This window comes from Pseudomonas sp. S4_EA_1b (genome assembly GCF_016307435.1).
Taxonomy (GTDB): Bacteria; Pseudomonadota; Gammaproteobacteria; order Pseudomonadales; family Pseudomonadaceae; genus Aquipseudomonas; species Aquipseudomonas rhodesiae.
Genome location: NZ_JAEILC010000001.1, coordinates 71,911 through 184,573 on the forward strand (window position 1 = coordinate 71,911; position 112,663 = coordinate 184,573).

114 protein-coding genes, 1 tRNA gene and 4 pseudogenes (2 of these 119 running past the window's edge) are annotated in these 112,663 nt (G+C 60.1%); 48 read left to right on the forward strand and 71 right to left on the reverse strand.

Annotation, left to right across the window (positions count from 1 at the left end):
* The 16 genes from hisS to trmJ all read right to left on the reverse strand — a co-directional run.
* Positions 1-1,241: the 5' portion of a histidine--tRNA ligase gene (gene hisS, locus YA0848_RS00295; RefSeq protein WP_034115032.1), read on the reverse strand. It extends 49 nt beyond the left edge of the window; only the first 1,241 of its 1,290 coding nucleotides appear in the window; the start codon lies at positions 1,239-1,241; the stop codon falls past the left edge of the window.
* A gap of 21 nt (positions 1,242-1,262) precedes the next feature.
* Positions 1,263-2,372: a flavodoxin-dependent (E)-4-hydroxy-3-methylbut-2-enyl-diphosphate synthase gene (gene ispG, locus YA0848_RS00300; protein WP_034100419.1), complete on the reverse strand. Its 1,110-nt coding sequence runs from the start codon at positions 2,370-2,372 to the stop codon at positions 1,263-1,265.
* A gap of 2 nt (positions 2,373-2,374) precedes the next feature.
* Positions 2,375-3,361 carry a RodZ domain-containing protein gene (locus YA0848_RS00305; protein WP_034100421.1) on the reverse strand — a complete coding sequence of 329 codons (987 nt, stop codon included), beginning with the start codon at positions 3,359-3,361 and terminating at the stop codon, positions 2,375-2,377.
* Positions 3,361-4,116: a type IV pilus biogenesis/stability protein PilW gene (pilW, locus tag YA0848_RS00310; protein ID WP_034100422.1), complete on the reverse strand. Its 756-nt coding sequence runs from the start codon at positions 4,114-4,116 to the stop codon at positions 3,361-3,363. Before pilW ends, YA0848_RS00305 begins: the two co-directional genes overlap by 1 nt.
* 12 nt (positions 4,117-4,128) lie before the next feature.
* On the reverse strand, positions 4,129-5,277 hold the full coding sequence (gene rlmN / locus YA0848_RS00315) for a 23S rRNA (adenine(2503)-C(2))-methyltransferase RlmN (protein ID WP_034100424.1): 1,149 nt from the start codon (positions 5,275-5,277) through the stop codon (positions 4,129-4,131).
* Between the two features lie 28 nt (positions 5,278-5,305).
* Positions 5,306-5,731: a nucleoside-diphosphate kinase gene (gene ndk, locus YA0848_RS00320; protein WP_034100426.1), complete on the reverse strand. Its 426-nt coding sequence runs from the start codon at positions 5,729-5,731 to the stop codon at positions 5,306-5,308.
* A gap of 92 nt (positions 5,732-5,823) precedes the next feature.
* On the reverse strand, positions 5,824-6,024 hold the full coding sequence (gene iscX, locus YA0848_RS00325; RefSeq protein WP_034100428.1) for a Fe-S cluster assembly protein IscX: 201 nt from the start codon (positions 6,022-6,024) through the stop codon (positions 5,824-5,826).
* A 14-nt stretch (positions 6,025-6,038) separates the two neighbouring features.
* The gene (gene fdx / locus YA0848_RS00330; RefSeq protein ID WP_034100430.1) at positions 6,039-6,380 is read right to left on the reverse strand and encodes an ISC system 2Fe-2S type ferredoxin; all 342 of its coding nucleotides are present in this window, start codon (positions 6,378-6,380) and stop codon (positions 6,039-6,041) included.
* A 3-nt stretch (positions 6,381-6,383) separates the two neighbouring features.
* The gene (gene hscA, locus YA0848_RS00335; protein WP_034115035.1) at positions 6,384-8,246 is read right to left on the reverse strand and encodes a Fe-S protein assembly chaperone HscA; all 1,863 of its coding nucleotides are present in this window, start codon (positions 8,244-8,246) and stop codon (positions 6,384-6,386) included.
* Between the two features lie 50 nt (positions 8,247-8,296).
* Positions 8,297-8,818: a co-chaperone HscB gene (gene hscB / locus YA0848_RS00340; protein ID WP_034100433.1), complete on the reverse strand. Its 522-nt coding sequence runs from the start codon at positions 8,816-8,818 to the stop codon at positions 8,297-8,299.
* An 8-nt stretch (positions 8,819-8,826) separates the two neighbouring features.
* Entirely contained in the window at positions 8,827-9,150 is a 324-nt protein-coding gene (iscA, locus tag YA0848_RS00345) for an iron-sulfur cluster assembly protein IscA (RefSeq protein ID WP_010565230.1), read from the reverse strand.
* A 28-nt stretch (positions 9,151-9,178) separates the two neighbouring features.
* Positions 9,179-9,565, reverse strand: a complete 387-nt coding sequence (gene iscU / locus YA0848_RS00350; protein ID WP_034100437.1) for a Fe-S cluster assembly scaffold IscU — start codon at positions 9,563-9,565, stop codon at positions 9,179-9,181.
* Positions 9,566-9,664: 99 nt separating this feature from the next.
* The gene (locus tag YA0848_RS00355) at positions 9,665-10,879 is read right to left on the reverse strand and encodes an IscS subfamily cysteine desulfurase (RefSeq protein WP_034100439.1); all 1,215 of its coding nucleotides are present in this window, start codon (positions 10,877-10,879) and stop codon (positions 9,665-9,667) included.
* A 50-nt stretch (positions 10,880-10,929) separates the two neighbouring features.
* Complete coding sequence (gene iscR / locus YA0848_RS00360) at positions 10,930-11,421, reverse strand: Fe-S cluster assembly transcriptional regulator IscR (RefSeq protein WP_003194020.1); 492 nt, start codon at positions 11,419-11,421, stop codon at positions 10,930-10,932.
* A 225-nt stretch (positions 11,422-11,646) separates the two neighbouring features.
* Positions 11,647-12,429 carry a serine O-acetyltransferase gene (gene cysE, locus YA0848_RS00365; RefSeq protein ID WP_034100442.1) on the reverse strand — a complete coding sequence of 261 codons (783 nt, stop codon included), beginning with the start codon at positions 12,427-12,429 and terminating at the stop codon, positions 11,647-11,649.
* Between the two features lie 2 nt (positions 12,430-12,431).
* Positions 12,432-13,202, reverse strand: coding sequence for a tRNA (cytosine(32)/uridine(32)-2'-O)-methyltransferase TrmJ (gene trmJ / locus YA0848_RS00370; RefSeq protein ID WP_169903808.1), 771 nt, complete (start codon positions 13,200-13,202; stop codon positions 12,432-12,434).
* Between the two features lie 145 nt (positions 13,203-13,347).
* Here trmJ and suhB point away from each other — a divergent pair, with 145 nt between their 5' ends.
* A complete protein-coding gene (gene suhB / locus YA0848_RS00375) occupies positions 13,348-14,163 on the forward strand; it encodes a type III secretion system regulator SuhB (protein ID WP_003175971.1) in 816 nt (271 codons plus the stop codon).
* A 116-nt stretch (positions 14,164-14,279) separates the two neighbouring features.
* Positions 14,280-15,611, forward strand: coding sequence for an IS4 family transposase (locus tag YA0848_RS00380; RefSeq protein WP_169903993.1), 1,332 nt, complete (start codon positions 14,280-14,282; stop codon positions 15,609-15,611).
* 149 nt (positions 15,612-15,760) lie between these two features.
* Here the strand turns inward: YA0848_RS00380 and YA0848_RS00385 are convergent, their stop codons facing one another.
* The 6 genes from YA0848_RS00385 to queA all read right to left on the reverse strand — a co-directional run bounded on the left by YA0848_RS00385 (position 15,761) and on the right by queA (position 21,834).
* Positions 15,761-16,303, reverse strand: a complete 543-nt coding sequence (locus YA0848_RS00385; RefSeq protein ID WP_034100446.1) for a glycine zipper 2TM domain-containing protein — start codon at positions 16,301-16,303, stop codon at positions 15,761-15,763.
* A gap of 123 nt (positions 16,304-16,426) precedes the next feature.
* A complete protein-coding gene (secF, locus tag YA0848_RS00390) occupies positions 16,427-17,341 on the reverse strand; it encodes a protein translocase subunit SecF (protein ID WP_034115036.1) in 915 nt (304 codons plus the stop codon).
* Between the two features lie 9 nt (positions 17,342-17,350).
* Positions 17,351-19,219 carry a protein translocase subunit SecD gene (secD, locus tag YA0848_RS00395; RefSeq protein WP_034100449.1) on the reverse strand — a complete coding sequence of 623 codons (1,869 nt, stop codon included), beginning with the start codon at positions 19,217-19,219 and terminating at the stop codon, positions 17,351-17,353.
* 62 nt (positions 19,220-19,281) lie between these two features.
* Entirely contained in the window at positions 19,282-19,620 is a 339-nt protein-coding gene (yajC, locus tag YA0848_RS00400) for a preprotein translocase subunit YajC (protein ID WP_010565221.1), read from the reverse strand.
* A 43-nt stretch (positions 19,621-19,663) separates the two neighbouring features.
* On the reverse strand, positions 19,664-20,779 hold the full coding sequence (gene tgt, locus YA0848_RS00405; RefSeq protein WP_010565220.1) for a tRNA guanosine(34) transglycosylase Tgt: 1,116 nt from the start codon (positions 20,777-20,779) through the stop codon (positions 19,664-19,666).
* A gap of 5 nt (positions 20,780-20,784) precedes the next feature.
* On the reverse strand, positions 20,785-21,834 hold the full coding sequence (gene queA, locus YA0848_RS00410; protein WP_034100452.1) for a tRNA preQ1(34) S-adenosylmethionine ribosyltransferase-isomerase QueA: 1,050 nt from the start codon (positions 21,832-21,834) through the stop codon (positions 20,785-20,787).
* A gap of 108 nt (positions 21,835-21,942) precedes the next feature.
* Here queA and YA0848_RS00415 point away from each other — a divergent pair.
* The 4 genes and pseudogenes from YA0848_RS00415 to YA0848_RS00430 all read left to right on the forward strand — a co-directional run.
* Positions 21,943-22,027: transfer RNA gene (locus YA0848_RS00415), tRNA-Leu, on the forward strand.
* A 319-nt stretch (positions 22,028-22,346) separates the two neighbouring features.
* Positions 22,347-23,474, forward strand: coding sequence for an AAA family ATPase (locus YA0848_RS00420; RefSeq protein ID WP_034115038.1), 1,128 nt, complete (start codon positions 22,347-22,349; stop codon positions 23,472-23,474).
* Positions 23,471-24,151, forward strand: a complete 681-nt coding sequence (locus YA0848_RS00425) for a DUF4276 family protein (RefSeq protein ID WP_034115039.1) — start codon at positions 23,471-23,473, stop codon at positions 24,149-24,151. Before YA0848_RS00420 ends, YA0848_RS00425 begins: the two co-directional genes overlap by 4 nt.
* 76 nt (positions 24,152-24,227) lie before the next feature.
* Positions 24,228-24,389 (forward strand): annotated as a pseudogene (locus YA0848_RS00430) (J domain-containing protein); the annotation flags it as partial.
* A gap of 29 nt (positions 24,390-24,418) precedes the next feature.
* Here the strand turns inward: YA0848_RS00430 and YA0848_RS00435 are convergent.
* The gene (locus YA0848_RS00435; protein WP_034115041.1) at positions 24,419-24,703 is read right to left on the reverse strand and encodes a hypothetical protein; all 285 of its coding nucleotides are present in this window, start codon (positions 24,701-24,703) and stop codon (positions 24,419-24,421) included.
* 42 nt (positions 24,704-24,745) lie between these two features.
* Positions 24,746-25,642 carry a hypothetical protein gene (locus YA0848_RS00440; protein WP_169903787.1) on the reverse strand — a complete coding sequence of 299 codons (897 nt, stop codon included), beginning with the start codon at positions 25,640-25,642 and terminating at the stop codon, positions 24,746-24,748.
* 211 nt (positions 25,643-25,853) lie between these two features.
* Between YA0848_RS00440 and YA0848_RS00445 the strand changes: the two genes are divergently transcribed.
* Together YA0848_RS00445 and YA0848_RS00450 are read left to right on the forward strand one after the other, a co-directional pair.
* Complete coding sequence (locus tag YA0848_RS00445) at positions 25,854-26,183, forward strand: hypothetical protein (RefSeq protein ID WP_034100472.1); 330 nt, start codon at positions 25,854-25,856, stop codon at positions 26,181-26,183.
* 81 nt (positions 26,184-26,264) lie between these two features.
* Entirely contained in the window at positions 26,265-26,636 is a 372-nt protein-coding gene (locus YA0848_RS00450; RefSeq protein WP_015885780.1) for a PH domain-containing protein, read from the forward strand.
* 36 nt (positions 26,637-26,672) lie between these two features.
* On the opposite strand, the gene YA0848_RS00455 is transcribed toward YA0848_RS00450, so the two are convergent.
* Entirely contained in the window at positions 26,673-27,047 is a 375-nt protein-coding gene (locus tag YA0848_RS00455; protein ID WP_034100476.1) for a c-type cytochrome, read from the reverse strand.
* Positions 27,048-27,243: 196 nt separating this feature from the next.
* Between YA0848_RS00455 and YA0848_RS00460 the strand changes: the two genes are divergently transcribed.
* The 7 genes from YA0848_RS00460 (at position 27,244) to YA0848_RS00490 (ending at position 35,533) form a co-directional block, all read left to right on the forward strand.
* On the forward strand, positions 27,244-27,624 hold the full coding sequence (locus YA0848_RS00460) for a response regulator (protein WP_034100478.1): 381 nt from the start codon (positions 27,244-27,246) through the stop codon (positions 27,622-27,624).
* A 195-nt stretch (positions 27,625-27,819) separates the two neighbouring features.
* Positions 27,820-28,434 (forward strand): biliverdin-producing heme oxygenase, encoded by a 615-nt coding sequence (locus tag YA0848_RS00465; RefSeq protein WP_034100480.1) that lies wholly within the window; start codon positions 27,820-27,822, stop codon positions 28,432-28,434.
* Entirely contained in the window at positions 28,431-30,674 is a 2,244-nt protein-coding gene (locus YA0848_RS00470; RefSeq protein ID WP_169903789.1) for an ATP-binding protein, read from the forward strand. Before YA0848_RS00465 ends, YA0848_RS00470 begins: the two co-directional genes overlap by 4 nt.
* A gap of 150 nt (positions 30,675-30,824) precedes the next feature.
* Positions 30,825-31,028 (forward strand): hypothetical protein, encoded by a 204-nt coding sequence (locus tag YA0848_RS00475; protein WP_034100484.1) that lies wholly within the window; start codon positions 30,825-30,827, stop codon positions 31,026-31,028.
* 113 nt (positions 31,029-31,141) lie between these two features.
* Entirely contained in the window at positions 31,142-33,040 is a 1,899-nt protein-coding gene (locus YA0848_RS00480; protein WP_169903790.1) for an alkaline phosphatase family protein, read from the forward strand.
* Positions 33,041-33,082: 42 nt separating this feature from the next.
* Complete coding sequence (locus tag YA0848_RS00485) at positions 33,083-34,096, forward strand: sensor domain-containing diguanylate cyclase (RefSeq protein WP_169868782.1); 1,014 nt, start codon at positions 33,083-33,085, stop codon at positions 34,094-34,096.
* A gap of 183 nt (positions 34,097-34,279) precedes the next feature.
* Entirely contained in the window at positions 34,280-35,533 is a 1,254-nt protein-coding gene (locus YA0848_RS00490) for a 2-aminoadipate transaminase (RefSeq protein WP_047882444.1), read from the forward strand.
* Here YA0848_RS00490 and YA0848_RS00495 read toward each other — a convergent pair.
* A complete protein-coding gene (locus tag YA0848_RS00495) occupies positions 35,527-37,551 on the reverse strand; it encodes a c-type cytochrome (RefSeq protein ID WP_169903791.1) in 2,025 nt (674 codons plus the stop codon). The genes YA0848_RS00490 and YA0848_RS00495 overlap by 7 nt on opposite strands.
* A gap of 252 nt (positions 37,552-37,803) precedes the next feature.
* Between YA0848_RS00495 and YA0848_RS00500 the strand changes: the two genes are divergently transcribed.
* On the forward strand, positions 37,804-38,508 hold the full coding sequence (locus YA0848_RS00500) for a hypothetical protein (RefSeq protein WP_034100494.1): 705 nt from the start codon (positions 37,804-37,806) through the stop codon (positions 38,506-38,508).
* Positions 38,509-38,562: 54 nt separating this feature from the next.
* On the opposite strand, the gene ptaA is transcribed toward YA0848_RS00500, so the two are convergent.
* The 7 genes from ptaA to cyoA all read right to left on the reverse strand — a co-directional run bounded on the left by ptaA (position 38,563) and on the right by cyoA (position 45,456).
* Complete coding sequence (gene ptaA, locus YA0848_RS00505; protein WP_040269406.1) at positions 38,563-39,645, reverse strand: pyoverdine biosynthesis transaminase PtaA; 1,083 nt, start codon at positions 39,643-39,645, stop codon at positions 38,563-38,565.
* Positions 39,646-39,826: 181 nt separating this feature from the next.
* On the reverse strand, positions 39,827-40,525 hold the full coding sequence (queC, locus tag YA0848_RS00510; protein ID WP_034100498.1) for a 7-cyano-7-deazaguanine synthase QueC: 699 nt from the start codon (positions 40,523-40,525) through the stop codon (positions 39,827-39,829).
* Between the two features lie 103 nt (positions 40,526-40,628).
* The gene (gene cyoE / locus YA0848_RS00515; RefSeq protein WP_034100500.1) at positions 40,629-41,516 is read right to left on the reverse strand and encodes a heme o synthase; all 888 of its coding nucleotides are present in this window, start codon (positions 41,514-41,516) and stop codon (positions 40,629-40,631) included.
* A gap of 11 nt (positions 41,517-41,527) precedes the next feature.
* Positions 41,528-41,863, reverse strand: coding sequence for a cytochrome o ubiquinol oxidase subunit IV (cyoD, locus tag YA0848_RS00520; protein ID WP_003176003.1), 336 nt, complete (start codon positions 41,861-41,863; stop codon positions 41,528-41,530).
* The gene (locus YA0848_RS00525) at positions 41,863-42,489 is read right to left on the reverse strand and encodes a cytochrome o ubiquinol oxidase subunit III (protein ID WP_024077337.1); all 627 of its coding nucleotides are present in this window, start codon (positions 42,487-42,489) and stop codon (positions 41,863-41,865) included. The genes cyoD and YA0848_RS00525 overlap by 1 nt, the downstream gene beginning before the upstream one ends.
* A gap of 3 nt (positions 42,490-42,492) precedes the next feature.
* Entirely contained in the window at positions 42,493-44,511 is a 2,019-nt protein-coding gene (gene cyoB, locus YA0848_RS00530) for a cytochrome o ubiquinol oxidase subunit I (RefSeq protein ID WP_040269407.1), read from the reverse strand.
* Positions 44,512-44,514: 3 nt separating this feature from the next.
* The gene (gene cyoA, locus YA0848_RS00535) at positions 44,515-45,456 is read right to left on the reverse strand and encodes a ubiquinol oxidase subunit II (protein WP_034100506.1); all 942 of its coding nucleotides are present in this window, start codon (positions 45,454-45,456) and stop codon (positions 44,515-44,517) included.
* Between the two features lie 27 nt (positions 45,457-45,483).
* On the opposite strand from cyoA, the pseudogene YA0848_RS36500 reads away from it, so the two are divergent.
* A pseudogene (locus YA0848_RS36500) lies at positions 45,484-45,773 on the forward strand (hypothetical protein).
* A 473-nt stretch (positions 45,774-46,246) separates the two neighbouring features.
* Here the strand turns inward: YA0848_RS36500 and YA0848_RS00540 are convergent.
* Positions 46,247-46,753, reverse strand: coding sequence for a disulfide bond formation protein B (locus YA0848_RS00540; RefSeq protein WP_034100508.1), 507 nt, complete (start codon positions 46,751-46,753; stop codon positions 46,247-46,249).
* A 377-nt stretch (positions 46,754-47,130) separates the two neighbouring features.
* Positions 47,131-48,312 carry an NO-inducible flavohemoprotein gene (hmpA, locus tag YA0848_RS00545; RefSeq protein WP_169868785.1) on the reverse strand — a complete coding sequence of 394 codons (1,182 nt, stop codon included), beginning with the start codon at positions 48,310-48,312 and terminating at the stop codon, positions 47,131-47,133.
* Between the two features lie 147 nt (positions 48,313-48,459).
* Between hmpA and norR the strand changes: the two genes are divergently transcribed.
* Complete coding sequence (norR, locus tag YA0848_RS00550) at positions 48,460-50,001, forward strand: nitric oxide reductase transcriptional regulator NorR (protein WP_169903792.1); 1,542 nt, start codon at positions 48,460-48,462, stop codon at positions 49,999-50,001.
* A gap of 236 nt (positions 50,002-50,237) precedes the next feature.
* Here norR and YA0848_RS00555 read toward each other — a convergent pair whose 3' ends face one another.
* Positions 50,238-51,140 (reverse strand): DMT family transporter, encoded by a 903-nt coding sequence (locus tag YA0848_RS00555; RefSeq protein WP_169903793.1) that lies wholly within the window; start codon positions 51,138-51,140, stop codon positions 50,238-50,240.
* 138 nt (positions 51,141-51,278) lie between these two features.
* On the opposite strand from YA0848_RS00555, the gene YA0848_RS00560 reads away from it, so the two are divergent.
* The gene (locus tag YA0848_RS00560) at positions 51,279-52,154 is read left to right on the forward strand and encodes an AraC family transcriptional regulator (RefSeq protein ID WP_169903794.1); all 876 of its coding nucleotides are present in this window, start codon (positions 51,279-51,281) and stop codon (positions 52,152-52,154) included.
* Here YA0848_RS00560 and YA0848_RS00565 read toward each other — a convergent pair.
* The 8 genes from YA0848_RS00565 to YA0848_RS00600 all read right to left on the reverse strand — a co-directional run bounded on the left by YA0848_RS00565 (position 52,151) and on the right by YA0848_RS00600 (position 62,391).
* Entirely contained in the window at positions 52,151-54,652 is a 2,502-nt protein-coding gene (locus YA0848_RS00565) for a LuxR C-terminal-related transcriptional regulator (RefSeq protein ID WP_169903795.1), read from the reverse strand. The two genes, YA0848_RS00560 and YA0848_RS00565, sit on opposite strands and share 4 nt — an antisense overlap.
* Positions 54,653-54,806: 154 nt before the next feature.
* Positions 54,807-56,165, reverse strand: coding sequence for a DUF1329 domain-containing protein (locus YA0848_RS00570; RefSeq protein ID WP_034100521.1), 1,359 nt, complete (start codon positions 56,163-56,165; stop codon positions 54,807-54,809).
* A 26-nt stretch (positions 56,166-56,191) separates the two neighbouring features.
* Positions 56,192-57,982: a DUF1302 domain-containing protein gene (locus tag YA0848_RS00575; RefSeq protein ID WP_416146528.1), complete on the reverse strand. Its 1,791-nt coding sequence runs from the start codon at positions 57,980-57,982 to the stop codon at positions 56,192-56,194.
* A 481-nt stretch (positions 57,983-58,463) separates the two neighbouring features.
* Positions 58,464-59,375, reverse strand: a complete 912-nt coding sequence (locus tag YA0848_RS00580; RefSeq protein WP_034100526.1) for an SDR family oxidoreductase — start codon at positions 59,373-59,375, stop codon at positions 58,464-58,466.
* 117 nt (positions 59,376-59,492) lie between these two features.
* Positions 59,493-60,395 carry an alpha/beta fold hydrolase gene (locus YA0848_RS00585; protein WP_169903796.1) on the reverse strand — a complete coding sequence of 301 codons (903 nt, stop codon included), beginning with the start codon at positions 60,393-60,395 and terminating at the stop codon, positions 59,493-59,495.
* Complete coding sequence (locus YA0848_RS00590) at positions 60,395-61,177, reverse strand: class II aldolase/adducin family protein (protein ID WP_034100531.1); 783 nt, start codon at positions 61,175-61,177, stop codon at positions 60,395-60,397. Before YA0848_RS00590 ends, YA0848_RS00585 begins: the two co-directional genes overlap by 1 nt.
* 151 nt (positions 61,178-61,328) lie before the next feature.
* The gene (locus tag YA0848_RS00595; RefSeq protein WP_040269416.1) at positions 61,329-62,015 is read right to left on the reverse strand and encodes an LrgB family protein; all 687 of its coding nucleotides are present in this window, start codon (positions 62,013-62,015) and stop codon (positions 61,329-61,331) included.
* Complete coding sequence (locus YA0848_RS00600) at positions 62,005-62,391, reverse strand: CidA/LrgA family protein (protein WP_034100536.1); 387 nt, start codon at positions 62,389-62,391, stop codon at positions 62,005-62,007. The genes YA0848_RS00595 and YA0848_RS00600 overlap by 11 nt, the downstream gene beginning before the upstream one ends.
* A 97-nt stretch (positions 62,392-62,488) precedes the next feature.
* Between YA0848_RS00600 and YA0848_RS00605 the strand changes: the two genes are divergently transcribed.
* Positions 62,489-63,385: a LysR family transcriptional regulator gene (locus tag YA0848_RS00605; protein WP_034115059.1), complete on the forward strand. Its 897-nt coding sequence runs from the start codon at positions 62,489-62,491 to the stop codon at positions 63,383-63,385.
* Here the strand turns inward: YA0848_RS00605 and YA0848_RS00610 are convergent.
* Entirely contained in the window at positions 63,366-63,821 is a 456-nt protein-coding gene (locus YA0848_RS00610) for a flavodoxin (RefSeq protein ID WP_034100540.1), read from the reverse strand. The genes YA0848_RS00605 and YA0848_RS00610 overlap by 20 nt on opposite strands.
* 129 nt (positions 63,822-63,950) lie before the next feature.
* Here YA0848_RS00610 and YA0848_RS00615 point away from each other — a divergent pair, with 129 nt between their 5' ends.
* Positions 63,951-64,418, forward strand: coding sequence for a PAS domain S-box protein (locus tag YA0848_RS00615; protein WP_034100542.1), 468 nt, complete (start codon positions 63,951-63,953; stop codon positions 64,416-64,418).
* A 58-nt stretch (positions 64,419-64,476) separates the two neighbouring features.
* Positions 64,477-65,082 (forward strand): hypothetical protein, encoded by a 606-nt coding sequence (locus YA0848_RS00620; protein WP_034100543.1) that lies wholly within the window; start codon positions 64,477-64,479, stop codon positions 65,080-65,082.
* A 2-nt stretch (positions 65,083-65,084) separates the two neighbouring features.
* Here YA0848_RS00620 and YA0848_RS00625 read toward each other — a convergent pair whose 3' ends face one another.
* The gene (locus YA0848_RS00625) at positions 65,085-66,044 is read right to left on the reverse strand and encodes a MerR family transcriptional regulator (protein ID WP_047882916.1); all 960 of its coding nucleotides are present in this window, start codon (positions 66,042-66,044) and stop codon (positions 65,085-65,087) included.
* Between the two features lie 213 nt (positions 66,045-66,257).
* On the opposite strand from YA0848_RS00625, the gene YA0848_RS00630 reads away from it, so the two are divergent.
* The 6 genes from YA0848_RS00630 to YA0848_RS00655 all read left to right on the forward strand — a co-directional run bounded on the left by YA0848_RS00630 (position 66,258) and on the right by YA0848_RS00655 (position 69,256).
* Complete coding sequence (locus YA0848_RS00630) at positions 66,258-66,818, forward strand: antibiotic biosynthesis monooxygenase (RefSeq protein ID WP_034139260.1); 561 nt, start codon at positions 66,258-66,260, stop codon at positions 66,816-66,818.
* A gap of 57 nt (positions 66,819-66,875) precedes the next feature.
* Positions 66,876-67,586 (forward strand): dihydromonapterin reductase, encoded by a 711-nt coding sequence (folM, locus tag YA0848_RS00635; RefSeq protein ID WP_169903797.1) that lies wholly within the window; start codon positions 66,876-66,878, stop codon positions 67,584-67,586.
* A gap of 19 nt (positions 67,587-67,605) precedes the next feature.
* Complete coding sequence (gene folE, locus YA0848_RS00640) at positions 67,606-68,166, forward strand: GTP cyclohydrolase I FolE (protein WP_034100547.1); 561 nt, start codon at positions 67,606-67,608, stop codon at positions 68,164-68,166.
* A 2-nt stretch (positions 68,167-68,168) separates the two neighbouring features.
* On the forward strand, positions 68,169-68,540 hold the full coding sequence (gene folX / locus YA0848_RS00645) for a dihydroneopterin triphosphate 2'-epimerase (protein ID WP_034100548.1): 372 nt from the start codon (positions 68,169-68,171) through the stop codon (positions 68,538-68,540).
* An 85-nt stretch (positions 68,541-68,625) separates the two neighbouring features.
* Positions 68,626-68,922, forward strand: coding sequence for a DUF1244 domain-containing protein (locus YA0848_RS00650; protein WP_034100549.1), 297 nt, complete (start codon positions 68,626-68,628; stop codon positions 68,920-68,922).
* A complete protein-coding gene (locus YA0848_RS00655) occupies positions 68,915-69,256 on the forward strand; it encodes a HopJ type III effector protein (protein WP_034100550.1) in 342 nt (113 codons plus the stop codon). The genes YA0848_RS00650 and YA0848_RS00655 overlap by 8 nt, the downstream gene beginning before the upstream one ends.
* Positions 69,257-69,486: 230 nt before the next feature.
* On the opposite strand, the gene trxB is transcribed toward YA0848_RS00655, so the two are convergent.
* On the reverse strand, positions 69,487-70,449 hold the full coding sequence (gene trxB, locus YA0848_RS00660; RefSeq protein WP_034100551.1) for a thioredoxin-disulfide reductase: 963 nt from the start codon (positions 70,447-70,449) through the stop codon (positions 69,487-69,489).
* A gap of 293 nt (positions 70,450-70,742) precedes the next feature.
* Between trxB and cysZ the strand changes: the two genes are divergently transcribed.
* Positions 70,743-71,528, forward strand: coding sequence for a sulfate transporter CysZ (gene cysZ, locus YA0848_RS00665; RefSeq protein ID WP_034115065.1), 786 nt, complete (start codon positions 70,743-70,745; stop codon positions 71,526-71,528).
* A 37-nt stretch (positions 71,529-71,565) separates the two neighbouring features.
* Positions 71,566-72,768, forward strand: coding sequence for a glycosyltransferase family 4 protein (locus YA0848_RS00670; RefSeq protein WP_169903798.1), 1,203 nt, complete (start codon positions 71,566-71,568; stop codon positions 72,766-72,768).
* On the opposite strand, the gene YA0848_RS00675 is transcribed toward YA0848_RS00670, so the two are convergent.
* From YA0848_RS00675 to rplU, 7 genes are all read right to left on the reverse strand, one after another.
* A complete protein-coding gene (locus YA0848_RS00675) occupies positions 72,737-73,840 on the reverse strand; it encodes an NADH:flavin oxidoreductase (protein WP_040269426.1) in 1,104 nt (367 codons plus the stop codon). The genes YA0848_RS00670 and YA0848_RS00675 overlap by 32 nt on opposite strands.
* 148 nt (positions 73,841-73,988) lie before the next feature.
* Positions 73,989-74,471 carry a glutathione peroxidase gene (locus YA0848_RS00680; protein WP_034115067.1) on the reverse strand — a complete coding sequence of 161 codons (483 nt, stop codon included), beginning with the start codon at positions 74,469-74,471 and terminating at the stop codon, positions 73,989-73,991.
* A gap of 101 nt (positions 74,472-74,572) precedes the next feature.
* Positions 74,573-75,037: a CreA family protein gene (locus tag YA0848_RS00685; protein WP_034115068.1), complete on the reverse strand. Its 465-nt coding sequence runs from the start codon at positions 75,035-75,037 to the stop codon at positions 74,573-74,575.
* A gap of 15 nt (positions 75,038-75,052) precedes the next feature.
* Positions 75,053-76,171 (reverse strand): glutamate 5-kinase, encoded by a 1,119-nt coding sequence (gene proB / locus YA0848_RS00690; protein WP_034100557.1) that lies wholly within the window; start codon positions 76,169-76,171, stop codon positions 75,053-75,055.
* Between the two features lie 127 nt (positions 76,172-76,298).
* The gene (gene cgtA / locus YA0848_RS00695) at positions 76,299-77,522 is read right to left on the reverse strand and encodes an Obg family GTPase CgtA (RefSeq protein ID WP_024077369.1); all 1,224 of its coding nucleotides are present in this window, start codon (positions 77,520-77,522) and stop codon (positions 76,299-76,301) included.
* 194 nt (positions 77,523-77,716) lie between these two features.
* A complete protein-coding gene (gene rpmA / locus YA0848_RS00700) occupies positions 77,717-77,974 on the reverse strand; it encodes a 50S ribosomal protein L27 (RefSeq protein ID WP_003176049.1) in 258 nt (85 codons plus the stop codon).
* Between the two features lie 34 nt (positions 77,975-78,008).
* Complete coding sequence (rplU, locus tag YA0848_RS00705; protein WP_003176051.1) at positions 78,009-78,323, reverse strand: 50S ribosomal protein L21; 315 nt, start codon at positions 78,321-78,323, stop codon at positions 78,009-78,011.
* A 239-nt stretch (positions 78,324-78,562) separates the two neighbouring features.
* Here rplU and YA0848_RS00710 point away from each other — a divergent pair, with 239 nt between their 5' ends.
* The 3 genes from YA0848_RS00710 (at position 78,563) to YA0848_RS00720 (ending at position 80,409) form a co-directional block, all read left to right on the forward strand.
* Positions 78,563-79,531, forward strand: a complete 969-nt coding sequence (locus tag YA0848_RS00710) for a polyprenyl synthetase family protein (RefSeq protein ID WP_034100558.1) — start codon at positions 78,563-78,565, stop codon at positions 79,529-79,531.
* 118 nt (positions 79,532-79,649) lie between these two features.
* Positions 79,650-79,991, forward strand: a complete 342-nt coding sequence (locus YA0848_RS00715) for a zinc ribbon domain-containing protein YjdM (protein ID WP_034100559.1) — start codon at positions 79,650-79,652, stop codon at positions 79,989-79,991.
* A 160-nt stretch (positions 79,992-80,151) separates the two neighbouring features.
* Positions 80,152-80,409 (forward strand): PA4570 family protein, encoded by a 258-nt coding sequence (locus YA0848_RS00720; protein ID WP_024077374.1) that lies wholly within the window; start codon positions 80,152-80,154, stop codon positions 80,407-80,409.
* 63 nt (positions 80,410-80,472) lie between these two features.
* On the opposite strand, the gene YA0848_RS00725 is transcribed toward YA0848_RS00720, so the two are convergent.
* Together YA0848_RS00725 and YA0848_RS00730 are read right to left on the reverse strand one after the other, a co-directional pair.
* On the reverse strand, positions 80,473-81,090 hold the full coding sequence (locus YA0848_RS00725) for an FKBP-type peptidyl-prolyl cis-trans isomerase (RefSeq protein WP_034100560.1): 618 nt from the start codon (positions 81,088-81,090) through the stop codon (positions 80,473-80,475).
* 113 nt (positions 81,091-81,203) lie between these two features.
* Positions 81,204-82,427 (reverse strand): OprD family porin, encoded by a 1,224-nt coding sequence (locus YA0848_RS00730; RefSeq protein ID WP_169903799.1) that lies wholly within the window; start codon positions 82,425-82,427, stop codon positions 81,204-81,206.
* A gap of 184 nt (positions 82,428-82,611) precedes the next feature.
* On the opposite strand from YA0848_RS00730, the gene YA0848_RS00735 reads away from it, so the two are divergent.
* The 5 genes and pseudogenes from YA0848_RS00735 to YA0848_RS36575 form a co-directional block, all read left to right on the forward strand.
* Complete coding sequence (locus tag YA0848_RS00735) at positions 82,612-83,508, forward strand: LysR substrate-binding domain-containing protein (RefSeq protein WP_034100624.1); 897 nt, start codon at positions 82,612-82,614, stop codon at positions 83,506-83,508.
* Positions 83,509-83,617: 109 nt separating this feature from the next.
* Positions 83,618-85,045, forward strand: a complete 1,428-nt coding sequence (locus YA0848_RS00740; RefSeq protein ID WP_034100562.1) for a YfcC family protein — start codon at positions 83,618-83,620, stop codon at positions 85,043-85,045.
* A gap of 34 nt (positions 85,046-85,079) precedes the next feature.
* On the forward strand, positions 85,080-86,909 hold the full coding sequence (locus tag YA0848_RS00745) for a CocE/NonD family hydrolase (RefSeq protein ID WP_034100563.1): 1,830 nt from the start codon (positions 85,080-85,082) through the stop codon (positions 86,907-86,909).
* Between the two features lie 163 nt (positions 86,910-87,072).
* A pseudogene (locus tag YA0848_RS36570) lies at positions 87,073-88,137 on the forward strand (methyl-accepting chemotaxis protein); the annotation flags it as partial.
* A gap of 258 nt (positions 88,138-88,395) precedes the next feature.
* Positions 88,396-88,992, forward strand: a pseudogene (locus YA0848_RS36575) (methyl-accepting chemotaxis protein); the annotation flags it as partial.
* Positions 88,993-89,609: 617 nt separating this feature from the next.
* On the opposite strand, the gene YA0848_RS00755 reads toward YA0848_RS36575, so the two are convergent.
* The 4 genes from YA0848_RS00755 to YA0848_RS00770 are packed head-to-tail and all read right to left on the reverse strand — an operon-like array spanning position 89,610 to position 93,695.
* Positions 89,610-89,978: a glyoxalase superfamily protein gene (locus YA0848_RS00755; protein ID WP_034100565.1), complete on the reverse strand. Its 369-nt coding sequence runs from the start codon at positions 89,976-89,978 to the stop codon at positions 89,610-89,612.
* 29 nt (positions 89,979-90,007) lie between these two features.
* A complete protein-coding gene (locus tag YA0848_RS00760) occupies positions 90,008-91,471 on the reverse strand; it encodes an N-acyl-D-amino-acid deacylase family protein (protein WP_184316470.1) in 1,464 nt (487 codons plus the stop codon).
* A gap of 1 nt (position 91,472) precedes the next feature.
* Positions 91,473-92,333: a MurR/RpiR family transcriptional regulator gene (locus tag YA0848_RS00765; protein WP_198731211.1), complete on the reverse strand. Its 861-nt coding sequence runs from the start codon at positions 92,331-92,333 to the stop codon at positions 91,473-91,475.
* Between the two features lie 12 nt (positions 92,334-92,345).
* Entirely contained in the window at positions 92,346-93,695 is a 1,350-nt protein-coding gene (locus tag YA0848_RS00770; RefSeq protein WP_232925008.1) for a GntT/GntP/DsdX family permease, read from the reverse strand.
* A gap of 248 nt (positions 93,696-93,943) precedes the next feature.
* Here YA0848_RS00770 and YA0848_RS00775 point away from each other — a divergent pair, with 248 nt between their 5' ends.
* Positions 93,944-94,324, forward strand: coding sequence for a lysozyme inhibitor LprI family protein (locus YA0848_RS00775; RefSeq protein ID WP_169868795.1), 381 nt, complete (start codon positions 93,944-93,946; stop codon positions 94,322-94,324).
* Positions 94,325-94,345: 21 nt separating this feature from the next.
* Here the strand turns inward: YA0848_RS00775 and YA0848_RS00780 are convergent, their stop codons facing one another.
* The 4 genes from YA0848_RS00780 to YA0848_RS00795 form a co-directional block, all read right to left on the reverse strand.
* Complete coding sequence (locus tag YA0848_RS00780) at positions 94,346-95,791, reverse strand: SulP family inorganic anion transporter (protein WP_034115076.1); 1,446 nt, start codon at positions 95,789-95,791, stop codon at positions 94,346-94,348.
* 128 nt (positions 95,792-95,919) lie between these two features.
* A complete protein-coding gene (locus YA0848_RS00785) occupies positions 95,920-96,816 on the reverse strand; it encodes a LysR family transcriptional regulator (protein ID WP_034100570.1) in 897 nt (298 codons plus the stop codon).
* A 30-nt stretch (positions 96,817-96,846) separates the two neighbouring features.
* Positions 96,847-97,437: an NAD(P)H-dependent oxidoreductase gene (locus YA0848_RS00790; RefSeq protein WP_034100571.1), complete on the reverse strand. Its 591-nt coding sequence runs from the start codon at positions 97,435-97,437 to the stop codon at positions 96,847-96,849.
* 115 nt (positions 97,438-97,552) lie between these two features.
* Complete coding sequence (locus tag YA0848_RS00795; RefSeq protein ID WP_034100572.1) at positions 97,553-98,317, reverse strand: sulfite exporter TauE/SafE family protein; 765 nt, start codon at positions 98,315-98,317, stop codon at positions 97,553-97,555.
* Between the two features lie 152 nt (positions 98,318-98,469).
* Between YA0848_RS00795 and YA0848_RS00800 the strand changes: the two genes are divergently transcribed.
* A complete protein-coding gene (locus YA0848_RS00800; RefSeq protein ID WP_169903803.1) occupies positions 98,470-99,390 on the forward strand; it encodes a LysR family transcriptional regulator in 921 nt (306 codons plus the stop codon).
* Between the two features lie 38 nt (positions 99,391-99,428).
* Here the strand turns inward: YA0848_RS00800 and kynU are convergent, their stop codons facing one another.
* A complete protein-coding gene (gene kynU, locus YA0848_RS00805) occupies positions 99,429-100,679 on the reverse strand; it encodes a kynureninase (RefSeq protein ID WP_169903804.1) in 1,251 nt (416 codons plus the stop codon).
* A 144-nt stretch (positions 100,680-100,823) separates the two neighbouring features.
* On the opposite strand from kynU, the gene YA0848_RS00810 reads away from it, so the two are divergent.
* Complete coding sequence (locus YA0848_RS00810) at positions 100,824-101,297, forward strand: Lrp/AsnC family transcriptional regulator (protein ID WP_034100577.1); 474 nt, start codon at positions 100,824-100,826, stop codon at positions 101,295-101,297.
* A gap of 222 nt (positions 101,298-101,519) precedes the next feature.
* Positions 101,520-102,923 (forward strand): amino acid permease, encoded by a 1,404-nt coding sequence (locus YA0848_RS00815; protein WP_034100579.1) that lies wholly within the window; start codon positions 101,520-101,522, stop codon positions 102,921-102,923.
* Positions 102,924-102,962: 39 nt separating this feature from the next.
* Here the strand turns inward: YA0848_RS00815 and kynA are convergent, their stop codons facing one another.
* Positions 102,963-103,820 (reverse strand): tryptophan 2,3-dioxygenase, encoded by an 858-nt coding sequence (kynA, locus tag YA0848_RS00820; RefSeq protein WP_034100581.1) that lies wholly within the window; start codon positions 103,818-103,820, stop codon positions 102,963-102,965.
* On the reverse strand, positions 103,817-104,467 hold the full coding sequence (gene kynB / locus YA0848_RS00825) for an arylformamidase (RefSeq protein ID WP_040269444.1): 651 nt from the start codon (positions 104,465-104,467) through the stop codon (positions 103,817-103,819). The genes kynA and kynB overlap by 4 nt, the downstream gene beginning before the upstream one ends.
* A 357-nt stretch (positions 104,468-104,824) precedes the next feature.
* On the opposite strand from kynB, the gene YA0848_RS00830 reads away from it, so the two are divergent.
* Positions 104,825-105,169: a cupin domain-containing protein gene (locus tag YA0848_RS00830; RefSeq protein WP_003230905.1), complete on the forward strand. Its 345-nt coding sequence runs from the start codon at positions 104,825-104,827 to the stop codon at positions 105,167-105,169.
* 85 nt (positions 105,170-105,254) lie between these two features.
* Here the strand turns inward: YA0848_RS00830 and mmsB are convergent, their stop codons facing one another.
* Positions 105,255-106,142 (reverse strand): 3-hydroxyisobutyrate dehydrogenase, encoded by an 888-nt coding sequence (mmsB, locus tag YA0848_RS00835; RefSeq protein ID WP_169903805.1) that lies wholly within the window; start codon positions 106,140-106,142, stop codon positions 105,255-105,257.
* Between the two features lie 15 nt (positions 106,143-106,157).
* Positions 106,158-107,675: a CoA-acylating methylmalonate-semialdehyde dehydrogenase gene (locus YA0848_RS00840; protein ID WP_034100588.1), complete on the reverse strand. Its 1,518-nt coding sequence runs from the start codon at positions 107,673-107,675 to the stop codon at positions 106,158-106,160.
* 132 nt (positions 107,676-107,807) lie between these two features.
* Between YA0848_RS00840 and YA0848_RS00845 the strand changes: the two genes are divergently transcribed.
* The 5 genes from YA0848_RS00845 (at position 107,808) to YA0848_RS00865 (ending at position 111,638) form a co-directional block, all read left to right on the forward strand.
* The gene (locus YA0848_RS00845) at positions 107,808-108,755 is read left to right on the forward strand and encodes a LysR family transcriptional regulator (protein ID WP_169903806.1); all 948 of its coding nucleotides are present in this window, start codon (positions 107,808-107,810) and stop codon (positions 108,753-108,755) included.
* Between the two features lie 223 nt (positions 108,756-108,978).
* Complete coding sequence (locus tag YA0848_RS00850; RefSeq protein ID WP_169903937.1) at positions 108,979-109,335, forward strand: hypothetical protein; 357 nt, start codon at positions 108,979-108,981, stop codon at positions 109,333-109,335.
* Between the two features lie 466 nt (positions 109,336-109,801).
* A complete protein-coding gene (locus YA0848_RS00855) occupies positions 109,802-110,056 on the forward strand; it encodes a hypothetical protein (protein WP_169903938.1) in 255 nt (84 codons plus the stop codon).
* A gap of 2 nt (positions 110,057-110,058) precedes the next feature.
* The gene (locus tag YA0848_RS00860) at positions 110,059-110,376 is read left to right on the forward strand and encodes a hypothetical protein (protein WP_169903939.1); all 318 of its coding nucleotides are present in this window, start codon (positions 110,059-110,061) and stop codon (positions 110,374-110,376) included.
* An 839-nt stretch (positions 110,377-111,215) separates the two neighbouring features.
* Entirely contained in the window at positions 111,216-111,638 is a 423-nt protein-coding gene (locus YA0848_RS00865) for a hypothetical protein (RefSeq protein ID WP_169903940.1), read from the forward strand.
* Positions 111,639-111,894: 256 nt separating this feature from the next.
* On the opposite strand, the gene YA0848_RS00870 is transcribed toward YA0848_RS00865, so the two are convergent.
* Positions 111,895-112,518, reverse strand: a complete 624-nt coding sequence (locus YA0848_RS00870) for a recombinase family protein (RefSeq protein ID WP_169903941.1) — start codon at positions 112,516-112,518, stop codon at positions 111,895-111,897.
* Between the two features lie 133 nt (positions 112,519-112,651).
* A protein-coding gene (locus tag YA0848_RS00875; protein ID WP_232925013.1) for a hypothetical protein crosses the window boundary here: on the reverse strand, positions 112,652-112,663 show its final stretch. It continues 165 nt past the right edge of the window; the window shows 12 of its 177 coding nt (coding positions 166-177); its start codon lies off the right edge, out of view; the stop codon is at positions 112,652-112,654.

Here is a 112,663-nt window from a genome sequence, read left to right on the forward strand (position 1 = left end):
GCAATATTCTGTTGCTCGCCCTGGCCACGCAGGGGTTTGAAACCTATCACTTGCTGGGCCAACTCGTCATCGCCCAGGATCAATGCGTACAACGCACCGCTCTTGTCGGCTTTCTTGAACTGACTCTTGAAGCTGCCCGCGCCGGCGTTGATCTGCAGGCGCAAGTTTGGCAGTTGGTCGCGCACCTTTTCGCTCAAGGCAAGTGCAGCCAACTCGGCGGCCTCGCCAAAGGCGCACAGGTACACATCCACCTGACGGGAAATTTCTTCCGGCACCTGCTCCAGGGTTTCCAGCAGCAGGATCAAGCGCTCGATGCCCATGGCAAACCCTACGCCGGTGGTCGGCTTGCCGCCCATCTGCTCGACCAGGCCATCATAACGGCCACCGGCACACACGGTGCCCTGGGCGCCGAGCTTGTCGGTAACCCATTCGAATACGGTTTTGCTGTAGTAATCCAGGCCACGTACCAATTTCGGATTGATCACGTAGGGAATACCGGCCGCATCCAGGCGAGCCTTGAGGCCCTCGAAGTGCGTGCGGGATTCGTCGTCCAGGTAATCGGCCATTTTCGGCGCATCGACCAGGACCGCCTGGGTATCGGCGTTCTTGGTGTCCAGCACGCGCAGCGGGTTGGTCTTCAGACGGCGCTGGCTGTCTTCATCCAACTGATCCAGGCGCGCGGACAGGAATTCAACCAGGGCTTCGCGATAGCGCCCACGGGACTCGCTGGTGCCCAGGCTGTTGAGTTCAAGCTTGACCGCATCGCGGATGCCCAGCATGCCCCACAGGCGCCATGTCAGCACGATCAATTCGGCGTCAATGTCCGGGCCATCGAGGTTGAACACTTCCAGGCCGATCTGATGAAACTGGCGATAACGGCCCTTCTGCGGACGCTCGTGACGAAACATGGGGCCGATGTACCACAGTTTCTGCGGCTGGCCGCCACCGGTCAGGCCGTGTTCGAGTACTGCGCGCACGCAGGCGGCAGTACCTTCCGGACGCAGGGTCAGGGAGTCGCCGTTGCGGTCTTCGAAGGTGTACATCTCTTTTTCGACGATGTCGGTCACTTCACCGATGGAGCGCTTGAACAACTCGGTGAACTCGACGATTGGCATGCGGATCTGCTTGTAACCGTAGTTATCCAGCAGGCGCGCGACAGTCCCCTCGAAATAGCGCCACAGTGGCGTCTGGTCGGGCAGGATGTCGTTCATGCCACGAATGGCTTGCAGAGACTTGCTCACATCAAATCCTTAAATTCGTTCTTAGCCGCGTGCGATCAGCGCTGCGTCAGCCGCGACCTTCTCGGCCGCTTTCTCGCGGATCAGCCGTTCAAGCTCATCCACCAGATTGTCATTCGTCAACTTCTGCGACGGTTTGCCGTCGATGTAAATCAGGTTCGGTGTACCGCCGGTCAAGCCAATATGGGCTTCCTTGGCTTCACCCGGCCCGTTGACCACACAACCGATCACCGCGACATCCAGCGGTACCAGCAGATCTTCGAGGCGCCCTTCCAGATCGTTCATGGTTTTCACCACGTCGAAATTCTGCCGCGAGCAGCTCGGGCAGGCGATGAAGTTGATGCCTCGGGAACGCAAATGCAGGGATTTGAGAATGTCGTAGCCGACTTTCACTTCCTCTACCGGGTCTGCCGCCAGGGAGATGCGGATGGTATCGCCAATCCCTTCGGCGAGCAGCATACCGAGACCCACCGCAGATTTCACTGTGCCTGAGCGCAAACCGCCCGCTTCGGTGATACCCAGGTGCAGCGGCTGCACGATTTCCTTGGCCAATAAACGGTAGGCTTCTACCGCCATGAACACATCGGAGGCCTTTACGCTGACCTTGAAGTCCTGGAAATTCAGGCGCTCCAGATGTTCAACGTGGCGCAACGCCGACTCAACCAGCGCCGCCGGGGTTGGCTCGCCGTATTTTTTTTGCAGGTCTTTTTCCAGGGAACCGGCGTTGACGCCGATACGGATAGGGATCCCACGATCACGCGCGGCATCCACCACCGCACGCACGCGGTCTTCGCGACCGATGTTGCCCGGGTTGATGCGCAGGCAGTCCACACCCAGCTCGGCAACGCGCAACGCAATGCGGTAGTCGAAGTGAATGTCGGCCACCAACGGCACTTTGACCAATTGCTTGATACGACCGAATGCCTCAGCGGCATCCATGTCCGGCACGGACACCCGCACGATGTCCACGCCGGCAGCTTCCAGGCGATTGATCTGGGCAACGGTTGCGGCCACATCATTGGTGTCGCTGTTGGTCATGCTCTGCACCGCGATGGGAGCATCGCCGCCCACCGGCACCGAGCCGACCCAGATCTTGCGCGATACGCGACGTTTGATTGGAGATTCGCCGTGCATGACTATTGTCCCAACTTGAGGCGAGCGGTCTCGCCACTGGTGAACGGCGCCACGTCCACAGGCTGGCCGTTATAGGCCACTTGTGCGCCTCGGGCGTAGCCCAGACGCAGCGTCAAAGGAGGCTTGCCGCCCTGGTCCAGCGTATCGCCCTTGCGCTTGAGACCGCTAAACAGCACTTTGCCATTGCCATCGGTGAGCTGCGTCCAGCAATCAGCGATGAAAGTGATCTGTACGCGCCCGTCACCGGCAATCAACGCAGGCGTGGTGGGCGGCGAAATCGCCGGGGTGGCCGGAGCAGCCGGGGCGGCGGTTGCTGGAGCCTGTGCGGGCACGGCAGGCACATGGGCTTGAGCGGCAGGCGCAGCCGGTGTTGCGGGGGCCGCAGGCGCGGTCGCAGCCGGAGCGGTTTCCGATGCGAGCGGTTGCTCAGTGGCCAACGGCGCCTCAGGCGTGGTCTGCCCCTCGACAACGGCCTGGTCTTCCGGCTCATCCAGCGGATGAATCTGGGTGGTGCCATCGGCGCTTTCGACTTCGACATGCTCCATGGCGTTACTGGTCATGTCCTTGGTGCGCTGGGAGGTCTGGTCTTGCCACCAGACAAAACCGCCGCCAATTACGGCGATCAGCAGCAAAAGGCTAACAATTCGCAAAATAGTGTGAGAAACGCGTACCGGCTCTTCGATACGTCCCAGGCCATGCACGCTGCTGCCTTGGGAGTCGGTGCCGGTGTACTGGTCGAACTCCTGAACCAATACGGTCTGGTCGATACCGAGCAATTTGGCATAAGCGCGGATATAGCCACGGGCGAAGGTATGCCCAGGCAACTTGTCGAACGCGCCTGCTTCAAGGTTAGACAGGGACGTAGTGGTCAAATTGAGCTTGAGGGCCACTTCCGCCAGCGACCAACCATTGCTTTCGCGGGCCTGACGCAAGGTCTCGCCTGGGTTTACGCGATTAGCTGCTACAACTTCCGGGTGCGCCGCTTTCATCATTGCTCCGACAGGTATTGCTGATATTCCGGGGTACCGGGATAGAGTCGTTCGAGTTGCTGGCCAAACCGTGCGGCCGTGTCGCGTTCTTCATGAACCGTCGCCAGGCGCACGCCGAGCAATAGACTACGTGCATTTTGCCCGCTGAGCAGGCTAAAACGTTCGTAATAGTCGCGGGCCGGCACATAATGCCTGTCTTCATAAGACAACTCAGCCATTTCGAGCAAGGCACGCGGCTGGCGAGCGTTCAAATGCAGAGCCTTTTCCAGATGCCGGCGGGCGTCTTCACGCTGGCCGAGGCGCACCGCAGTAACCCCGAGATTTTCGAATACCCGCGAGCGCTCAGGGTAGAGAGTATCAACGCTTGCTCGTTGGAAATAATCGGCGGCCTGCTCATATCGTTTCTGCGCGAACAGGAAGCTACCGTAGTTGTTCAGCAACCGTGGGTCGTCAGGACGGGCAGCCAGGGCCTTCTTGAAATAACCGTCAGCCAGCTCCGGCTCGGCCTGGGCTTGAAAGACCAGCGCCAACGCTGCATTAGCATCGGCATCATCGCCGTCCAGCTCAAGGGCCTTTTTCAACGGCACCTTGGCCTGTTCGCTCATGCCCTGCTGCAAATAGCCCAACCCCAACTGCACATAAGCGACTCGCGCTTCGTCACGGCCCTTGCCGGTTTGCAAAGGGTGGTCATGGCCCGATGAAACACACCCGGCGATACCGGTAATCAGCAGAAGCAGCGCAAGGCGCAAGGGCATAGAGATCCTCTCTCAGGTTCGATTCACAGCGCTTTGCGGCATATCGTCGGCGGCGCTCAGTTCGCGCACCGCAATATAACGTTCGCTGCGACGGGTGCGATCCAGCACCTGTCCTACCAATTGGCCACAGGCGGCGTCGATGTCTTCACCACGGGTGGTGCGTACGGTGACATTGAAGCCGGCCTGGTGCAGTTGATCCTGGAAACGACGGATGGCGTTGTTGCTCGGCCGCTCGTAGCCAGAATGGGGAAACGGGTTAAACGGAATCAGGTTGATCTTGCATGGGATGTTCTTGAGCAACTCGATCATCTCGACGGCGTGTTCGACCTTGTCGTTGATGTCTTTGAGTAAGGTGTACTCGATGGTCAGCACGCGCTTTTCGCCCAGGGACGACATGTAGCGCTGGCAAGATTCGAGCAGCATCTTAAGCGGATACTTTTTGTTGATCGGCACCAATTGGTTACGCAATGCGTCATTAGGTGCGTGCAGCGACAACGCCAGGGAGACGTCGATGTGCTTGGACAGCTCATCGATCATCGGCACCACGCCGGAGGTCGAGAGGGTCACACGGCGCTTGGAGATGCCGTAGCCCAGGTCGTCCATCATCAGGTGCATCGCCGAAACGACGTTGTCGAAGTTCAGCAGCGGCTCACCCATGCCCATCATCACCACGTTGGTGATGGCACGGTCGACGGTTGCCGGGACGCTGCCAAAGGATTTGTTGGCAATCCACACCTGGCCGATGACTTCGGCGGCCGTGAGGTTGCTATTGAAGCCTTGCTTGCCGGTGGAGCAGAAACTGCAATCCAGGGCACAGCCTGCCTGGGACGAAACGCACAATGTGCCGCGCTTGCCCTGGGGAATGTAAACGGTCTCTACGCAGCTGCCGGACGCCACACGCACCACCCACTTACGGGTGCCGTCGCTGGAAATGTCCTCGCTGACCACTTCGGGACCACGGACCTCAGCAATGGCCTTGAGCTTGTCGCGCAAGGCCTTGCTGACGTTCGTCATGGCGTCGAAATCGTCGACGCCAAAGTGGTGAATCCACTTCATTACCTGACCGGCACGGAAACGCTTCTCCCCGATTGAGTCGAAGAATTTTTCCATTTCCTGTTGAGTCAGACCCAGCAGGTTGGTTTTTACAGTCGATGTAGTCATGGATTCACCTTCACTCTTAAGCCGATGCTTAGCGAGTGGTTACTTCAGTAGCTGCGAAGAAGTACGAGATTTCGCGAGCGGCAGCGGCTTCGGAGTCCGAACCGTGTACAGCGTTGGCGTCGATGGATTCAGCGAAATCGGCACGGATGGTGCCGGCAGCTGCTTCTTTAGGGTTGGTAGCGCCCATCAGCTCACGGTTCAGAGCGATAGCGTTTTCGCCTTCCAGCACCTGAACGACAACAGGACCGGAGATCATGAAAGCAACCAGGTCACCGAAGAAACCACGCTCTTTGTGCTCAGCGTAGAAGCCTTCAGCTTCAGCTTTGGACAGTTGCTTGAGTTTCGAAGCTACCACCTTCAGGCCGGCTTTTTCGAAACGAGTGGTGATCTCGCCGATGACGTTTTTTGCAACAGCGTCAGGCTTGATGATGGAGAAAGTGCGTTGAACAGCCATGGTGTAACTCCAGAAACGGTAATTTACGAAAAATTAAACCCGCGAATTATACGCGGGTTATTGGGTATTGCCTAACTGCGTAAAAAGGCGGTTCAGTCTGCTTCTTCGATCCACAGGCCTTGAATCGCCTCCAGAACCTTTTCGCCGCCCCGGTCCGGGACGTCGTCAAAGTCAGGCAGCTCCAATACCAAATTACGCAACTTGACGAAGTTGACCGTTAGAGGATTGACCTCAGGGTGAGCTTCAGCAAGTTGTATAGCGATTTCTTGTACATCAACCCATTTCAGGCTCATGACATTTCCTTGAATCAATGCGGCGCTTCGGCTGCATGGTTGAGCGAATATTTCGGGATTTCCACAGTGAGATCTTCAGTTCCCACTCTCGCCTGGCAACTCAGGCGCGATGTCGGCTCAAGGCCCCACGCCCTGTCAAGGTAGTCTTCTTCCAGATCGTCGGCCTCGTTGAGGCTATCAAAACCTTTACGAATGATGCAGTGGCAGGTGGTACAGGCGTTCACGCCACCACAGGCACTTTCGATCTCGATGTGGTGGTCATGGGCAACTTCAAGAAGGGACTTGCCGGTCTCAGCCTGCACGACCATGCCATCCGGGCAATGCTCGGCGTGCGGTAGAAAAGTGACCTGCGGCATCAGTTATTCCTCAATTTCATTCAGGTTGCGGCCCGCCAGCGCGGCTTTAACCGTCTGATCCATACGGCGGGCGGCAAAGGCATCGGTGACTTGCGACAGGCGCTTGGTCTGCTGTTCGATGGCATAACCATCGTTACCTTTCATCAGTTCGGCCAATTCCTGCATCTGCAAGTCAATGACCATGCGTTCTTCAGCGTCCAGCAGGCGTTCGCCATCGACATCCAGGGCGCCCTGCACCGCCTCGAGCAGACGCTGGGCGTCCACTTGCTGTTCGCGCAACACCCGGGCGACCTTGTCGTCACTGGCGTGCTGGAACGAATCCTTGAGCATTTTGGCGATTTCGCCGTCGGTCAGGCCGTAGGACGGCTTGACCTGGATGCTGGCTTCAACACCCGAGCCCAGTTCGCGCGCGGCCACATTGAGCAATCCATCGGCGTCGACCTGGAACGTCACGCGAATCTTCGCCGCACCGGCAACCATCGCCGGAATGCCGCGCAGTTCGAAGCGCGCCAGGGAGCGGCAGTCACTAATCAGCTCGCGCTCGCCTTGCAGCACATGAATCATCATGGCCGTTTGGCCGTCTTTGTACGTGGTGAAATCTTGGGCACGGGCAACGGGGATGGTGGTGTTACGTGGAATCACCTTCTCCATCAGGCCGCCCATGGTTTCCAGACCCAGCGACAACGGAATCACGTCGAGTAACAGCAATTCGCCACCATCGCGCTTGTTACCGGCCAAAGTATCGGCCTGGATGGCTGCACCGATGGCAACTACCTGATCCGGGTCGATTTCAGTCAACGGCTGACGACCAAACGCCTCAGCCACGGCCTCTCGCACGCGCGGCACACGGGTGGAGCCACCGACCATCACCACAGCCCCTACTTCTTCCAGCTCGATACCGGAGTCGCGCACGGCACGGCGGCATGCCTTGAGGCTGCGGGCAACCATCGGCTCGATCAGCGCATCGAAGGTCTCGCGAGTCAGTTGAGCCGACCAGTCGCCGTAGGAAACTTCAACGGACGCGGCGTCAGTCAACGCCTCTTTCGCCGCACAGGCGGTTTGTAGCAGGTTGCGCTGCGCGCCCGGATCGAGATCGGCGGACAAGCCCGCGCCGCTGATGATCCAACCCGCGATGGCGTGATCGAAGTCATCACCGCCCAGGGCACTATCGCCGCCGGTGGCCAGCACTTCGAACACACCACCGGTCAGGCGCAGGATGGAGATATCAAAGGTGCCGCCACCCAGGTCATAAATAGCGACCAGGCCTTCGGCGTGCTGGTCCAGGCCATAGGCTACTGCGGCCGCAGTCGGCTCATTGAGCAAACGCAGCACATTCAGACCGGCGAGCTTCGCCGCGTCCTTGGTGGCTTGGCGCTGTGCGTCATCGAAGTACGCGGGCACGGTAATCACCGCGCCAACCAGCTCGCCACCCAGGGTGGTTTCCGCGCGCAAGCGCAGCACCTTGAGAATTTCCGCCGACACTTCCACCGGGCTTTTTGGGCCCTGGACGGTGTCGATAAACGGCATATGGGACTCGCCGCCAACAAAGCGATACGGCAGTTGATCGCCCAATTGCTTGACGTCGGATAGCCCACGGCCCATCAGGCGCTTAACAGACAGCACCGTGTTGAGCGGGTCGGCCGAGGCCGCGAGCCTGGCTGATTCGCCTACTTCGACGCTGTCAGCGTGGTAACGCACGGCGGACGGCAGGATCACCTGGCCATCGGCATCGGGCAATGGCTCAGACAGGCCGCTGCGCAAGGCAGCGACCAGGGAATTGGTGGTGCCCAGGTCAATCCCCACCGCCAGGCGTCGCTGGTGCGGTTGTGGGCTTTGGCCGGGTTCGGCGATCTGCAGTAGAGCCATGGTAATCAGGTCTTATCTGTCTATCAGGCGTGCAACGGGGCAGCACTGGGTTAATCGTCGAGGCGCTCTTCTAGCTGGCGCACTTCGTAGGAGAGCTTGTCGAGAAACTGCATGCGCCGCATCAGGCGTTCGGCCTGTTCGCGTTGCGCTGCATCATCCCAACAGGCTGCGAAGCTTTCGTTGAGCTCATCCTGGGCCGTTTTCAGGCGTCGCTTGAAGACCGCGACGCCCGCCAGATCGGCGTCGTCCTGCAAGTCTTCCAGCTCCTCGCGCCACTGCATCTGCTGCATCAGAAAGTCGGGGTCATGCACGGTGACTTCCAACGGCAACTCGCCCCCGTTCATCGCGAGCAGGTAGCGCGCGCGTTTCGGCGGACTCTTGAGGGTCTGATAGGCTTCGTTGAGGCTGGCCGATTGCTCCAGCGCCAGGCGCTGCTCACGCTCGGAAGCGTCGGCAAAGCGGTCCGGATGCACCCCACGCGCCAACTCTCGATAGCGCGTGGCAAGCTGCTCAAGGTCGAGCCGAAAGCTCGGCTGCAACTCGAATAAAGCGAAATGACAAGGAGTACCCACGAGTAGCCTCAGATGTTGAAGCTTTCGCCGCAGCCACATTCACCGCGAACGTTGGGGTTGTTGAACTTGAAGCCTTCGTTCAACCCTTCCTTGACGAAATCGAGTTCGGTGCCGTCCAGGTAGGTCAGGCTTTTAGGATCGATGATCACCTTCTCGCCGTGACTCTCGAACACCTGGTCTTCCGCCACTACCTCGTCGACAAACTCCAGCACGTAGGCAAGGCCGGAACAGCCTGTGGTGCGAACACCCAGACGAATCCCCTCACCTTTACCGCGCCCATCCAGGGAGCGTCGCACGTGCCGCGCAGCCGCTTCTGTCATGCTGATAGCCATCGTTGACTCCTTACTCGTCGCCAAATGCTTAGATCAAGCCTTTCTTCTGCTTGTAGTCGCGAACGGCGGCCTTGATGGCGTCTTCAGCGAGCACGGAGCAGTGGATTTTCACGGGCGGCAGCGCCAGCTCTTCAGCCAGCTGGGTGTTGCTGATGGTGACAGCTTCATCCAGGGTCTTGCCTTTCATCCATTCGGTCGCCAGGGAGCTGGAGGCGATGGCCGAACCGCAACCGTAGGTCTTGAACTTAGCGTCTTCAATCACGCCAGCGTCGTTGACCTTGATCTGCAGGCGCATCACATCGCCGCACGCGGGAGCGCCGACCATGCCGGTGCCGACATCCGGGTCTTGCGCGTCCATCTTGCCGACGTTGCGCGGGTTTTCGTAGTGGTCGATGACCTTTTCACTGTAAGCCATGGTACTGAATCCTCACTCATCAGGGCCGCTCTGGAACCCTGTAGAAACGCCTGCGTTTTCCGCCACGTTCCTACAGAGCTGCGGTGGCGGCTTCTATAGTTAGTGTGCCGCCCACTCGATTTTGGAAATGTCGACACCGTCTTTGTACATGTCCCACAGCGGCGACAGCGTACGCAGTTTGTTGACCGCTTCGCAGACTTTCTGCGCGGCGTAATCGACTTCTTCTTCGGTGGTGAAACGGCCAAACGTAAAGCGGATCGAGCTGTGCGCCAGTTCGTCGTTGCGGCCCAGGGCACGCAGCACGTAGGACGGCTCAAGGGAAGCCGAGGTGCAGGCCGAACCGGAGGAAACCGCCAGGTCCTTGAGCGCCATGATCAGCGACTCGCCTTCGACGTAGTTGAAGCTCAAATTCAGATTGTGCGGTACGCGGGCGGTCATGCTGCCGTTGATGTACAGCTCTTCAAGGTTCTCGACCTGTTTGAAGAAGCGATCGCTCAACGCCTTGATGCGCACGTTTTCAGCAGCCATGTCTTCCTTGGCTACACGGAACGCCTCACCCATGCCGACGATCTGGTGGGTCGCCAGGGTGCCCGAACGCATACCGCGCTCGTGACCGCCGCCGTGCATGGTGGCTTCGATGCGCACACGCGGCTTGCGGCTCACGTACAGCGCGCCAATGCCTTTGGGGCCGTAAGTCTTGTGCGCAGAGAACGACATCAGGTCGACTTTCAACTTCGACAGATCGATATCGACCTTGCCAGTGGACTGCGCCGCATCGACGTGCAGCAACACGCCCTTGGAGCGGGTCAGCTCGCCGATCGCGGCGATGTCATTGATGGTGCCGATTTCGTTGTTAACGTGGATCACGGAAACCAGGATGGTGTCTTCACGCAGCGCGGCTTCGATCATGGCCGGAGTGACGATGCCGTCGGTGGTCGGCTCCAGGTAAGTCACCTCGAAACCTTCACGCTCCAGTTGGCGCATGGTGTCGAGGACAGCCTTGTGCTCAATCTTGGTGGTGATCAGGTGCTTGCCCTTGGTCGCGTAGAAATGCGCGGCACCCTTGATAGCCAGGTTATCGGACTCGGTGGCACCGGAGGTCCAGACGATTTCACGCGGATCGGCGCCGACCAGATCAGCAACCTGGCGACGAGCGTTCTCGACCGCTTCCTCGGCTTTCCAGCCGAAAACGTGGGAACGGGAGGCCGGGTTGCCGAAGTTTCCGTCAACCAGCAGGCATTCGCTCATCTTTTGCGCGACACGCGGATCAACCGGGGTGGTCGCTGAGTAATCAAGGTAAATCGGCAATTTCATGGACTTTCTCCTAAATCAGGCTGGCTGGCGTGCCGTTAGCTCTGCGGCTGTCACTCGACGGCGGACGCTTCAATCTTGTCCAGACGCGGCGCCTTGGTGTTGCAACGGCGCTGGTCCTGACGCTGGGCTACTTCTTGCACCTCACGGCGAGTCACAAGATCAGCCAAGCTGATACCACTCAAAAACTCATGGATCTGCAGGCTCAAATCACACCACAAGTGATGTGTAAGGCAGGTATCGCCGGCATGGCAGTCACCCAACCCCTGGCATTTTGTGGCATCGACCGATTCGTTGACCGCGTCGATTACCTGGGCTACCTGAATGCCCTGCATGTCGCGGGACAATTGATAGCCACCGCCCGGCCCACGCACACTGGAGACCAGATTACTGCGGCGCAATTTGGCGAACAGTTGCTCAAGGTAGGACAGGGAAATGCCTTGACGCTCGGAGATATCGGCCAGGGACACCGGCCCAGTTTGCGCGTGCAAGGCCAAGTCGAGCATGGCAGTCACCGCGTATCGGCCTTTTGTAGTCAGTCTCATGGACAAGTACCAAGGTGTTTCAGAATGGGAGCAAGTATGCGATTCCCGAGTATTTAAGTCAACTATAAGACCTAGTACTTTAGTCAGGATTACCCGTAAAAAGGGCGCGCGAATCATAGCAGGATGGGGTTGGATCGAACAGCGAGAACAGGATCGACCAGGAATTCCGAGACCAATGGAGCCAAAAACTGGGAGGGCTCGCCCCTCCCATGGGGTTTGGTGGCTTCAGCCGGCCTTCGTGACAGCTTCGTCCTTGATTTCGGCGAAGTCCTCTTCACGCAGCTCTGGCAGATCTTTCGCACAGTAAGTGCTACCCAGCTCCTTCAGTGCACCGCACATACCATCCAACTTTCCATCCACCGCTTGCAGATGGTCGAGCAACTGGCCGATGGCGCGTGCGACCGGGTCGGGCATGTCTTCGCTGACGCCATACGCATCGAAACCGATTTTCTCGGCCATGGCCTTGCGCTTGGCCTCTTGCTCATCACCGACTTCCGGCTTGACGATGATGCGCCCCGGAATACCCACCACCGTGGCGCCAGGCGGAACCGCCTTGGTCACCACAGCATTGGAGCCCACCTTGGCACCAGCGCCGACCGTGAACGGACCAAGCACCTTGGCGCCCGCCCCGACCACCACACCATCGCCCAACGTAGGGTGGCGCTTACCTTTATTCCAACTGGTGCCGCCCAGGGTCACGCCTTGATAAAGCGTCACGTCGTCGCCGATCTCAGCGGTTTCACCAATAACGATGCCCATGCCGTGATCAATGAAGAAGCGCCGCCCCACCTTGGCGCCCGGATGAATCTCGATCCCGGTCAGCCAGCGACCGAAATTCGACACCAGCCGCGCCAGCCATTTCCAGCCCATATTCCACAGCGCACCGGACAGACGATGGATCCAGATCGCGTGCATGCCCGGATAGCAGGTCAGCACTTCAAAGGCGTTGCGTGCAGCCGGGTCACGGTGAAAAACACTCTGGATATCTTCTCGCAAACGCTCGAACATTTTTAATCCTTCCGCTTGAGGAGTTCGCCACGGGCCGCTTTCTGGGTTTCCGTGAGGATGCCACGCAATATATTCATTTCCGCCCGGCTGACCGAGCTGCGCCCGTACAGGCGGCGCAGGCGCGCCATCAAGTGCCGCGGTTTTTCAGGATCGAGGAATTCGATGGCCACCAGAGTATGTTCCAGATGCTCATAGAATCGCTCCAGCTCGTCCATGGTGGCCAACTCACCACTTTTAGTGGACGCCACTTCATCCTTCTCGACCTTGCTCGGCTGCCCTTCGGCGGCCAGCCAGGCCATGCGCACTTCATAGCTCAATACCTGCACCGCCGCCCCCAGGTTCAGCGAACTGAACTCGGGGTCTGACGGAATGTGCACATGAAAGTGACATCGCTGCAGCTCCTCATTGGTCAGGCCGGAATCTTCACGGCCAAATACCAAGGCGATTTCAGCGCCGCCGGCCGCTCCCTCCACCACCTTGGTCCCGCACTCTCGCGGGTCCAGCAATGGCCACGGGATACGACGGTCGCGGGCACTGGTGCCCAGCACCAGGTTGCAACCGACCAAGGCATCTTCCAAGGTGGCAACGACCTGGGCCTTTTCAAGGATGTCATTGGCGCCCGACGCGCGCGCGTCAGCCTCGTGGTGCGGGAACACACGCGGCTCGACCAGCACCAGGCGCGTCAGCCCCATGTTTTTCATGGCTCGCGCCACCCCACCGATATTGCCGGGATGACTGGTATTGACCAAGACGACACGAATGTTTTGCAGCAAGGGAGGCGCTCTCGGACACAGGAAAGGGGAGCAAATCTTACAGAACAGCCTAAGGTTATGCCATGAAAGCGAACGTCGTCCTTCACCTGAAGAAAGTTTCTGCTAGAATGCCCGGCTTTCTTTAACAACCTTAGGTGACACATCCATGCAGCCCATGCTGAATATCGCGCTGCGCGCCGCCCGCAGCGCCAGTGAATTGATCTTCCGCTCCATCGAGCGCCTGGATACCATCAAGGTCGACGAAAAAGACGCCAAGGACTATGTATCCGAGGTGGATCGCGCCGCCGAACAGAAAATCATCGATGCACTGCGCAAGGCTTACCCTACCCACGGCATCCTCGGCGAAGAAACCGGTTTGCACAAAGGCAGCGGCGAAGGCGAAGACTACCTGTGGATCATCGACCCACTGGACGGCACCACCAACTTCCTGCGCGGCATCCCGCACTTTGCCGTGAGTATTGCCTGCAAATACCGTGGCCGCTTGGAACACGCGGTTGTACTCGACCCGGTTCGCCAGGAAGAATTCACCGCCAGCCGTGGCCGTGGCGCCCAGCTCAATGGCCGTCGCCTGCGCGTCAGCGGTCGCACCAGCCTGGACGGCGCTCTTCTGGGCACTGGCTTCCCATTCCGTGACGACCAGATGGATAACCTGGAAAACTACCTTGGCATGTTCCGCGCCCTGGTTGGCCAGACCGCCGGCATCCGCCGCGCCGGCGCTGCCAGCCTGGACCTGGCCTACGTTGCCGCCGGTCGTTTTGACGCGTTCTGGGAGTCGGGCCTGTCCGAGTGGGACATGGCCGCAGGCGCACTGCTGATTCAAGAAGCAGGCGGCCTGGTGAGCGACTTCACCGGCGGTCACGACTTCCTGGAAAAAGGCCACGTCGTTGCCGGTAACACCAAGTGCTTCAAGGCAGTTCTGACGGCGATCCAGCCGCACCTGCCGGCCTCGCTGAAGCGTTAAGCGAGCGAGCAAAAAAAAGCACCCTTCGGGGTAATGCCAGTCAGTTAAGCCTTCTCGCTTGACCTTTGGCCGCAAGAAATCAAAATCCGATGCCTATACTGGCATCGGATTTTTTTATGCGTCTTGCTCGGGCACTGGAACTGACCCACAACATCGCCTCTACCCCCAACGCCATCGAGGGATTGGATGCCTTGCTCGATCCTTCTTTGGTCGAACAGGCGCTTGAACAAGCCGGTGTGGCGACGCTGCGCAAACGTCGTTTGCCGCTGGAAATGATGCTCTGGTGCGTGATTTCCATGGCGTTCTTCCGGCGCATGTCTGCCTGGGATGTGGTCAGTCGCATGAACATCATGTTGCCGGGCCAGCGCCCGTTGGTGGCCCCCAGCGCCGTAGTCCAGGCCCGTCAGAGATTGGGCAGCGAAGCTGTACGACAAGTCTTCGATTTGACCCAGAAAAGTTGGCATGAGGCGGCCGGTCATCCGACTTGGGCCGGTCTGCGTTTGTTGGGCGTCGATGGCGTTGTCTGGCGCACACCCGACACGCCGGAAAATCGGGCGCGCTATGACTCCGCCAGCAACCAGCATGGCGACACCGGTTTTCCTCAGGTGCGCATGGTCTGCCAAATGGAGTTGACCAGCCATTTGCTGATTGGAAGTGCGTTTGACGGCTACCGCAGCAACGAAATGAAACTGGCCGAGCAACTGATCGAAACCACCCCCGATCACTCGCTAACGCTGTTTGATCGTGGTTTTTACTCCTTGGGTTTATTGCATCAATGGCAGCAAGCAGGCGTCGAACGCCACTGGCTGATGCCGCTGAAAAAAGGCTCGCAGTACGAGGTGATCCAGCGTTTTGGGCGCCAGGATGCGATTGTTTCGCTGAGTACTTCGCCGCAGACCTGCAAGCAATGGCCTGGGTTGCCGGAGCGGCTGACCGCGCGACTGCTGAGCAAAACCATCAAGGGCAAGGTGTGTCAGATCCTGACGTCGATGGTCGATCCGCTGCGCTTTCCATCCGACGAAATCGTCGATCTGTACAGCCAGCGATGGGAGATCGAACTCGGATTTCGGGAGATGAAACAGACGCTGCTCAACAGCAGTTATACGCTGCGCAGCAAGACGCCCGAGATGATCGAGCAAGAGCTGTGGGGCGTGTTGTTGGGCTACAACTTGTTGCGCTATCAGATGGTGGAAATGAGCCGCCACTGTCCTGGCATTTACCCGTGCGAAATGAGCTTTACCGCCTGCACTTGGGCGATTCTCGGGTTTATCAACAGCGTCTCCGCCGACCGTTCCGGGAACATCCCCAAGTATTTGGCCGAGCTTCATGCTTCAGCGCCGCACTACGTGTTGCCGCATCGACGTGAGGAGCGCGTTTATCCTCGGACGATTCGGCTGAAATCACCGAAGTATCCGATCAGAAATAAAAATGCCAGTCAGCTTAACTGACTGGCATTAACCCTTCGGGGTGCTTTTTTTGTGCCTGGGATTTGGTGCGAGCCTAAATGCCAAGAGCACCACAAATAAAATGCGGGAGGGGGCTAGCCCCTCCCGCATTCTGAACTGCACACGCCATTGAATCTGCGTCTGGACGAGTATTACTGCTGGTTTTGACCGAGGACGAGACGACCTTCCTTGTCGACCGGAATCTGGCCGCCTGGATCACGATCCATGCGCACCGAACCTTCCTTGCCATCCAAGGTGTACCGCACGTCATAGCCGACAACCTTGTCGCTGATATCGTTGACGGTGTTACAACGGGTTTGCGTGGTGGTGTAGGTATCGCGGTTCTGCATACCTTCCTGCACCTTGTTGCCGGCGTAACCACCACCTACTGCACCGGCCACGGTGGCCAGTTTCTTACCATTGCCGCCGCCGATCTGGTTACCCAGCAGGCCACCTGCGAGGGCGCCGACGACGGTACCGGCGATTTGATGCTGATCCTGCACCGGACGCTGCCGGGTCACGGTGACGTCCTTGCAGACCTCACGCGGGGTTTTGATCTGGGTCTTGACCGGCTGCACCGCCAGTACTTGCGCATACTCAGGGCCGCTTTTTACCAGGCTGTAGGTGGCGACAGCACCCCCGGCAGTTACACCGACAGCACCCAATACCGCACCAACCAGTAACGACTTGTTCACGTTGAACCTCCTGACCATCACAAACGAACCGAAAGGTCCGCGCTATACCCAGCCTTGGAGCAAAAAAAAAGGCACGAGTTCAATACTCGTGCCTTCTTTGTAACAACGATCAACAAGCGCCCATCAAGGACGATCGTCGACTTCCTTGTCGGTGATGGCCGGAGGAATCAGGTCTTCGCTGTTGAGGTTCAGCCAGATCAACACCACGTTGGCGATGTAGATCGACGAGTAGGTACCCGCCAGAACGCCGATGAACAGCGCCAGGGAGAAGCCCCACAGGTTGTCGCCACCGAAGATCATCAACGCCGCGATCGCCAGCAAGGTGGAAATCGACGTGGCCATGGTCCGCAGCAGGGTCTGGGTGGTGGAGATGTTGATGTTCTCGATCAACGTCGCCTTGCGCAGTACACGGAAGTTCTCGCGAACCCGGTCGAATACCACGATGGTGTCGTTGAGCGAATAACCAATGATCGCCAGCACCGCCGCCAGCACCGTCAGGTCGAAAGTGACCTGGAAGTAAGCCAGGATGCCTACGGTTACGATCACGTCATGGATCAGCGACACAATGGCGCCGACGCCGAATTTCCACTGAAAGCGGAACGCCAGGTAGATCATGATGCCGACCAGCGCCATCAGCATGCCGAGGCCGCCCTGGTCGCGCAGCTCTTCACCCACTTGCGGGCCCACGAACTCGACGCGCTTGACCGACGCCGGGTTATCACCGCCGACCTTCTGCAAAGCCTCGGCCACCTGGTGACCCAGTTGCGGGTCTTCGCCAGGCATACGCACCAGCAGATCGGTGGTAGCGCCGAAGTTCTGCACCACGGCTTCGTGATAACCGGCCTTGACCAGTTCGTTGCGCACCAGGGTGACGTCGGCCGGCTTCTCGTAGGTCAGCTCGATGAGCGTACCGCCGGTGAAGTCCAGCCCGTAGTTCAGGCCCTTATGGAACCAGCTGAACAATGCCAGAACGGTAAGGAGCACTGTGGCGCCGAACGCAATGTTGCGAACGCCCATGAAGTTGATTGTACGTAACATGGCAGCCCCTTAAATCCACAACTTCTTGAAGTCACGTCCGCCAAAGATCAGGTTGACCATTGCGCGGGTCACCATGATGGCCGTGAACATCGAGGTAAAGATACCGAGGGACATGGTCACCGCAAAACCTTTGACCGGGCCGGTGCCCATGGCAAAGAGAATCCCACCGACCAGCAATGTGGTCAGGTTGGAGTCGAGAATCGCGGTAAATGCCCGGCCGAAGCCTTCGCTGATAGCGCGCTGCACCGTCATGCCAGCGGCGATCTCTTCACGAATTCGCGAGAAGATCAGCACGTTGGCATCCACCGCCATACCCATGGTGAGTACGATACCGGCGATACCCGGAAGGGTCAGCGTTGCCCCCAGCAGCGACATCAAAGCCAGCAGCATCACCATGTTGCCCGCCAGGGCCACAGTGGCGATGACACCGAAGAAGCGGTAGATGGCGATGATGAACAGCGATACGAAAAGCATGCCCCACAAGGCTGCGTCGATACCCTTGGTGATGTTGTCCGCACCCAGGCTCGGGCCAATGGTACGTTCTTCGGCGAAGTACATCGGCGCGGCCAGGCCACCGGCGCGAAGCAGCAGCGCCAGTTCGGAAGATTCACCCTGGCCGTTCAGGCCGGTGATGCGGAATTGAGCACCCAGCGGTGACTGAATGGTCGCCAGGCTGATGATCTTCTTCTCTTCCTTGAACGACTGCACCGGTACGTCTTTCTCGACGCCGTTGACCATTTGCTTGGTGTAGGTAGTGATCGGGCGTTGCTCGATGAAGATCACCGCCATGCTGCGACCGACGTTGCTGCGCGTGGCGCGACTCATCAGTTCGCCGCCATGGCCATCCAGGCGGATGTTCACTTCAGGAGTGCCGTGCTCGCCGAAACCGGCCTTGGCGTCGGTCACCTGATCACCGGTGATGATCAAGCCACGCTCGATCAGCGCCGGAGGACGGTTGCCTTCGCGGAACTCGAACTCTTCGGCAGTAGCACGGGTAGCGCCCGGCTCAGCCGCCAAACGGAATTCCAGGTTGGCGGTCTTGCCCAGGATACGCTTGGCTTCAGCGGTATCCTGCACACCCGGCAGCTCAACCACGATACGGTTGGCGCCCTGGCGCTGTACGATCGGCTCGGCCACACCCAGTTCGTTGACGCGGTTACGCACCGTGGTCAAGTTCTGCTTGATGGAGTATTCGCGGATTTCCGCGATCTTGGCCGGGCTCATCGCCAGACGCAGTACAGGTTGACCATTCAGGTCGGCCGGTACGATGTCGAAATCGTTGAAGTTCTTACGGATCAGCGCACGGGCCTGTTCGCGGGACGCTTCGTCAGAGAAGCCCAGCTGGATGGCACCGTTGAGCTGCGGCAGGCTGCGATAACGCAGCTTTTCTTTACGCAGCAGGCTCTTCACGTCGCCTTCGTAGACCTTGAGGCGGGCGTCGAGGGCTTTGTCCATGTCGACTTCCAGCAGGAAGTGCACGCCACCGGACAAGTCCAGACCCAGCTTCATCGGGTGCGCGCCAATGCTGCGCAGCCATTGCGGTGTGGTTTGCGCCAGGTTGAGCGCGACCACATAGTCGTCACCCATGGCCTTGCGCACGACATCCTTGGCCGGCAATTGGTCTTCCTGCTTGGTCAGGCGCAACAAGCCGCCTTTCGCACCAGCCGCCAATGTTGCCGCCTTGACCTGGATACCCGCATCGGTGAGCGCCTTGCTCGCGCGGTCCAGATCAGCCTGATTGACCTGCAGCGAAGTGCTGGCGCCAGTGATCTGGATCGCCGGGTCATCAGGATAGAGATTGGGAGCGGAATAAATAAAACCGATCGCCAGCACCGCCAGGATCAGTACGTATTTCCACAGAGGGTATTTGTTCAGCATCACGCCGCCCGCTTATAACGCGGGGCGCCTTGCGCGCCCCGTCGATTGGTAAAGGTTGTTACTTAGATCGCTTTGAGCGTGCCTTTAGGCAGCGTGGCGGCGATGGCGCCCTTCTGGAACTTCATTTCAACGGTGTCGGAGACTTCCAGTACCACGAAAGCATCGGAAACCTTGGTGATCTTGCCGGCGATACCGCCAGTGGTGACCACTTCGTCGCCTTTCTGCAGGCTGCTGAGCAGGTTCTTCTGCTCTTTGGCGCGCTTGGCCTGTGGACGCCAGATCATCAGGTAGAAGATAACCAGGAAGCCGACCAGGAAAATCCACTCGAAACCACCGCCCATAGGGCCCGCAGCGGCAGGCGCAGCGGCGTCGGCCATGGCGTTAGAGATAAAAAAGCTCATTTAGCACTCCAGTTGCAAATAGTGAATCTTAGGGTCGGGAAACTCAGTCCAAGGGCGGCACAGGGAGCCCGCGCTTGGCATAGAAGGCATCGACGAAGGCGGCCAATGTACCCTGTTGAATAGCCTCGCGCAAACCAGCCATCAGGACTTGGTAATGACGCAAATTGTGGATGGTATTCAACATGCTACCCAGCATTTCTCCGCACTTGTCCAGATGGTGCAGATAAGCACGGGAGAAGTTCTGGCAGGTGTAGCAATCACAGGTGGGATCCAGCGGCGAATCATCATGGCGATGGAACGCGTTACGGATCTTCAGCACGCCTGTATCGATGAACAGATGCCCATTGCGGGCATTACGGGTTGGCATCACGCAATCGAACATGTCCACACCGCGGCGCACACCCTCTACGAGATCTTCCGGTTTGCCAACGCCCATAAGGTAACGAGGTTTGTCAGCCGGCATCAGGCCCGGCAGATAATCCAGCACCTTTATCATCTCGTGCTTGGGCTCGCCCACGGACAGACCGCCGATGGCCAGGCCGTCGAAGCCGATTTTGTCGAGGCCTTCCAGCGAGCGCTTGCGCAGGCTTTCATGCATGCCGCCCTGGACGATACCGAACAACGCCGCGGTGTTATCGCCATGGGCGTTTTTCGAACGTTGGGCCCAACGCAACGACAACTCCATGGACACCCGCGCGACGTCTTCGTCGGCCGGGTACGGCGTGCACTCGTCGAAAATCATCACGATGTCCGAACCCAGGTCACGCTGCACCTGCATCGACTCTTCCGGGCCCATGAACACTTTAGAACCGTCCACCGGCGAGGCGAAGGTTACGCCCTCCTCCTTGATCTTGCGCATGGCGCCCAGGCTGAACACCTGGAAACCGCCGGAGTCGGTGAGGATCGGGCCCTGCCACTTCATGAAGTCATGCAAGTCGCCATGCTTCTTGATCACTTCCGTGCCCGGGCGCAGCCACAGGTGGAAAGTGTTGCCGAGGATAATCTCGGCGCCGGTGGCGACGATATCGCGCGGCAGCATGCCCTTGACGGTGCCGTAGGTGCCGACAGGCATAAACGCCGGGGTCTCCACGGTGCCACGCGGGAACGTCAGGCGACCGCGACGGGCCTTACCGTCGGTGGCCAGCAATTCAAACGACATACGACTCATAGTTGTTCCTCTGGGCCGCGCGGCGCCGGGTTACGGGTGATGAACATCGCATCACCGTAGCTGAAAAAACGGTATCCATTTTCGATGGCGGCTTGATAAGCGGCCATGGTCTCGGGATAACCGGCAAATGCCGACACCAGCATCAACAGCGTGGATTCCGGCAAATGGAAGTTGGTGACCAGGCAATCGACCACATGGAACGGTCGGCCTGGGTAAATGAAGATATCGGTGTCGCCGCTAAACGGCTTGAGCACGCCGTCGCGCGCCGCGCTTTCCAGGGAGCGCACGCTAGTGGTGCCCACCGCAATCACCCGCCCGCCGCGCGACTTGCACGCGTTGACCGCGTCCACCACATCCTGAGTGACCTCCAGCCATTCGCTGTGCATATGGTGGTCTTCGATGTTCTCCACACGCACCGGCTGAAACGTGCCGGCCCCCACGTGCAGGGTCACATAGGCGGTCTCGACGCCTTTGGCGGCAATCGCCTCCAGCAGCGGCTGGTCGAAATGCAGCCCGGCCGTAGGCGCGGCCACCGCACCCAGGCGCTGGGAATACACGGTCTGATAGCGTTCGCGGTCAGCGTCTTCATCCGGGCGGTCGATATAAGGAGGCAACGGCATATGGCCGACGCGCTCCAGCAATGGCAGGACTTCTTCGGCGAACTTCAGCTCGAACAGCGCATCATGACGCGCCACCATCTCGGCTTCGCCACCGCCATCGATAAGAAGGCTCGATCCCGGTTTCGGCGACTTGCTGGAGCGCACATGGGCCAGCACGCGATGGCTGTCCAGCACCCGCTCCACCAGAATTTCCAGCTTGCCGCCGGAGGCTTTCTGGCCAAACAGCCGCGCCGGAATCACCCGGGTATTGTTGAACACCATCAGATCACCTGGGCGTAAATGCTCAAGCAAATCAGTGAATTGACGGTGTGCGAGGGCACCGCTTGGCCCGTCCAGGGTCAGCAGTCGACTGGCGTGCCGCTCGGCCAAAGGGTGGCGAGCGATCAGCGAATCAGGGAGCTCAAAAGTAAAGTCAGCAACGCGCATGATGGGGTTCGTCTAGCAGGGCCGGGAAGTCTAGCGGAAATAGTCAAAATTGACCATGAAACGTGATTGACCAACGGTAATCACCTCTCTATACTTCGCCGCCATTGAGCCCTGATGGCGGAATTGGTAGACGCGGCGGATTCAAAATCCGTTTTCGAAAGGAGTGGGAGTTCGAGTCTCCCTCGGGGCACCATCTTAAAAAAAGACCTTGAAATTCAAGGTCTTTTTTTTCGCCTGTAAAAAAGTGCGGGCCGCCCGATTTAATGTTCACCGCCCACTTTCAACCTGAAACACGATGCGCTGTGGGAGCGGACTTGCCCCCGATAGCGATGCGTCACAATTGGGCTGACTGACCCGATCAGCGCCCTGATATTAGACAGTAAAGATTAACGTTAGGATGATCCCATCAAGTGAGAAGCCAGCGTGCGAAATCAATGGCAGAATCCGCCACAGCTATCAACGACAGCGGCTTTGGACTCAACAAGCGGCGCCGCTAAAGGAATCAAGCAGCAATGAGCACAAAGAACCCGATCAGCCGGCTCACCATCAAAGGCTTCAAGTCCATCAAGAACCTTGAGGACTTGCACCTGGGCAGCCTGAACGTGCTGCTGGGTGCCAACGGTGCGGGTAAGAGCAGCTTCGTTTCTTACTTTCGCATGCTCAGCGAAATGATGGAGTTGCGCCTTAAAAAGTGGACGACCCAACAAGGATCGGCAGACCGAGTTGTCAGCTTCGGCGTCAAGGAAACTCAGCAGATCAGTTCTTATGTCCATTTTGGCTTGAACGGCTATGAGTTCGAGCTGGAACCGACCGTGGAGGGGGACTTTGTTTTTTCCAACGAACGGCTCTTTTTTGACGGCCCCATGTATGGATCAGAGTGGATTACGCTGGGCTCCGGGCACCAGGAGACCAAGCTCAAAAAAGCCTACGACACCAAACAGTTCCAAGCCCCCTACAAAAACAACGTTGTGGCGTACTGCTACGAATCGATTTCCAGTTGGAAGGTTTTCCACTTCCACGACACCAGCGAAACCGCGAGCGTCAAACGCTACGGACCGGCCCATATCGATGACTACCTGCGTCCAGACGCGTCGAACCTGGCGGCCTATCTGAATCGGTTATGCACCGAATCGCCTGAGGTGTATGAACAGATCCGCAAAACGATCCAACTGGCGATTCCGTTCTTCGATGATTTTGTGCTGAAGCCTGTGCGACTGGACAGCCAGGAAGAGCTGATCAACCTGCAATGGCGTCAGAAGAACAGCGACTACACCTTCTGGCCGAGCCAGCTCTCGGACGGGTCGATCCGCTTCATCTGCTTGGTCACCGCCCTGCTCCAACCCGATCCGCCATCGACCATCATAATTGATGAGCCGGAACTCGGCCTGCATCCCTACGCCATCACCTTACTAGGCTCGCTGCTGCGCTCAGCCTCCACGCGAATGCAGGTGATTGTCTCAACGCAGTCGGTACCCCTGGTGAACGAGTTCTCAATCGACGACCTGATCATCGTCGAGCGGGAGAAAGGCGCAACTGTCTTCAAGCGCCTCGACGAAAAAGCCTTCGAAACATGGCTGGACGATTATTCGGTAGGCGAGCTGTGGGAGAAAAACATTCTGGGCGGGAGGCCGCGTAGATGATTCGAGTCCACGTGATCTGCGAGGGCCAAACAGAAGAGATGTTCATCAACGAGGTGCTGGCGCACGCCTTCCAGCATTTGGATATTTACCTGATGCCTGCTCTGATCGGAAAACCCGGCCACAAGGGCGGCAACTTTCGTTTCGAGCGTCTGCTCAGTGATGTTGAAAAGCGCCTGTTAGGTGACCGGCAGGCATATTGCACTACGTTTTTTGATTTCTATGGCCTGCCCGAAGAATTCCCTGGCAAAGCGAATGCCGGTAGCAAGAACACCATGGATGAAAAAGCTGATTGCCTGCTGAAAGCTATGACGGAAAGGTTGGCAAACAAACTGGGCGATGAAGCCATGCGCCGATTCATTCCCTATGTGCAAATGTACGAATTCGAGGGCCTGCTGTTCAGTTGCCCCAAAGGGTTAGCTGTCGGGATCAACCAGACCGCCCTTGAAGACCGTTTTTTGCACATACGAAATCAGTTTGAAACGCCGGAAGCTATTAACAATAGTCCGATGACCGCGCCGAGCAAAAGACTGCAAAAGCTTTACGCTGGCTACGACAAACCGCTGCACGGTTCACTCGCCGCGATTGAGATCGGCCTGCCGATCATTCGGCAACAATGCGCTCGATTCGATGCCTGGATCAGGCAGATGGAAACGCTGCAGAAAATCACCCAACCATGACCAATCCGACCAACATCCCCCGCCTGACGTGCCATCCATTTACGAACGCATGGACGAAGCCCGGCGGGCACTGAGCATGAATGCCTCCGCCGACTGCTGGAAAACCCTCGACCTTTCAGCCACGGCTGACGAGCGCACCCTCAAACGCCAATACGCCAAGTTACCCAAGCTAACGCGCCCGGATGACGACCCCGTCGCCTTCCAGCGCCTACGCGAGGCTTACGAGCAAGCACTCAACAGCGTACCCGTTAAGCCCGGCGGGTAGTTTTACTTGAACAGCGCAATCACCACGCACACCAGTGTGATCGCCAGTGCCGGCCATTGCATGGGCAAGAAAAAGAAATGGTGGCGCACGCCATCTTCATGCACTTCCCTATTCAGCACAAAACCCAGCACCGTGTTGATGGCCGAGCCGATCCCCACGCCCATCAGCAGTTGCGTCAACGAGGTGTTGCCCGGCTTGACGCTGGGGTCGGGCCACAACACCATCAGCAACAAAATCATGGCAACCGGTGTGAACAGCGTCAGCCAGCCTGCGCCGCGATAGATCATCGTTTAATCCCTTTATGCACAATCAACGATTACGCGAGCGGTTCACGCCAGCTCGCGCGTTTGGGTTTGAGCCGTGAGCACTGCGTCGAGCGCATGCAGGAACAGGTCGTGGCTCAGGATGCCGGTGGCGATGGTCGACAGGACCGGTTGGCCGCTGTCGTCTTTGATCACCACTTTTTCGCTCCAGGCGTTGAGGTCGACGCTGCGCAATGACGACATCGGCACCTTACGGCCCTGGTATTCCAGGCACTGAGCGCTCACCAGGATGGGCGCCGTGGTGATCTTGAGGAAATTACCGCTCATGCGCTTGCCCCACACTTGGCCGGAGCTGATGCAATTGAACGTCACCGCCCCGCCCGACTCCAGCACACTGAGCACTCCCGGCATGCGCGCGCGGACGTGCAGTTCGCGCACCAATTGCTGGAATTTTTGAAAACCCTTGAGGCTTTCAATCACGCGATGAAACGGCTCGGCGGCCGTGCGACGGTAGGCCAGGTTGGTGATCAAGCCTGTCATCACCGTTTGCCCGGAGCTGAACAGATACAAGTCCTGGATCTCGATAAACGGGGTGTAGTCGCGCTGGCCTTGGTTGATGCGTGCGATGCCATGCTCGTACACATCGTAAGCGGTACTGCGCAATTTCTTATGCCAGGCGTAAAGGCCGAATACACACAGCCCAAGAATGGCCAGAAAGCCACTGGTGAGATTGATCAGCGACTGCCCGCTGCTGAAGTTGATCGTCATGCCCCGGGACGTTGTGACACCGATAGGCCCTTCATTACCCGGCGGCAGGATCGTACCCAGATACAGCACAAATCCCGCGAGCGCCAACAGCGCAACGCCGAGTATCAGGCTGAAAATGAGAAAACCTTTGCCATGGCGAAAGCTCGCGATCAGCTCGCCGGTGGCGGATGAATCAGGTGTGGAGGATGGCTGCATAAGTACTTGCGTCCCTGTAAGTGAGTCAAACGTGCCGATTCAACATCGCACCGGTCCACTGGCTGGCTGCGCGAGCTGGGCACGGCGGGTTGGAACATGGCTAATTAATATCGTTCCGCGGAGCGCTTGAGGTGCAAGCGTTTGAGGTCTTTTTTTTCAGCCGCAGAACAGTGATCATCGCGCTCCGCCCGCACACCGAGGAAGCCCCACCATGGAATTGACGCTGGAAGCTGTTGCGCTCTTCGCACTCAAACTGGTGCATGAAACCGACGGCGGCAGCCCGGTATTGCGCGACGACCCGGCGATGGCCGCGTATGAGCGTGAAGTGTTTGGATTGCTGGTGCGCCAAGGGGACTTGCGCCTGATTCAACGTAAGCTCGATGAATGCGTGATGCAGGCGCTGCAGGCGTTGGGCGGAACGGAGACGGTGTTGGGGCGTGAGTTGGAGAGACTGGCCGCCGACACTCGAAAAGCCTCTACGCTGGAGGAACTCGATGCCCCGCTCGACGCACTCAAGCATTACCTCAAAGCTATCCAGTGACACCTTCCATTGAAGGAACGCGCCTGACCGCGATGAGTGTCAACTTATGCGGCGTCACAGACCGACCACAAGGACCGTTACATGATCGACTTCAACAACAAAGGCTTCTTCAAACTCAAACAAAACAATGAATACGCCGAACGCGTCTCGGCCCTGCTGCTCGATGGCGAAGAAGTGGTGGATGCCTACAAGGCCATGCGCGACGGCGTGGTATTCACCACCAAACGCATCATCGCGGTGAACGTGCAAGGCATCACCGGCAGTAAGAAGGACTTCACATCACTGCCGTACAAAAACATCGTGGCGTATTCGGTGGAAACGTCCGGGACCTTCGACCTGGATTCGGAGTTGGAGATTTACTTTTCATCCCTGGGCAAAGTGAAATTCGAGTTCACTGGGAAGACCTCGATTGTGGAAATCTCGCGGCTGATTTCCAAGCATTTGCTGACTTGATCAATCGGCCAAAAGTATCGCCTGGCGAAGGAGTGCTTACTTGGACGGGAACGTCTCAAGATACGCCAGGATATTTTCAATCTTCTCCTGATCGCTGATACCCCAGAAGATCATTCGCGTGCCGCTCACTACCTTCTTGGGGTCTTCGATGTACGCGGCGAGTTTTTCGCGGGTCCAGACCACGCCGGAGTTTTTCATCGCGTCGGAATACTGGTAGTCCTCGGTGGTGCCGGCGGGGCGGTCGATGATGCCGTTGAGTTGCGGGCCGAAACCGCCGCGCGCGCCTTCGCCGATGCTGTGGCAGCCGCCGCAGGTCTTGGTGAAGAGCTTACCGCCGGCTTCGGCATCGCCGGCGGCGAAGGCTGGGGCGGTGTTGAGAATCAGAGCGAGGGTCAGTAAGGCGTACTTCATGGGCGACTCCACATCGGCGGTTGCGGGAATTATGCCTGGCATCTCCATCCGGATCACCGCCGCCTGCAATACCATCGGTGCAAACACGCAACCTAGACACCCTGAACGACCACCCATCGCCTGGGACACATCCAATCGAACCTATACCGCTGCGTTCCACTCCACCTAACTGAACCCTGATGGTGGAGTAAGGATCATGGCTCAGCCATCGATTTTGGTATTGGAAGACGACGAAATTATTCGGGCGTTGATGGTGGATGTACTGGAGGATTTCGGCGCGATTGTGACGTCGTTTCCCTCAGCGGATGAAGGGATGATTTACCTGGAACGCGAGGACGACCCCGTGGACCTGATTGTCAGCGACATACAAATGCCTGGCCTGCTCAATGGTTATGACTTGAGCCGCGTGGTTGCCCATCGCTGGCCATCAGTGCGGGTGCTGCTGACCTCGGGCAATACAAAAATGGCTGAAGAACTCGGCGGTTCCGTGCGTTTCCTGCCCAAGCCATGGAGCACTGAGCATCTGATCGAATGCGTGCAAACAGCGTTGACCCAGCAAGGTTCGTCTCTGCACTGATAGCGCCGCAATATCACCTCAACCGAACTTCACGGTACTTTGTAAGGTCAGTCATAAGGCAAGGAGCGACTTTTCTGATCCGCTGGTCAGGCTTTTCGCCTTGTGCGTACAGTCAATGGCCATGAGTTGTGTAGAATCGTCGCCCATTTCCACGCGTCATTCATGGCCGGCAGGCCCACAGCTCGAGCTATTTGCATGCTTTCAAAGGCCCATGACGTTGGTGCGCCCTCATTGCTTGACGCGTTACGCACAGGCACCAGCCTGTTGCACGTTGCGCTGGAAAAGCGTCTGCCATTTTTTTCCGAGCGCCTGGATGCCGACGGCTACCGGCGCCTGCTGCAGGCCTACCACGGGTTTTACGCCCCCATTGAAGCGGCGCTGTATGCCAGTGGGCTGATCCCGGCGGGATTCGATACTGCCCTGCGTGTGAAAACGCCAACATTGGTCAGCGACCTGCACGGTCTTGGCCTGGATGACGCCGCTATCAACGCCCTGCCCCACTGCACCGCCCTGCCGCGCCTCGACACCCCTGCGGCGTGCCTCGGTGTGTTGTATGTGCTCGAAGGCGCAACGTTGGGCGGCCAGGTGCTGCGCCGGGAAATGGCCCAGCGCTTTGGCATCGATGCCACCAACGGTGGCGCGTTTCTTGATGTGTATGGCCCTGAGACGGGCCGGCGCTGGAAAGACTTTCTCGATTATCTGGGCATTCAGGCGCTGGACGCCGAAGCCCAACAGCTCGCGGTACATGCCGCCCGTTCGACATTCAGCGGCTTTGAGCGATGGCTCGACAGCCAGGAGGTACTGCTATGAAACCCCAAGATTTTGAACAGCTGCTTGCCAACTGCGCCGACGAACCCATTCGCTTTCCTGGGGCGATTCAGCCTCACGGTGTGCTGCTGACGCTGTCCGAGCCAGACCTGAAGATCATCCAAGTGAGCGCCAACGTCGCTACGCTGTTCAACCGCGCGCCCGAGGCGCTGTTGGGCCAGCCGCTGCACAGCCTGATCGGCTCCGAACACGCTCAGGCCGTGCAGGCCATGGCCGAACTCAACACCTTTACCGATGCGCCGCCGCTGCACGTGACGCTCAACGGCGCGGAGTTCGAAGGTTTGTTGCACCGCCACCAAAATGTGCTGGTGCTGGAATTCGAACCCCACCTCAAGGATTTTCAACCACGGGCCCTGAACGGTCGCACCAGTGATCTGGGCAAGATGCTGCGCCGCTTGCAGTCGGCAAAAACCCTGGCGGCGCTGTACGACATCAGCGTCACGGAAATCCAGGCCATGACCGGTTACGACCGGGTGCTCATCTACCGCTTCGAAGAAGAAGGCCATGGTCAGGTGATTGCCGAAGCATCCGCTCCGTCCATGGAATTGTTCAACGGGCTGTTCTTCCCTGCGTCTGACATCCCCGAACAGGCTCGCGAGCTGTACCGCACCAACTGGCTGCGGATTATCCCGAACGCCGATTACACGCCGGTGCCGCTGGTGCCCAAATTGCGCCCAGATACCGGCGAACCGCTGGACCTGAGTTTTGCGACGCTGCGCAGTGTGTCGCCGATTCATTGCCAGTACATGCAGAACATGGGCGTGTTGTCGTCCATGAGCATTTCGCTGATGAAAGGCGACAAACTCTGGGGCCTGATCAGTTGCGGCAACCGCACCCCGCTGCTGGTACCGAACGAACTGCGTACCGCCTGCCAGACCATCGGCCAGGTACTCTCGCTGCAGATCAGCGCCATGGAGGCTCTGGACCTGAGTCACCAGCGCGAAGAAAAAGTCGAAGCCTTGGCCCAACTGGACAAAGCCATGAAAGCCTCGGACCACAACGTGTTCGACGGCCTGGCCAAGCAACCGCGCTTGCTCATGGACCTGACCCTGGCCGGCGGCGTGGCGATCATCGAAGACAAACAACTGCACCGCTACGGCAACTGCCCGGAACCGGCGCAGATCCGGGCGTTGCACAAGTGGCTGCAAGCCAGTGGCGAACCGGTGTTCGCCAGCCATAACCTGGCCTCGGTTTACCCTCCGGCGGCGGAGTTTCAGCAAGTGGCCAGCGGCGTATTGGCCATGGGCCTGCCCAAGCCGGTGGACAACGGTGTGCTGTGGTTCCGCCCCGAGGTCAAAGAGAATATCAATTGGAGCGGCGACCCGAAAAAACCGCTGGACCTGGAAAATTCCGACGCTGGTATGCGCCTGCGCCCACGCACGTCGTTTGAAATCTGGAAAGTGGAAATGGCCGGCATCTCCACCAAGTGGAGCCACGGCGACCTGTTCGCCGCCAACGACCTGCGCCGCTCCGCCCTGGAAAACGACCTGGCCCGCCAGGTCGAGCGCGAGCAACAGGCCGTGCGCGCCCGTGATGACCTGGTGGCGGTGGTGTCCCACGACCTGCGCAACCCGATGACTGTCATCTCGATGCTCTGCGGCATGATGCAAAAAGCCTTCAGCTCCGAAGGCCCACACACCTCACGACGTATTTCCTCGGCCATCGACACCATGCAACAAGCCGCCGGGCGCATGAATGTGTTGCTGGAAGACCTGCTCGACACCTCGAAAATCGAGGCCGGCCGCTATGTGGTCAAGCCCGTGGCGCTGGATGTGAACCAGATGTTCGAGGAGGCGTACTCCTTGCTGGCACCGTTGGCGATGGAAAAAGGCATCGACCTGTCATTCAACGCCGAACCTGGCCTGCAGATTAAAGGCGACCCTGAGCGCTTGTTCCAAGTGCTGTCGAACCTGATCGGCAACGCCATCAAGTTCACCCCGCGCCAGGGCAATATCGGCATCAGTGCCATGAGCAACGGCGAGGAAATTGTGTTTTCGGTGCGCGACTCCGGCGAAGGTATTGCCCCAGAGCTGTTGCCGTATGTGTTCGACCGCTACTGGACACAGACCGAAAACAATCCCACCGGCAGCGGGCTGGGGCTGTATATCACCCAAGGCATCGTGCAGGCCCACGGCGGCAAGATCGTGGCTGAAAGTGAAGTGGGCCGTGGCAGTGAGTTCCGATTCACAGTGCCGAAGGTGATGCAGGATGCCCATACCTGATCGGTCCGGCTGTAGGGCTCGATGGGCCTAAACCGCCATTGCCGTTACACGTTGCCATGAGGTGTTTATAGCTCCAGCACCTCGCGCCTCTATAAGTTTGGCCCGGCTTCGCAGACGCGGAGCCCATCTAACTTACAGAAGGATATTTTTATGCTTGGAGCTATCAGTCCGTTCCTAGGCCATCTGCAACTCCCCACCCCACAACACGATGATGTAGCCCTGCAACGCAACAAGCGCAGCCTGGACAGCCACTCACTCCCGCTTGATACCCAGCAAACCGATAACGCCCCACGTCACAACCGGCGCCGAGGCAGCGGCAGCCTGGACAGCCTCGGCAAGGGCAACCTGCTCTAGAGCGGCCTACGGAGGGCAGCCCGCTGCCCTTCGTACACCCCATGCCTTAACAAAACACTGACATTCATTGCGCTAACCTTGCCGGTTCTAGCCTGGCCGGAGCCCATCCCTGCATGCTGCACCCCGACAACCTGCCCGCCGTACTTGCCGGCCCTTTGCTACGACGTCTCGAACCCAGGCGCCTGGTGCTGTGGCTGACTGGCAGTCGTCCCCTGGACCTGACCTTGAAGCTGCAATGGGCCGGACACACGCTGCACATCCCGCTGGATCAAGGCCAGTGCCAAGTCATTCCCATAGGCCGCCAGGCCTTTGTGCACCTGATCGATGTGCCGCTGGACGAAGCGCTGCCTCAGGACGAGGTCATCCACTACGACCTGCTGATCGACGGCCTCGGTATCGCCCATTGGGCGGCGCATCTGCTGTATGCCGACGCGCCATCACCACATTTTGTCCTGCACAGTCGCATCCACCAGCTCGTGCACGGTTCCTGCCGCAAACCTCACCACGCCGCCGAAGACGGCCTGCTCTGCGTCGATCGCCTGCTCGACGATGCGCACACGCTCGATGAGCGTCCAGCCTTGCTGATGATGAGCGGCGACCAGGTTTACGCCGACGATGTGGCCGGGCCGATGCTTAGGGCGATCCACGCACTGATCGCGCGCCTGGGCCTGTTCGACGAACATCTGGAGGGTGCCGTGGTGGACGACAGCGCCAGCCTCTACGGGCACCGCGCCAGCTATTACCATCGCGCGGACCTGCTGCCGGCGCTGGACAGCAATCAGACCCTGCGCGAGCGCTTCTTCGGCGGCGTGAAAAAGCCGATTTTCACCAGCAGTACCGCCGACAACCATCTGGTCACCTTTGCCGAAGTCATGGCGATGTACCTGCTGGTGTGGTCCCCCACGCCCTGGACCTTGATCGAAACCCAAGCGCCACCACTGAGCCCGGACGAATCGGCGCGCTATGCGCGCGAGCACGTGCAGATCGAGCGCTTTCGCGACGGCCTGCCCGGCGTAGCGCGAGTCTTCGCGCACCTGTCCACCCTGATGATCTTTGACGATCACGACATCACCGACGATTGGAACCTCAGCGCCCAATGGGAAGAAACCGCCTACGGCCACCCGTTTTCCAAACGCATCATCGGCAATGCCCTGCTCGCCTATCTGCTGTGCCAGGGTTGGGGTAACCACCCGGATGCCTTCGTCGAACTGTTGCCGCCCATCCAGGCGCTGACCGCTCACGTCCCCGACAACCATCTCGACGCCGCCGCCCAGGATGCCTTGCTGGCCACGTTGCTCAAATTTCAACAATGGCATTACGTGCTGCCCAGCACGCCCGCCCTGGTGGTGCTCGACACCCGCACCCGGCGCTGGCGCAGTGAGTTCACCCTCAAGCAACCCTCCGGCCTGCTGGACTGGGAAGCCTTGAGCGAGCTGCAACAGGAATTGCTGGACCACCCGTCGGCGATCATCGTCTCGCCCGCGCCGATCTTCGGCGTCAAGCTGATCGAGACAGTGCAGAAGGTCTTCAGCTGGTGCGGCCACCCGCTGCTGGTGGACGCGGAAAACTGGATGGCCCACCGGGGCGCCGCCCAGGTGATCCTCAATATTTTCCGCCACTCGCGTACGCCGGGTAACTACGTGATTCTCTCCGGTGACGTGCATTACTCGTTCGTCTATGCCGTGCTGATCCGCCACCGCAATGCCGGCCCCCGGATCTGGCAGATCACCAGCAGCGGCATCAAGAACGAATTTCCCCGGCGCCTGCTGGAATGGTTCGACCGTCTCAACCGCTGGCTATACTCACCCCGTTCGCCGCTCAACTGGTTCACACGCCGTCGCACCATGCAGGTCGTACCGCATATTCCGGAACATGCCGAGGCCGGCGAACGGTTATGGAACTCGGCGGGCATCGGTCAGGTGTTTTTCAACGAACAAGGTCAACCGGACGCAATCTACCAACACAATGCGAATGGGAAGGCTCGCACACGGATGGTTGCGCCCACGCCATAGCGCGCGGCGGCGCACACAGCGCGCATGCAAGGAGCAAAAGCAATGGGCGATACCTCAGGCAGCAACCCGGCGAAGCAGGATTTCTCGCACCTCAACGCCGACATGCTGCACACCATCCTGGAGCTGGTCAGCGACGGCATTTGGGACTGGAACGCCAACACCGGGTTCGTCTACCGCAATCCGGGCTGGTACGAAATGCTGGGCTACCCGCGGCATGCGCTGGAGAACACGCTGTTCACCTGGGAAAACATCATTCATCCGGAGGACTACCCCCAGGTGATGGCGCTTTTCGATGACTACATCAACCGCCGCGCGCCGCACTACCAAACCGAATACCGTTGCCGAAAAAAAGATGGCAGCTACCTGTGGATCGAGGACCGCGGCTACGTGATCGCGCGTAACCCCGACGGTTCGGTGGCGCGCATGGTCGGCGCCCATCGCGACATTCAAGCGCGCAAATATTCAGTCGCCCAACTCGAACAACGCAACCAGTCGCTGGAAGCGCTGGTGGCCGAGCGCACCCGTGAACTGGCTCGGGTCAACCAGCAACTCAAATTGCAGTTGGACGAAAACCGCGCCTTGGCCGAGCGGGACGCCTTGACCCTGGTTGCCAACCGCTATCGCCTGGAAAAAACCCTGCTGCAAGCGTGCGAACGTGCCCAGCGCTTCCGTCTGCCGCTGGCCCTGATCGCCATGGACATCGATGACTTCAAGCCCATCAACGACCGCTATGGCCACGGCGCTGGCGACCAGACCCTGGTGCGGGTGGTGGAGTGCCTGGAGAGCTGCATTCGCCCGTGTGATCTGCTGGCACGCTGGGGTGGCGATGAATTCATGGTGATCCTGCCCGAAAGCACCCTGGAAACGGCCAAGGCGTTGGCCGAGCAGATCTGCCGCAAGATACGCACCATCCAGGCACCCGGCGACTTCCCCGTCACCCTGAGCCTGGGCGTGGCCGAGCGCCACGCGGATGAATCCCCCGCCGCCCTAATGGAGCGCGCCGATCAAGCGTTGTATCGCGCCAAGGCCGCGGGCAAGGCCGGGGTGTCGGAATAACCGGAGGCGTCAGCGCAGCGGCGCGCAGCGGCGCGCACTTGAGCAGTGTCGACCGGTTTGTCCGCCCCCTTCGGCAGTAGCTCCTTCCGATTTGGAATGACCCAAAGACTTTATTTCGTTTGCGACAGGCCCCGGCGGGCGGCTTAGATAAAAAACGCCCCGCCACTGCCGAGTCCCGGATTCATGAGCCACGCCACCGTCAGCCAGTCGATTTCCATCGTCCACCCCATCAGCCTCAGCCACGGCAAGAACGCCGAAGTGTGGGATACCACAGGCAAGCGCTATATCGACTTCGTCGGCGGCATCGGTGTGCTCAACCTCGGCCATTGCCACCCGCAGGTAGTCGAGGCGATTCGCGAACAGGCTACTCGGCTCACGCACTATGCCTTCAACGCCGCGCCGCACGCGCCCTACATCGAGCTGATGGCACGTCTGAGTGATTTTATCCCTGTGAGCTACCCGGTCAGCGGCATGCTCACCAACAGCGGCGCGGAAGCGGCGGAAAACGCTTTGAAGATCGTGCGCGGCGCCACCGGCCGCACTGCGGTGATCGCCTTTGACGGTGCCTTCCATGGCCGCACCCTGGCCACCTTGAACCTTAACGGCAAGGTCGCGCCCTACAAGCAAAAGGTCGGCGTACTGCCCGGCCCGGTGTATCACCTGCCGTATCCCAGCGCCGACAACGGCGTGACCTGCGCCGACGCACTGAAGGCCATGGAGCGTTTGTTCAGCGTGGAAATCGATGTGGAAGACGTCGCCTGTTTCATCATCGAACCGGTGCAGGGCGAAGGCGGCTTCCTGGCCCTGGACGTCGAATTTGCCCAGGCGCTGCGGCGTTTCTGCGACGAGAAACAGATCCTGCTGATTGCCGACGAAATCCAATCGGGCTTCGGCCGTACCGGTCAACGCTTCGCGTTTTCGCGCCTGGGCATTGAGCCGGACTTGATCTTGCTGGGCAAAAGCATTGCCGGCGGTGTACCGCTGGGGGCGGTGGTCGGGCGCAAAAACCTGATGGACAACTTGCCCAAAGGCGGCCTGGGCGGTACGTACTCCGGCAACCCTATCGCCTGCGCGGCGGCGCTGGCCACCCTGGAGGTGATGACGGACGCAAACTTGCACGCGTGGGGCGCGCAGCAGGAAGCCGCGATTGTCCGCCGCTACGCGACCTGGCGCGACCAAGCGCTGTCGCCCTACCTCGGGCGCCTGACCGGCGTCGGCGCCATGCGCGGCATCGAACTGGCCAACGCCGACGGCACGCCGGCGCCCCGGCAATTGACGCAACTGCTCGGCCTGGCGCGGGACGCCGGGTTGCTGTTGATGCCCAGCGGCAAGGCGCGGCACATCATCCGCCTGCTGGCACCGCTGACCACAGAGCCGGCGGTGCTGGAGGAAGGGCTGGATATCCTTGAAGCCTGCTTCAAGCGCCTGGATCAGTAGCGCGCATCCACCGGTTTGCCGCCGTTCGGCCAGTCTTTGACCTTGTCCGGGAAGTCCGGACGCGGCTGCCCGGAAAAGTACGCCGCGACGTCCACCGCTTCCTGTTCCGTCAAGCCACCCTGCCCCAGCGGGAAGCGCTCGTGGAAGCCAATCGGCATATTGCGTTGGACGAACGCGGCGGCTGTGTAGGTGCGCGCCATCCCCGCACCGATATTGAACGACTGCTCACCCCACAGCGGCGGGTAGATCCATTCACCGTCGGCGCGGGTCAGGCCCTGGCCATTGTCGCCATGGCACACCGCGCATTGCTTGGCGTACACCGCTTTGCCATTGGCCAGGTCGGGTTTGAGCGTCGGGTCGACCTTGCCCACGCCGCGTCCGGCGACTTTGTCCTGCGGGCGGGTGTTGTTTTTCATCCAGTCGAAATACGCCACCATCGCCTGCATATCCGCCGATTGCGGCGCCAGCGGCTTGCCGTTCATGGACCGGCGGAAACAGCCGTTGATGCGCTCCTCCAACGTGATCACCTTGCCGGCACGCGGGGCATAACCGGGGAAAAACGCCGACACCCCTACGAACGGCGATCCATCGGCCACAGTGCCTGCATTGAGATGGCAACTGGTGCAGTTCAGCGCGTTGCCGACATTGTCCGGCAGCAGCGCCTTGGTCTGCAGATGCAACCGCATGCCACGCAGCACCTGGTCGGCATTCGGCGCGGCCAGCAACTCGGCCAGACGCGGAGTCTGGAACGCGGACATGTCGCTGCTGGCCGGGTTGAGCTGCTCGCGCAGGGTTTTCACCTGCGCGGGGCTGACCGGCGTGCCCTGGTTGCCCCAGTGGGTGCGCACAAAACTGAGGATCTCGGCGATCTCCTGGTCGGCCAGCCGCGCGAACCCAGGCATGGTGTAGACCCGCGGATGGGTGGCGGTTTGCGCGGTTGCCCAGCCGGTGAGGGTGATATGCAAAAGAGACGTTGGGTTAGCGGCGACCACGCTCGGATTGCCGGCCAACGGCGGGAACAGGCCCTTCACGCCGGCACCGTCACTGCGGTGGCAGTCGCTGCAGAACTGCGTGTAGCCCAGGCCGCCACGACTGCTGAACAGGTCGTCAGGCACGGCAGCCGGGGCTTTGGCCACGGCAGGCATCGGCAGATCCTCCTGGCCCGCCGGCAGGGATTTTAAGTAACGGGCGATGGCAATCAGGTCGTCATCACTGAAATGCTGGGTGCTGTGATGGATCACATCGGCCATGTTGCCCGACACTGTGGCAAAACGGTTTTGCCCGGTCTTGAGCAGTTGCACGGTGTCGTCAACGGTCCACAGGTTGCGCAGGCTCAAGGCGCGCCAATGCTCGACGGTTTCCCCCGCCAGGTAGTGCTGGCCGCCGCGCTCGGTATCGCTCATGGCTTTTTCCTGGAAAGCGATACCCCTCGGGGTATGGCACGAGCCGCAATGCCCCAGGCCCTGAACCAAGTAGGCGCCACGGTTGAGCCCCGCGTCGCGGCCCGGATCGGGTTGGAAGGGTTGCTTGTCGAGAAAGGCGAAATTCCACAATGCCAAGCCCCAGCGCTGATTGAACGGAAAGCCCATGTCCGCCGGCAGGTTGTCCTGGCGGACCGCCGGCACGCCCTGCATCAGGTAGGCGTACAACGCGCGCATGTCCTCTTCGCTGATCTTCGCGTAGGACGGATACGGCATCGCCGGGTACAAGTTCATACCACTGGGGGTAACGCCTTCGCGCATGACGCGGTCGAACTGCTCGAAGGTGTAGCGCCCGATGCCTGTCTCGGCATCGGGCGTGATATTGCTGGAGTAGATCGTCCCCATCGGCGTACTCAACGCCAGGCCGCCGGCCATCAGCGCGCCTGGCTTGGCGGTGTGACAGGCAATGCAGTCGCCGAGTTGGGCGATGTAGTGGCCGCGTTCGAGCAGAGGGGTGTCGGGCGTGCTGGCGTGCAGCGAGAGGGACAGGCACATCAGCATCCCCACGAAGCTGACGCGTAAGAGGGCAAACATCATCGCAATAGTCCTTTAAGAACCTGGCGTGGAGCGGTCTCCTCGGCGCAGGTCTGCAATTGTTTTTATGCGTTCTCAGGCAAATAGTCGGGGGCGCAATCAGCCCCGAGGTTGTTGTAAACCACTCTCCGGCATGGCCTTTTGATATGGATCAGCGGAACGCCGAAGGCAGTGTGCCGCCTTGACCTGACTGACCTGCCCCTTGAAAATGCGCGACGCTTTTTTGTCTCCGTTTATTGAAGTAGTGAACTATTAATGTCCGATTCCTACACCGCAGAATCCGTCGTCGCCTTGGCCTCCAAAGCTGAATACGAAAACGCCATCAATCTTTCACAGCATGTGCCAGCGGCCAAGACCATCAGCGAGATGGTGCTGGACGCGTTTCACACTTCCAAGGAGAGCGACCAGATCCGCGAACTGCGCGTCGCCATCCGCCAGGCCCACGATGCGTTCGACGACGACAAGGCCTACGACCTGATGGGCCAGCTCAAGCAACTCAAGGACGCCGAAGCCGCCGACAACCTGGCCCTGGAAGACTTGAGCAGCAAGTTCTCCATCAGCCGCATCCTGTCCAGCTTCAAGGACGACCCCGAGTTTCAGGAACTGGTCTACGGCCTGGCCCTCAAGGTGCTGAACCAGACCCATCAAGCCATCAGCAACCCGAGCGCCGGCAAGGGCAAGGCGGCACGCGCCAAGAAAGACGCCGAAGTGTTCGTGATCAGCAAGGACGGCATCAGCGTCACCCTGCCGCTGCGCACGCCACGCTCCAAGCTGAACGTGGACCGTGAAGCGTTCGAGTTTCTAGGGTTCAGCTTTGTGGGCGAAGGGGATGACGCCGAGCTGGAACGTGAGTCGTTCACCGACAACAACGGCGCCGAGTTGCCGGTCAACCGCAAGAACGTGGTGAATGCCTTGCAACAGAAAACCGCATTTGATGGGTACAGCATCGCGCAGCAATAACACTTGGGACTTCATTGAGGGAGGAGCGTCGCCCTTCCCTCATGGGGTCCTGCGCTAAACCCGCGCGGCAAACACCTCACGAAAGCGCGCCATCTCCTGCTTGTTCCCCACTGTCACCCTTACCCACTGCGGCCAGTTCTGCCACACCCGGCCGATCAATACGCCTTCGGCGGCGAGCTTTTCGATGACCTGCTGCGCGGGCTGCTTGACGTCGATCATGAAGCAATTGCTGTGGGAAGCGGTGCAAGTGAAACCACGGCCCTTGAGCCAGGCCAGGGTTTCATCGCGTAACTGGGCATTGAGGGCTTTACGCTGGGGCAGCAGTTTGACGTCCTCCAGGCTGGCAAGGCCGCCGAGCAACGACGAGCCCGCCGGCACATTGTCGCCGCCAAACACCGCCAGCCGCTCCAGCAACGTCGGGTGGCCGATGGCCAGGCCCAGGCGTGCGCCCGCCATGCCGTAGATTTTCGAGAAGGTGCGCAGCACCAGCAGGTCGTCGTGGTCCTTGACCCAACTGACCACGCTCGGGGCGTCGGCGAAGTCGATGTAAGCCTCGTCCACCACCAGCACGCTGCCCTTGGGCTTGTTCGCCAGTGCGTCGCGAATGGCCTGGGTGGGAGTCAGGGTGCCGGTGGGGTTGTTGGGGTTGCACAGGTAGAGCATGCCGGCCTGGGGGGCGGCGGCGAGCATGGCGGGGATATCGTGGGCGTGGTGGGCGTCGAGGTTCACTTCGTGCACCGGCGCCTTGTGCGCTTCGGCGGCCTGGCGCGGTACTTCGTAGGATGGCGTGGCCATTACCAGGCCACGGGTATCGCTGGTGAACGCCAGCACCGCATAACGCAACGCCGCCATGGAGCCTGAAAACACCGCCACCTGTTCTTCGGCAATGCCCTGTTGCTGAGCGAACAATGCGGCCAATGCATACATGTGGTTGTACGGGTAGCGCCCGGCAGTGGCGATGCCGCGCTGCATCGCCTCACGGGCTGCCAGGGCTGGACCGTAGGGGCTTTCGTTGTAGTTGAGACGGACCTTGTCGGCCTTGGCCGGCGGCGTCGCCGCGACCGCCCAGTCCAAGCGCCCCAGCAAGGGCAAGGCGGCGCTGAAGGCGAGAAGGGACCGACGACTCACGCTGACCATGGTGACTACTCCTTGTAGGCGGGTGATGGATTCGCACAGTGCGTACAGAGGGGTATGACGAGATAAGCGTGGGCAGATTTAACCTGACGCCCGAGAAAAACCCACATCACCGCAGAGCAGGAACAGGGTCGCAGTGGGGAGGAGCAATGCGCACCCTCCCCCACGCTAAGGCCGAATAGCCCTAGTTGAGCTGCAACTTATGCTTGAGGCTGTGCATGACCTGCGCCTTGTTCTGCAGGTATTCGTTCAGGCCGCGAGCGCGCAGGTTGCAGGCGTCGCATTCGCCGCAGCCGGTGCCGATCACGCCGTTGTAGCAGGTCAAGGTGTGTTCGCGCACCAGGTCCAACTGATGGTGGTAATCGGCCAGGGCCCAGGTCTCGGCCTTGTTCAGCCACATCAGCGGCGTGTCCAGCCGTACGTCGTACTCCATGCCCAGCTTGAGCGCCTGGTTCAGGGCTTTGACGAACTCATCGCGGCAGTCGGGGTAGCCCGAGAAGTCGGTTTCGCACACGCCAGTAATGACCGTCTCGGCCTTGACCTGGTACGCGTAGATCGCCGCCAGGGTCAGGAACAGGATATTGCGCCCCGGTACAAAGGTGCTCGGCAGGCTTTCGCCGGAACTGTTCACGGTGGGCACGGGGATGTTGTCGCGGGTAAGACTACTGATGGCCAACTCGTTGAGCAGGGACACATCCATCACTTTGTGCACCGTGGCGCCCAGTTGCTTGGCTAGCTGGCGGGCCACTTCGATTTCCGCCACATGGCGCTGGCCATAATCGAACGTGATGCAGTGCACTTCGTCATACAACGCCAGTGCCTGGATCAGGCAGGTCGTCGAGTCCTGCCCGCCACTGAACACCATTACGGCTTTTTTACTCATCGCTGTGCTTCCTGGATGCGTGGAATGGGGGATAGTTTAGAGGCCATGCCATAAAAAACCCCGCGCTTCTTGCGAAGGCGGGGCCTTTTACTGCTCGGACCACTCAGTGGGCGTAGGTCAGCAACAGCTCTTTCGGTACTTGGAAATCCAGGGACATCATCACGCTCAGCGCGGTGATGGTGAAGATCGAGAACACGAACAGCTTGCGCGCCCAGACGGTGTCGTCCACCGCCTTGTAGCCGGTCCAGGCCATGTACAACCAGTACATGCCCATGGCGGCCGCGACGGCGAGGTAGCTCATGCCGGCGTAGCCGCTGAAGGTCAACATCAAGGTCGCCACAAGGAAGGCCAGGATGTAGAGCAGGATGTGTTTCTTGGCCACCTGGATGCCACGTTTTACCGGCAGAACCGGGATCGACGCAGCCAGGTAGTCATTGAAGCGGAAAATCGCGATGGCGTAGGAATGCGGCATCTGCCACAGGCTGAACATCACCAGCAGCGTCAGCGCGGCCATGTCGAAGCTATTGGTCACAGCCACATAACCAATCACCGGCGGCATCGCCCCCGACAGACTGCCCACCAGCGTGCCGTGAACCGACTTGCGCTTGAGGTACAGGCTGTAGAGGCCGACGTAGATGACAAAACCGATCACGGCAAACAACGCCGCCAACGGGTTGGCCACCTTGTACAACAGGGCCACACCGGCAACACCCAGGACGGTCGCGTAGACCAGTGCCAGTTTCAGGGAGATAAGGCCCTGCACCAGCACACGGTTCTTGGTGCGTTCCATCTTGATATCGATGTCACGGTCGATGCAGTTGTTGAAGACACAACCGGAAGCTACCACCAGGGATGTGCCGATCATTGCAGCCAGGAAGATGGCCAGATCGACATGTCCCTTGGAGGCCAGGAAGAAACCGCCCGCCACAGAAAGCACGTTACCGAAAATGATCCCCGGTTTGGTGATTTGGATAAAGTGCTTAAGCGACATCGGGTCTTACCTCACTTCGCCATCATGTAGGTGTGGATGCTGAACATGATCCACAGCGACAGACCAACCAGCAGAACGATCACCAGGCCGGCGAACACGAACGCAATCACGTTCTCGCGCTGGGCCTCGGAGCGGTCCAGGTGCAGGAAGTACACCAGGTGAACCAGTACCTGAATCACTGCGAACGCCAGGACGATCATCAAGGTGATCGACTTCGGCAGGGTCGGGTACATCACCAGGCCGAACGGGATCAGGGTCAGGATGACCGACAGGATGAAGCCGATAGCGTAAGACTTGACGCTGCCGTGGCTTGCATCGTGGCTGTCATGGGAGTGTGCATTAGCCATTACAGAGTCCCCATCAGGTAGACAACGGTGAATACGCAGATCCAGACCACGTCCAGGAAGTGCCAGAACAGGCTCAGGCAGCTCAGGCGGGTCTTGTTGGTGTTGGTCAGGCCGTGCTTATTGACCTGATACATCATCACCGCCATCCACAGCAGACCGGCCGAGACGTGCAGACCGTGGGTGCCGACCAGCGTGAAGAACGCCGACAGGAAACCGGAACGGTGCGGGCCGTAGCCTTCGGAGATCAGCAGGTGGAACTCGTTGATCTCCATGCCGATAAAGCCCAGGCCGAACAGGAAGGTCAGCGCCAACCAGCTCAGCACGCCTTTCTTGTTGCCCTTGTAGAAGGCCAACATGGCGAAGCCGTAGGTGATCGAACTGAACAACAGCAAGGCGGTTTCGCCGAGCACGTAAGGCAGTTCGAAGATGTCGTGGCCCGACGGGCCACCCGCTACGTTGTTTACCAGTACCGCGTACACCGCGAAGATCGACGCAAACAAGATGCAGTCGGTCATCAGGTAGAGCCAGAAACCGAAGACGGTCATTGGCCCCGAGTCGTGGTGATGGTCATCGTGCCCATGGTCATCGACATGGGCGTGTCCAGCATTGGTCACTAAGTTCGACATGGTTTAAGCCTGTTCCAACGAGGTTTCTACACGGTTGGCCGGGATTTTCTTCTCGGCGACCAGGCGAGCGTGCTGCTCGGCTTCGATGCGTTCGATCGTTTCGACCGGCACCATGTAGCCTTGATCATCACGTGCGGCGTGGACGATGAAGTAACCGATGGTACCCACCAGGCTCACGATCGCCAGCCACCAGATGTGCCAGATCATCGCGAAACCGAACACGGTCAACAGCGCACCCATCACCACGCCAGTGGCGGTGTTGCTTGGCATGTGGATCGGTTCGTAGTGTTTAGGCTTCTGGTACGCAGTACCGTCTTCCTTGGCTTCGGTGAACGCATCGATCGTGTTCGCAGTCGGGATCACGGCGAAGTTATAGAACGGTGGTGGCGACGAAGTCGACCATTCCAGGGTGTGGCCGTTCCATGGGTCGCCGGATTCGCACATGTTCTGCTTGCGATCACGCACGCTGACATACAGCTGGATCAGCTGGCAGGCGATACCCACCGCAATCATCACCGCACCGAACATGGCGACGTACAGGTACGGCACCCACTCAGGGTTGGTGGTGGCGTTCAGACGACGGGTCATGCCCATGAAGCCCAGTGCATAAAGCGGCATGAACGCGACGAAGAAGCCCGAGATCCAGAACCAGAACGCAGCCTTGCCCCAACCTTCGTGCAGCTTGAAGCCGAACGCTTTCGGGAAGTAGAAGCTGAAACCGGCGATGTAACCGAATACCGCACCGCCGATGATCACGTTGTGGAAGTGAGCGATCACGAACAGGCTGTTGTGCAGCACGAAGTCAGCACCCGGGATGGCCAGCAGTACGCCGGTCATGCCGCCGATGGCGAAGGTCACCATAAAGCCTAGGGTCCACAGCACCTGGCTGGTCATGCGCAGACGGCCGTGGTAGATGGTGAACAGCCAGTTGAATAGCTTCACCCCCGTCGGGATGGAAATCAGCATAGTCGCCAAGCCGAAGAAGGCGTTGACGCTGGCCCCCGAACCCATGGTGAAGAAGTGGTGCAGCCACACCATGAAGCCCAGTACGGAAATTGCGCCCGATGCGTAAACCATCGAGTGGTGACCGAACAGGCGCTTGCCGGTAAAGGTCGAGATCACTTCGGAGAAGATACCGAACGCTGGCAGGATCAGGATGTACACCTCAGGGTGACCCCATGCCCAGAACAGGTTCACGTACATCATTGGATTGCCACCAAGTTCGTTGGTGAAAATGTGGAAATCCAGGTAACGGTCAAGCGACAGCAGCGCCATGGTAGCGGCCAGGATCGGGAACGAAGCCACGATCAGGACGTTTGCCCAGGTGCAGGTCCAGGTGAAGATCGGCATGTCCATCAGTTTCATGCCAGGAGCGCGCATTTTCAGGACGGTGGCCAGGAAGTTGACCCCCGTCAGCGTCGTCCCTAGCCCTGATAGCTGTAGCGCCCAGATGTAGTAGTCCACACCCACACCAGGGCTGTACTGAATGCCCGACAGCGGCGGATACGCAACCCAACCGGTCTTGGCGAATTCGCCGACGCCCAGGGATACGTTGATCAGCACCACGCCGGAAACCAGCAGCCAGAAGCTCAGGGAGTTCAGGAACGGATAGGCCACGTCACGCGCGCCGATCTGCAGCGGCACTGCCAGGTTCATCAGGCCGGTGAAGAATGGCATCGCCATGAAGATGATCATGATCACACCGTGAGCGGTGAAGATCTGGTCATAGTGTTCAGGTGGCAGGTAGCCAGGCGAACCCTCGGTGGCCATGGCCAACTGGGTACGCATCATGATGGCGTCGGCAAAACCGCGCAGCAGCATGACCATGGCGACGATGATGTACATCACGCCGATTTTCTTGTGGTCGACCGAAGTCAGCCACTCGGTCCACAGGTAGGTCCACTTCTTGAAGTAAGTGATACCCGCGAACAGTGCCAGACCACCCAGCGCGATCATGGCGATGGTCACCATCACGATCGGCTCGTGGAACGGGACCGCATCCCAACTTAATTTACCAAACATCGTTTACTCCTCTGCCCCAGCAGTTGAATGCGCGCCCGTCTCAGAACCTTCAACCGCGGCCACTTCTTTCTTCTCGTGCTTGACCGGCTTGCCTGGCTTCATACCTTCGTACTTGTCGACGATTTTCTGAAACAGGTTCGGCTCGTACGAGGAGTACAGCGCGACAGGGTTGTTCTGGCTAGGTTTGGCCAGGGCGTCGTATTCAGCTTGATCAAGCTGTTTAGGTGCGGCCTTGACTTCGGCTACCCAGGCGTTGAAGTCTTCCTGGCTCGTCGAGATCGCTTTGAATTTCATGCCGGTGAAGCCAGCGCCGCTGTAGTTGGCGGAGATGCCTTCCATTTCAGCTTTCTGGTTGGCGATCAGGTGCAGCTTGGTCTGCATGCCTGCCATCGCGTAGATCTGGCCGCCCAGGGCTGGGATGAAGAACGAGTTCATCACGGCGTCGGAGGTGATCTTGAAGTTCAGCGGAGTGTGCTCCGGGAAGCGGATCTGGTTAACCGTGGCGATACCCAGGTCCGGGTAGATGAACAGCCACTTCCAGTCCAGCGCGACCACTTCGATATTGATCGGCTTGGCGTCCGATTCCAGCGGACGGTACGGGTCCAGCGCGTGGGTAGACTTGTAGGTCACATAACCCAGGGCAATGATGATGAGGATCGGAACCAGCCACACCGCGATTTCGATCTTGGTGGAGTGCGACCACTTCGGCGCGTAGGTGGCGCTGGTGTTCGACGCGCGGTATTTCCAGGCGAAGGCGAAGGTCATGATGATCACAGGGACCACGACCAGCAGCATCAGCAGGGTGGCGGTGATGATCAGGTTTCGTTCATCCAGACCGACCTGTCCTTTTGGGTCGAGCAAGGTCCACTTGCAGCCTCCCAGCATTAACATCATGCCAAGCAGCGGCAAAAAGCCTAGTAATCGGGGGTACCTGTTTTTACTCATCTCACGACCTCTAAAGCAGCTTGCGCAATGCAGTTGGGTTTTGATCGCCAACACTTCACCCTGCCAAGGGTTGGCATTTCTCTTCGATTGAATAAGAGCCTGCTCGCACGCCATGAATGGACGATTTACGAGCCTGCGGTGAGTTCTTATTCGATTTCGTGGTTAAAGGCCTTGTTACAGACCAATTCCATTTGGTGCGGATAGTTGAAAGGCTGCCGGAACCTGGGGTCGCACAGAGCCATCCATCTGCCCCTCGACCGCTCCAATGCTCAAATATTGAACAGCACCGGACATTCAGTGCGGGCGATTGTAGTTAGCTAGCGATGTATAAACCATGTCTTATAAAGAAATAATTTTTATCGAAAGCAGCAATAATCCTTCACCAAAATTGCAAAGGTCGGGGATCTTATCGTGTTCGATTCTCAACAAAAACCACAAAAATTGCCGTGTTATAGGGCAATCCGCCACATCCCTTACCCTCTGTAAGGGCTTGCCAAAGCCATCCAAGTCCCCATAAAACAAGGCATTCGGACATCATCGAATGGCGCGGACGGCGCGTAGTTCCTGACATAGGCCAGACGATGAAGTGACAGCACAATTTGACCGTTCGGTGCAAATTTAAGCGGGGTTGCGGGGGGTCAGAAATGTCCTGCGACAGCTTCCGTGTGACAACATGTCGCACACTGCGCGCAGCGGAAATTGTCCGACGTCATGCTCTGTTCATAAAAGCCTACCTGCGAAAACGCCCCGGCCCTCCAGAGGAGGAACCGGGGCGTTTTCGTGTAGGGGCTCAGGCCGTGTGACGGCGATTGCGGTAAATGCCCAGCGGCACCAGGATCACGGTCAGCACAAAAGCCACCAGCGCCCATTGCGCCAGGGACAGCCCAAGGATCGGTGGGTAAGGCGTGCTGCAGAAACCATCGACCTGAAAGCCCAGCGGGAAGACCTTGGCCAGCGGCAGGTCATCGACGATGGGCTGCAGCACATCGACGCCACAACTGACCTGGGGAAAGAACTGGGTATACACATGATGGCCAGCAGCTGCGACCCCGCCGAGGGCGCTGAGGATCACCAAGCCTTCGAAAAACGTGAGGGCGCCTTTGCGGGGCATGGCGGCGCCGATAAAGGCGAAGATGGCAATCAACAACAAGGCATAACGCTGCAAGATGCACAGTGGGCAAGGCGCTTCGCCCAACACCACCTGCATGTACAAGGCCCCGCCGATCAACGCCAGGCAGATGATGCCCAGCAACACCAGAAAGCGCCGCTCCCTGCCTAAACGCAATTCGTCACTCATCTCCGTTTCCCTTTGTTTGGTTGTGCCTGTAGGCGCGAGTTTACACACAGGCAGTGGTTTAAACAGAGACGGGTTAACGGCGGATTAATCGCGAGAAATGGAAAACCAAATGTGGGAGGGGGACTGGCTGATGCACCCCTATCGGACGCAGAGGTATTGGGCAGAGACATCTACACATCTTCGCTGTAAACAGAAAGTGACGTTCTTGTAGTGAGCGGGCTTGCCCCGCGCGCTGGGGCGCGAAGCGGCCCCCACTCCAGGCGATGTAATTCACCTGACACACCGAGGTGCCTGGGTTTGGGGCCGCTTCGCAGCCCCGCGCGGGGCAAGCCCGCTCACCATGGCAGGCCCCCTCCCACATTGTTGACCTATAGGTCCTATTCCAAGGCCGCCGCCGGGCCGAAGAATTCGTAGCGGCTTTGTTTCTCGGGTACGCCCAAGGCCTTGAGGTGGCGTTTGATCGCGGCCATGAAGCCTTTAGGTCCCAGGAAGTAAGCATCCAGGTCGCGCTGTTCAGGCAACCATGCGGCCAGTTGTTCCTGGCTGAGCAGGCCGACCTTGTCCGCCGCCGGGCTCACGCCGTCGTCTTCGGCATAGCAATAGAAACGCTTGAGCTGCGGGTGCTTGACCGCCAGGGCGTCGACCCAGTCGCGAAACGCATGCACGCCGCCGTTACGCGCGCAGTGGATAAAATGCACCGGGCGCTCGGTGGCCAGCGCCGCTTCGAGCATCGGCAGGGTCGGGGTGATGCCTACGCCGCCGCTGATCAGCACCAACGGCTTATCGCTGGCGGCCAGGGTGAACTCTCCCGCCGGCGGGAACAGGTCGAGGGTCGCGCCCACCTGCAACTCATCATGCAGGTAATTGGACACTCGCCCGCCGGCTTCACGCTTGACGCTGATACGGTACTGCCCAGCATCGCTCAACGCCGAGAGGGAATAGTTGCGACGCACCTCTTCGCCGTCCAACACCAGCGTCATACCGATGTACTGGCCTGGCGCAGCCGCCAGGATCGGGCCGTTATCCACCGGGGTGAAATAGAAGGAGGTGATCTCGGCGCTCTCCTCTACCCGCTTGACCAGCGTGAACGACCGCGCACCGCGCCAGCCGCCAGGGGCTTGGGCTTTCTCGTCGTAAATGGCCGCTTCGGCGCCGATCAGGATATCCGCCAATTGCCCGTAGGCCGCGCCCCAGGCATTCATCACCTCCGGCGTGGCGATCTCGCTGCCCAGCACTTCAGAAATCGCCCGCAGCAGGCAGGCGCCGACAATCGGGTAATGCTCCGGCAGGATCTGCAAGGCCACATGCTTATTGATGATTTTGGCCACCAGATCGCCCAGCTGATCCAACTGGTCGATATGTCGCGCGTACATCAGCACCCCATTGGCCAGGGCGCGGGGCTGATCGCCGCTGGCCTGGTGGGCCTGGTTGAACAGCGGACGAACTTCGGGGTACTCGGACAGCATCATGCGGTAGAAATGGGTGATCAGCGCTTCACCGCCACTTTCCAACAGAGGCACGGTGGATTTGACGATGGCACGGTCTTGGGCACTAAGCATGAGAGCCTCCAGGGCTTCTTTAAGGATTACCCTTGAGTACTCAGCATTCGTGCCAACTAAAACTTCGTTATTTATCAGCTAGTTGAAATAGATGTAGTCAGTATGACTTCCTACACGCTAGAGTCATAAGGACTACAAGGAGTCATTATGACTGCGCACTCATTGCTCACCACCCTCCTGCCTTTAGTGGCCGACCTGTCCCGCGACCTGCCCGAGGGCGAGCGTTACCGCCGCTTGCTGCAAGCCATGCGCACTCTGCTGCCCTGCGACGCCGCCGCGCTGTTGCGCCTGGACGGTGAAGCGCTGGTGCCGCTGGCGGTGGACGGCCTGAGCGCCGATACCCTGGGCCGACGCTTCAAGGTCAGCGAACACCCGCGGTTTGCGGTGTTGCTCGCCAGCCCCGGCCCCACGCGCTTCGACAGCGACAGCGAGTTGCCCGACCCGTATGACGGCCTAGTGGACGGCCTGCACGGGCACCTGCCAGTGCACGACTGCATGGGCTGCCCGTTGTTTGTCGACGACCGGCGCTGGGGCCTGCTGACCCTCGATGCGCTCGACACCGAGCGCTTCGAACGGGTCGAGCTGAACGCCCTGCAAGCCTTCGCCAGCCTGGCCGCCGCCACCGTCAATGTGGCCGAACGCATCGAACGCCTGGCCCTGCGCGCCGAAGACGAACACCAACGCGCCGAAATCTACCGTCAGGCCAGCGGCCAACAACACAAGGAAATGATCGGCCAGAGCAAAAGCCACAAGCGCCTGGTGGAAGAAATCAAACTGGTGGGCGGCAGCGACCTCACCGTGCTGATCACCGGGGAAACCGGGGTGGGCAAGGAGTTGGTGGCCCAGGCGATTCACGCCGCTTCGGCGCGTGCCGACAAACCGCTGATCAGCCTCAACTGCGCGGCCCTGCCGGAAACCCTGGTGGAGAGCGAGCTGTTCGGTCATGTGCGTGGCGCCTTCACCGGCGCGCTGAACGAGCGTCGGGGCAAGTTCGAGCTGGCCAACGGCGGCACCTTGTTTCTCGACGAAGTGGGCGAGCTGTCCCTGACGGTGCAGGCCAAACTGCTGCGCGTGCTGCAAAGCGGTCAGCTGCAGCGCCTGGGCTCGGACAAGGAACACCACGTGGATGTGCGCCTGATCGCCGCCACCAACCGCGACCTGGCCGATGAGGTGCGCAATGGCCGCTATCGCGCCGACTTCTACCACCGCCTGAGTGTTTACCCGCTGCAAGTACCGGCCCTGCGCGAACGCGGTCGCGACGTGCTGCTGCTGGCGGGTTTCTTCCTCGAACAGAACCGTTCACGCATGGGCCTGGGCAGTCTGCGCCTGACCGGCGATGCCCAGGCAGCCCTGCTGGCCTACAACTGGCCAGGCAACGTGCGGGAGCTGGAACATTTGATCGGGCGCAGCGCGCTCAAGGCCCTGGGAAACTGTCGCGAACGTCCGAGGATTCTCAGCCTGAGCGCCGCCGACCTCGACCTGCCCGACGTCAGCGCGCCGCTAATCGAAGCCCAGCTACCATCGACGCCCATCACCGGCGACTTGCGCCAGGCCACCGAAGATTACCAACGCCAAATCATCAACACCTGCCTGGAACGCCACCAGCACAACTGGGCCAGCACCGCCCGCGAACTCGGCCTCAACCGCGCCAACCTCGCCCGCCTGGCCAAGCGCCTGGGGATAAAATAGCTCGCTGAACTCGGTCAAAAATGAGGGCGCAAGTCCTGATGCCAGTCCGATCCACCTCAGGCAATGACTATCAAAAGTGGGAGGGGGCTTGCCCCCGATAGCGGTACGTCAGTGATAGCTGGGCTGACTGTCACACCGTAATCGGGGGCAAGCCCCCTCCCACATTTGGTCCCGTCCAGGGCAGAAATTCATTCACTGAGTCCTTTACTGATGGGCACCAGTGACTTGCCCCCTGTTCAGACTGTTCTCGTGTTCAAGACCGGACTCACAATCTTGGGCTTGCGAAATACCAACACATTCCCCGCCATCACCAGCCCCAACCCCACCAGCGCCGGGGCGGTCCACTGATAGCCCTCGGCGAACGCCGACACATTCAACGCCACCACCGGAAACAACACCGTGCAATACGCCGCACGCTCCGGCCCCATACGCCCGACCAGCGTCAAATACGCGGTAAACCCAATCACCGACCCCGGAATCACCAGGTACCACAACGCGCCGATATACCGCGCGCTCCAGTCCATCTCGAACGGAATGCCACGCAGCACACACCAGGTCGCCAGCATGGCCGCGCCATACGCCATGCCCCAGGCATTGGTGGTCAGTGGCCTGAGCCCGGCCTTCTGCTGCAAGCTCGACAACATATTGCCGGCCGAGAAACACATCGTCCCCAACAGCGCCAACCCCAGGCCCAGCAAGGTCTGCGGGCTGGCGGTGTGCCCCACCAGTTCTGGCCAGAACAACAACCCCAACCCTGCCAACCCAAGGCCACCGCCCATCAACACGTTGCGGGCCACGCGCTGGCCGAAAAAGACCCGCGCGTTCAACGCGTTCCACAGCGTCGCGGTGGAAAACACCACCGCCACCAAGCCGCTGGGGATCCATTGGCTGGCCGTGAGAAAGCACATGAAGTTGACGCAAAACAGGCACAACCCCTGGGCCAGGCAGATCAGGTGCCCGCGCCGGTTCATCACCTGCAACCTGCGGCTGAGCAATAGCAACGCAAACAACACCAACGCCGCCAGGGCGAAGCGATAGACGATGGACACGGGAATCGCTACCACGCCCAGTTGCCACTTGAGGGCGATCCAGGTGGTGCCCCAGATCAGCACGGTGAGTAAGTACAGGAAAAGGTTCATGACAGGCTCCATCGATTGAGCCTCAGTGTCGCCCCCAAGCCGCGCCCGGCTCTTGCACATTCTTGCGCTTTTGTCGGGCGCGCAGCGCACAGCGCCGGCAGTGCGGAGTAGGATGCAAGGCGTCGGAGAGTACACGCCATGTCAGAACTGGAATCCCTGCAAGTCTTCCAAGCCCTCAACCGCTCGCCCCACGCCCGCCTGGAAGCCTGCGCCGAGCTGGGTGACGGCCTCGCCGCGGCGCTGTGGAGCAATCATCATGACTCCCAGGACTACCAAGCGCCGGGGCATCACACCCTGTCGTGCTATGTGGGTGGCGGCACCGGTACGTTTCGGCGCGACCGGCCCGATACCAAGGGCGGCCCCGACAAGCTGTGCATCCTGCCTGCCGAGCATCAGTCCGGGTGGGTGATCAACGGCGAAATCCGCCTGGCCCATGTGTACTTCAGCCAGGAACAATTTGCCCTCGGTTGCGTGACCCTGCTCGACCGCGAACCACGCACTGTGCAGTTGCACGAGAGCACGTTTCTGGAAGACCCCAGGCAAGCCCAACGCTTTCACCAGTTGATCGCCCTGAACTGGCAGGAACCCGCCGAGCGTTTGCTGACCAGCAGCCTGGCCCACGAACTGCTCAACCACACTTTGCTCAGCCAGGTCGGCCTGCGCGACGGGTTGCGTTTGAAGGGCGGACTGGCGCCGCACCAACGCCGGTTGTTGGTGGACTACATCGATTACCACTTGGAGGCTCCGCTCAGCCTCGGCCAATTGGCCGGGTTGTGCGCGTTGTCGGAATACCACTTTGCGCGGATGTTCCGTCAAAGCTTCGGCCTGCCGCCCCATCAATACCTGCTGGCGCGCCGCCTGGCTCGTGCGCAGAGTCTGTTGCGGGGCGGCACCCTGCCCCTTGGCGAGATTGCGCTGATATGCGGCTTCTCCAGCGCCAGCCATTTCACTCACCGCTTCCGCCAGGCCATGGGCGCCACGCCTGGGGAATATCGCCAGGCGTTCTGCGTTTAGGTCATCAAGCCCAACGTCTTGGCTTTGGCCACCGCTTGGGTGCGCCGCTCCACGCCGAGCTTGCTGTGGATGCGCCGTGCATGGGTCTTGACGGTGTGCAGGGAGATAAACAATCGGTCGGCGATTTCCAGGTTGGAGTTGCCCAGGGCAATCAATTGCAGCACTTCCAACTCGCGCTGACTGAGTGGGTTTTCCACCGTGCCCGGGCTTGAGGCCTGGGGCTCCATCCCCAGTTCGCTCAACAGCCCCGGCGAGCGCAGACGCAATTCGCGAATCGCTTGCTGCACCTGGCAGCGCGCAGCCAATTCAAGCCCGGCGTGCAATGAACGACGCGCCAGGCCGGCATCGCCCAGTTGCCAAGCCACTTCGCCCAGCACCAGATGCAATTCGGTTTCCAGACAGAGCATGCCGCGCTGGTGGGTTGCGTCCAGCAGCGCTTGCAGGCGTGCCAGCGGCTGTTCGGCGCAACCCAGTTTTACCTCGGCCAGCACCAATAAGTATTCGAGGCGCGGGATCAACTCCAGGGTGGCCGGCGGCGCTTGTTTGGCCAGCGGCCCACGGAAGTGGCGCAGCACGCGGCGCAGCGCTTCCACGGTCAACTCGGCGCGGCCCTGCTGCAACCAGAAATGCCCGCTGACCAGCAGCAACACTGCGCGGTACACGGTGTCCGGCACCTGGCGTTGCTGCATCAGCCGTTCGGCCTCGCGCAGTTGAATGAATGCCTGGGCGTAATCGCCTCGGTTGGCCGCCAGCAGCGCCAGGCCAAGAAACCCGTAGAGCACGCGTTTGTCCTGGCTGTGCAGGCACAGGGGCAAGCCACTCTCAAAACACTCCGCGGCCAAGGCATCCTGCCCCTGGCGCAACGCCAGGTGCCCGCGGCGCAAGGCGATACGCCCGAGCAACGGTCCGGCCTTGAGCCGCTGCTTGAGCAACATCGTCTGCATATGCTCCAGCAGGCTCTGTGCCCGATGCGGCGCGCCGCGCTGTTCCAGTAACTGCGCGTGATCCAGCTCCAACAACGCTTCCAACAGCAATGAGCCATGGGCGCGCGCCAGGCACAGGGCTTCGCGGTTGAGGGTTTGTGCCACGTCCAATTCACCGCGCAGCAAGGCTTGCTGAGTGAGTCCCGACAGGCACATCAACCGCGAGGTCCAGGCGCTGTCGGGCAAGGCTTGCAAGGCCTCGATAAAGTGCGCGCGCGAACCCTCGGCGTCGCCGTCCAAATGCAGCAACCACCCCCACTGTGCCTGCCAGCGCGCCAGCAAGTGGCGCTGTTGCGCCGCCGTCGGTTGCGGGGCGAAACGCGCAAGTTGGTCGATGCACACCGCCGCCTGCTCGAAGCGCCCGGCAAACAGCAGCGCCGCCGTGACCAGCCCCACCAACTGCGCTGAACCGAGCATCAGTTCGTCGCCATGCTCCTCGTGCAGGCGCAACAGCAACACCGCGTTCTGCTGACGGAACAGGTCTTCGAAACTGAAATGCTGCAACAGGCTTACCGCCACTTCGTATTCTTCGGCCAGCAGCGCCTGTTCGAAGGCGGCCTGCCAGTCCTGCTCGGCGGTGAACCATTGGCAGGCGCGACGGTGCCAGGAGCGCTTGGTCGGCCAGGGCTCGTCGCGTATCAAGCGTGCCAGTGGTGGGAACACCTGCAACCAATCACTGCTTTCCCACGCTTGGATAAACGCGCCGAGGGCCTGTAGGTCACGCAGGTACTGATCACCGTCGCCCGCGCCGAACAGGTGCTCGCACAGTCCGGTGTTGAAACGCGGCAGGTGGGCCAGCACGCGCCACGCGTCGGCCAGTTCGGGGGGCAACGTGCTGAACAGTTCGTGTTGCAGGTAATCGAGTAGGGTCTTGTCGGGATGACCGTCGCCCAGCAACGCGATGCGCACACCGGCGCACCAGCCGGCGCTGAATTGCAGTACGCCCTCGACGGACTGCCCCGGCGCATGGCTGAGCAGCGCCTGGATCTCTGCGGCGCTGAAGGCCAGCTCCGCGCCGCATTCCAGCAGTTCGTCGTCCAGCAGCAGCCGCGGCCAATTGCACGCCGGCCGCCGCCGCGCGCCTAGCCACCAGGTCAGCGCCGGGCTGCTGGCGGTGAACAGGCGGTCGAGCAAGGCATCGGTTGCGGGGGCGGGCAAGCGGCAAAAGTCATCGAGGAACAACCACGCCGGCGCCTGCCAGCGACCCAGGTCCTGTAGCAACGTGGCTTCATCGGTAAAGGGCAACCCCAGGTTATGCGCCAAGCGCTGGCAGAGATCGAGGGGGTCGAGCGCCACGCCATTGAGCGGCAACCAGTACACCTGACAGCCTTCGGGCGCCTGCAATGCGCACTCGGCGAGCAGCGCGCTCTTGCCACTGCCGCCGGGGGCGCACACCAACTTTACCCGCGCGGCAGACGCCAGCAACGGCTCAGCCAGTCGCGGGCGCAGCAGATGATGGGCGGACAGCCGAGGCATGAATCCAGGACGGTCCAGGCAGCGAGTCATGGCGGTCATTGCTGCATCCTGCGTTTTTATTGTTATGCAACCTGACGCGTACCCTAGACCCGTGGCGGGCGATTGTTGAAGAAGTATTCAGCGGGGTGATTGAAGGCCATGCATAAAACCCAAGGTGGGAGGGGACTAGCCTCCTCCCACCTTTGCTCCGGGATCAGCGCACGCCTTCGGCTCGCAACGCCGCCGGGGTGTAGTCCGCCGCCTTGGCCGCGAACCCGAACACGAAGCTGCTCTTCTCCTCGTTCTTCATCCCCAGCGCGATATAACGCCCGGCGATCAAGTCATACAGGGTCTCGACGGTATACGCCGGCACCTGATGGTCGTAGTAGAACTGCGAATGACCTTCGGCAACCCGCCACAGTTGGCCACGGCCGTCATAGTGATCCACCAGCGCGACTTGCCAGCTGTCTTCATCGATGTACATGTGACGCTTGGCATAGATGTGGCGCTCGCTCGGCTTGACCGTGCCGACCACTTCCCATACGCGGTGCAGCTCGTAGCGGGTCAGGTCCTGGTTGATGTGGCCGGCCTTGATGATGTCGTCGTACTTGAGCGACGGCGAGTCGAGCTTGTAGCTGTTGTAGGGGATGTACATCTCTTTTTTGCCCACCAGCTTCCAGTCATAGCGGTCGGGCGCGCCGGAGAACATGTCGAAGTTGTCGGTGGTGCGCAGGCCGTCGGACGCGGTGCCCGGCCCGTCATAGGACACTTGCGGCGCCCGCCGCACGCGGCGTTGACCGGCGTTGTAGATCCACGCCAGGCGCGGCTCTTTCACCTGGTCGAGGGTTTCGTGCACCAGCAGCACGTTACCCGCCAGGCGCGCCGGCGCGGTCACCGATTGCTTGAAGTAACTCAACACGTTGGCCGCCTTGGCCGGGTCGATATCCGGGATGGCCTGTGGCACCGCCACTTCTTCCTCGAAGCGGATCGGCGTGTAGCTGCCATTGGTCTGTGGGGTGGCCTGGGTGATGATGCGACGCAGGTTGCCGCCGTGATAACGGGTGATGTGGTTCCACAGCACTTCCACGCCATTCTTGGGAATCGGGAACGCGTAGTAACGATTGCCGGTGAAGTTCTCCAGGCCGTTACCGTCGTTGATCGCCTTTACGTTCAGCGCGCTGCGTTTGATTGATTCATAGATATCAGGCGGCAGGTTCACCGTGCGGTGGCTGGGGTAGACCGGAATCTTGTAGGTCTCGGGGTAGCGCTTGAACATCGCCACTTGGCCGTCGGACAGTTTGTCCTTGTACTTGTCCACCGTAGCGGCGGTGATCACAAACAGCGGTTTTTCATTGGCGAACGGGTCAGCCAGAAAGCCTTTGCTGTCCACCGCGCCGGCATTTTTGGGGATGCCACCGGTCCAGGCCGGGATCGAACCGTCGGCATTACCAGCCTTCTCCGCGCCCACCGGAGTGAGGGTGGTGCCAAGCTTGGCGGCTTCCTCCGGGGAAACCGCGGCCCATACGTTGGCGGCCAACAAGCTGAGGGCCAACACTGCAATTGTCTTACGCATACGTTCTTGTCCTTCTCTAAGCCAAATCAGAAGTTCACGCCGAAGCTGAGGGCGAGGAAGTCACGGTCGGTCAGGGTGTTGTAGTCGCCGCCGAAGAAGTCGGTGTAGCTGAGGCTGGCGGTGTAGGTGCTGCGGTAGTCGGCATCGACGCCCACGCTGATGGCCTTGGCGCCTTTGTTGAAGAGGCCGTTGGGGCCGTAGCCGGCAACGTCATGGGACCAGGACAGGTTGGGTTTGAGGTTCACCCCGGCAATCGCGTTGTTGTAGTCCAGGATCGCCCGCGCGCGGTAACCCCAGGACGTCGAGGTGACGAAACCGTCGGTGTCGCCCTGGAATCCGTAAGCGCCATACACCGAGTCGCGGCCGTAACGCAGTTTGGATTTGTCTTCCAGGCCCGCCACATGCACCACGGCCGCTTCGCCCACCACCGTCAGACGCTCAGCGCCCAACACCTGGTCGAAGAACTGGGTCATGGAGCTCTGGATCTGGGTGATTTCCTTGCGGCGGTAGCCGGTGTTGTCATCCCCGAAGTTGCTGCGAATCGGCGAGGCCGCCTGGCCGGCGACCGGGTTGATCAAGGCCAGGGTCAGGTCGGTGGTGTTCAGTTGCACCGGCGCATTTGGCCGGTAGCTGATCTCCCCGGTCCAGGCCGTGCCGGTGGGCAACGTGGTGGAGAAACTGGCGCCGAACAGTCGGATATCTTCCGGATAATCGAGGTAGTACTGGCCACGCCCGAGCATCAGGCTTTGCACCAGGCCCGCACCGGACCCAGGTGCCAGGCCATTGGCCGCGCCGGCGATGGCGCCGAGGGTGGCCAGGCTGGTGTTGTTGGTGATGGTGCCCACGGTCGGGGTACGGCTGTGGTAGTTCATGAAGTACAGGCCGTACTCGGTGTCGTCGCCCAACCAGCGCAACGCGGCGCCGAACTGGCCGGAATCCCGCGCATCGCGGTCGCCGGCACGCCGTACGATCACCCCTTCATTGGCCACACTAAAACCCTGGCCGAACGCCGCCGCTACCGGTTGCAAAGGGCGGATGGCCGGGTTGCCGACGGTGTAGTTATTGGTGCAACCGTCCGCCGCCACATCGCCACCGAAGAACGTGCCGCAGTTGTCCAACACGGTCTGGTCCCATTCCAGCTGATAGAAACCTTCCACGGTCAGCTGGTTGGTCAGGCTCTGGGACGCAAACAGCATGTTCACCGGGATCAGGCCTTCCTTGATCTCGGCGCCCGGCCGACGAAACGCCGACACGTCGATCGGGTTGATGCTGTTGATGGAGTTACCGATGAAGGTGCTTTCGCCCCAACTGACCACCTGCTTACCGGCGCGCACGGTGCCCGGCAGGTCGCCCAGGGAATAGTTGTGGTAGACGAACGCATCGAGGATCTCTGCGCCGCTGGATTTGGCGCCTTCCTTGCGGTTGTGGTCGCTGATGGGCTTGAACTCGCGGTTTTCGTCCTTGAGTTCGAAGTCGTACCAGTATTTGCCGCGCACGAACACGCCGGTATCGCCGTACTTCAGCTCCAGGTCGTGCAAGCCTTTAAAGATTTTGGAGAAGGTCTCGCCCTTCTTGAAGTTGAGGCGTCCGTCATCCCCCGTGGAAGCCTGGCCCGTGCCGCCGTTGACGGTGCCCACGAGCTTCTTGTCGGCATCGCGCATGCCCCAACTCGAACCGACCGACAGCGACGAATCGAATTGCCCTTCGATCTCGCCAATGTTGAACGAAACAGCCTGCGCCTGAGCACAGCAACCCAACGCAACCGCAGCAGCCAGCGCCTGTGGCGTGAAGATGGCGCGCATTGTTGTTTTTGTCATGCGTCTTCCCCGGTGAGTGACAGAAGGCCCCACCCTACTGCCGCGCATCAGGAGCGATAAGCGCACCAAGGAGGGATTCGTGTTGTCGCTCGAAAGGATTACAGGCCGCTCTGGCTGGGTGCGGGCGCGGGTATGCGCCGGGTGGATGGCGCACTATCAGAAGCATGGATGGCGAACTTAAGACTGTTGCCGGATACGTAACAGTCCTTGTCCTGAACCGCTATTACTCATCTTGTTACAAACCGCTATTCTGACCGGGCTTTCAGGGCAAACCGCCCGCTTCCAGGTTTGGAAGACAAGCTCAAGTTCAATAGATTGATGCCTTCTTTCAATCTGTTACCGGTGTTCACTGACGTTGATTTGTTGCTCCTTGATCAAACGTCTTACTTCGGCCGCTGCCTGTGCAGCGGCCTTTTTTATGCGCGAAACAAAACGGGGCGCCATCAGCGCCCCGTGGGATTCAAGCATGTTCAGGCAATGATCACAGGCTGTATTTCTGCAAGTTGGCCATCATCTCCTTCAACGCTTCGATATTGTCCTTGGGGTGCGCGGCGCCTTCGAAGTCGCAGATCTGCGCCCAATGGGCGGCCACGTCGTCCGGGGAGAACCCGGCTTCGGGGTCGAAGCCCACGCCCAGGCTGCGCTCCCAGCGGGTCTTGCCGATCCAGCCGCCGCCCACTTCGAACAGCCCCGAGGTTTCCTGGCAGGCCTCACTGCCCAAGTACACCACCAGCGGGCTGACCAGCTCCGGCTTGAGGCGTTCGAACACCTGCGGCGGAATCAGGCCTTCGGTCATGCGCGTGGCGCCGGTCGGGGCGATGGCGTTGACCAGGATGTTGTTCTTGCGGCCTTCCAGCGCCAGGGTGCGGGTCAGGCCGTACAGGCCGAGCTTGGCCATGCCGTAGTTGGACTGGCCGAAGTTGCCGTAGATGCCCGAGGTGGACGCGGTGAAGATCACCCGGCCATAACCTTGCTCGCGCAGATGGGGCCAGGCGGCGCGGGTGACTTTGTAGGCGCCTTCGACATGCACCCGGTAAACCAGGTCCCAGTCGCTGTCGTCCATTTTATGAAAGGTCTTGTCCCGCAGAATGCCGGCGTTGTTGACCACCACGTCGATACGGCCAAACGCATCGAGAGCGTTCTGCACGATCTTGTCACCGTCGGTGACAGAGTCATGGTTGGCCTCGGCGATACCGCCCGCCGCACGAATCTCCGCCACCACACGGTCAGCCGCCGACGCACTGGCGCCCTCGCCCTGGGTCGAACCGCCAAGATCGTTGACCAGCACCTTGGCGCCATGCCGGGCGAACAACAGCGCATGGGCCCGGCCCAAGCCGCCGCCGGCACCGGTGACGATCACGACCTTATCCTGAAACTGCACTGACTCACTCATACCGAACTCCAATGGCGACAATGGGAATGGCTGGAGTGTCAGGCACAGGGCCTTTGGTCACAATAAATACGGTCGCGGCTGAATGGTGCGCGATAAGGCTGAGGGATATTGCGTGCCTCAGGAATAGGCCACCTGCGACGCGGGCCGCCCGACCCGATCACGAAATGCCAGGTAGTGCTTGAGCACCTGCACCGGCGCCTCGACCTGTGGGTAATGGCCGATATTGGCCAGCAGCACCGTGTCGGCATTCGGTATCAACTGCTGGTAACGCTCCACCATGTGGGCACCGGAAATCGGGTCGATCTCGCCGTCGATCACCCGCAACGGCACGCCTCCCCGTTGCATGGCCTGCACCCAACGCTCGCGCAGGCGCCGACGTTGGGGGATGTAAGCGATCAATTTGTGCAGGATGCGCGGGCCATCGTTGCAACTGATCAGGCTCCAGTAATCATCCAGGGCACTTTCGCTGGGGCGGGTGGAGGGGCCGAAAATCTGGCTGAAGCTTTTCGACAGGGCATTGCGCCCGAAGGCCCGCCCGATCATCCAGCCCAATGGGCTGAGAAGGAGTTTCTGCACCAGCGCCGGGCGATGGGTTTCCGGAAACAGCCCACCGTTGAGAAACACCCCGCTGGCCATCCGGAAGCGGCCTTCATAGTGCCGCGCCAGCAGTTCCTGGGCGACGCTGTCGCCATAGTCGTGGGCCAACACATGCACCGGTTGACCCACACGCAGGTGGTCGAGCAGGGCCTGCTGCAAATCCGCCTGTTCCAGCAGGCAGTAGCCATGGTCCATGGGCTTGTCCGAATCGCCGAAACCGAGCATGTCGCAGGCGATCACCAGGTAGCGCTGGGCCAGGGCTTGCCACAGGTAATGCCAGTCCCAACTGGCCGTGGGAAAACCGTGGATCAGCAACAGCGGCTCGCCCTGCCCCGCTACCCAGTAGCGGATGGTACGGCCATGAAAGTCGAAATCCTGGCCACGCTTGCGCCAGGCTCGAAGCGGGATCTCGGCGATTGGCATCAGGTTTTATACCCAGGGTTTTGATGGTCCAGCTTACGCAACAACGCCGGCCAGGCCAGCGCGCCGCCCATGCCTTGAGCGCTCTTGGTGACGGCCGCGCTCATGGCCTTCGCTCCCGCGAGAATCTGCGGCTCGATGCCAATCAGCTCGGCGCCGCCGGTTTGCGCCAGTACTTGGATTTCGCAGGCGCGCTGGAAGATAAACATCATTAGGAACGTGTCGGCGATGCTGGCGCCACAGGTCAGCAGGCCATGGTTGTGCAACATCAGAAATTGACTGTCGCCCAGATCGGCTTGCAGGCGGGCCTTTTCCTCGTGGTTCAGCGCCACCCCTTCGTAAGCGTGATAGGCCAGGCTGGAGAGCACGAAGATCGATTGCTGACTGATGGGCAATACGCCCTGTTTCTGCGCAGCCACGGCGACACCGGCGGCGGTGTGGGTGTGCAGCACGCAGGTCACATCGTGGCGCACTTCATGGATGGCGCTGTGGATGGTGTAGCCGGCCGGGTTGATGTCATAGGGGCTGTCCATGCGCTTGTTGCCGGCCTGGTCGACCTTGACCAGGCTCGACGCGGTAATCTCGTGGAACATCAGGCCGTAGGGGTTGATCAGGAAATCGTCGGTGCTCGGCACTTTGGCCGAGATATGGGTGAAGATCAGATCGTCCCAACCATGCATCGCCACCAGGCGATAGCACGCGGCAAGGTCGACACGCGTTTGCCACTCGGCAGCGCTGACCTGGGCCTGGACATTGTGTGGCGATACAACCGGGGCTAGGCTCACGGTGATGACCTCCTTGGCGCACGTTCTTATTGTTTTTTTTAAGGGATGGGCCAGTCTAGTCAGGCGGCTTGGCTGGCGGAGTCGCCTTGGCAGCCAGCTTGATGACTGTGCGAGTCAGCTTTGAGAATAGTTGAAATTCGTACAGGCGCCGTCAGAGAAGCGCCGCCAATAAAGGCGCGGCAAACAGGTTGAGCAGGCCGGTCAGAACCATTACCAGGCCAGCCACCGAGCCTTCTTCGCCACCCACCTCATGGGCGCGGCTCACACCCGCACCATGGGCGCCTACCCCGAACAGCGCGCCACGCGCCAACGGCGTGCGCAACGGCAGCCATTTGAGCAACACGCCGCCGAGCATGGCGCCGATCACCCCGGTGAACATCACGAATACAGCCGTGAGTTCCGGCACCCCGCCCAGGTCGGATGACACCGGCATCGCGAACGGCGTAGTGATCGAGCGCGGCACCAGCGACAACGCCACCGAGCTGTCTAACGCAAGCGCTTTGGCCAGGCCAAACGAGGTGGCGATGGAGGCTGCGCTGCCCGCCACCATCCCCAGCAACAACGCCGACCAGTGGCGCGCCAACAAACGGCGCTGCTGCCATATAGGCACCGCGAACGCCACGGTGACCGGGCCTAGCACCCCAATCAACCAGTGGGTGTCGGTGGCGTATTCGGCATAGGCGGTATGCATCGGCACCGCCACCGCCAGCAGCAACACCGGCACCAGGACCAACGGCGACAACAGATAACGCCCGGTGCGTCGATACAACCAACGGCTGAAGACATAGGCGCCGAGGGTCAGCGCAAGCCAGAACACCGGCATCAGTTCAAGCTTCATGGCGCAACCTCCAGCGGCACACCAGCTCCACGGTAAACGCCGTGACCAGCATCACCGCCAAGGTGCTGCAACCGATCACCAGCAGGATGCGCCAGCCTTCGTTGCGTACCAGGCCGCCGTAGTCCAACAGGCTCATCAATGCAGGAATAAAGAACAGCAGCATTTCCGCCATTAACACACCGGCGCCCAATTGCAGCGTGGCCGGTTGCACCAAGCCACTGGCGAAGGCCACCAGCAACAAGCCCAGGCCCACCACGCCGCCGGGAATCGGCCAGGCCAGCCAGGCGGCCAATTGGCATCCCAGCAGGTAGATAGCCAGCAGCACCACCAGTTCGGTCAACAGGCGGCCAAGGGGTTTAAAGGTAAGACGATTCATGGTTGGGGTCCTCGCAGGGCTTCTATTTTAAAGAGGCCATGCCTATCCCCGAAGCGAATTGTTAGACTGCCAGCCATTCCAGTCTGGAATCGGACCCATGGAATTCAAACAGCTGCGCAGTTTTGTCGAAGTGGTTCATCGCGGTGGGTTTACCCAGGCCGGTAAAACCCTGCACATCAGCCAATCGGCGGTCAGTAAGCAGGTCGCACAATTGGAATACAGCCTCGGCACGCCGCTGCTGGAGCGCACCGGTTCGCACATTCGGTTGACCGCCGCCGGCCGCGTCGTGTTGCAACGCGCCGAAGCCATGCTGCGCTTGCAAAGCGAACTGCAGAGCGAACTGGACGACATGCAACAGCTCACCCGTGGCGAGTTACGCCTGGGCCTGCCGCAGCTAGGCGGCGATACCTTGTTCGCCGAGCTATTTGCCGAATACCGCCGACGCTACCCCAACGTGACCATCCAATTGCTGGAAGGCGGCACGCGCAGCATCGAACAGGCGATTCTCAACGGCGAATTGGAAGTGGGCGGCAGCCTGATGCCCAGCGATCCGGCGTTTGCCTGGCAGGCGTTCTGCGATGAACCGCTGGACGCGTTGCTGCCCGTGGATCACCCCTTGGCGCAACAACCACAAGTACGCCTGGAGGCGCTGGCCGACACACCGTTCCTGATGTATCAGCGCAGCTTCGTGTTGAATGATCGGCTGCTGCAAGCCTGCCAAAGCTTGGGCTTTACCCCCAAGGAAGCCGGGCGCAGCGGCCAGGCGGATTTCCTTGCGGCCCTGGTGGCGGCCGGCCAGGGCGTGGTGCTGCTACCCAGCGTGGTCGCCCGTGGGCTGGTGCGTCCGGGGGTGGTGCGCGTGCCCCTGCAAGCGCCGGATTATCTGCGCTGGGACATTGCTTTTATCTGGCGCGAAGGCGCTTATTTGTCGAAAGCCGCCCAAGCCTGGCTGGCGCTGTTGCGTGAGTACCCACTCAACCGCGCAGTGCCGTGATCAACTCGCCCAGCCACGGTTCGGCGTCGGTTTCCGGGGTCACGCTTTCGCTGGCATCCAGGCGCAGCATCGGCAGCACTTCGCGCACGCCCAGCTCGCCGAACAGCTCGCGCATCTGCTCGCCACCGGCACAGAAGGTATCGCCGTAGCTGGCGTCGCCCAAAGCGATTACCGCGCCAGGCAAACCGCGCAAGGCAGCGGGTAGTTGATCGCGAAGTGTCGAGTACAGAGGCTGGAGGTTGTCGGGCAATTCACCCATGCCGGTGGTGGACGTCACGGCCACGAGCGCCTGGGGGGCATACGCCTGCACGTCCGCCAGGGTGGCGCGAGGATCGTGCCAGGCCTCGAAGCCCGCGGCTTTGAGGATGCCGACAGCGTGGCGGGCCACTTCTTCTGCGGTGCCGTACACCGAGCCGGAAAGGATGGCGACTTTCATCAATCTGATCCTGTAGTTGAGCGAAAGCCTGGGATATTAACAGCTGGCGCAAAAATTTCGCGGTGCCCAGTGCAAGATTCAGCACTTGCCATAAACTGCACATTCCACCGACATGCCATGGACCGCTCAATGATTAATGCCAAGCTGATGCAACTGGTCATCAATGCGTCGAACGACGGTATCGTCGTCGCCGAACGCGAAGGCAAAGACAAACCGCTGATTTACGTCAACCCGGCATTCGAACGGCTGACCGGTTACACCTTGGATGAAATCCTCTATCAGGACTGCCGCTTCCTGCAATCGGGCGATCGCGACCAACCCGCGCTGATGGCCATTCGCGACATACTGGAAAGCGGCGGCGCCTGCCGAGAAATCCTGCGTAATTACCGCAAGGACGGCAGTCATTTCTGGAATGAGCTGTCGCTGTCGACGGTTTATAACGAGGCCGACAAGCAGACGTATTTTGTCGGTGTGCAAAAGGATGTTACCCAGCAGGTCAAGGCCCAACAGCGCGTGGCCCAGTTGGAAGCCGAACTGGCCCAGGTCAAGGCCGAGCTTGCTGCCCTTCGCGCGACCAGCGGAACAAACAAAATTTAGAAAACAGGGTCACTAAAGGGGATAATGGCGCTTTAGCACCTCCTACCGAGCAACGGCGATGCCACGCAACGCACTTCTGACCCAGGATGAACTGGACTTCATTCAGAACATGCAGCACAACCCGCAACTCAACCTGCGGGATTCTTCGTCGAGCCTGACCGTCAACGGCGGCGCGCAGATTCGCGATCTACTCACCCGCCTCGCGGCTCATGACCATGTGACCATCCAGGCGCAGTTCGACAACCAGCAACTGACCTTCCCTTTGCAGTTGGTAGAGGACGAGTTCAATGCGGTGCATCTGCGGCTAGGCGTGCCGAGTATTTTCGAAGACGGGCCCATGATTCGCCCGTGGCGGCTGGCACTGGAAACGCCGGTGGCATTGGAGAATATCCGGGGCATCCCTGGCGCCCTGTGGGTGCATGAGGTGTCATTCAAAGGCGTGCTGGTGGAAATCCGCGGGCGCTTCAAGCCGCCGAAAACCTTCGCGTTGTGGTTCAGCCCTTCCGGCTACGAGCGCATCGCCCTGCGCGGCACGCTGCAACGGGAAACCGCGCGGGGCCTGTTCGCCTATCGCATTAGCCAGAGCAACGTGGACGAAACCGAACGCCTGCGCCACTTCATCCTGCACCAGCACCGCTTGGCTCACCCGCACGTGCATGCCTGAAATCAGGTATCGAGGCTGCCGCTGAGAAACTGCTGCAAACGGCGCTGCATCACCGGCCCGTCATTGCCCAAGCAGCCGATGGAAGAACCCGCCAGGTCGTTTTCGGCCAGGTCTGAAGCATCCCCGGCGATAAATAGCGGGCAATCCAGGGTTTGCGCCAGGCGGTTCAACCGCGCAGCCAGGTCGTGGTTATGGGCATGATTGGAGAAGATCACCAGCGCCTGGGGCTGGATCTTCTGGCAGACCAGCGTCAACTCGTCGAAAGGCTGGCCCATCCCGAGCACCCTCACGGCTAGGCCGTCGCGCGCCATCAGCAAGCCCGCCACCAGCAATTCCAACTTACGGCATTCGCCCGGCAGAGCCGCCAGTAAAACTCGACGCGGTGCTGCGGCGCTTGCCAGTTGCAGACGCTGCGATACTTGCATGCGCAGGAAGGCGTCGAAGAACAACCATTCACTGGCCTGGCCGAAGCGTCCTTGATGGCGCAGCAGCTCATTCCATAACGGCATCAGGACGTCTTGGAATGCGACGCTGACGGGGTAGGTGGCAAGCACCTGGCCGTACAGGCTCTCCAGTTGGCGGTCATCGAAACCACTGATGGCCTGTCTCAGCCGTGCCTGTAACTGCAGCCATTCATTCTCCTGCGGCGCAACCCCTTCGGCGCGGACCGCTGCAGCCTGGCGAGCATCCCGGGCGAGAATCTTGCCCACTTTACTGACCGCCACGCCACGCTCGATCCAACTGAGGATGCGATTGACCGTCTCAATATCGTGCCGGGAGTACAACCGATGCCCGCTTTCAGTGCGCATCGGTTGGATCAGACCATAGCGTCGCTCCCATGCACGCAGGGTGACGGGGTTGATGCCTGTCATTCTGGACACTTCGCGGATCGGAAACAGCTCTTGAGAATCCGTCGAGTCTGAATGCGAAATACTATCAACGGGGGCAATGATCAAAGGCATTTAAGACCAAGAACCAACGGTAAACGGGGCCTCATTTAACGCCTTTAAAGCTGTCTATTTCAAGACCTGTGCTTTTCAGACCAATGTCGCTGGTGTATTGGCTGAATTCAGGAATAATCCTTGCCTGTTTTTTCCACGTCGCTGCATTACCCCGCAGCCTCGTCTGTGTGCCACCTACCCGGTCAAGCGCACCTGTCTATTTGGAGATACACAATGTCTACCTCTCCCGTCACCCTGATGGTCGCCCGCCGTGTGGCTAAGGGACGCTACGAAGAACTGATGGCCTGGCTGCGCGAAGGCGAGCAACTGGCCACTGACTTCCCCGGTTACCTGGGTTCGGGCGTACTCGCGCCACCGCCCAACGACGATGAGTTCCAGATCATTTTCCGGTTTGCCGATGAACAGACCCTGCACGCCTGGGAGTTTTCGGCGTCGCGCAGTGCCTGGCTGAGCCGTGGCAGCGACTTGTTTGCCGACCCGTCCGAGCACCGTGTGCGTGGCATCGACGGTTGGTTCGGCGCAGTGGGTGCGCGTCCACCGCGCTGGAAGCAGGCCGTGGCGATCTGGCTGGCCTTTTTCCCGGTGTCGCTGCTGTTCAACTTTGTGTTGGGGCCGCTGCTCAACGGGCTGGAGCTGGTGCCTCGGGTGCTGGTCAGTACCCTGGCGCTGACGCCACTGATGGTTTACCTGTTCATCCCGCTGTCGACCCACCTGCTGGCGAACTGGCTGCACCCCACCCCGCCACCGCGCAAGGCCACCGAAGCGGCGGCGTGAGTACAGAGGCGGCGTGTCGCTGGTATGATTCGAGCCTGCCAGCGACGCGAGCCTCCCATGACTGCAACGAACGCCCCGATCCTGATCACCGGCGCCGGCCAGCGTGTCGGCCTGCATTGCGCCCATCGCCTGCTGGACGAGGGTCAACCGGTTATTTTCAGTTACCGCAGCGAACGCCCCGGCGTGCAGGCCTTGCGCGAACGCGGCGCGATCGACATCTTCGCTGACTTCTCCAGCGAGGCCGGGGTGCTGGCGTTTATCGCGCAAGTGCACACCCGCACTCAAAGCCTGCGCGCGATCATTCATAACGCCTCGGCCTGGATCGCGGAAACCCCGGGTGACGAAAGCCGCGCGTTTATCGACATGTTCAATGTGCACATGCTTGCGCCGTACCTGATCAACCTGCATTGTTCACCTTTGCTGCAACGCTCTTCACCCGCCGATATCGTGCATATCAGCGATGACGTGGTGCGCAAGGGCAGCCGCCAGCACATCGCCTATTGCGCCACCAAGGCCGGGCTCGACAGCCTGACCCTGTCGTTCGCCGCGCAGTTCGCGCCGCGGATCAAGGTCAACGGCATTGCGCCGGCCATGGTGATGTTCAACGAGGGTGATGACGCGGCCTATCGCGCCAAAGTCCTGGCCAAATCGGCACTGGGCATCGAGCCCGGCCCCGACGTGATCTACCAGAGCGTGCGTTACCTGTTGGATAACCCTTATGTCACCGGTACCACCCTGACCGTCAATGGCGGGCGGCATATCAAGTAAGCCGTTTTGAGGATGTTGTATGACCTTTTCCCTGCCCCACCATTACCGCGAGATCCTCATGGGCCTGGGCGAAGACCCGGAACGCGAAGGCTTGCTCGATACCCCCAAGCGCGCCGCCAAAGCCATGCAATACCTGTGTCATGGCTACGAGCAGAACCTGGAAGAGATCGTCAATGGCGCGCTGTTCGCCTCCGACAATGACGAGATGGTGATCCTCAAGGACATCGAGCTGTATTCGCTGTGCGAGCACCACCTGCTGCCCTTTATCGGCAAAGCCCATGTGGCGTATATCCCGACCGGCCGCGTGCTGGGCCTGTCGAAGCTGGCGCGCATCGTCGACATGTTCGCCCGACGCCTGCAGATCCAGGAAAACCTCACGCGGCAAATCGCCGATGCGATCCAGGAGGTCACCCAGGCCGCTGGCGTGGCCGTGGTGATCGAGGCCCAGCACATGTGCATGATGATGCGCGGCGTGGAGAAACAGAATTCAACCATGAACACCTCGGTGATGCTCGGCGCGTTTCGCGAGTCGAACACCACGCGCATGGAGTTCCTGCAACTGATTGGACGGAGCAAGTAGCAATGCCACAACTTCAACCAGGCATGGCGCGCATCCGGGTCAAGGACCTGTGCCTGCGTACCTATATCGGCATCAATGAGGACGAAATCCTCAATAAGCAGGACGTGCTGATCAACCTGACCATCCTGTATGCCGCCCAGGAAGCCGTGCGCGACAACGACATCGACCACGCGCTGAACTACCGCACTATCACCAAGGCCATCATTGCCCATGTGGAGGGCAACCGCTTTGCCCTGCTGGAGCGCCTGACCCAGGAGCTGTTGGACCTGGTGATGAGCAACGCATCGGTGCTGTATGCCGAAGTCGAAGTGGACAAGCCCCACGCGCTGCGGTTTGCCGAGTCGGTGTCGATAACGTTAGCTGCAAGCCGCTAGCTACAAGCTGCAAGCTATTGGCCAACCCCATTCCAACTTGCAGCTTGAAGCTCATCCGCTTGAAGCTGCCTCGAAGAGCCCCACGATGAACGATCAACAACGCCTCGAACTCGAAGCCGCCGCCTTCCGCCGACTGGTAGCGCATCTGGACAGCCGCAAGGACGTGCAGAATATCGACCTGATGAACCTCGCCGGCTTTTGCCGTAATTGCCTGTCCAAGTGGTACAAGGCCGAGGCCGATGAGCGCCAGATCGAGCTGAGCCTCGATGACGCCCGTGAAGTGGTGTACGGCATGCCGTACGCCGAGTGGAAAGCCCAATACCAGAAAGAAGCCAGCGCCGAGCAACAGGCCGCGTTCGCCCAAGGAAAATCCCATGACTGATCTGAACAATCTGCGCGCCAGCCTTAACAGTGGCGAGCACGCTTTTGCCGATACCCTGGCGTTTGTCGCGGCCGGTTACGATTACCAGCCCCAAGCGTTCACCAATGGCAACGTGGAAAACGCCGCTTTGCAGAACGAAGGTTCGTGCAAGACCCTGGGATTGGCCCTGCTGGAAGGCTTGAGCGATCAGGAAGCGCTGCTGGCGTTTGGGGAGCACTACCGTGCGGTGGTGGCCACGCCGGAGGGCAGTGACCATGGCAATATTCGCGCGTTGATGGCCCATGGGTTGGCCGGGGTGAGATTTGCGGCACAGCCCCTGACGCGCAAGTCCTGAGTCAGATGCAGGTAATAGGCTTGCCCAGATAGTGTCGGGTCAGCCAACTATTCAACAGCGGGTACATCTGCATCGGGGGCAAGCCCCCTCCCACAATTTTAATCGGGTCCATGCCTCCACAATGCGACAAGCTGAAGGCAAGCGCAGATTCAGTGTGGGAGGGGGCTTGCCCCCGATAGCTGTGTCCAAAAAAAAACCGGCCTCGCAGCCGGTTTTTTTATATGGGCACTTTAGAACGCAGCGTCCTTCAAACCGTCGAGGTAACGCTCGGCATCCAGGGCCGCCATGCAACCGGCGCCGGCCGAGGTAATCGCCTGACGGTATACGTGGTCAGCCACGTCACCGGCGGCGAAGATACCTTCGATGTTGGTGGCGGTGGCGTTGCCTTCACGGCCGCCCTGTACCACCAGGTAACCGTCTTTGGCTTCCAATACGCCTTCGAACAGCGAAGTGTTCGGGGTGTGGCCGATGGCGATGAACACACCGTCGACTTTCAGCTCGTCGAAGCTGCCGTCGTTGTTTTTCAGGCGAGCACCGGTCACGCCCATATTGTCGCCCAGGACTTCGTCCAGGGTGGCGTTGAGCTTGAGGATGATTTTGCCTTCGGCGACGCGGGCGTGCAGCTTGTCGATCAGGATCTTTTCGGCACGGAAGGTCTCACGGCGGTGGATCAGGGTCACGGTGCTGGCGATGTTGGCCAGGTACAGCGCCTCTTCCACGGCAGTGTTGCCGCCACCAACCACGGCGACCGGCTTGTTACGGTAGAAGAAACCGTCGCAGGTGGCGCAGGCGGACACGCCCTTGCCCATAAACGCTTCTTCCGACGGCAGGCCCAGGTAACGAGCGCTGGCACCGGTGGCGATGATCAGGGCATCACAGGTGTACACGCCGCTGTCGCCGGTCAGGCTGTAAGGCTTCTTCGAGAAATCGACCTGGTTGATGTGGTCGAAAACAATTTCGGTCTCAAAGCGCTCGGCGTGTTCTTTCATACGCTCCATCAGCGCCGGGCCGGTCAGGCCGTGGACGTCGCCCGGCCAGTTGTCGACTTCGGTGGTGGTGGTCAGTTGACCGCCCGCCTGCATGCCGGTGATCAGCAGCGGCTTGAGGTTGGCGCGGGCCGCATAGACGGCAGCGCTGTAACCGGCAGGGCCGGAACCGAGAATAATCACTCGCGAATGACGGGTATCAGACATGACTCGCTCCTATCGACCGCCCGAACCACAAGACGGCTGGAATAAAAAAGGACCGCGAAGCACTTGGGGAAGGCTTGAACTCGCAGATCCTGAAAAATAATGGGTGCAGCGTATAGAGGGGGGCAAGATTAAGGAAATACGGATTAACAATCCAGCTCATAGGCGGTCTCTATGCAGTCGGCGCCCTTGATCGACGCGTTTGTTACCTTTGATGTCGTCGCGCTGACCACGCTTTCGCCCTGAAGACAAAGCCGGTAAGGTCGGCGCGTTCGTCATTCTGCTCGGAGTTCGTCATGCCCGCCCCTGTTCTTTCCGGCCCACAATACCTGCGCGAGGGCCTCAAACTGGTGTTGAGCCCCGGCCTGCGTTTGTTTGTGCTGCTGCCGCTGGCGATCAACCTGATCTTGTTCGTCGGCCTGATCTATTTTGCCGGCCATCAGTTCAGCCTGTGGGTCGATCACTTGATGCCGACCCTGCCCAGTTGGCTGAGTTTTCTCAATTATCTGCTGTGGCCACTGTTTGTGGTGCTGGTGGTGCTGATGGTGTTTTTCACCTTCACTATGCTCGCCAACATCATCGCGGCGCCGTTCAATGGCTTCCTGGCGGAGAAGGTCGAAGTGGTGGTGCGGGGCACCGATGACTTCCCACCCTTCAGTTGGGGCGAACTGATCGCCATGGTTCCCCGCACCCTGGCCCGGGAAATGCGCAAGCTGGGTTACTTCCTGCCACGGGCCATCGGCCTGTTTATCCTGTCGTTCATTCCGGTGGTCAACCTGGTCGCCGCACCACTGTGGCTGCTGTTCGGTGTTTGGATGATGGCGATCCAGTACATCGACTACCCGGCGGACAACCACAAACTGGGCTGGAACGAAATGCTCGCCTGGCTGCGCCAGAAACGCTGGCAGAGCATGAGCTTCGGCGGCGTCGTCTATCTGGTGCTATTGGTGCCGGTGGTCAACCTGTTGATGATGCCGGCGGCGGTGGCCGGCGCGACGCTGTTCTGGGTGCGTGAACAAGGGGCCGAGGCCATGGCGCAGCAACACAAAGCGACACCCGTCATAAATCCATCATCCCGATGACACATTGACGACATGGCCCACAGTGAGACTGTGGGTCATGACGACAGCTTCGCTTCACATCACCCTGATCACCGAAACCTTCCCGCCAGAGATCAACGGGGTGGCCAATACCCTCGGCCGCTTGTGCGATGGTTTGCGCGCCCGTGGCCATCAAGTCGAACTGGTGCGCCCGCGCCAGGGCGTAGACCAGAGCCGCCCGAGCGACGCCCAATTGCTACTGTGCCGTGGCTGGCCGCTGCCAGGTTATCCGGGGCTGCAATGGGGCCAATCGTCGATGCACAAGTTGCTACGACGCTGGACACGTCAGCGCCCAGATGTGCTGTACATCGCCACCGAAGGCCCCTTGGGGTTGTCGGCGTTGCGGGCGGCGCGGCGTTTGGGGATCAGCGTGGTCAGTGGTTTCCACACCAATTTCCAGCAGTACTCGAACCAATATGGCCTGAGCCTGTTAAGCCGGATGGTCACCCACTATCTGCGCTGGTTCCATAACCGCTCCAGTTTGACGCTGGTGCCCAGCGCCAGCCAACGCCTGGAACTGGAACGCCGGCATTTCGAGCGCCTGGGCATGCTGTCGCGCGGCGTCGACAGCCAACTCTTCCACCCGGCCAAACGCGACAATGCACTGCGCGACAGTTGGGGGTTGGGCAACGAAGACGTGGCGGTGCTGCATGTCGGGCGACTGGCCCAGGAAAAAAACCTAGGGTTGCTCAAACGTTGCTACGAGTCCTTGCAAACCACTTATCCACAGCGCCGACTGAAATTAATCATCGTCGGCGACGGCCCACAGCGGCCTCAGCTGGAGCGCGACCTTCCGGACGCAATCTTCTGCGGCACCCAGCGCGGCGAGACCCTGGCCATGCACTATGCCTCGGGGGACCTATTCCTGTTTCCGAGCCTCACAGAAACCTTCGGCAATGTTGTGTTGGAAGCCATGGCCTCAGGGTTGGGCGTGGTGGCGTACGATCAGGCCGCGGCAACCCAGCACATCCGCCATGGCTATAACGGTGTGCTGGCGATGCCTGGAGATGAGGACGCGTTCTGCGATGCGGCCAACTGGCTACTCGAAGAAAGCGAAAGTTTGCGCAGGGCACGCTTGAATGCACGCCAGCATGCGAGCCGCCAGGGCTGGCCGGCGATCATCGAACAGTTCGAGCGCCAATTGCGCGGTGTCTGCGAGAGCGGACTCCTGGCACCCGCCCTGTCGCCGCTTACACCAGGGTCGTCAACGCCTCACGACTGAACGGCAGGATGTCCGCTTCGCGGCCTTCGCGCACCTTGACGGCCCAATCCGGGTCCACCAGCAGCGCACGGCCTACGGCAACCAAGTCGAACTCGTCGTTGTTCAGACGCTCCAGCAGTTTTTCCAGGCTGGCCGGTTGGGCGACCTTATCGGTGTTGACCATAAATTGCAGGAACTCGCCATCCAGGCCGACACTGCCGACGGTGATGGTGGGTTTACCGGTGAGCTGGCGAGTCCAGCCGGCCAGATTAAGGTCGGAACCTTCGAACTCCGGCTCCCAAAAACGCCGCGTGGAGCAGTGGAAAATATCCACACCCGCGTCAGACAACGGCTTTAGGAACTCACCCAGCGCTTCGGGGGTTTGTACCAGGCGTGCGGTGTAGTCCTGTTGTTTCCACTGGGAGAAACGGAAGATGATCGGAAAGTCCGGGCCCACAGCGGCGCGGGTCGCTTGGATCAGCTCGATGGCGAACCGCGAGCGGTTGGCCAGGCTGCCGCCGTACTCGTCGGTGCGCTGGTTGCTGCCTTCCCAGAAGAACTGGTCTACCAGATAGCCGTGGGCGCCGTGGATTTCCACGCCGTCCATGCCGATACGTTGCGCGTCTTTGGCCGCTTGGGCGAAGGCGGCGATGACGTCCTGGATGTCCTGGGCGGTCATGCCGTGGACGACCACGTTGCCATCCTTGAGTTTTTCCATCGGGCCGTAGGCCGGTACGCTAGCGTCTGGCTCGGTGCCTATGCGGCGTACGCTGCCTACATGCCACAACTGCGGGACAATCTTGCCACCCTCGGCGTGCACGGCGTCGACCACTTTCTTCCAGCCGGCCAGAGCAGCTTCGCCATAGAAATGCGGGACGTTCGGGTAGCCGTTGGAGGCTTGGTGCCCGACCACGGTGCCTTCGGTAATGATCAGACCCACGCCTGCGGCGGCACGGCGGCGGTAATACTCGACGACCTTGGCATTGGGCACGCCGCCGGGCGAGAACGAGCGGGTCATCGGCGCCATGACCACACGGGTCGGCAAGTGCAGCGCACCGAGCTGGAACGGTTTGAACAAGGCTTGGGCAGGCATGGGAGCACTCCACGAAGGGCTGGATTTATGATGCGGATAATATGGCCAGCACCGTGTGTGGAGTACCACTATTGATCTGAGTGATTAAGGCTTAGAAACGCCGAACACCTGCAGGCGCGAACAGGCTTGCGCCCACAGGTGAGGGGGATCAGGACAAGGCTTTTTCGATGGCCTGAATGACCGTCGGATCATCCGGCGCCGTGCGCGGCGAGAAGCGCGCAAGCACGCGGCCATCTTTACCCAGCAGGAATTTTTCGAAGTTCCAGGTGATATCCCCAGGAAACTCAGCACCCTCGCCCGCCAGCAGGCGGTACAACTGGTGACGCTCAGGGCCATTCACGTCGAGTTTGCTGCCCAGGGGGAAAGTCACGCCGTAGTTCAGGCTGCAGAACGCGCGGATTTCTTCCTCGCTGCCGGGTTCCTGGCCGGCAAACTGGTTGCACGGCAGGCCCAGCACGGTAAATCCGCGGCCTTTGTACTGTTGGTAGAGGTTTTCCAACGCCGCATATTGCGGGGTCAAACCGCACTTGGACGCAACGTTGACCACCAGCACAACTTGCCCCTTGAAAGGCGCCAGCGGCAGCTCCTGTCCGTCTAAAGCTTTGAGTTTCAGGTCGTGGAAAGCACTCATGACGAACTCCAGATATCCCATGTTCTATGCAATGCGGCTGTTCGAGAGTACAGACCGCAAGCCTGCAATCATAGACGGCGATTAAAAAACCCGCCTGCGGGTTACTGAGCGGTCGGCCACGGCAAAATAGGAATCGCCGTGACGGCATTCTGCGGGCTGCCCTCGATCAGGCGGTCGCTGTAGACCAGGTACACCAGGGTATTGCGCTTCTTGTCGAGGAAACGCACCACCTGCATGGTCTTGAACACCAGCGACGTGCGCTCCTTGAACACTTCGTCGCCATCCATGAGTTCGCCCTTGAAGCGGATCGGCCCGACCTGACGGCAGGCGATCGAGGCTTCGGCGCGGTCTTCGGCCAGACCAAGGCCGCCTTTCACGCCGCCAGTCTTGGCGCGCGAGAGGTAGCAGGTCACGCCTTCGACCTTGGGGTCATCGAACGCTTCGACCACAATCCGGTCATTGGGGCCGACGAACTTGAACACCGTCGACACCTGGCCAACTTCCTCGGCAGACGCCAGCAGCGGCATGGCCAACAGCAGGCCGAGCAATCCTTTCATTACGCGCATCGTGTATTCCTTTGGTTAAACCAGGATCAGGTTATCGCGGTGCACCAGTTCCGGCTCCGCCATGTAACCCAATAGACCGACAATCGCGTCGGACGGCTGCCCGATGATTTTTTGCGCTTCCAGAGCGCTGTAGTTGGCCAGGCCGCGGGCGATCTCACGACCGTCCGGCGCCACGCAGACCACCATCTCGCCACGGCGGAAGCTGCCCTGAACCTGCTTGACGCCAACCGGCAACAGGCTTTTGTTGCCTTGGGACAACGCCGCCACAGCGCCGTTGTCCAGCACCAGAGTGCCACGGGTTTGCAAATGCCCCGCCAGCCACTGCTTGCGTGCCGCCAACATGCCGCGCTCCGGCGACAGCAAGGTGCCGATGCGCTCGCCGGCCTTGAGACGGTCCAGCACACGCTCCAAGCGGCCACCGACGATAATGGTGTGCGCGCCGGAACGCGCCGCCAGGCGCGCAGCGCGCAGCTTGGTCTGCATACCGCCACGGCCCAAAGCACCGCCGACACTGCCGGCCACGGCATCGAGCGCCGGGTCATCGGCGCGCGCTTCGTAAATAAGCTGGGCATCGGGGTTGTTGCGCGGGTCGGCGTCGAACATGCCGTCGCGGTCGGTGAGGATCACCAACAGATCGGCTTCCACCAGGTTGGCCACCAGGGCGGCCAGGGTGTCGTTGTCGCCGAAGCGGATTTCGTCGGTGACCACGGTATCGTTCTCGTTGATCACCGGGATCACCTTGAGCTCCACCAGGGCGCGCAAGGTGCTGCGGGCGTTCAGGTAGCGCTTGCGGTCGGACAGGTCGTCGTGGGTCAGCAGGATCTGCGCGGTGTGACGGCCGTGCTCGGCAAAGCTGGATTCCCAGGCTTGCACCAGGCCCATCTGGCCGATGGCGGCCGCTGCCTGCAGCTCGTGCATCGCGCTGGGTCGCGCGGTCCAGCCGAGGCGGCTCATGCCGGCGGCAACCGCCCCGGACGACACCAGCACCAATTCAACACCGGCCTCATGCAAGGCCACCATCTGCTCGACCCAGACGCTCATGGCTGCGCGATCCAGCCCCTTGCCATCCGCCGTCAGCAGCGCACTGCCGATCTTTACGACCCAGCGCTGCGCGCCTGTCACTTTGCTCCGCATCATCTTCAACCTTAGAGTGAGGGCTGCGCGACCCAGCGCGGCCCATAACGTTATTCGTGGCTACTTTAAAGACTACAGATACCAAAACGCCGCTCAAGTGAGCGGCGCTTAAGTTTACTGCAACGAATCAGTCGCGCACGTAAATGATTTCCGGACCGTCTTCGTCATCCACATCTTCTTCGTCCCAATCATCGTCGCCGATGTCGTGGACCGACTTAACGCCGCTACGGCGCAGGGCACGCTGGTCATCCAGGGCCTGCAGTTGGGCGCGGGCTTCGTCTTCGATACGCTGGTCGAGTTCGGCCAGTTCGGCCTTGAACACTGGATCGGCCGCCAGGCGGTCGGCGCGGTCTTCCAGGTAGCGCATGATGTCACGGGTCAGGCGCTCGGTGCCTTCTTTGGCGATGGCCGAGATCACATAGACCGGACCGGTCCATTCCAGGCGATCGACGATTTCCTTGACGCGTTCCTCGTGTTCTTCTTCGAGGATCTGGTCGCACTTGTTCAGCACCAGCCAACGATCACGCTCGGCCAGGGAGGGGCTGAACTTGGTCAGTTCGCTGACGATCACTTCGGCGGCGTCCGGCGCGCTGGTGTCATCCAACGGCGCCATGTCGACGAGGTGCAGCAGCAAACGGGTGCGGGACAAGTGCTTGAGGAAGCGAATACCCAAGCCAGCACCGTCGGAAGCGCCTTCGATCAAGCCGGGAATGTCGGCGATCACGAAGCTTTTCCAGCGGTCAACGCTGACCACGCCCAGGTTAGGTACCAGGGTGGTGAACGGGTAGTCGGCGACTTTCGGCTTGGCGGCCGATACCGAGCGGATAAAGGTACTCTTGCCAGCGTTCGGCAGACCCAGCAGGCCCACGTCCGCCAGTACTTTCATTTCCAGCTTGAGGTCACGCTGCTCGCCCGGCTTGCCCGGCGTAGTCTGGCGCGGCGCACGGTTGGTACTGGATTTGAATCGGGTGTTACCCAAACCGTGCCAGCCGCCCTGTACCACCATCAGTTTCTGACCGGCCTTGGTCAGGTCGCCGATCACTTCCTGGGTCGCCGAGTCGATGATCGTGGTGCCTACGGGTACGCGCAGGACCAGGTCTTCACCCTTCTTACCGGTGCAGTCGGTGCTGCCGCCGTTGGAGCCACGCTCGGCATCGAAGTGCCGGGTGTAACGGTAGTCGACCAGGGTGTTGAGGTTTTCGTCGGCCATCATGTAGATGGAACCGCCGTCACCGCCGTCGCCGCCGTTGGGGCCACCGTTTTCGATGAATTTTTCGCGACGGAAACTCATGCAACCGTTACCGCCGTCGCCTGCTTTTACTCGGATGGAAACTTCATCAACGAACTTCATAACAAAACGCCTCTCGTCGCATGGACGAGCTTAAGAAACCAAGACATAAGACTCTTGCAAAAATGAGCGCAGCGACCTCAAGCAACATCCGCAAAATCCGCTGCTCTTGCCCATCACAAACAGCTTTGCAAGAGACTCACTCCACAAACGAAAAAGCCCCGTCGCAAGACAGGGCTTTTCCAGCGATCTCGCAATTAAGCTGCGACAACGCTCACGTAACGGCGGTTGAACGCGCCTTTTACTTCAAACTTGATCACGCCTTCGATTTTAGCGAAGAGGGTGTGATCTTTACCCATGCCAACGCCGTAGCCAGCGTGGAATTGGGTGCCGCGCTGACGCACGATGATGTTGCCCGGAATGATTTTCTGGCCGCCATACATCTTCACGCCAAGGCGTTTGGCTTCTGAGTCGCGACCGTTACGGGTACTACCACCAGCTTTTTTGTGTGCCATGAGTCAATTCTCCTAGTGAGGAATTAGGCTGAAATTAAGCCTGAATACCGGTGATTTTGATCTCGGTGTACCACTGGCGGTGGCCCATACGCTTCATGTGGTGCTTACGACGACGGAACTTGATGATGCGGACTTTATCGTGACGACCTTGGGAGATCACTTCAGCCACAACGGTAGCGCCAGCAACGACTGGAGCGCCGATGTTCACGTCATCGCCATTGGCGACCAACAGAACGCGATCAAAAGTCACGGATTCGCCGGTAGCGATTTCCAGTTTTTCGATCTTCAGGTATTCACCTGGGGCGACCTTGTATTGCTTGCCACCAGTAACAATTACTGCGTACGACATGGTATTTCTCCGATAATCCTGCTCACCCAGCGCTTTATAAGAAGAGGTATTGGCTGGCATGGCTGCATGGGATGGACGTCCCGAATGCAATTGCGTAAGGCAGGTGCTGCCCAGGAAGTTCAGGGTGCGCGATTGTACGCAAGGTAAATGGGTGTTGCAAGAGGCCGTCCATCGCGCCTTGACACTGCGGGGCCTGGGTCCTAGCATGCCGCGCAACCCTTCTGGAGCGACTGTCGCTGATGCAACCCCAAGCTTTCTACCGCGCGGTCGCGGACGATTTTAGCGCCGTCGACGGCATCATCAAGCAGCAGCTGACATCTAAAGTGCCGCTGGTCTCCAAAATTGGCGACTACATTACGTCGGCCGGCGGCAAACGCCTGCGTCCTTTATTAGTGTTGCTGTGCGGCAAGGCCCTGGGCCGCGAAGGCGATGACCTGCGCTTGCTGGCCGCCACCATTGAATTCCTGCACACCGCCACCCTGCTGCATGACGACGTGGTCGACATGTCCGGCATGCGCCGTGGCCGCGAGACCGCCAATGCCATGTGGGGCAACGCGCCCAGCGTGCTGGTGGGTGACTTCCTGTATTCGCGCTCGTTCGAAATGATGGTCGAGCTGGGCTCAATGCCGGTTATGAAAATCCTGTCCCAGGCCACGCGCATCATCGCCGAGGGCGAAGTGCTGCAACTGTCCAAGGTGCGTGACGCCAGCACCACCGAAGAAACCTACATGGAAGTGATTCGCGGCAAAACCGCGATGCTCTTCGAAGCCTCCACCCACAGCGCCGCCGCTTTGTGCGGCGCGACCGCCGAGCAGGCCGAAGCCTTGCGTAAGTTCGGCGATCATCTGGGCGTGGCATTCCAGCTGGTGGACGATTTGCTCGACTACCGTGGCGACGCCGAAACCCTGGGCAAGAACGTCGGCGACGACCTGGCCGAAGGCAAGCCCACCCTGCCGCTGATCTACACCATGCGCGAAGGTACGCCGGAGCAGGCTGCCCTGGTGCGCAAAGCCATCCAGAAAGGCGGGATCGAAGACCTGGAAAGCATCCGTGAGGCCGTCGAGGCGTCTGGTTCGCTGGAATACACCGCGCAACTGGCCCGTGACTACGTAGCCCGTGCCATCCAGTGCCTGGACGCCCTGCCCGCCAGCGAATACCGGGACGCCCTGGTTGAGCTGAGTGAGTTCGCGGTAGCCCGTACGCACTAGGTCATTCCAATGTGGGAGGAGCTTGTCTCCTTCCACATTTAGATTTCATTCAACCTGTAAGACCATAAATCCCTATACAATGTGCGACTTTAGCCATCCTGACCTTTAAGGAGCGCAAGTGAGCACTTTGCCACCCTGCCCGAAATGCAATTCCGAATTCACCTACGAAGACGGCACTCAACTGATCTGCCCGGAATGCGCCCATGAGTGGTCCGCCAATGGCGAGACCGAAGCAGCCGGCGATGAAACCGTTAAGAAGGACTCCGTGGGCAACGTGCTGCAGGACGGCGACACCATCACCGTGATCAAAGACCTCAAGGTCAAGGGCACCTCGCTGGTAGTAAAAGTCGGCACCAAGGTGAAGAACATTCGCCTGTGCGACGGTGACCACGATATCGATTGCAAGATCGACGGCATCGGCCCGATGAAACTCAAGTCCGAGTTCGTGCGCAAAGTCTGAATCTGCTGCTTCCATCCCGCGCCCGCCGCGGGATGGCGTTTCGCCCTCTGCGTTGACCGAACGCAATGCCCTTCCAGAAAAAACAGCAAATCGCCAATAGGCACTTGCTATTCAGCGAATAAGAATTATTCTCATTGAAACTCATCAAGGAGAATTGACCATGACTTATTTGATCGACGCCTGGCTGGATCGCCCACACCCTTACCTGCGGATCCTGCATCGGGAAACCGGCGAAGTCTGCGCGGTGCTTGAAGAAGAAGCGTTGAATGAACTGCAAGACCAGGGCGACCTGGACGTAAACGGCTTGAGTTCGAGCGAACCCGGTGTGCTCAAGGAGGTGGTGCGTAACCTGTTTTTGTTCTGCTATGCCCGAGCCTTGCGCCCGACCACTGAGCTCAATGGCAAGTTTCATCCATGAGCTACGCCACCCAACACTGTAGGAGCGAGCAAACTCGCTCCTACAGGTGATCAGCCAACAGTCTTACAGAACGTCGAGCAGCTCGACGTCAAACACCAGAACGCTGTGCGGCGGGATGCTGCCAACGCCTTGAGCGCCGTAAGCCAGCTCGCTCGGCACGTACAGGCGCCATTTGCTGCCGGCATTCATCAGTTGCAGAGCTTCGGTCCAACCGGCGATCACGCCGCCGACCGGGAATTCGGCTGGCTGGCCACGCTCGTAGGAGCTGTCGAACACAGTGCCGTCGATCAGGGTGCCGTGGTAGTGGGTACGCACTTGGTCTTCACGGGTCGGCTTGGCGCCGTCGCCCTGGGTCAGCACTTCAAATTGCAGGCCGGAAGCCAGGGTGGTGATGCCTTCGCGCTTGGCGTTTTCAGCCAGGAAGGCCAGGCCGGCACCGGCGGCCGCTTCAGCCTTGGCAGCTGCTTCAGCTTGCATGACTTCGCGGATCACCTTGAAGCTGGCAGCCATTTGTTCCTGATCAACACGGCTTGGCTTGCCCGCGAAAGCGTCGGTCAGGCCGGCCAGGATCGCGTCCAGGCTCACGCCCGGTGGCGGGTTGTCGCGCAGTTGGTCGCCCAACTGACGGCCGATACCGTAGCTGACGCGGGTTTCGTCGGTGGACAGATTAACTTCGGACATGAAGAGGCTCCGCTGTAGGACGGTACTGAAAACACTGTCTCCCGCACCGCCCAAAACTAAAAGGGCCAGCAGACTAGCACACAAGACAGCCCTGTGATCAGCCCCCGCCCCGACTACCAGAGTGCCAGGTCGTATGTGAGATAGAGCCGATAATTGTCCCGGTCACTGGCGTAGGTCGAACGATAGGTCGCCTTGCGCACCTCCACCCCAAGACCTTTGAAAGTGCTGTCCTGGATCACATAGCGCAGATTGGTGTCGGATTCCCATTCGCGGGCCTCACGCCCCTTGTAGTCACCGTTCTCACCCTTGTAGTAACGGGTCATAAAGCTCAGGCCGGGGAGCACGTCGGCAAAATCGTAGTCGTAGCGCAGCATCCAGGTTTGCTCACCCGCCTGGATGAACTTGCCCACACCGGCATTACTGAAGGAATACACCGTCGATACGCTGGCATACGGCAACGCAGTATCGCCCCGCACCTTCTGATAGCCGACGCCGAACGCTTGTGCGCCCAGCCGGTAAGTGAACAGCCCGCTGAAAAGGTCACTGTCGACCTTGCCATTACGCGCCTCCCCCGCCTCGCCGCTGATGAAGTAGCGCACGTCGCTAGTCAGCGAGCCACGTCCAACCGGTTGTTTATGGACAAGGCCGAAGAATTGCTGGCGATAGAACTCACGCATCTCGCCGTAATACCACGTTGCGCTCAGGCTCGGCGTCAAAGCATAGGTGGCCCCGGCGAAGTCGAAGTCGCTGCCACGTTTGCCGGTGTAGCCCTGAGGATAAATAGCCACGCTGTCGGTGGAGTTGCGCTGCTTGAACCGATCCAGATGCCCGGTGTGCAGGTACAGGTCAGGAATGCCGGTGTATTCCAACTGGGTACCCTGGAACGTTTGCGGCAACAGGCGCCCATCGTTGTGCACCAACACTGGGATCTTGGGCAATAACGTGCCGCTTTTCACCACCGCATCGCCCCAGCGCAGCTTCGCGGTGACGCCCAGGCTGGAGAATTCACTGGCCGCGTGGCCATCGTCGTGCACCGGCAACAGGCCGGTTCCGGCATGGGTGGGCCTGGAATCAAGGCGCAGCCCGGCAAGGCCGAGTGCATCCAGGCCAAACCCCACGGTGCCCTCGGTATAGCCGGACTGCAGGTTGAGCAGAAAACCCTGCGCCCACTCTTTGCGATCTTCGCCGCCATCGCGGTAACCGTCGTTGAAATAGAAATTGCGCAAGGTCAATCGCCCGTGGGAATCCTCCCAGAAGCCTTGCGCCATAAGCGCCGGTGACAGGCTTGCCATCAGGCTCGCCGAGACTATTTTTCCCCTGTTGATCAGTCTGCGCATGGCCGCTTCCTCAATGCCTTTTTATGGTTTTTTATGGGCAGTTCGATGGCGCGACACACTGGACGGAATGTCGCGATGGAGCGGACACTAACGGCTCGTCGAAAGCCCTACAACGTTATGCGAGATGCGCATCAGGCTATGCGCAAAGCAGCAATTGCCGCTCGCAACCGCCAGGAAAACCATGGTGAATCTCAAGCAACTCGAAGCCTTCAAGGCGATCATGTCCACCGGCTCGACCATCGGCGCCGCAACGCGCATGGGCCTGTCGCAATCTGCGGTCAGCCGTCTGCTGAGCCAACTGGAAGAAGCCCTGGGGTTCGTGTTGTTTCTACGCAAGAAAGGCCGCCTGATAGCCACCCCGGAAGCAGAAGAGATGCTGATGGAGGTCACCGGCCTGGTGGACGGCATGCAGCGTATTCAGCGCCTGGCCGACGAAATGCGCGTAGGTCGCTCGCGCAAGAGCCTGCTCAAGGTCGGGGTGCCCACCAGCATGACCCAGGAGCTGTTGCCACCTATCGTTGCGGAGTTTCTCAAAGACCATGAGGACATCGTCGTGGAGCTGCTGACTGGTTCCTACGACACCATCGAGCGCGCCGTACTCGACCGTTCCGCCGACCTGGGCTTCGTACGCCTGCCGACGGAAATGCCCGATTTCGACATCGAACCGGTGCTGCAAACCGAAGGCGTCTGCGTGATGCCGGCCGACCACCCTCTGACTCGTCACGCCTGCATCGAAGTGCAGCACCTGCGCAATGTGCCGCTGGTGATGCTGGGCCGGCAACGCGCTTTACGGGCGCAACTGAATCAGGTGTTCCGCGCCGCCAACCTCACCCCCCAAGTGCGTGTCGAAGTGCATTCCGTAGGCGCGGCGTGCAGCTTTGTCGCCGAAGGTCTGGGGGTGTCCATCGTCAATGGTCTGCTGGCCAGCCACTTCCTGCATTTGCCGATTGTCACACGACCTTTTCGGCCGGCGCTGCCCTACGCATTCGGCCTGGCCTACCGCGTCAACGAACCCCGCTCACGAGTGGTGACCGCGTTCGCCGAGCATCTCAAACAGCGCCTGGCGCCACAAAACGCATAGCCCAACCCACCCTGCGCATAACGTTGTCGGCGCAAAAACTTTGCCCTAGTGTCCGCCCAACACACGTCACTCCCCCATAACAAAAACGGCGAACGCCGGGGCAGCCAGCATGAGCGAACCACAGATCACCTCCCCTCAAGCAGGGGTAGAAAAACCGACACTGCGCAAACAGATCAACCCGACCATCATCCTCCTATGCATCGTCTTGCTAGCGGTCGCTTTTACCTACGCGGTGAACGCGGGCAAGTTCGAGCGCCAGAACGGCCTGGTGGTACCGGGGTCCTACCAAGTGCTGGAAAAACACGATGCGTTGGGCCAACTGTTTTCACTGGAGCCGCGCAAGGCCGGTGATCCAGTGGCCCGTCCGGTGTCGCTGGTGGAAGGTTTCATGGCGATTCCCCAGGGCATCGAGAAACGTGCGGCGCTGATCTTCATGGTGTTGTTCATCGGCGGCATGTTCGGCGTGCTCAACAAAGCCGGGGTGATCGACGCCGGGCTGGAGCGCCTGCTGGGGCTGACTCGAGGCAATATCTACGTGCTGGTGCCGAGCCTGATGCTGGTGTTTTCCGCCGGCAGCACGTTCATGGGGCTGGCCAAGGAATTCATTCTGATCGTGCCGCTGATGGTCGCCATGGCCAATCGTCTGGGACTGTCGAACCTGATCGGCCTGGCAATCGTCGCAATCTCCGTGAAGATCGGTTACCTCGCGTCGATCTCTAACCCGGTGGCGTTGTCCGTCGCCCAGCCAATGGTCGGGCTGCCGATATTCAGCGGGCTGAGCATGCGCGTGCTCGCCTACTGTAGCTTCCTGCTGGTGGGGATCGCCTTCGTGCTGTGGAGTATTCGCAAGCACGGTTTCGATGCGAGCGCGCAAATCACGTTCGAACGCAAACCCCTGCCCATACGCCACCTGATCAACCTGATCGTCTTGATGGCGGGCATCGGTTTCCTGGTGTATGCCTCCAACCGCTGGGCCTGGAAATACCACGAACTGTCGGCGTTTTATCTGCTCCTGACGGTGGTGTTCAGCGTTGTCGCTGGGCTGGGGGCAAGCGTCGCCGCCAGCGCCTTCGTCGATGGCATGAAAAAAGTCCTGATCGCCGGCGTACTGATTGGCCTGGCCACCGCCGTGGAAATCATCCTGAGTACCGGCCAGGTACTGGACACCATCGTCAACAGCCTGGCCAATCTGGTGGGTGACCACGGCCCGATTGTGTCGGCCTACGGCATGTTCTTCGCACAACTGGGACTGGATGTGTTGATCCCCTCCACGTCAGGCCAGGCCGCCGTCACCATGCCGATCTTCGGCCCGTTGGGCCAACTGTCCGGCGTCAGTCCACAAACCACGGTGTTCGCGTTCTTGATGGGCAACGGCCTGACCAACATGATCACCCCGACCTCCAGCGGCTTGCTGGTACTGCTGGCCACGGCCAATGTCGGCTGGGGCCAATGGGCGCGCTACATCCTGCCGCTGTTCCTGATCTACGCCGTACTGGCGATGGTGCTGCTGGCCATCGCGGTCACGAGTGGGTACTGAGTCAATGACTGCTTTGCGAGGACGTATTTCCCCCATGCAAACCCTGCTTAACCAGATGATCCCGATGCGCGACGGCATTTGCCTGGCCACCGACATCTACTTGCCCGCACAGGGCGAGGGGCCTTTTCCGGTAGTCATCGAACGTACGCCTTACGACAAGAGCAAACCCTCGCGCTCGGAAAAACAGCTCGACGGCCAACACATCTCCCGCGAGCAAATGGCCGCGCGCTTTACCGATCAAGGCTTTGTCGCGATCTTTCAGGACTGCCGTGGCCGCTATGCCTCGCAAGGGGTGTTCACCAAATACACCGCCGAGGGCCAAGACGGTTTCGACAGCCTGGCCTGGATCGTCCGGCAGCCCTGGTGCAACGGAAAGATTGGCAGCATGGGTCTTTCTTACGCGGCCCATACCCAACTGGCGATGGCGTGCCTGCATCCGCCCGGCTTGAGCAGCATGGCGCTCGACAGCGGCGGCTTCGCCAACGCCTATCAGTGCGGGATACGCCAGGGTGGCGCGTTCGAACTCAAGCAAGCCACTTGGGCCTTTCGCCAGGCCAAGGAAAGCCCCACGGCACTGGCCGATCCGCACATTCGCCAGGCCTTGGAGCAGGAAGACATTCTTCAGTGGTTCACACGCATGCCGTGGCAACCCGGCCAATCGCCCTTGCGCCATGTGCCGGAATACGAGACGTACTTACTGGACCAGTGGGCCCAAGGCAGCTTCAGCGAATATTGGCGCAAGAACGGTCTCTATGCCGAAGGCCACTATGGCCGGCTGCCTGATATTCCGGTGCTATTCATGTCCAGTTGGTACGACGCCTACGTCAGTTCGACCCTGGCCAACTACCGTGCTTTCCTGCAAAACGGCACGGCAAAGTCCCGACTGGTCATGGGACCGTGGCTACATGGTGATCGCAACATCAGCCACAGCGGCGACGTGGAATTCGGACCCACCGCAGTGTTTGACGGGCAGGTCGAGCAGGACTGGCTGAGCTGCCGCCTGGCATGGTTCGAGCAAACCCTCAACGCCTCGGCCCAAGCAGCGCAGACCCGCGTGCAGGTATTTTTGATGGGCGGCGGCAGTGGTCATCGCGACCGCAACGGCCGCCTGGAGCATGGCGGGCGCTGGCTGCAATCGACGCAATGGCCACTGCCGGACAGCCAGGTGCTGACCTTATACCTCAATGCCCACGGGCAATTGAGCCACACAGCACCTGAGGCCGACAGCGCGAGCCTGAGCTACCTCGCCGACCCGGCGCACCCGGTCCCGACCATCGGCGGCGCGCTGACCTCCGGCGCTCCGGTGTTCGTGGGCGGGGCTTTCGACCAACGTGAACGCGCGGACTTCTTCGGCACCTGTGGTAACGACCGCCCCTTGAACGAACGCGACGATGTGCTGAGTTTCCAGACCGAGCCTCTGGAGGAAGACCTGATCGTCGCCGGTGACGTACAGATTGAGCTGTGGATCGACAGCGACGCCCCCGACACTGACTTCACCGCCAAGTTGATCGATGTATACCCGCCCAGCGCCGATTACCCCGAGGGCTTCGCGATGAACATCACCGACGGCATCCGGCGTTGTCGCTATCGCGATTCGTGGACCCAACCGAAGCCACTCACAGCGGGCGAGCGGGTCAAGGTGCTGATCGAGCCTTTCGCTACCTGCAACCTGTTCAAGCGTGGCCACCGACTTCGCCTGGACATTGCCAGCAGTAACTTCCCGCGCTTCGACGTCAACCCCAATAGCGGCGAACCCTGCGGCCAGGCTAACCACCCACGGGTAGCGCGCAATACCCTGCACCTGAGTCGCGACGCCGCGTCCTGCCTGAGGCTGACCATCGTGTCCACCGTCACCACCGCGTAAACGCACAAGGGCGCCATCGCTGCCTGGCGATGGTGACCCTTCGTCGTCCCGCGCAATAAAAGCACTACAGAATCGTCTTTTGCCGCCGATACATTCCTTCTCAACTTGGCTGGCTCAAACAACAACACCGTCCAGCAGACAAATCACTTTTGCGGAGCATTCGATGAACAGCTGGTTCGGTAACATCAGCGTCAACCTCAAACTCGGCCTGGGCTTCGGCCTGGTGCTGGTTCTCACCTCGATCCTGGCCCTCACCGGCTGGACCAGCCTCGGCAGCCTGATCGACCGCAGTAACTGGATGAGCGATATCACTCAGCTCAACTCGTCGCTGACCAAACTGCGCATCGTGCGTTTGCAGTACATGCTGGCGAACGGCGACGAAGCCGTTGCGCAGAATGTGCAGACCAGCCTGGATGCGTTCGCCGCGCAACAACAGAAGCTGCTGGACAGCTTCAAGAGCCCGGAAAACGTCAAGCTGCTGACCGACCAGAAGGCCGTGATCACCGCCTATCAGCAGTCCCTGAACAAAATGCGCGAGGCTTACCGCAACGGCAACGCTTCACGCCAGGTCATGGGCGACAAGGCCGACATTGCCAACGCTCAGATCGAAGCACTGGACACCAATGTGCAGCAGATGCCGGACAGCCCGGAACGCTTCACGCAGTTCCAGGCGCTGACCAATGCCAAGCAAGAATTTCAGCTGGCGCGCTACGAAGTGCGCGGCTACACCAATAACGTCAACCCCGACACCGAAGCCCGCGCTGCGGCGCAAATCGAGAAAGCCATCAACGGCTTGAAAGGCTTGAGCGCGGTGTTCGGCAGCAGCCAGCAAAGCGCATTGACCGCGCTGGAAACCGCACTGAGCGCCTATCGCAGTGCCGTGCAGAACTACAAGGCCGCCAACGCCAACATCGTCGCCGCCCGGGCCGAGATGACCACCCAGGGTGCCGATATCGTCACCATCAGCGACAAGCTCTACGATATTCAGCTTGAGCGCCGCGACGCCGAAAGCGCCCAGGCCCGCAGCCTGCAATTGATCAGCACCTTGCTGGCACTGCTGGTTGGCATCATCGCCGCGCTGGTGATTACCCGCCAGATCACCCGCCCGATCCAGGACACCCTGGCCGTAGTGGAACGTATTGCCTCCGGTGATTTGAGCCATAACATCCAGGTCACCCGTCGCGACGAACTGGGCGTGCTGCAACAAGGCATCCAGCGCATGGGCACGACCTTGCGTGAACTGATCAGCGGGATTCGTGACGGCGTCACGCAAATCGCCAGCGCCGCCGAAGAGTTGTCGGCCGTGACCGAGCAAACCAGCGCCGGCGTGAACAGCCAGAAAATCGAGACCGACCAGGTCGCCACCGCGATGCACGAAATGACCGCCACCGTGCAGGAAGTGGCGCGCAACGCCGAGCAGGCCTCCCAAGCAGCGTCCGATGCCGATGGCCAGGCCCGTGAAGGCGACAAGGTGGTGGCCGAGGCGATCGCCCAGATCGAGCGACTGGCCGCCGAAGTGGCACGCTCCACCGACGCCATGACGCACCTGCAGCAAGAGAGCAACAAGATCGGCAGCGTCATGGACGTGATCAAGGCCGTGGCCGAACAGACCAACCTGCTGGCTCTCAACGCCGCCATCGAAGCAGCGCGTGCCGGTGAAGCCGGTCGCGGGTTTGCCGTGGTCGCGGACGAAGTACGTGGCCTGGCCCAGCGCACACAGAAATCCACTGAAGAAATCGAAGGTCTGGTGGCCGGTTTACAGAACGGCACCCAGCAAGTGGCCACGGTGATGAACAACAGCCGCAGCCTCACCGACAGCAGCGTGGAACTGACCCGCAAGGCCGGAGTGTCGCTGGAGAACATCACGCGGACGGTGTCCAACATCCAATCGATGAATCAGCAGATCGCGGCTGCCGCCGAAGAACAGAGCGCCGTGGCCGAAGAGATCAGCCGCAGCATCGTCAACGTACGTGATGTATCGGAGCAGACCGCCACCGCCAGTGAGGAGACCGCCAAATCCAGTGTGGAACTGGCCCGACTGGGCAGCCAGTTGCAGCAGATGGTGAGTCACTTCCGGGTATAAGAAACCAAAAAGCCGCCTCGGCATACACCGAGGCGGCTCCGCTTTTCAGACCTTAGCGGTCATCGAAGCTGTCTCGCAGGAACTTCCATACGTGATAAGCACGCAGGCAGTTCACTACGAGGTTCCACATACGTCGTGCAAACTTAGACATACTCGGCCCTCCGTGAGTTGGGCCTTACCTCCAGCGCACTTACCGGAACATGTGGGCCTTCGGATGCACGTCAGTGCTCCTGTGAGGCGGCCAGGTTTAAGGTCCTCGTGCGTGAATCCGGCACGGGTTGCAAGCCCGTGGCAGTCGGTCCAAATATCTGCGCGCGAACCCAGCCAACCTCTTCACGATGATGCAGAACGGGGGCGATACTAGCTCACGCCACCGCGCCAAGGTGTGACGAGAAACCGCCATTTACCCTCAAAAAGTTGTTGCCGTTTTTTGCAGATATGAACGCGGAAAACTGGCGTCTACGGCATCCTCAAAAGGTGTTGCATAAAGCCTTGAAGCCGCAGTAGTATCGCCAGCACGTCAGTGCTCCTGTGAGCCGCAGCCCTGGCCGCAAACCGGGATTGCAAAAAAAAACCGTCTTAACCAAGACGGTTTTTTATTGCCTGCGATTTACCGCTCAGCCCTCGCTCTCCTCCACAAACACCAGCCGATTGCCGAACGGGTCCTTGATGCTCATCTCCCGCGAGCCCCATGGCGTTTCCTCGACCTGCGGCTTAGCGTAGCGATAATCCTTGGCCAACAATTGCTGCTGATAACCGTCCACGCCTTGTGCCTGGATACGCACAGCGGCGCCAGGCGAGGCATCGCCATGGTGCTCGGACAAATGCAGCACACACTCGCCCAGTGACACTTGCAGGTACAACGGATAATTGGCCTCGAAACGGTGCTGCCAATCCACCTTGAAACCCAGGAAGTCGACGTAGAACTCCAAGGCCTTGGCCTCGTCGAAAATCCGCAGGATGGGGGTGACTTTTCCTAAGTGCATGGCGCTCGCTCCGTGTATGAAGGCGCCCACTATAAAGACGAAAAGCCACCGCGCAAATCCCCGCTGCGCGCCAGGAAGCGACCCGGCCGTTGACCGTTGGCCTGCCCATCGTGGTAGCTCAAAACGCCATTGACCCACACCCCTTCGATGCCTTCTGCCGCCCGCTGCGGCGCTTTGAAATCCGCCATGTCGCGCACTCGCAGAGGATCGAACAACACCAGATCTGCCCAGTGCCCTTCACGAATTTGCCCGCGCTCCGACAAACCAAACCGCGCCGCCGACAAGCCCGTCATTTTGTGAACCGCCGTATGCAGTGGGAACAGCCCCACATCCCGGCTGAAGTGCCCGAGCACTCGTGGGAACGCACCCCACAGGCGCGGATGGGGGAACGGGTCTTCCGGCAAACCGTCAGAGCCCACCATCGACAACGGATGCGCGAGGATGCGCCGCACATCTGTCTCGTCCATGCCGTAGTACACCGCCCCCGCCGGTTGCAGGCGACGTGCTGCGTCGAGCAGCGAAACGCCCCACTCGGCGGCAATGTCCTGCAAGTCGCGCCCGCCCATGGACGGGTGCGGCGTCGACCAGGTGATGGTGATGGGGAAAGCATCGGTGACTTGCTTGAGGTCCAGGGTCGAGGAACTGGCGGCGTAGGGGTAGCAATCGCAGCCCACCGGATGGGTTTTCGCGGCGTGTTCCAAGGACGCCAGCAACTGCGGACTACGCCCCCAGTTACCCGCGCCGGCACATTTGAGGTGGGAAATGATCACCGGCGCCTGGGCATGCCGACCGATCAGGAACGCCTCGTCCATGGCCTCCAGCGCCGGTTCGAATTCGCTGCGCAAATGAGTGGTGTACACCGCGCCGAAGGCGGTGAGTTCTTCGCTCAATTGCAGCACCTCATCGGTCTCGGCGTTGAACGCGCTGGCGTAGGCCAGACCGGTGGACAAACCCAGAGCGCCCGCCTCAAGGCTTTCCTTCAACTGCGCGCGCATGGCCGCGATTTCCGCCGGGCTGGCCGTGCGGTACAGGTCATCCAAATGGTTGCTGCGCAGCGCCGTGTGGCCGATCAGCGCCGCGACGTTAACCGCCGGATGGGCGTTTTCCACCGCCTGGCGGTAGTCGGTAAAGCGCGGGTAGGCAAAGGCGTCGCGCCGACCCAGCAGATTCATCGGGTCCGGCGGATCGCCGCGCAGGCTGACCGGCGCGGCGCTGATGCCACAATTACCGACGATCACCGTGGTCACGCCCTGGCTGAGTTTGGGCAGCATCTGCGGTTGGCGGATCACCACAGTGTCGTCATGGGTGTGCACGTCGATAAACCCTGGTGCCAGCACGCGGCCGGCAGCCTCGATGTGATGCTCGGCCACGGCAGCCGACAGGTCACCGATCGATTCGATGCGCCCGGCCAACAGTCCTACATCGGCGACATATCCCGGGGTGTTGCTGCCATCGATAATCAGCGCCTGGCGGATCAACGTGTCGTACTTCATTTCAATCTCCAAGCGGTAAGGCATCGGGGCCGCCGCGGTAGTCGTCCAGGGCCAGCTTGATGCGGCGCAAGCGCTCCTGGTTATCGTCTGGCATGGCCAGCGCCAGCTCGGTGGCGAGCAGGTCAATGGCCAACAGCATGCCGTAGCGCGCCGCCGTGGGTTTGTAGATAAAACTGGTTTCGGCCAGTTGCAGCGGCAGCACGACGTCGGCCAGGCGCGCCAAAGGAGAGTCGGCGAGGGTGATGGCGATAACGCGTGCGTCGTAGTTGCGCGCCAGTTCCACCACATCGAGCAACTCGGGCGTCAGGCCGGTCAGCGAGCAGACGATCAATACATGCTGCGGGCCCAGCGTGGCGGCGGTGACGCGCATCATCACCGGGTCATGACAGGCCGCAATCGGAAAACCCAGGCGCACCAGGCGTACTTGCAACTCGTCGCTGCACAGGCTCGACGGCCCGCCCATGCCAAACGCGTGCACCATGCGCGCCCGGCTCAACAGGCTGACGGCATCAGCGAAACCTGCCTGATCGAAGCCCGACAGGTGCTGACGCAGAGTGGTTTCGATATCCCCCAGGATCTGCCGGTGAAACGCCGATTGCTCCGGCGTGCCCGCCGGGTCCAGGAAGCGACTGCCGACGCCGCTGGCCTGAGCCAATTGCAGGCGCAGATCACGCAGGTCGCGACACCCCACACTGCGGGCAAAGCGCGACAAGGTGGCGGTGCTGACCTCCGCCCGTTGGGACAACGCTTCCAGGCTGGCCGACGCAGCAAACCCCACGTCTTCCAGCATCAGCCGGGCGATGCGCCCTTCGCCGGCGCTGAAGGACGCCTGGCGGGCGCGGATCTGGTAGAGGATGTCCATGGCGTCTCCGAATTACAGCAGGCAGGACAGACCATAGGTCAGACCGAAGGCAACCACCGAAATCAGGGTCTCCAGCACGGTCCAGGTCTTGAAGGTCTGGATCACCGTCATATTGAAGTATTCCTTGATCAGCCAGAAGCCGCCGTCATTGACGTGGGAAAAGATCACCGAACCGGCGCCGGTGGCCAGCACCAATAATTCCGGGTGTGGATAACCCAGGCCCAGGGCCACCGGCGCCACTACACCGGAGGCAGTGGTCATGGCCACCGTCGCCGAGCCGGTGGCGATGCGCATCAATGCGGCGAACAACCAGCCCATCACCAGCGGCGACAGATGGAAGGCATGGGCCAGGCCAAGAATCTCGTTGGTCACGCCGGCATCCACCAGAATGCGATTCAAACCGCCACCCGCCCCCACCAGCAGCGTGATGCTGGCGGTCGGTGCCAGGCATTCGTTGGTGAATTTGAGGATCGACTCGCGATTGAAGCCTTGAGCCAGGCCCAGGGTCCAGAAACTCACCAGGGTCGCCACCAGCAGCGCGATCACCGAGTTACCGATAAACAACAGGAACTGGTTGAACCCCGTGCCCGGCGTGGAAATCACGTTGGCCCAACCGCCGATCATCATCAGTACCACCGGCAATAGGATGGTGGCCATGGTCAGGGTAAAACTCGGGAGACGGCTACGCGGTTCGCGCTCGATAAACTGGCGCTCCAACGGGTTTTCCGCTGGCAGGTGGATACGCGGGACGATGTACTTGGCGTAGACGGGACCGGCAATGATCGCCGTCGGAATGCCGATCAGAATCGCATACAGCACGGTCTGCCCCACCGACGCGTTGTACGCCAGCACCGCCATCATCGCCGCCGGGTGCGGCGGCACCAGCGCGTGCACCACCGACAACCCAGCCACCATCGGCAAACCCACCATCAGGATCGACACCCCCACGCGCCGCGCCACGGTAAAGGCGATGGGCACCAACAACACAAAGCCCACCTCGAAAAACAGCGGCAGCCCCACCAGGAACGCGATACACACCATGGCCCAATGCGCGTTGCGCTCGCCGAAACGATGGATCATCGTGCGCGCCACCTGCTCGGCGCCGCCGGACTCGGCCATCATCTTGCCAAGCATGGTGCCCAGTGCCACCACTAGGGCGATGTGCCCCAGGGTTTTGCCGACGCCCGCTTCATAGGACCCCATGATGGTATCCGCCGGCATCCCGGCCATCAGCGCTAGGCCGATGGACACCAGAGTGATAACGATGAACGGGTTGAGTCGGTAACGTGCAATCAGCACGATCAAAGCAATGATGGCGATGGCAGCGTATGCCAACAGCCCGAAGCCCGGTGATGCGGCCATGCGGTACTCCTCGGAAAGGGTCACGTCGAATTGGTTGTGAAAGTCATAAATCATTTCCGCACGGCATTTTCAAACTGCATGAAAGTAACTTTCGCCCACGGATAAGCGCTGTCGCCATCGGGCATGCCCGGCGCCATCGGATGAAAATCAGGGGGGTGTTCTTACATGAGGATCGGACGCTGCCGGAAACTCAAACCGCGCCGCTGGGTCTTAGAATGCGCATCCACTCATGCCCAGGAAAATCGATGATGATTCGTAGCTCTCTCGCCACCGGCGCCGTGCTTCTGGCTTTGTGCGGCCACGCATCGGCTGCCGATAACGCGGCGCTGGAAAAATGCATGGACAGCGCCAACACCACGCTCGACATGGTCACTTGCAACACCAAAGAGGCCAAGGTTCAGGACGAGCGCCTGAACCGCGCCTACAAAACCGCCCTCGCCGCCCAAGAAGGCCCGCGTAAACAGCAACTGCAGGACGTGCAGCGCCTGTGGATAAAGTATCGCGACGCTAATTGCGCCTTCGCCGGTTCGGCAACCGGTGGTTCCATCGATCGGGTCAACGGCTCCGGCTGCGTGCTGGACATGACCCAGACCCGCGCCCAGGAACTCGAAGACCTGGTCGGGCCATAACCCCTCGATCAGAGTCGAAGGTCAGTCATGATGCACCCGCGCGCGCTTGAGCAGTTTCTTGCAGCGCTCGGACAAATGCAGCACCCGCAGGTGCTTGCCGGCCTTGCTGTAGCGCTCGCGCAAGGTCATCAACGCGGCAATCGCGGAATAATCGACGAAGCTCAGGTGGCGACAATCCAGCGTCACTTGGGCCGGGTCGTTGGCCGGGTCGAATTGGTTCAGAAACGGCGTGGTCGAGGCGAAGAACAAGGTGCCGTGCAGGCGATAGAGCTTGCTGCCGTCGGCTTCCAGGTGTTCATCGGCATACAACTCGCGGGCCTGTTGCCAGGCGAAATTCAGCGCCGCAATCACGATCCCGCACAGTACGGCGGTGGCCAGGTCGGTGAACACGGTGATCACCGTCACCGCGATAATCACCAGTACATCGTTGAGCGGCACTTTATTGATTACCCGCAGCGACGCCCAGGCGAAGGTCTGCTGCGACACCACGAACATCACCCCCACCAGCGCCGCCAACGGGATCCGCTCGATCAGCGGTGACAGAAACAGAATGAACAACAGAATCATCACCCCGGCAAACACCCCGGAAAAACGCCCGCGCCCGCCGGAGCTGAGGTTGATCACGGTTTGCCCGATCATCGCGCAACCGCCCATGCCGCCGAACAGACCCGAGACCATATTAGCCGCGCCCAGGGCCACGCTTTCGCGGTCGGGGTAGCCACGGGTTTCGGTGATTTCGTCGGTGAGGTTGAGGGTCAGCAGGGTTTCCAGCAGACCGACCATGGCCATCAGGAACGCGTAGGGCGCGATGATGCCCAGGGTTTCCAGGGTCCAGGGAACCTGCGGCAGCGCAAAGCTCGGCAAGCCGCCGGCGATGTGGGCCATGTCGCCCAGGGTGCGCGTCGGCAAACCCAGCAGGTACACCGCCAGGCCCACGCCGAGGATCGCCACCAGCGCAGGTGGAACTGCGCGGGTGATGCGCGGCAACATATAGACAATCGCCATGGTCACCAGCACCAGGCCGGTCATCACATACAACGGCGTACCGCTGAGCCAGGCTTCACCGTTCTTGAAGTGTTCCAACTGCGCCAAGGCAATGATGATCGCCAGGCCGTTGACGAACCCCAGCATCACCGGGTGCGGCACCATGCGCACCAGTTTGCCCAGGCGCAACAGGCCGAAGGCAACCATGATCAGCCCGCCCAGCAGCACGGTGGCGAGCAAATATTCCACGCCGTGCTGCACCACCAGCGCGACGATCACCACGGCCATCGAACCGGCCGCCCCCGACACCATCCCCGGCCGCCCGCCGAACAGCGCCGTGAGGGTGCAGATGATAAAAGCGCCGTACAGGCCCATCAGCGGGTTGAGGTGAGCGACCAGAGCGAAGGCGATGCACTCGGGCAGCAACGCAAAGGACGTGGTGAGGCCGGCCAGGGTATCGGCGCGCAGACGGGTGAGGTTCATGAAGTACCAAGGTATTGCGGGGAATAAGGCCGGGAATGGTACGGAATTGAGCGGGGTGGGGCTAGTCTTGAAGTCCGAGTGGGGCTCATCGGGGGCAAGCCCCCTCCCACATCACTGTGGGAGTCGAATCAGCAGGCATACCGCGCCAGCTTGGCCTGGATAAAGTCCAGGAAGCACTGGATGCGCAACGCCAACTGGGAGTTGCGATAGAACACCGCGTGGATCGGTTGGCGGTAGCCGCTGTAGAACGTTTCCAGCAGCGGCACCAGGCGCCCGGCGTCGATATCGTCGAAGGTCATGAAGTTCGACAGGCACGCTATGCCTTGCCCCTCCAATGCCAGGTGACGCAGGGTCTCGCCACTGGAGGCGGCGATGCTCGGCTGAATCAACCAGCGGTCGCCTGCCGCGTGGCGCAACGGCCAGTGGTTGAGGGTTTCGGTCTGGGTGAAGCCCAGCAAGGTGTGGCTCGCCAGTTCAGCGACCGTGCGCGGGGTGCCGTGGCGTTCCAAATAGTCGGGGCTGGCGAGGATATGCAACGGCGTGCAGCCCAAGGAACGCGCATGCAGGCTCGAATCGGCCAATGCACCGATGCGAATCGCAATGTCGGTGCTCTGTTCCAGCAGGTCGATGATCAGGTCATCGCTGTTGAGCTCCAGCTGGATCTGCGGGTACAGGCGGCGGAATTCGGCGATGTACGGAATGATCCCGTGCAGCATGAACGGCACCGCCGCGTTGATGCGCAAGCGCCCGGCCGGAGTTTGCTGGCGCGAGGACAAGCGTTCTTCCAGCTCATCCATCTGCGCCAGGATCACCTTGGCCTGCTCGAAGAAGTATTTGCCCTCTTCGGTCAGGTCCATGCGTCGCGTGGTGCGGTTGATCAGCGTGGTGTCGAGCTTGGCTTCCAGGCGCGACAAGGTACGGCTGACCGCCGACGGCGTCTGCCCGGCCTGCTCCGCCGCCGCGGAAATCGAACCGCACTCGATCACGCTGACAAAGATCTGTAGTTCATCGGACCGGGCTTTCACGGGCGCTCCTCTCTCATCTTGAGGGGCAGCTTACACCGAGAGGTTGAACACCTGCGCCAGATGCTGCTCATAGCGCGCCACATCCGCCTCGATGGCCGGACGTTTCATCACGTCCACGCAGAGGAAAGTCGGCAGGCCGGTCATGCCGAGGAACTGATTGGCCTTGTGGAATGGGAAATACACCGCGTCCACACCCTTGGCTTCAAAGAAGTCACTGGGGTCGTCGAACGCTTGCTGCGGTGCGTTCCAGGTCAACGACAACATGTACTGCTTGCCCTGGATCAGGCCGCCGCTGCCGTATTTCTGCGACGCATCGGAACGGGTGCGACCATCGCTGGCATACAGGCTGCCGTGGCCTTCGGTGAAGACTTCGTCGATGTACTTCTTGACGATCCATGGCGCGCCCATCCACCAACCGGGCATCTGATAGATGATCACGTCGGCCCATAGGAACTTGGCGACCTCTTCGGCCACGTCATAGCCGGCGTCGATATGGGTGACCTTGACGTCGATACCGGCACGGTCCAGCACCGCCGCTGCGGTGTCATGCAGGGTGGCGTTGTAGCGGCCATCGGAGTGGGCGAATTGTTTACCGCCGTTGAGCAATAGGACTTTTTTCATGGGAGATTCCAGAAGGTTGAAAGGTCTGGACGCAGACTATCCATCTGGCTCCCCTTGAATAAGCCACAAACCGGCAAAATACATTTGACCTAAAGGCACGAATACGCAGCCATTGTTAACCGCTGATCAGCAGATGCCCGCCCAAAAAAGCCATACCAACAAAAAATACCCGTTTGAACACCACGGCACTGATGCGCTGGCGTACCCACTGACCCAGCCACATGCCCAACAACGCCGGCACCAGCGCCAGCAGCGAGGCATTCAGTTCGGCGCCGCCCAGCCCGCCGCGCCAGGCCAGCCCGGCAGCCAAAGCCAGGGTAGACACGCTGAACGACAGCCCCAACGCCTGCACCAGTTGATCGCGCTGTAACCCCAGCGCCTGCAGATACGGCACGGCGGGGATCACAAACACTCCGGTGGCGGCGGTAACGATGCCGGTGAGCAATCCGCATAACGGGCCCAGCCAGCGTTCCGTCGCCGAGCCGACGTTGAATGTGGGCAAGAACAACCCGCTCAATGCATACATCAGCAACGCTGCGCCCAAGGCGTGCACCATCCAGCCGCCGCCGTCCATGCCCAGCCACGCAGTACCGAGCCCGGTGCCGAGAAAAATCAGCAGCAGCATCGGCCACAAGCGCTTGAACAGAGCACTCAGATGGCCGCCGAACGCCAATTGCCAGAGGTTGGTAACGGTTGAAGGAATGATCAGCAACGCCGCAGCCTGCGCCGGTAACATAGCCAGGCCGAGCAGGCCCATGGCCACGGTGGGCAAGCCCAGGCCGATCACCCCTTTGACGGTGCCCGCCAGCATAAAGGTGCCGATCACCAGCAAAGACAAGGCCAGGCCGATATTTTGGTAAAACGTAAGGAAAGTCGTCATTGGTCAATAGTGACGTTTTCCGATGGGCTCGAAAATTCGCCATATACTGAGTCAGCCTCTTGTTTAGCTTGAGGCTTAGCGCCCCTCGAAACTCCAATGTGGGAGGGGGCTTGCCCCCGATTAGGCCCGCTGAGCCACCCGAGAAACCAGTCATGCACTTTGACCTGATCGACCTGCGTCTCTACCTGCACACCCTGGACGCCGGCAATATCACCGCTGGCGCATCCCGCAGCCATTTGTCCCTGGCCGCCGCCAGCGCGCGCATCCGGGCCATGGAAGCGTCGCTGGGCATCGAGTTGCTGCAACGCGGTCGCCGCGGCGTCAGCCCAACGCCCGCCGGCAAAGCCCTGGCTCGCCACGCGCGGCTGTTATTGCAACAGGCCGATCACCTGCGACAGGACCTGGCCGCCTACGCCAACGGCGTCAAAGGCCAGGTGCGCTTGCTCTGCAATACCACCGCACTGAGTGAATACTTGCCTGAACTGCTGGCGGATGTACTGCGCGAACATCCCAACCTGGATATCGACATGCAGGAACTGCCCAGCCTGCGCATCACCCAGGCGTTACGCCAGGGCACGGCCGATTTGGGGATTATCTCCGACGCCGTCGACACCCACGGCTTGCAGACCCTGCCCTTTCGCGACGACCCACTGCTACTGATCATGCCGACGGAGCATACGTTGGCGGCAGGCCCGGTCAGTTTTGTCGACAGCCTGCAACACGATTTCGTCGGCCTGGCCGCCCACAGTGCGCTGGCGGTGTACCTGGACGAACAAGCGTTGCACGCCGGCTTTCGCCTGCAAGCGCGCATCCGCGCCGAGAGCTTTGATGGGGTGATGCGCATGGTCGCCCGCGGCGCCGGCCTGGGGATCGTGCCCCAGGCCGCGTTGGACCGTTGGCCGGGGGAGCATCACTTTAAAGCCCGGCCCCTGCGCGAGGACTGGGCCTGTCGGCGACTGCTGTTATGCGCGCGCTCGTTCGAACAACTGCCGGGTTACGCTAAAGCCTTGTTCGATGCGCTGGCCAGATCCCCTGTGGGAGAGGGCTTGCCCCCGAAGACGGTACGTCAGTGACAGATGGGCTAACCGACCTATCGGCCCCCCGTCACATTTCAGGTGACACTGTGGCGGACCTTGAATTGCGGCTGGTCCCAGGTGCGGTTATCGAGAATCTCACCGAGGATTTCCACGGCATCGAAGACTTCGGTGAAGGTTGTGTACAACGGGGTAAACCCAAAACGCATGATGCGCGGTTCGCGGTAATCGCCGATCACGCCTCGGGCGATCAGGGCCTGGATCACCGCGTAGCCTTCAGGATGCTCGAAGCTCACATGGCTGCCACGCCGGGCGTGTTCACGCGGGGTAATCAGCACGAGGTGATGGGCCGCGCAGCGAGCCTCCACCAAGTCGATAAACAGATCGGTCAACGCCAGGGATTTGCGGCGCAGGCTGGCCATGTCGGTCTGTTCAAAAATCTCCAGACCGCATTCCACCATCGCCAGCGACGTGATCGGCTGGGTGCCGCACAGGTAACGAGCGATGCCAGCGCTCGGCGCATAGCTGGACTCCATAGCGAACTGCCGCGTATGCCCGAACCAGCCCGACAACGGCTGGCGCACCAGGTCCACCAGCGCCGGGTTGACCCACACGAACGCCTGGGAACCGGGGCCACCGTTGAGGTATTTGTAGGTGCAGCCAATCGCGTAATCGGCGCCGGCCCGATGCAGGTCCACCGGCACCGCGCCCGCCGAGTGCGCCAGGTCCCAGATCGTCAGCGCACCGCACTCGTGGCTCAGGGTGGTCACGCCCTGCATGTCGTATAGGTAGCCGGTCTTGTAGTTGACGTGGGTGAGCATTACCACGGCCACGTCGGCGTCGATGGCCTGGGTCAGCTCGTCGGGGCTGTTCACCAAGCGCAGCGAATAACCCTGTTGCAGCAACTCGGCCAGGCCTTCGGCGATGTACAGGTCGGTGGGAAAGTTGCCGGCCTCGCTGACGATCACCTTGCGCGCCGGCGCCCGCTGGCGCTGCACACTCAACGCGGCACTGAGCACTTTGAACAGGTTGATCGAGGTGGTATCGGTGATCGCCACTTCGCCATCGCGTGCGCCGATCAGCGGGGCCAACCGGTCGCCCAGGCGCAGGGACAGGTCCGCCCAGCCCGCGCTGTTCCAACTGCGGATCAAACCGTCGCCCCACTCTTGGGCAATCACCTGTTGCGCCCGTGCCAGCGATGCCACGGGGCGGGCGCCCAGGGAGTTGCCGTCCAGATAGATCACGCCGTGGGGCAGAGCGAACTGCTCACGCAAAGGCGCCAATGGGTCCTGGGCATCAAGGGTTTGGCAATGGCTTCGAAGGGGCATGGGCGATCCTGGTTTTTATAGGAGAAGATGAACCAAATTATTAACGAAGCTTTAGAGAATTTTCGTGCAAAGTGGAGGGCAACAAGCTAATTAAGCTGTAGGAAATTCGAATTAAACCTCTAAATACGCGGAATTATTCTAAGCATGATTCTTGACCCCACCGACCTGCGCCTCCTGCATTTCCTGCAACAGGATGGCCGTATCAGCAACCAGGAACTGGCGGAAAAAGTCGCCCTTTCGCCCTCTGCCTGCCTGCGCCGCCTACGCCTGCTGGAGAGCGAAGGCGTGATCAGCGGCTACCGGGCGGTGCTGAATGCCGAGCAACTGGGGATCGAATTGGAGGCCATCGTTCACCTGTCTTTGCGCCAGGACGTGGAGGATTGGCACGAGACGTTCATCAAGAAAGTGCAAGGCTGGCCGGAAGTGGCCAGCGCCTATGTGATCACCGGCGCCAGCAACTATGTGCTGCGGGTACAGGCGCGCAACCTCAAGCATTTTTCGGACTTTATCGTGAACCACCTGAACCGCACGGCGGGGGTGACGGATATTCGCTCGGAGATCGTGCTGCAGAAAATCAAGGATCGGGATGAGGTGCTGGATCTGGTCGTGCGCAAATAGTCAGCCACGCCCCCATTCAAATGTGAGAGGGCGTTAGCCCGGCAAGCACGGCGACCTCAACGATGGTGGAATCCGCCCAACAATGGCTGTTGGATCAGGCACTTGATGGCGTTCAGCTGTATTACGAACAGTTCACGCAGAGTAATATCTGACCCCAGCACTTCTGAGGGGCTGATGCGGCCTGCACTCACCCTTAAGAAAAACAAGTAGAAGGGAACGTTAATGGCGGATGACATGGTTAACCCGGTGGGCCTCAAGCGTGGCTTGAAGAACCGGCATATTCAGCTGATCGCTTTGGGCGGCGCCATCGGTACGGGGTTGTTCCTCGGCTCGGCCGGGGTGCTCAAGTCTGCCGGGCCGTCGATGATCCTCGGCTACGCGATCGCCGGTTTCATCGCCTTTCTGATCATGCGCCAGCTCGGCGAAATGATCGTCGAAGAGCCGGTGGCCGGTTCTTTCAGCCACTTCGCGCACAAATACTGGGGCGGTTACGCGGGTTTCCTGGCGGGCTGGAACTACTGGGTGCTGTATGTGCTGGTGGGCATGGCCGAACTGACGGCGGTGGGCAAATACATCCAGTTCTGGTGGCCGGAGATTCCGACCTGGGTCAGTGCGTTGGTGTTCTTCGTCGCGGTGAACTTGATCAATACGCTGAACGTGAAGTTCTTCGGTGAGGCCGAGTTCTGGTTCGCGATCATCAAGGTGGTGGCGATTGTCGGCATGATCGTGCTCGGCTGCTACTTGCTGTTCAGCGGCAGCGGCGGCCCCCAGGCCTCCATCGACAATCTGTGGAGCCACGGCGGGTTCTTCCCCAATGGCGGCATGGGGCTGTTGATGTCCATGGCGTTCATCATGTTCTCCTTCGGTGGCCTGGAGCTGGTGGGCATCACCGCCGCCGAGGCCAGCGAACCGCGCAAGGTGATCCCCAAGGCGATCAATCAGGTGGTGTACCGCATCCTGATTTTCTACGTGGGTGCGCTGACCGTGCTGCTGTCGCTGTATCCATGGGACCAATTGCTGCAAACCCTCGGCGCGTCGGGCGACGCTTACAGCGGCAGCCCGTTCGTGCAGATCTTCTCGCTGATCGGTAACGACACCGCTGCGCACATCCTCAACTTCGTGGTCCTGACCGCGGCGCTGTCGGTGTACAACAGCGGTGTGTACTGCAACAGCCGCATGTTGTTCGGCCTGGCCGAGCAAGGCGATGCGCCCAAAGCGCTGATGAAGCTCAACAAGCAAGGCGTGCCGCTGCGAGCCCTGGCGATCTCGGCGCTGGTGACGATGCTGTGCGTGGTGGTCAACTACGTCGCGCCGCAGAGCGCTCTGGAGTTGCTGTTCGCCCTGGTGGTTGCCTCGTTGATGATCAACTGGGCGCTGATCAGCATTACCCATATCAAGTTCCGCAAGGCCATGGGCCAGCAAGGCGTGGAGCCGTCGTTCAAGACCTTCTGGTTCCCGTTCAGCAACTACCTGTGCCTGGCGTTCATGTTGATGATCGTCAGCGTGATGCTGGCCATTCCGGGGATTCGCGAGTCGGTCTTTGCGATGCCGGTGTGGGTGGGGGTGATCTATGTGGCCTACCGGTTGCGAATGAGTAAGGCGAAAGCGGTCGCCGCTGCGCAGTGATAGCCATTTGGGAGGGGGCTAGCCCCCTCCCATATTTGTTTACAGCGTGGAACGCACTCGCCACAGCTCGGGGAACAACACCGTGTCGAGCATCTTGCGCAGGTAACCCACGCCTTCGGTTCCACCGGTGCCCGGTTGGAAGCCGATGATGCGCTCCACCGTGGTCACATGGCGGAAGCGCCACTGGCGGAACGAGTCCTCCAGGTCGATAAACTTTTCGGCCAACTGGTACAGGTCCCAGTAACGGCTCGGATCGCGATACACCTCGCGCCATGCCGCCTCCACCGAGTCATCGTGTACGGTCGCGGCCGTTGGGTCGCGTTCGGCGCGTTGCGGGTCAATCGCCAAACCGGCCTTGACCATCAAATTGATCGCCTCGTCATACAGCGACGGCGTGGCAATCGCCACTTGCAGTTGCTGCAACAATTCCGGTCGATGGGCATGGGGTCGCAACAACGCTGGGCTCTTGTTGCCGAGAATAAATTCGATCTCACGGTACTGAAACGACTGGAACCCCGACGACTGCCCCAGGAACGGGCGAATGGCCTTGTATTCCGAAGGTGTCATGGTCGCCAGCACGGCCCAGGCATGCACCAGTTGGTCGAAGATTCGCGACACCCGCGCCAGCATCTTGAACGCCGGCGGCAACTCGCCCAGGCGCACGTGTTCGCGGGCGGCCTTGAGTTCATGGAGCATCAGCTTCATCCACAGCTCGGAGGTCTGGTGCTGGATGATAAACAGCATTTCGTTGTGGTCCGGCGACAGCGGGTGCTGGGCGCTGAGCACTTTGCCCAGGTCCAGGTAGTCGCCGTAGCTCATGGACTCGGAAAAATTCAGCTCGGCGTTATGCCATTCTTCCGGGGCTTGGTAGTCGGCAGAAAAGGGACATTGGCTCATCGCGTGGGCTCCTTGAGCGGGCGCAGGATTGCGCGGACCGGGCTGGCGTCGAGGTGGGCAAAGCGCAGCGGCAAGGCGATCAGCTCGTAGTCGCCCTCCGGCACGTCGTCGAGCACGATGCCTTCGAGAATCGCCATGCCATGCCGGGCCACGGCGTTGTGAGAGTCCATGGTCTTGGACTGTTGCGGGTCCAGGGACGGGGTGTCGATACCGATCAGCCGCACCCCCAGGCTGGCAAGCCGCTCGATGGTTTGCGGGGCGATGGCGGTGAAATTCTCATCCCACTCGGTCAGCGGCGCTTGTGGATAAGTACGCAGCAATACGCGCTCGGGCAAGTTATCCACACGACCGTCGAGCTGATGAGGCTGCACCAGCGCGCCACTGTCCAGGCAATGCAGCACTCGGCAAGGGCCCATGTACACATCCAGCGACACCTCGCCAATCGGCGCGCCGTCGGCGCTGTAGTGCAGCGGTGCATCCACATGGGCGCCGGTATGCGGCGACAAGGTCACGCGCCCGACATTCACCGGACACTCCGGGCCGAACTGCCATACGCGTTCTTCCTGAAACGGCGTATCGCCCGGCCAGGTGGGCGTGGCGGCGCTCAAGGGCGGGCTGATGTCCCACCACGTTTTTATTGGGTTCATGCTCAAGGCTCTCGGTCGTTACTGGGGTGAATGATACGAGGGCCTGCTGTGAATTTTCTTGCAAATTCTGGCGTAAGAGGGGAGTTCTTTCGCACTTACTGCGAGAAAAAGGCTTATTCACGCTCGAATATGTCGCCTGATGTGGGAGGGGGGCTTGCCCCCGGTTAAGTGGGCCAGTTGATCCAGGTGCCCGTTGTGACGCCGCCATCGAGGGCAAACCCCTCCCACACTGACCTCGCCGTGCCAATAACCCCCTATTCATCTGCGCTTCTGGACATCCCGATGTCGAGTTCAGACCACTGAGGGTGCTGGCGACGCTATAGGGTTCGACTCTCGTTTCCTTGCCTCGGAGTCATCATGTCCAAGCCCATTACCGTACTGCGCGACACCCATCCCTTGCCGGTCCTGGATGCCTGCAAATGGGAGAAGCTCGAAGGCGACCCGCACACCGTCAACCTTAACGCCTACACCAGCGAAGACGGCAGCAAGATCATGGGCACTTGGATCTGCACCCCAGGCAAGTGGTACGTGGAATACGTGAAGTGGGAGTACTGCCACTTCCAGGAAGGCTACTGCGTGATCACGCCTGAGGGGATGGAGCCGATTCACTTGCGGGCTGGGGATATCTTTGTGGTGGAGCCAGGAATGAAGGGAACGTGGGAAGTGGTCGAGACGGTGCGTAAGTATTTTGTGTTCGCCTGAGTAATCACCCGCTTATGGGGGGATTGAGCAGGCTGGTGGTGAGCGGGCTGGTCCTGCTCACCACGCAGTTTCCTTTGCGTAGGATCTACTTGGGCTTGCAATAGCTGTTAACGATCGCCGAGAAGTCCTTGCCGCCCTCCCCGCGCTGGCTCATGGATTGATACAACTGTTGGGCCACAGCGCCCAGAATCACCGGTTGCTTGGCCTGGCGGGCAGCTTCGGTGGCCAAACCCAAGTCCTTGAGCATCAGGTCCGCGCCGAAACCGCCGGTATAGCCGCGAGACGCCGGGGCAGTTTCGATCACGCCTGGCCACGGGTTGTAAGTGTCGGAACTCCAGCAGCGCCCGGTGGAGCTGTTGATAATGCCCGCAAGCACCTGGGTGTCGATCCCCAGCGCATCGCCCAAAGCCATGGCTTCGCTGACGCCCACCATGCTGATGCCCAGCAACAGGTTGTTGCAGATCTTGGCGATCTGACCAGTACCTACTTCACCGCAATGCACGATGTTGCGGCCCATTTGCCCCAGCACCGGTTGCAGGGTAGCGAACAGTTCCGGGGTGGCACCGACCATAAAGGTCAGCGTACCCGCCTGGGCGCCGCCGGTGCCGCCGGAGACGGGCGCGTCGGCCATCGCCACGCCGTGTTTGGCTGCCGCTGCGGCCACGTCGCGAGCAGTCTGCGGGTCGATGGTGCTGCAATCCACCGCCGGCACGCCGCTACCGATACCGGCGAGTACGCCATCGTCATTCAGCCACACGCTGCGCACATGGGCGGCGGCGGGCAGCATGGTAATCACCAGCTCCGCGCCCTGGGCCGCATGGCGTGGCGAGTCGCTAATGGTACCGCCCAGTTCGGCGAGTTCCTTGAGCACGGTCTGGTTGAGGTCGAACAGGTTCAGCGCGTGGCCGGCCTTGATCAAGTTGCGGGCCATGGGCGCGCCCATGTTGCCCAAACCGATAAATGCAATCTTCATGAGGTTCTCCCGGAATCAGCGCAGGTTGATGGTGGTGTTGACGCCATCGTTGACCGTGTCGTCGTCGAACCAGCGGCTCGTGACGGTTTTGGTCTGGGTGTAGAACTGCACCACTTGCTTGCCGTAGGGGCCGAGGTCGCCGAGCTTGGAACCACGGGAACCGGTGAAGCTGAAGAACGGCACCGGCACAGGGATCGGGATGTTGATACCCACCTGGCCCACGTCGATTTCGCTCTGGAATTTACGCGCCGCCGCCCCACTCTGGGTAAACAGGCCGGTGCCATTGCCGAATGGGTTGGCGTTGACCAGGGCGATGGCCTCATCAAGGGTGTCGACTTCGATCACCACCAGCACCGGGCCGAAGATTTCTTCGGTGTAGATGCGCATGTCCGTGGTCACGCCCGAGAACAGGGTCGGGCCGACAAAGTTGCCCTGCTCGAAACCCGGTACCTGGATGTCGCGACCGTCCAATTCGAGCTTGGCGCCTTGCTGTACACCGCTTTCGATCAATTCCAGGATGCGTGCCTTGGCGCGCTTGGAAATCACCGGGCCGACATCGGTGCCGGCTTCGCTGCCGGCGTTGACCTTGAGCTTCTGTGCCAGCGCCTTCAGGTCCGGCAGCCATTGCTTGGACGCCCCCACCAGCACCACCACGGAGGTGGCCATGCAGCGCTGGCCTGCCGCACCGAAACCGGCGCCGACCAAGGCATTGAGGGTGTGTTCGCGGTTGGCATCCGGCAGCACGACGGCGTGGTTCTTGGCGCCCATCATCGATTGCACGCGCTTGCCGTGCTTGCCGGCCAGGTCATACACATGGGTGCCGACGGCGGTGGAGCCGACGAAGGACACCGCCTTGATGTCCTTATGGGTGCACAGTGCATCTACCACGTCCTTGCCGCCATGCACCACGTTGAGCACACCGGCCGGTACGCCGGCTTCCAGCGCCAGCTCCACCAGCAGCATGGTCGATAGTGGGTCCTGTTCGGACGGTTTGAGGACGAAGGTGTTACCACAGGCGATGGCCATCGGGAACATCCATAGCGGAATCATCGCCGGGAAGTTGAACGGGGTAATGCCCGCACACACGCCGATGGGCTGGCGCAGGGTGTAGGTATCGACGCCACCGGCGACGTTCTCGGCGAACTCGCCCATTTGCAGGGTACCGATGGAACAGGCGTGCTCCACCACTTCCAAGCCACGGAAAATATCGCCCTCGGCATCGGCAATAGTCTTACCCTGCTCGGCGCTGAGCACGACGGCGATGCGTTTGGAATGTTCGCGAATCAACGCCTGCAGCTTGAGCATGATGCGCATGCGCGCGCCGATCGGCGTCAGCTTCCAGGTCTGGAAGGCGCGATGGGCGGCATCGATGGCGGCGTTGACTTCATCGGCGGTGGCAAACGGGACTTTGGCCAGCACTTGCTGAGTGGCGGGGTTGACGATGTCTTGCCATTGGGTGGTCTTGGACTCGACCCACTCACCGTTGATCAGCAACTTGACCGGTTGTACGGAAATTTCGGCAGATGCGTTCATGTGGTCTCCAATTCTTATTTATATGCAGAGAACCAAGGCGTTGAACCGCCTTGAAGAATGAGGCGTTCGGACTGTTTTTGGAGTATAGATGTGCAAATCTCTAATAAGAACGCACATAAAAGCCGGACCAATATGCAAAAAAACATCACGTCGCTGGGCTCCCTGAACTGGGATGACCTGAAGTTTTTCCTCGAAGTGGCCCGCACCCGCAAGGCCAGCGTCGCCGCCAAGCGCCTGGCGGTGGACTACACCACGGTGTCGCGGCGCATCAGTTCGCTGGAAGTGTCATTGGGCACGCTGCTGTTCGAAAAATCCCGCACCAACGGCTTTGTACTCACCCCCGAAGGCCAACGATTGCTGGGCTACGCAGAGTCCATTGAAAGCACCCTGCACATGGCCTGCGAGCAGGTGTCCGGCTCCGGTGTCGCACTGTCCGGGCATGTGCGCATGGGCTGCACCGAAGGCTTCGGCAGCTTCTTCGTCACGCCGCAATTGAGTCACTTTGTCGACACCTACCCGGCTATCTCCGTCGACATCCTGCCCTTACCCCACTTCATCAGCCTGTCCAAGCGCGAAGCCGACATCGTCATCGCCCTGGAACGCCCAGAACACGGGCCGTACGTGTGCTGCAAACTGTGCGATTACACCCTGCAGTTGTACGCCACCCAGGATTACCTCGACCAACATCCGCCGATCCAACGTCCGGCGGACCTGGCCACCCACCCGTTTATAAGTTACGTCGATGACCTGGCCTTCAGCTCCGAGCTGCTCTACCTGGCCAACGTAGTCCCCGGCGCCAGCGCCAGCCTGCGCAGCACCAGCGTGATTGCCCAGTACGTCGCGGCACAACAGGGCCGCTCGATGGCGATACTGCCGTGCTTCCTGGCGGCACAAGACCCACGCTTGTTGCCGGTGCTGGGGGAGCAAATCACGATCACGCGCCAGTTCTGGATGTATTGCCGCGAAGACCTGCGCAAGCTCAAGCGGATCACCCTGTTGTGGGATTACATCCGCGAAGTCACTGAGCAGAATCAGCGGCTGTTGATGGGGGAAAGTCGGGCGATGTTGTTCGCCGACTGACTGTTCTTCAAGGAATCAGGTAGCGGAATCGTACCGATCTCAGCAGGCCTTTGCCAAAGGTTTGTAACTGCGGTTGGTACGCAACTTGTAACACCTCGACGTCCACATTCGAAGACGCACAGGCACTCGATAAGGACCACGCGAGGCCGCCCATCGCAGACGTATTGAACACCTGTCGCTCAGTCATGTACTGCACATGCATACAGCATCCGGTGCTTGCGTGATGGAAAACGATTTGATCGACGACAGCGGGTTTGAACTGGGGATGCCCACCCGCGTAGAGATGCTGAAGCACCAGTGCACCCTGCTTTGTGCGGAGCTGGAGACAACCCGCCAAGACTTAAGGAAGGCCCATCAGAACATCGCCAAGCCGATTGTGATGCACAGGGATAGCTCAACTGGGCTTGCAATGTTGAAGGTTGAGCATGAGCGGTTGGAGTGGACGCTGAATGACATGTACAACCGGGAGCGTGATAGGAAAGTGGTACGGATGGGGGATGCATACGGGGACACTCACTGCAAAAACCATAATCACTTGGCAGCGGTTAACCCTTTTAAAGCTGTGTTGCACTCGCCTTAATAGAGCGTTTTTTTTGTGATAAGGGTCGCGCCCCTAAAATCCACTCGACCGTTTTCGATCATTGAAAATTGATGAAAAAAAGCTCGGTCCAGCAGTATTGCGGCTTACACGTAGATTCGCTCTTTCACACACAATTTACGCACAGGCTTATCCACAGGGAGTACGTTGCAATCCCCCCTCAAAACGCATTATCTTGTATCCCGACGACAAAAAAACCCTAGATGTGGGGTTTGCCGTTAGCTGCTGACCTCGAATGAGGTACTTAGAAAAGTCTGCGAGTGGTCGTGTTCGGTCTGGACAACTTAGATCACAACCACCCGCACCAACTAAAGCTAAACAGTAGCGATTACGTTAGCCCTAGGGGGAATGCATTGAGCCAAACATTGACGGGATCGTCAACGGTTCTCTGCTGGCCGGTCCTCCCTAGGTCTGACAAATCCATCCTTATCTACACAGGTGAATTGTCATGCCTAGCAATACGAAGCAATCCTCATCCAAGGTGGCCAAATTGGCCTCCGAAACCCTCAGCAGCTCAAACGCCTCCGCGATTGCTAAACGCCTCGCCGCCTCAGCGTTAGCTCAAACCCACTCCACAAAACAGACAAGTGCTGAGATGGAAACGGTTGCGGGCAAGGTTCTCCAGAGCGACAAATACAGCAAGGAAACGAAAGCCCTCGCTGCGTCTGTTGTCTCCCAATCCAACCAAGCGCGGGGGAATTAATCATGCCTTACCACGCGGTTGTAACGGTAGATTTGGATAACGGCGTCAGCTCAACAGCTCGCACGAAATTCAACGAGGAGCTGAAGAAAAAGAACTTCAGCAAACACAAACTCACGACTCTCTGGACAGCGGTCTTTACACCAGCGACAACGAGAGAGGGCGCAGTCAAGTATGCCCGCGACAGTATTGATGCTGCTGCTGCGTCCGCAGGTATTTCCACCTACGAAGCCTTCGTGTCAATCAGCGAGGCGCCGCCAGTCGAGTGGAAGAAAAGCGCGACAAACCCTTTGTTAGAGGGGCTGTTGCGGTTCCAGAAGTAAAAAGCTTTAGGCCCCACCTCGGTGGGGTTTTTCACATCTGGCGGACTTTGTTCTGACAGTGAAGGCGGAACGTGCGGCTATTGCACTACTGTTGCTTCACGGCCACCGAAAGGCAGAAAGCACCCGCCAGCGCTCTTCATCAAGAATCTCACCTTCAGTTCACTACCCTTAGCAAGATTGTATCCAGCGGCCTTGTCCGCGAATTCGACCTTTAGGTCTTGAGTCCCGACGTGATCTACGTTCAACGAAACCTCGTCGGACTCCAACAGCACAATTTGGCCGCTCCATGTCATCCAGTGGTCTTTGTACTTGGCCTTGAATATGTCGTCTTTCTTCTGATCGCTGTAGGTGCTTTTACACCCCACGTCTGCGTTTACCTGCGCGTATGTCGCAGAGCTTTCGGGGTGCTGATCGACAGAACGGGAGGGTGAAGAGGTGGTACTTGCTGATGATGCTACTTGAGTTTTGTCTGGCGATTGGGAACTGAGCGGTAGCCAGAAGATGAAAACGAAAAGCCAAACAAACCCGATCACCCTAGACTGAGTCGAGTACCCCCTGCGGAGCAAGAACCAGACGAATACTGGGGCGAGTACCACGTTCCCAAGGAAGAGTGGGAGGCTGACCATGCGATGTGTAGGTTGGTAGGGCCGTGGACTGGCTGGTTGGCTACTCGACTTCACTGGAGCGCCGCAACCGGGGCATGATTGGGCGGTATCACTGATTTCCTTGGAGCATTCGTAACACGCGATGAGTGCCATACCACTTCCCTGTCAAAAAACGGCAGTTTGCCATTACCTTATCTGGGCGGCAATTAGCTGAACAACCTACGGAGCAAGGCAATGAGCGAAAGGTCTATCACACAGTTCTTCTCTGCCCTGAAGGCTCCACTGCGCATGATGAGGCAGTCTTGGGGAGCTGTGCGGGATGACGGAGCCGTGTTTCTGCGAGTGTGGCAGGATCGGTGCGAGACGTACGACGGCGTTCGGTATGTCCAGCTAACGCATTTGGAGAAATATGGCGGCGACAGCAGCAACTTCGGATACAACGAGCGAAAAACCCACGTTGAAATGATCTGCATGGGTGCTCCCTGCTATCTGGTGATGTGTTTGGCAAAGGACACAGAAGCCAAGCCGCGTGACATCAAGTCGTTCAACAAAGACACGATCTTTGTGGGTGGGGCGTTGATGCAATTCGATCAGGATTGGTGGATTGAGCTGGCGGGCAAAGTTGAATCTCATAAGCTGATGTCAGGGTCACTGTGACAGCGTGGTGGCGATTAACCGTCCTAGAAATGTTCACAAGCGTGGGAGCGCGAAATCAAATCCCCCGCCAAAAATTTTGGCCTCATGCCGATGGCGTTTCAGTTCTCAGCCAGAAAATAATGGCGTTAAAGCCAGAGCTATCAAGTGGCGAGCAGCGGCCTTAGTGAGATCGGTCCAAGCGGGACCCAAAATAAGTTGAAGGACCGCAGAGACCACAAAGTCCGCTCAATGCAGGCTATGGTGACGCTCAGGGTGGTCAGGCTTTCAGTTCACGCTTGATCCTGTAGACGGTGGCAACACCGCAACCAGCGAGTGTCGCTATCTCATCAGCAGACATGGTTGGGTGTTTGCCCATGACCGTAGTCACCTTGTCCCACATCGCGGCATTCTTTGCCTTGCCAGCTGGCTTCCAGTCAGGATCGGCAGCCTTCTTATTCTCCAACCCTTGCTTGATGCGTTCCACACGCTTCTCTTGATCCAGTCGTGCCATGGTCGCCATAAGATCAATCAGCATGTTGTTGATCACATCCATGATTTGACCTGTGATTCCTTTGGCCTCAACCAGCATGTGACTGGTAGGCAGATCGGCCACAACCAACCGAAGCCCCTTGGCCTTGATAGTGGCTTTGAGAGTGTCCCAGTCAGCTTGTGAGAGACGACTGAGGCGGTCTACAGACTCAACCAATAGCACGTCTCCACTCTCGGCAGTGTCGAGCAAGGCGAGCAGCTCAGGACGATTGAGTTTGGTTCCACTGATATTCTCGGCGTACACGCCAACGATGCTCAAACCTTTCTCGACAGCGAACAACTCAAGGGCGACTTTTGCACGGTTGGCGTCTTGGTCTTTGGTCGACGCTCGGAGGTAGAGGTGGGCATTCATGGCTGACTATCCTTTAGCATTAAATTTGATAGGATAATGATAGCAAAATCGTATAGCTATTCGCAATAGGCATTTGATAGTGCTTGCTGAGCAGTTCTTGGACTACCGGATAGGTCTACTGCTTTGATAGCGATTATTGTCGGAG

Coding starts and splice junctions, on each gene's coding strand:
- rplU (WP_003176051.1), bottom strand. CDS start 78,323: ATGTCGTACGCAGTAATTGTTACTGGTGGCAAGCAATACAAGGTCGCC.
- YA0848_RS00605 (WP_034115059.1), top strand. CDS start 62,489: ATGGAATTCAAACAGCTGCGCAGTTTTGTCGAAGTGGTTCATCGCGGT.
- YA0848_RS00815 (WP_034100579.1), top strand. CDS start 101,520: ATGGCGGATGACATGGTTAACCCGGTGGGCCTCAAGCGTGGCTTGAAG.
- trxB (WP_034100551.1), bottom strand. CDS start 70,449: ATGTCTGATACCCGTCATTCGCGAGTGATTATTCTCGGTTCCGGCCCT.
- YA0848_RS00425 (WP_034115039.1), top strand. CDS start 23,471: ATGATTCGAGTCCACGTGATCTGCGAGGGCCAAACAGAAGAGATGTTC.
- YA0848_RS00435 (WP_034115041.1), bottom strand. CDS start 24,703: ATGATCTATCGCGGCGCAGGCTGGCTGACGCTGTTCACACCGGTTGCC.
- YA0848_RS00780 (WP_034115076.1), bottom strand. CDS start 95,791: ATGAACCTCACCCGTCTGCGCGCCGATACCCTGGCCGGCCTCACCACG.
- YA0848_RS00870 (WP_169903941.1), bottom strand. CDS start 112,518: ATGAATGCCCACCTCTACCTCCGAGCGTCGACCAAAGACCAAGACGCC.
- YA0848_RS00840 (WP_034100588.1), bottom strand. CDS start 107,675: ATGAACGCATCTGCCGAAATTTCCGTACAACCGGTCAAGTTGCTGATC.
- secF (WP_034115036.1), bottom strand. CDS start 17,341: ATGTTACGTACAATCAACTTCATGGGCGTTCGCAACATTGCGTTCGGC.
- folM (WP_169903797.1), top strand. CDS start 66,876: ATGACTGCAACGAACGCCCCGATCCTGATCACCGGCGCCGGCCAGCGT.
- YA0848_RS00615 (WP_034100542.1), top strand. CDS start 63,951: ATGATTAATGCCAAGCTGATGCAACTGGTCATCAATGCGTCGAACGAC.
- cyoE (WP_034100500.1), bottom strand. CDS start 41,516: ATGTCGCTTAAGCACTTTATCCAAATCACCAAACCGGGGATCATTTTC.
- YA0848_RS00610 (WP_034100540.1), bottom strand. CDS start 63,821: ATGAAAGTCGCCATCCTTTCCGGCTCGGTGTACGGCACCGCAGAAGAA.
- YA0848_RS00675 (WP_040269426.1), bottom strand. CDS start 73,840: ATGCCTGCCCAAGCCTTGTTCAAACCGTTCCAGCTCGGTGCGCTGCAC.
- YA0848_RS00600 (WP_034100536.1), bottom strand. CDS start 62,391: ATGAATCGTCTTACCTTTAAACCCCTTGGCCGCCTGTTGACCGAACTG.
- kynB (WP_040269444.1), bottom strand. CDS start 104,467: ATGAACCCAATAAAAACGTGGTGGGACATCAGCCCGCCCTTGAGCGCC.
- YA0848_RS00850 (WP_169903937.1), top strand. CDS start 108,979: ATGGAAAACGATTTGATCGACGACAGCGGGTTTGAACTGGGGATGCCC.
- cysZ (WP_034115065.1), top strand. CDS start 70,743: ATGCCCGCCCCTGTTCTTTCCGGCCCACAATACCTGCGCGAGGGCCTC.
- YA0848_RS00580 (WP_034100526.1), bottom strand. CDS start 59,375: ATGAGTGAGTCAGTGCAGTTTCAGGATAAGGTCGTGATCGTCACCGGT.
- YA0848_RS00565 (WP_169903795.1), bottom strand. CDS start 54,652: ATGACCGCCATGACTCGCTGCCTGGACCGTCCTGGATTCATGCCTCGG.
- iscX (WP_034100428.1), bottom strand. CDS start 6,024: ATGAGCCTGAAATGGGTTGATGTACAAGAAATCGCTATACAACTTGCT.
- YA0848_RS00595 (WP_040269416.1), bottom strand. CDS start 62,015: ATGAAGCTTGAACTGATGCCGGTGTTCTGGCTTGCGCTGACCCTCGGC.
- YA0848_RS00790 (WP_034100571.1), bottom strand. CDS start 97,437: ATGAAAAAAGTCCTATTGCTCAACGGCGGTAAACAATTCGCCCACTCC.
- YA0848_RS00570 (WP_034100521.1), bottom strand. CDS start 56,165: ATGCGTAAGACAATTGCAGTGTTGGCCCTCAGCTTGTTGGCCGCCAAC.
- ptaA (WP_040269406.1), bottom strand. CDS start 39,645: ATGGTCAGCGTGAGTCGTCGGTCCCTTCTCGCCTTCAGCGCCGCCTTG.
- rlmN (WP_034100424.1), bottom strand. CDS start 5,277: ATGACTACATCGACTGTAAAAACCAACCTGCTGGGTCTGACTCAACAG.
- YA0848_RS00500 (WP_034100494.1), top strand. CDS start 37,804: ATGTCCGATTCCTACACCGCAGAATCCGTCGTCGCCTTGGCCTCCAAA.
- YA0848_RS00855 (WP_169903938.1), top strand. CDS start 109,802: ATGCCTAGCAATACGAAGCAATCCTCATCCAAGGTGGCCAAATTGGCC.
- yajC (WP_010565221.1), bottom strand. CDS start 19,620: ATGAGCTTTTTTATCTCTAACGCCATGGCCGACGCCGCTGCGCCTGCC.
- cgtA (WP_024077369.1), bottom strand. CDS start 77,522: ATGAAGTTCGTTGATGAAGTTTCCATCCGAGTAAAAGCAGGCGACGGC.
- suhB (WP_003175971.1), top strand. CDS start 13,348: ATGCAGCCCATGCTGAATATCGCGCTGCGCGCCGCCCGCAGCGCCAGT.
- iscU (WP_034100437.1), bottom strand. CDS start 9,565: ATGGCTTACAGTGAAAAGGTCATCGACCACTACGAAAACCCGCGCAAC.
- YA0848_RS00630 (WP_034139260.1), top strand. CDS start 66,258: ATGTCTACCTCTCCCGTCACCCTGATGGTCGCCCGCCGTGTGGCTAAG.
- YA0848_RS00470 (WP_169903789.1), top strand. CDS start 28,431: ATGAAACCCCAAGATTTTGAACAGCTGCTTGCCAACTGCGCCGACGAA.
- YA0848_RS00585 (WP_169903796.1), bottom strand. CDS start 60,395: ATGCCAATCGCCGAGATCCCGCTTCGAGCCTGGCGCAAGCGTGGCCAG.
- YA0848_RS00730 (WP_169903799.1), bottom strand. CDS start 82,427: ATGCGCAGACTGATCAACAGGGGAAAAATAGTCTCGGCGAGCCTGATG.
- fdx (WP_034100430.1), bottom strand. CDS start 6,380: ATGCCGCAGGTCACTTTTCTACCGCACGCCGAGCATTGCCCGGATGGC.
- iscA (WP_010565230.1), bottom strand. CDS start 9,150: ATGGCTATCAGCATGACAGAAGCGGCTGCGCGGCACGTGCGACGCTCC.
- queC (WP_034100498.1), bottom strand. CDS start 40,525: ATGAGTAAAAAAGCCGTAATGGTGTTCAGTGGCGGGCAGGACTCGACG.
- YA0848_RS00525 (WP_024077337.1), bottom strand. CDS start 42,489: ATGTCGAACTTAGTGACCAATGCTGGACACGCCCATGTCGATGACCAT.
- YA0848_RS00720 (WP_024077374.1), top strand. CDS start 80,152: ATGACTTATTTGATCGACGCCTGGCTGGATCGCCCACACCCTTACCTG.
- rpmA (WP_003176049.1), bottom strand. CDS start 77,974: ATGGCACACAAAAAAGCTGGTGGTAGTACCCGTAACGGTCGCGACTCA.
- YA0848_RS00560 (WP_169903794.1), top strand. CDS start 51,279: ATGTCAGAACTGGAATCCCTGCAAGTCTTCCAAGCCCTCAACCGCTCG.
- queA (WP_034100452.1), bottom strand. CDS start 21,834: ATGCGCGTTGCTGACTTTACTTTTGAGCTCCCTGATTCGCTGATCGCT.
- hscA (WP_034115035.1), bottom strand. CDS start 8,246: ATGGCTCTACTGCAGATCGCCGAACCCGGCCAAAGCCCACAACCGCAC.
- YA0848_RS00495 (WP_169903791.1), bottom strand. CDS start 37,551: ATGATGTTTGCCCTCTTACGCGTCAGCTTCGTGGGGATGCTGATGTGC.
- cyoD (WP_003176003.1), bottom strand. CDS start 41,863: ATGGCTAATGCACACTCCCATGACAGCCACGATGCAAGCCACGGCAGC.
- cyoB (WP_040269407.1), bottom strand. CDS start 44,511: ATGTTTGGTAAATTAAGTTGGGATGCGGTCCCGTTCCACGAGCCGATC.
- YA0848_RS00650 (WP_034100549.1), top strand. CDS start 68,626: ATGAACGATCAACAACGCCTCGAACTCGAAGCCGCCGCCTTCCGCCGA.
- YA0848_RS00555 (WP_169903793.1), bottom strand. CDS start 51,140: ATGAACCTTTTCCTGTACTTACTCACCGTGCTGATCTGGGGCACCACC.
- YA0848_RS00800 (WP_169903803.1), top strand. CDS start 98,470: ATGCACTTTGACCTGATCGACCTGCGTCTCTACCTGCACACCCTGGAC.
- YA0848_RS00420 (WP_034115038.1), top strand. CDS start 22,347: ATGAGCACAAAGAACCCGATCAGCCGGCTCACCATCAAAGGCTTCAAG.
- YA0848_RS00755 (WP_034100565.1), bottom strand. CDS start 89,978: ATGCACTTAGGAAAAGTCACCCCCATCCTGCGGATTTTCGACGAGGCC.
- norR (WP_169903792.1), top strand. CDS start 48,460: ATGACTGCGCACTCATTGCTCACCACCCTCCTGCCTTTAGTGGCCGAC.
- YA0848_RS00845 (WP_169903806.1), top strand. CDS start 107,808: ATGCAAAAAAACATCACGTCGCTGGGCTCCCTGAACTGGGATGACCTG.
- YA0848_RS00465 (WP_034100480.1), top strand. CDS start 27,820: ATGCTTTCAAAGGCCCATGACGTTGGTGCGCCCTCATTGCTTGACGCG.
- folX (WP_034100548.1), top strand. CDS start 68,169: ATGCCACAACTTCAACCAGGCATGGCGCGCATCCGGGTCAAGGACCTG.
- YA0848_RS00740 (WP_034100562.1), top strand. CDS start 83,618: ATGAGCGAACCACAGATCACCTCCCCTCAAGCAGGGGTAGAAAAACCG.
- YA0848_RS00670 (WP_169903798.1), top strand. CDS start 71,566: ATGACGACAGCTTCGCTTCACATCACCCTGATCACCGAAACCTTCCCG.
- pilW (WP_034100422.1), bottom strand. CDS start 4,116: ATGCCCTTGCGCCTTGCGCTGCTTCTGCTGATTACCGGTATCGCCGGG.
- YA0848_RS00655 (WP_034100550.1), top strand. CDS start 68,915: ATGACTGATCTGAACAATCTGCGCGCCAGCCTTAACAGTGGCGAGCAC.
- YA0848_RS00725 (WP_034100560.1), bottom strand. CDS start 81,090: ATGTCCGAAGTTAATCTGTCCACCGACGAAACCCGCGTCAGCTACGGT.
- YA0848_RS00830 (WP_003230905.1), top strand. CDS start 104,825: ATGTCCAAGCCCATTACCGTACTGCGCGACACCCATCCCTTGCCGGTC.
- YA0848_RS00710 (WP_034100558.1), top strand. CDS start 78,563: ATGCAACCCCAAGCTTTCTACCGCGCGGTCGCGGACGATTTTAGCGCC.
- YA0848_RS00380 (WP_169903993.1), top strand. CDS start 14,280: ATGCGTCTTGCTCGGGCACTGGAACTGACCCACAACATCGCCTCTACC.
- YA0848_RS00765 (WP_198731211.1), bottom strand. CDS start 92,333: ATGGACATCCTCTACCAGATCCGCGCCCGCCAGGCGTCCTTCAGCGCC.
- hmpA (WP_169868785.1), bottom strand. CDS start 48,312: ATGCTTAGTGCCCAAGACCGTGCCATCGTCAAATCCACCGTGCCTCTG.
- YA0848_RS00455 (WP_034100476.1), bottom strand. CDS start 27,047: ATGAAGTACGCCTTACTGACCCTCGCTCTGATTCTCAACACCGCCCCA.
- YA0848_RS00460 (WP_034100478.1), top strand. CDS start 27,244: ATGGCTCAGCCATCGATTTTGGTATTGGAAGACGACGAAATTATTCGG.
- cyoA (WP_034100506.1), bottom strand. CDS start 45,456: ATGAGTAAAAACAGGTACCCCCGATTACTAGGCTTTTTGCCGCTGCTT.
- YA0848_RS00685 (WP_034115068.1), bottom strand. CDS start 75,037: ATGCGCGTAATGAAAGGATTGCTCGGCCTGCTGTTGGCCATGCCGCTG.
- mmsB (WP_169903805.1), bottom strand. CDS start 106,142: ATGAAGATTGCATTTATCGGTTTGGGCAACATGGGCGCGCCCATGGCC.
- YA0848_RS00760 (WP_184316470.1), bottom strand. CDS start 91,471: ATGAAGTACGACACGTTGATCCGCCAGGCGCTGATTATCGATGGCAGC.
- YA0848_RS00440 (WP_169903787.1), bottom strand. CDS start 25,642: ATGCAGCCATCCTCCACACCTGATTCATCCGCCACCGGCGAGCTGATC.
- YA0848_RS00775 (WP_169868795.1), top strand. CDS start 93,944: ATGATTCGTAGCTCTCTCGCCACCGGCGCCGTGCTTCTGGCTTTGTGC.
- tgt (WP_010565220.1), bottom strand. CDS start 20,779: ATGTCGTTTGAATTGCTGGCCACCGACGGTAAGGCCCGTCGCGGTCGC.
- folE (WP_034100547.1), top strand. CDS start 67,606: ATGACCTTTTCCCTGCCCCACCATTACCGCGAGATCCTCATGGGCCTG.
- kynU (WP_169903804.1), bottom strand. CDS start 100,679: ATGCCCCTTCGAAGCCATTGCCAAACCCTTGATGCCCAGGACCCATTG.
- YA0848_RS00540 (WP_034100508.1), bottom strand. CDS start 46,753: ATGAGTGACGAATTGCGTTTAGGCAGGGAGCGGCGCTTTCTGGTGTTG.
- YA0848_RS00490 (WP_047882444.1), top strand. CDS start 34,280: ATGAGCCACGCCACCGTCAGCCAGTCGATTTCCATCGTCCACCCCATC.
- proB (WP_034100557.1), bottom strand. CDS start 76,171: ATGCGGAGCAAAGTGACAGGCGCGCAGCGCTGGGTCGTAAAGATCGGC.
- ndk (WP_034100426.1), bottom strand. CDS start 5,731: ATGGCTGTTCAACGCACTTTCTCCATCATCAAGCCTGACGCTGTTGCA.
- YA0848_RS00450 (WP_015885780.1), top strand. CDS start 26,265: ATGATCGACTTCAACAACAAAGGCTTCTTCAAACTCAAACAAAACAAT.
- YA0848_RS00620 (WP_034100543.1), top strand. CDS start 64,477: ATGCCACGCAACGCACTTCTGACCCAGGATGAACTGGACTTCATTCAG.
- YA0848_RS00355 (WP_034100439.1), bottom strand. CDS start 10,879: ATGAAATTGCCGATTTACCTTGATTACTCAGCGACCACCCCGGTTGAT.
- YA0848_RS00680 (WP_034115067.1), bottom strand. CDS start 74,471: ATGAGTGCTTTCCACGACCTGAAACTCAAAGCTTTAGACGGACAGGAG.
- ispG (WP_034100419.1), bottom strand. CDS start 2,372: ATGCACGGCGAATCTCCAATCAAACGTCGCGTATCGCGCAAGATCTGG.
- YA0848_RS00810 (WP_034100577.1), top strand. CDS start 100,824: ATGATTCTTGACCCCACCGACCTGCGCCTCCTGCATTTCCTGCAACAG.
- YA0848_RS00770 (WP_232925008.1), bottom strand. CDS start 93,695: ATGGCCGCATCACCGGGCTTCGGGCTGTTGGCATACGCTGCCATCGCC.
- YA0848_RS00305 (WP_034100421.1), bottom strand. CDS start 3,361: ATGAAAGCGGCGCACCCGGAAGTTGTAGCAGCTAATCGCGTAAACCCA.
- kynA (WP_034100581.1), bottom strand. CDS start 103,820: ATGAGCCAATGTCCCTTTTCTGCCGACTACCAAGCCCCGGAAGAATGG.
- YA0848_RS00795 (WP_034100572.1), bottom strand. CDS start 98,317: ATGACGACTTTCCTTACGTTTTACCAAAATATCGGCCTGGCCTTGTCT.
- YA0848_RS00745 (WP_034100563.1), top strand. CDS start 85,080: ATGCAAACCCTGCTTAACCAGATGATCCCGATGCGCGACGGCATTTGC.
- YA0848_RS00485 (WP_169868782.1), top strand. CDS start 33,083: ATGGGCGATACCTCAGGCAGCAACCCGGCGAAGCAGGATTTCTCGCAC.
- YA0848_RS00625 (WP_047882916.1), bottom strand. CDS start 66,044: ATGCCTTTGATCATTGCCCCCGTTGATAGTATTTCGCATTCAGACTCG.
- secD (WP_034100449.1), bottom strand. CDS start 19,219: ATGCTGAACAAATACCCTCTGTGGAAATACGTACTGATCCTGGCGGTG.
- cysE (WP_034100442.1), bottom strand. CDS start 12,429: ATGTTCGAGCGTTTGCGAGAAGATATCCAGAGTGTTTTTCACCGTGAC.
- YA0848_RS00865 (WP_169903940.1), top strand. CDS start 111,216: ATGAGCGAAAGGTCTATCACACAGTTCTTCTCTGCCCTGAAGGCTCCA.
- iscR (WP_003194020.1), bottom strand. CDS start 11,421: ATGAGACTGACTACAAAAGGCCGATACGCGGTGACTGCCATGCTCGAC.
- YA0848_RS00575 (WP_416146528.1), bottom strand. CDS start 57,982: ATGACAAAAACAACAATGCGCGCCATCTTCACGCCACAGGCGCTGGCT.
- YA0848_RS00445 (WP_034100472.1), top strand. CDS start 25,854: ATGGAATTGACGCTGGAAGCTGTTGCGCTCTTCGCACTCAAACTGGTG.
- YA0848_RS00480 (WP_169903790.1), top strand. CDS start 31,142: ATGCTGCACCCCGACAACCTGCCCGCCGTACTTGCCGGCCCTTTGCTA.
- YA0848_RS00475 (WP_034100484.1), top strand. CDS start 30,825: ATGCTTGGAGCTATCAGTCCGTTCCTAGGCCATCTGCAACTCCCCACC.
- YA0848_RS00860 (WP_169903939.1), top strand. CDS start 110,059: ATGCCTTACCACGCGGTTGTAACGGTAGATTTGGATAACGGCGTCAGC.